The organism is Mycobacterium sp. GA-1285, assembly GCF_001499905.1.
Classification (GTDB): Bacteria; Actinomycetota; Actinomycetes; order Mycobacteriales; family Mycobacteriaceae; genus Mycobacterium.
Map to the genome: position 1 here is coordinate 170,326 of NZ_LQIS01000034.1, position 90,854 is coordinate 261,179.

The 90,854-nt window shown below is 67.0% G+C and carries 96 protein-coding genes and 1 pseudogene (1 of these 97 running past the window's edge); 41 read left to right on the top strand and 56 right to left on the bottom strand.

Features of this window, described 5'->3' with window-relative positions:
- Positions 1-912, top strand: the 3' portion of a protein-coding gene (locus AU193_RS16860) for a hypothetical protein (RefSeq protein WP_064423508.1). It extends 72 nt beyond the left edge of the window; 912 of the gene's 984 nt are visible here — the last part of the coding sequence; the start codon falls outside the window, past its left edge; its stop codon occupies positions 910-912.
- A gap of 90 nt (positions 913-1,002) precedes the next feature.
- Here the strand turns inward: AU193_RS16860 and AU193_RS22910 are convergent, their stop codons facing one another.
- The gene (locus AU193_RS22910) at positions 1,003-1,149 is read right to left on the bottom strand and encodes a DUF1059 domain-containing protein (RefSeq protein ID WP_068150949.1); all 147 of its coding nucleotides are present in this window, start codon (positions 1,147-1,149) and stop codon (positions 1,003-1,005) included.
- Positions 1,150-1,196: 47 nt separating this feature from the next.
- Between AU193_RS22910 and AU193_RS16865 the strand changes: the two genes are divergently transcribed.
- Together AU193_RS16865 and AU193_RS16870 are read left to right on the top strand one after the other, a co-directional pair.
- Positions 1,197-1,856: a nitroreductase family protein gene (locus tag AU193_RS16865; RefSeq protein WP_064423509.1), complete on the top strand. Its 660-nt coding sequence runs from the start codon at positions 1,197-1,199 to the stop codon at positions 1,854-1,856.
- A 102-nt stretch (positions 1,857-1,958) separates the two neighbouring features.
- Entirely contained in the window at positions 1,959-2,339 is a 381-nt protein-coding gene (locus AU193_RS16870) for a recombinase family protein (RefSeq protein WP_064423510.1), read from the top strand.
- A gap of 8 nt (positions 2,340-2,347) precedes the next feature.
- On the opposite strand, the gene AU193_RS16875 is transcribed toward AU193_RS16870, so the two are convergent.
- Positions 2,348-2,926, bottom strand: coding sequence for an HhH-GPD-type base excision DNA repair protein (locus AU193_RS16875; RefSeq protein ID WP_064423511.1), 579 nt, complete (start codon positions 2,924-2,926; stop codon positions 2,348-2,350).
- Positions 2,927-3,234: 308 nt separating this feature from the next.
- Here AU193_RS16875 and AU193_RS16880 point away from each other — a divergent pair, with 308 nt between their 5' ends.
- The 4 genes from AU193_RS16880 (at position 3,235) to AU193_RS16895 (ending at position 7,580) form a co-directional block, all read left to right on the top strand.
- Entirely contained in the window at positions 3,235-4,155 is a 921-nt protein-coding gene (locus AU193_RS16880) for an acyl-ACP desaturase (protein WP_064423512.1), read from the top strand.
- A 159-nt stretch (positions 4,156-4,314) separates the two neighbouring features.
- Positions 4,315-4,665, top strand: coding sequence for a DUF485 domain-containing protein (locus AU193_RS16885; protein WP_064423513.1), 351 nt, complete (start codon positions 4,315-4,317; stop codon positions 4,663-4,665).
- A complete protein-coding gene (locus AU193_RS16890) occupies positions 4,662-6,293 on the top strand; it encodes a cation acetate symporter (RefSeq protein ID WP_064423514.1) in 1,632 nt (543 codons plus the stop codon). The genes AU193_RS16885 and AU193_RS16890 overlap by 4 nt, the downstream gene beginning before the upstream one ends.
- Positions 6,294-6,350: 57 nt before the next feature.
- Positions 6,351-7,580, top strand: a complete 1,230-nt coding sequence (locus tag AU193_RS16895; RefSeq protein ID WP_082683018.1) for an MFS transporter — start codon at positions 6,351-6,353, stop codon at positions 7,578-7,580.
- Between the two features lie 58 nt (positions 7,581-7,638).
- On the opposite strand, the gene AU193_RS23225 is transcribed toward AU193_RS16895, so the two are convergent.
- Both AU193_RS23225 and AU193_RS16900 read right to left on the bottom strand, forming a co-directional pair.
- Positions 7,639-7,806 carry a DUF5302 domain-containing protein gene (locus tag AU193_RS23225; RefSeq protein WP_156425257.1) on the bottom strand — a complete coding sequence of 56 codons (168 nt, stop codon included), beginning with the start codon at positions 7,804-7,806 and terminating at the stop codon, positions 7,639-7,641.
- A 16-nt stretch (positions 7,807-7,822) separates the two neighbouring features.
- On the bottom strand, positions 7,823-8,266 hold the full coding sequence (locus tag AU193_RS16900; RefSeq protein WP_064423515.1) for a PPOX class F420-dependent oxidoreductase: 444 nt from the start codon (positions 8,264-8,266) through the stop codon (positions 7,823-7,825).
- 30 nt (positions 8,267-8,296) lie between these two features.
- Between AU193_RS16900 and AU193_RS16905 the strand changes: the two genes are divergently transcribed.
- Genes AU193_RS16905 through AU193_RS16915 form a run of 3 tightly spaced genes read left to right on the top strand, consistent with a single transcriptional unit; the run spans position 8,297 to position 10,519 of the window.
- Positions 8,297-9,133, top strand: a complete 837-nt coding sequence (locus AU193_RS16905) for a class I SAM-dependent methyltransferase (protein ID WP_064423516.1) — start codon at positions 8,297-8,299, stop codon at positions 9,131-9,133.
- Entirely contained in the window at positions 9,133-9,657 is a 525-nt protein-coding gene (locus AU193_RS16910; protein ID WP_064423517.1) for a DUF1697 domain-containing protein, read from the top strand. Before AU193_RS16905 ends, AU193_RS16910 begins: the two co-directional genes overlap by 1 nt.
- 55 nt (positions 9,658-9,712) lie before the next feature.
- The gene (locus AU193_RS16915) at positions 9,713-10,519 is read left to right on the top strand and encodes a class I SAM-dependent methyltransferase (RefSeq protein ID WP_064423606.1); all 807 of its coding nucleotides are present in this window, start codon (positions 9,713-9,715) and stop codon (positions 10,517-10,519) included.
- A gap of 18 nt (positions 10,520-10,537) precedes the next feature.
- On the opposite strand, the gene AU193_RS16920 is transcribed toward AU193_RS16915, so the two are convergent.
- Positions 10,538-10,951: a GntR family transcriptional regulator gene (locus tag AU193_RS16920; protein WP_064423607.1), complete on the bottom strand. Its 414-nt coding sequence runs from the start codon at positions 10,949-10,951 to the stop codon at positions 10,538-10,540.
- 36 nt (positions 10,952-10,987) lie between these two features.
- Here AU193_RS16920 and AU193_RS16925 point away from each other — a divergent pair, with 36 nt between their 5' ends.
- Positions 10,988-11,701 carry an NAD-dependent deacylase gene (locus AU193_RS16925; RefSeq protein ID WP_064423518.1) on the top strand — a complete coding sequence of 238 codons (714 nt, stop codon included), beginning with the start codon at positions 10,988-10,990 and terminating at the stop codon, positions 11,699-11,701.
- A gap of 37 nt (positions 11,702-11,738) precedes the next feature.
- On the opposite strand, the gene AU193_RS16930 is transcribed toward AU193_RS16925, so the two are convergent.
- The 3 genes from AU193_RS16930 to AU193_RS16940 are packed head-to-tail and all read right to left on the bottom strand — an operon-like array spanning position 11,739 to position 15,311.
- Positions 11,739-12,377, bottom strand: a complete 639-nt coding sequence (locus tag AU193_RS16930) for a class I SAM-dependent methyltransferase (protein WP_064423519.1) — start codon at positions 12,375-12,377, stop codon at positions 11,739-11,741.
- Entirely contained in the window at positions 12,358-13,038 is a 681-nt protein-coding gene (locus AU193_RS16935; protein ID WP_064423520.1) for a TetR/AcrR family transcriptional regulator, read from the bottom strand. Before AU193_RS16935 ends, AU193_RS16930 begins: the two co-directional genes overlap by 20 nt.
- Complete coding sequence (locus AU193_RS16940) at positions 13,035-15,311, bottom strand: MMPL family transporter (RefSeq protein ID WP_064423521.1); 2,277 nt, start codon at positions 15,309-15,311, stop codon at positions 13,035-13,037. The genes AU193_RS16935 and AU193_RS16940 overlap by 4 nt, the downstream gene beginning before the upstream one ends.
- Before the next feature lie 154 nt (positions 15,312-15,465).
- Here AU193_RS16940 and AU193_RS16945 point away from each other — a divergent pair, with 154 nt between their 5' ends.
- On the top strand, positions 15,466-16,005 hold the full coding sequence (locus AU193_RS16945; RefSeq protein WP_064423522.1) for a DoxX family protein: 540 nt from the start codon (positions 15,466-15,468) through the stop codon (positions 16,003-16,005).
- 118 nt (positions 16,006-16,123) lie between these two features.
- Positions 16,124-16,255 carry a hypothetical protein gene (locus tag AU193_RS23735; protein ID WP_156425258.1) on the top strand — a complete coding sequence of 44 codons (132 nt, stop codon included), beginning with the start codon at positions 16,124-16,126 and terminating at the stop codon, positions 16,253-16,255.
- Positions 16,256-16,367: 112 nt separating this feature from the next.
- Here the strand turns inward: AU193_RS23735 and AU193_RS16950 are convergent, their stop codons facing one another.
- The 3 genes from AU193_RS16950 to AU193_RS16960 form a co-directional block, all read right to left on the bottom strand.
- Positions 16,368-17,366, bottom strand: coding sequence for a nitronate monooxygenase family protein (locus tag AU193_RS16950; protein ID WP_064423608.1), 999 nt, complete (start codon positions 17,364-17,366; stop codon positions 16,368-16,370).
- Between the two features lie 70 nt (positions 17,367-17,436).
- Positions 17,437-18,189 (bottom strand): 3-hydroxyacyl-CoA dehydrogenase, encoded by a 753-nt coding sequence (locus AU193_RS16955; RefSeq protein WP_064423523.1) that lies wholly within the window; start codon positions 18,187-18,189, stop codon positions 17,437-17,439.
- A gap of 21 nt (positions 18,190-18,210) precedes the next feature.
- Complete coding sequence (locus AU193_RS16960; protein ID WP_064423524.1) at positions 18,211-19,302, bottom strand: CaiB/BaiF CoA-transferase family protein; 1,092 nt, start codon at positions 19,300-19,302, stop codon at positions 18,211-18,213.
- 87 nt (positions 19,303-19,389) lie between these two features.
- On the opposite strand from AU193_RS16960, the gene AU193_RS16965 reads away from it, so the two are divergent.
- The 3 genes from AU193_RS16965 (at position 19,390) to AU193_RS16975 (ending at position 22,345) form a co-directional block, all read left to right on the top strand.
- On the top strand, positions 19,390-20,208 hold the full coding sequence (locus tag AU193_RS16965) for an enoyl-CoA hydratase (RefSeq protein WP_064423525.1): 819 nt from the start codon (positions 19,390-19,392) through the stop codon (positions 20,206-20,208).
- Positions 20,209-20,350: 142 nt separating this feature from the next.
- Entirely contained in the window at positions 20,351-21,610 is a 1,260-nt protein-coding gene (gene tet(V), locus AU193_RS16970) for a tetracycline efflux MFS transporter Tet(V) (protein ID WP_172798343.1), read from the top strand.
- Positions 21,611-21,661: 51 nt separating this feature from the next.
- The gene (locus tag AU193_RS16975; protein WP_064423527.1) at positions 21,662-22,345 is read left to right on the top strand and encodes a DUF1028 domain-containing protein; all 684 of its coding nucleotides are present in this window, start codon (positions 21,662-21,664) and stop codon (positions 22,343-22,345) included.
- 5 nt (positions 22,346-22,350) lie between these two features.
- Here the strand turns inward: AU193_RS16975 and AU193_RS16980 are convergent, their stop codons facing one another.
- From AU193_RS16980 to AU193_RS16990, 3 genes are read right to left on the bottom strand one after another with little or no spacing between them, the layout of a single operon-like run.
- A complete protein-coding gene (locus AU193_RS16980; protein ID WP_156425268.1) occupies positions 22,351-23,043 on the bottom strand; it encodes a type II CAAX endopeptidase family protein in 693 nt (230 codons plus the stop codon).
- Between the two features lie 26 nt (positions 23,044-23,069).
- Positions 23,070-24,218, bottom strand: a complete 1,149-nt coding sequence (locus AU193_RS16985; protein ID WP_064423529.1) for an NAD(P)H-binding protein — start codon at positions 24,216-24,218, stop codon at positions 23,070-23,072.
- Positions 24,219-24,253: 35 nt separating this feature from the next.
- Positions 24,254-24,778, bottom strand: a complete 525-nt coding sequence (locus tag AU193_RS16990; RefSeq protein WP_064423530.1) for a gamma carbonic anhydrase family protein — start codon at positions 24,776-24,778, stop codon at positions 24,254-24,256.
- A 172-nt stretch (positions 24,779-24,950) separates the two neighbouring features.
- On the opposite strand from AU193_RS16990, the gene AU193_RS16995 reads away from it, so the two are divergent.
- A complete protein-coding gene (locus AU193_RS16995; protein ID WP_064423531.1) occupies positions 24,951-25,703 on the top strand; it encodes a fasciclin domain-containing protein in 753 nt (250 codons plus the stop codon).
- A gap of 99 nt (positions 25,704-25,802) precedes the next feature.
- Here the strand turns inward: AU193_RS16995 and AU193_RS17000 are convergent, their stop codons facing one another.
- From AU193_RS17000 to AU193_RS17010, 3 genes are read right to left on the bottom strand one after another with little or no spacing between them, the layout of a single operon-like run.
- Positions 25,803-26,945, bottom strand: coding sequence for an acyl-CoA dehydrogenase family protein (locus tag AU193_RS17000; RefSeq protein WP_064423532.1), 1,143 nt, complete (start codon positions 26,943-26,945; stop codon positions 25,803-25,805).
- A 51-nt stretch (positions 26,946-26,996) separates the two neighbouring features.
- The gene (locus AU193_RS17005) at positions 26,997-27,782 is read right to left on the bottom strand and encodes a crotonase/enoyl-CoA hydratase family protein (protein ID WP_156425259.1); all 786 of its coding nucleotides are present in this window, start codon (positions 27,780-27,782) and stop codon (positions 26,997-26,999) included.
- An 8-nt stretch (positions 27,783-27,790) separates the two neighbouring features.
- Positions 27,791-28,936 carry an acetyl-CoA C-acyltransferase gene (locus AU193_RS17010; protein WP_064423534.1) on the bottom strand — a complete coding sequence of 382 codons (1,146 nt, stop codon included), beginning with the start codon at positions 28,934-28,936 and terminating at the stop codon, positions 27,791-27,793.
- 210 nt (positions 28,937-29,146) lie between these two features.
- Here AU193_RS17010 and AU193_RS17015 point away from each other — a divergent pair, with 210 nt between their 5' ends.
- Entirely contained in the window at positions 29,147-29,938 is a 792-nt protein-coding gene (locus tag AU193_RS17015) for a FadR/GntR family transcriptional regulator (protein WP_064423535.1), read from the top strand.
- Here the strand turns inward: AU193_RS17015 and AU193_RS17020 are convergent.
- The 15 genes from AU193_RS17020 to AU193_RS17090 form a co-directional block, all read right to left on the bottom strand.
- On the bottom strand, positions 29,935-31,677 hold the full coding sequence (locus tag AU193_RS17020; RefSeq protein WP_064423536.1) for a DUF3556 domain-containing protein: 1,743 nt from the start codon (positions 31,675-31,677) through the stop codon (positions 29,935-29,937). The two genes, AU193_RS17015 and AU193_RS17020, sit on opposite strands and share 4 nt — an antisense overlap.
- A gap of 135 nt (positions 31,678-31,812) precedes the next feature.
- A complete protein-coding gene (locus AU193_RS17025) occupies positions 31,813-32,334 on the bottom strand; it encodes a DoxX family protein (protein WP_064406646.1) in 522 nt (173 codons plus the stop codon).
- Between the two features lie 109 nt (positions 32,335-32,443).
- Complete coding sequence (locus AU193_RS17030; protein WP_064423537.1) at positions 32,444-33,703, bottom strand: hypothetical protein; 1,260 nt, start codon at positions 33,701-33,703, stop codon at positions 32,444-32,446.
- A 9-nt stretch (positions 33,704-33,712) separates the two neighbouring features.
- Positions 33,713-34,621, bottom strand: a complete 909-nt coding sequence (locus tag AU193_RS17035) for an alpha/beta fold hydrolase (protein WP_064423538.1) — start codon at positions 34,619-34,621, stop codon at positions 33,713-33,715.
- An 8-nt stretch (positions 34,622-34,629) separates the two neighbouring features.
- On the bottom strand, positions 34,630-35,358 hold the full coding sequence (locus tag AU193_RS23650; RefSeq protein ID WP_371259233.1) for a hypothetical protein: 729 nt from the start codon (positions 35,356-35,358) through the stop codon (positions 34,630-34,632).
- 131 nt (positions 35,359-35,489) lie between these two features.
- On the bottom strand, positions 35,490-36,188 hold the full coding sequence (locus AU193_RS17045; protein WP_064423539.1) for a hypothetical protein: 699 nt from the start codon (positions 36,186-36,188) through the stop codon (positions 35,490-35,492).
- A 138-nt stretch (positions 36,189-36,326) separates the two neighbouring features.
- Positions 36,327-37,826 carry an MCE family protein gene (locus tag AU193_RS17050; RefSeq protein ID WP_064423540.1) on the bottom strand — a complete coding sequence of 500 codons (1,500 nt, stop codon included), beginning with the start codon at positions 37,824-37,826 and terminating at the stop codon, positions 36,327-36,329.
- A gap of 1 nt (position 37,827) precedes the next feature.
- The gene (locus AU193_RS17055; RefSeq protein ID WP_156425269.1) at positions 37,828-38,979 is read right to left on the bottom strand and encodes a virulence factor Mce family protein; all 1,152 of its coding nucleotides are present in this window, start codon (positions 38,977-38,979) and stop codon (positions 37,828-37,830) included.
- Positions 38,979-40,319 (bottom strand): virulence factor Mce family protein, encoded by a 1,341-nt coding sequence (locus AU193_RS17060; protein WP_064423542.1) that lies wholly within the window; start codon positions 40,317-40,319, stop codon positions 38,979-38,981. The genes AU193_RS17055 and AU193_RS17060 overlap by 1 nt, the downstream gene beginning before the upstream one ends.
- Entirely contained in the window at positions 40,316-41,668 is a 1,353-nt protein-coding gene (locus AU193_RS17065) for an MCE family protein (protein ID WP_064423610.1), read from the bottom strand. Before AU193_RS17065 ends, AU193_RS17060 begins: the two co-directional genes overlap by 4 nt.
- Complete coding sequence (locus AU193_RS17070; RefSeq protein WP_064423611.1) at positions 41,665-42,696, bottom strand: virulence factor Mce family protein; 1,032 nt, start codon at positions 42,694-42,696, stop codon at positions 41,665-41,667. The genes AU193_RS17065 and AU193_RS17070 overlap by 4 nt, the downstream gene beginning before the upstream one ends.
- A 37-nt stretch (positions 42,697-42,733) precedes the next feature.
- Positions 42,734-44,194 (bottom strand): MCE family protein, encoded by a 1,461-nt coding sequence (locus tag AU193_RS17075; protein WP_064423543.1) that lies wholly within the window; start codon positions 44,192-44,194, stop codon positions 42,734-42,736.
- 2 nt (positions 44,195-44,196) lie between these two features.
- The gene (locus tag AU193_RS17080) at positions 44,197-45,051 is read right to left on the bottom strand and encodes an ABC transporter permease (RefSeq protein ID WP_064423544.1); all 855 of its coding nucleotides are present in this window, start codon (positions 45,049-45,051) and stop codon (positions 44,197-44,199) included.
- On the bottom strand, positions 45,048-45,815 hold the full coding sequence (locus AU193_RS17085; protein WP_064423545.1) for an ABC transporter permease: 768 nt from the start codon (positions 45,813-45,815) through the stop codon (positions 45,048-45,050). The genes AU193_RS17080 and AU193_RS17085 overlap by 4 nt, the downstream gene beginning before the upstream one ends.
- A 222-nt stretch (positions 45,816-46,037) precedes the next feature.
- Entirely contained in the window at positions 46,038-46,652 is a 615-nt protein-coding gene (locus AU193_RS17090; RefSeq protein WP_253867891.1) for a TetR/AcrR family transcriptional regulator, read from the bottom strand.
- 99 nt (positions 46,653-46,751) lie between these two features.
- Here AU193_RS17090 and AU193_RS17095 point away from each other — a divergent pair, with 99 nt between their 5' ends.
- Positions 46,752-47,609 (top strand): alpha/beta fold hydrolase, encoded by an 858-nt coding sequence (locus tag AU193_RS17095; RefSeq protein WP_064423613.1) that lies wholly within the window; start codon positions 46,752-46,754, stop codon positions 47,607-47,609.
- Positions 47,610-47,716: 107 nt separating this feature from the next.
- Here AU193_RS17095 and AU193_RS17100 read toward each other — a convergent pair whose 3' ends face one another.
- A complete protein-coding gene (locus AU193_RS17100) occupies positions 47,717-48,673 on the bottom strand; it encodes a hypothetical protein (protein ID WP_064423546.1) in 957 nt (318 codons plus the stop codon).
- Positions 48,674-48,698: 25 nt separating this feature from the next.
- Here AU193_RS17100 and AU193_RS17105 point away from each other — a divergent pair, with 25 nt between their 5' ends.
- Complete coding sequence (locus AU193_RS17105; protein ID WP_064423547.1) at positions 48,699-49,484, top strand: adenylate/guanylate cyclase domain-containing protein; 786 nt, start codon at positions 48,699-48,701, stop codon at positions 49,482-49,484.
- Here AU193_RS17105 and AU193_RS23385 read toward each other — a convergent pair.
- Positions 49,466-49,639, bottom strand: coding sequence for a hypothetical protein (locus AU193_RS23385; RefSeq protein WP_172798338.1), 174 nt, complete (start codon positions 49,637-49,639; stop codon positions 49,466-49,468). The genes AU193_RS17105 and AU193_RS23385 overlap by 19 nt on opposite strands.
- A gap of 42 nt (positions 49,640-49,681) precedes the next feature.
- On the opposite strand from AU193_RS23385, the gene AU193_RS17110 reads away from it, so the two are divergent.
- Positions 49,682-50,359: a hypothetical protein gene (locus AU193_RS17110; protein WP_064423548.1), complete on the top strand. Its 678-nt coding sequence runs from the start codon at positions 49,682-49,684 to the stop codon at positions 50,357-50,359.
- A gap of 40 nt (positions 50,360-50,399) precedes the next feature.
- On the opposite strand, the gene AU193_RS17115 is transcribed toward AU193_RS17110, so the two are convergent.
- The 4 genes from AU193_RS17115 to AU193_RS17130 all read right to left on the bottom strand — a co-directional run bounded on the left by AU193_RS17115 (position 50,400) and on the right by AU193_RS17130 (position 53,003).
- A complete protein-coding gene (locus tag AU193_RS17115) occupies positions 50,400-51,104 on the bottom strand; it encodes a DUF2993 domain-containing protein (protein WP_156425260.1) in 705 nt (234 codons plus the stop codon).
- A gap of 411 nt (positions 51,105-51,515) precedes the next feature.
- Positions 51,516-51,791, bottom strand: coding sequence for a WGxxGxxG family protein (locus AU193_RS17120; RefSeq protein WP_064423549.1), 276 nt, complete (start codon positions 51,789-51,791; stop codon positions 51,516-51,518).
- Positions 51,792-51,951: 160 nt separating this feature from the next.
- The gene (locus AU193_RS17125) at positions 51,952-52,437 is read right to left on the bottom strand and encodes an SRPBCC family protein (RefSeq protein WP_064423550.1); all 486 of its coding nucleotides are present in this window, start codon (positions 52,435-52,437) and stop codon (positions 51,952-51,954) included.
- Positions 52,438-52,637: 200 nt separating this feature from the next.
- Positions 52,638-53,003, bottom strand: a complete 366-nt coding sequence (locus AU193_RS17130; protein ID WP_064423551.1) for a DUF1801 domain-containing protein — start codon at positions 53,001-53,003, stop codon at positions 52,638-52,640.
- 67 nt (positions 53,004-53,070) lie between these two features.
- On the opposite strand from AU193_RS17130, the gene AU193_RS23235 reads away from it, so the two are divergent.
- Positions 53,071-53,538 (top strand): hypothetical protein, encoded by a 468-nt coding sequence (locus AU193_RS23235; RefSeq protein ID WP_156425261.1) that lies wholly within the window; start codon positions 53,071-53,073, stop codon positions 53,536-53,538.
- Here AU193_RS23235 and ychF read toward each other — a convergent pair.
- Positions 53,490-54,563, bottom strand: a complete 1,074-nt coding sequence (gene ychF, locus AU193_RS17140) for a redox-regulated ATPase YchF (RefSeq protein WP_064423553.1) — start codon at positions 54,561-54,563, stop codon at positions 53,490-53,492. The two genes, AU193_RS23235 and ychF, sit on opposite strands and share 49 nt — an antisense overlap.
- An 84-nt stretch (positions 54,564-54,647) precedes the next feature.
- Between ychF and AU193_RS17145 the strand changes: the two genes are divergently transcribed.
- Positions 54,648-55,787: a DUF6542 domain-containing protein gene (locus AU193_RS17145; protein ID WP_064423554.1), complete on the top strand. Its 1,140-nt coding sequence runs from the start codon at positions 54,648-54,650 to the stop codon at positions 55,785-55,787.
- On the opposite strand, the gene AU193_RS17150 is transcribed toward AU193_RS17145, so the two are convergent.
- Positions 55,784-56,785 (bottom strand): 4-hydroxy-3-methylbut-2-enyl diphosphate reductase, encoded by a 1,002-nt coding sequence (locus tag AU193_RS17150; RefSeq protein WP_064423555.1) that lies wholly within the window; start codon positions 56,783-56,785, stop codon positions 55,784-55,786. The two genes, AU193_RS17145 and AU193_RS17150, sit on opposite strands and share 4 nt — an antisense overlap.
- Before the next feature lie 73 nt (positions 56,786-56,858).
- Between AU193_RS17150 and AU193_RS17155 the strand changes: the two genes are divergently transcribed.
- From AU193_RS17155 to AU193_RS17190, 8 genes are all read left to right on the top strand, one after another.
- Positions 56,859-57,428, top strand: a complete 570-nt coding sequence (locus AU193_RS17155; protein ID WP_064423556.1) for a lipid droplet-associated protein — start codon at positions 56,859-56,861, stop codon at positions 57,426-57,428.
- A gap of 22 nt (positions 57,429-57,450) precedes the next feature.
- Positions 57,451-58,689, top strand: a complete 1,239-nt coding sequence (gene xseA, locus AU193_RS17160) for an exodeoxyribonuclease VII large subunit (RefSeq protein WP_064423557.1) — start codon at positions 57,451-57,453, stop codon at positions 58,687-58,689.
- On the top strand, positions 58,686-58,898 hold the full coding sequence (locus AU193_RS17165; protein ID WP_064423558.1) for an exodeoxyribonuclease VII small subunit: 213 nt from the start codon (positions 58,686-58,688) through the stop codon (positions 58,896-58,898). The genes xseA and AU193_RS17165 overlap by 4 nt, the downstream gene beginning before the upstream one ends.
- Before the next feature lie 63 nt (positions 58,899-58,961).
- The gene (locus AU193_RS17170; RefSeq protein ID WP_064423559.1) at positions 58,962-60,074 is read left to right on the top strand and encodes an NAD-dependent epimerase/dehydratase family protein; all 1,113 of its coding nucleotides are present in this window, start codon (positions 58,962-58,964) and stop codon (positions 60,072-60,074) included.
- 58 nt (positions 60,075-60,132) lie between these two features.
- On the top strand, positions 60,133-60,858 hold the full coding sequence (locus tag AU193_RS17175) for an alpha/beta fold hydrolase (RefSeq protein ID WP_064423615.1): 726 nt from the start codon (positions 60,133-60,135) through the stop codon (positions 60,856-60,858).
- A 221-nt stretch (positions 60,859-61,079) separates the two neighbouring features.
- Positions 61,080-61,856 carry an SDR family NAD(P)-dependent oxidoreductase gene (locus AU193_RS17180; protein ID WP_064423560.1) on the top strand — a complete coding sequence of 259 codons (777 nt, stop codon included), beginning with the start codon at positions 61,080-61,082 and terminating at the stop codon, positions 61,854-61,856.
- Complete coding sequence (locus AU193_RS17185) at positions 61,853-62,677, top strand: SDR family oxidoreductase (protein ID WP_064423561.1); 825 nt, start codon at positions 61,853-61,855, stop codon at positions 62,675-62,677. The genes AU193_RS17180 and AU193_RS17185 overlap by 4 nt, the downstream gene beginning before the upstream one ends.
- Before the next feature lie 11 nt (positions 62,678-62,688).
- Positions 62,689-63,876 carry an AI-2E family transporter gene (locus AU193_RS17190; protein WP_064423562.1) on the top strand — a complete coding sequence of 396 codons (1,188 nt, stop codon included), beginning with the start codon at positions 62,689-62,691 and terminating at the stop codon, positions 63,874-63,876.
- On the opposite strand, the gene AU193_RS17195 is transcribed toward AU193_RS17190, so the two are convergent.
- Positions 63,857-64,684 carry a dienelactone hydrolase family protein gene (locus AU193_RS17195; RefSeq protein WP_064423563.1) on the bottom strand — a complete coding sequence of 276 codons (828 nt, stop codon included), beginning with the start codon at positions 64,682-64,684 and terminating at the stop codon, positions 63,857-63,859. The two genes, AU193_RS17190 and AU193_RS17195, sit on opposite strands and share 20 nt — an antisense overlap.
- Before the next feature lie 105 nt (positions 64,685-64,789).
- Complete coding sequence (locus AU193_RS17200) at positions 64,790-65,464, bottom strand: DUF4245 domain-containing protein (protein WP_371259230.1); 675 nt, start codon at positions 65,462-65,464, stop codon at positions 64,790-64,792.
- Positions 65,465-65,518: 54 nt separating this feature from the next.
- On the opposite strand from AU193_RS17200, the gene glpX reads away from it, so the two are divergent.
- The 4 genes from glpX to AU193_RS17220 all read left to right on the top strand — a co-directional run bounded on the left by glpX (position 65,519) and on the right by AU193_RS17220 (position 71,220).
- Positions 65,519-66,547 (top strand): class II fructose-bisphosphatase, encoded by a 1,029-nt coding sequence (glpX, locus tag AU193_RS17205; RefSeq protein ID WP_064423564.1) that lies wholly within the window; start codon positions 65,519-65,521, stop codon positions 66,545-66,547.
- Between the two features lie 23 nt (positions 66,548-66,570).
- Positions 66,571-67,995, top strand: a complete 1,425-nt coding sequence (locus AU193_RS17210) for a class II fumarate hydratase (protein ID WP_064423565.1) — start codon at positions 66,571-66,573, stop codon at positions 67,993-67,995.
- 122 nt (positions 67,996-68,117) lie between these two features.
- Positions 68,118-70,916 (top strand): LuxR family transcriptional regulator, encoded by a 2,799-nt coding sequence (locus AU193_RS17215; RefSeq protein WP_064423566.1) that lies wholly within the window; start codon positions 68,118-68,120, stop codon positions 70,914-70,916.
- A gap of 82 nt (positions 70,917-70,998) precedes the next feature.
- Positions 70,999-71,220, top strand: a complete 222-nt coding sequence (locus tag AU193_RS17220) for a hypothetical protein (protein WP_064423567.1) — start codon at positions 70,999-71,001, stop codon at positions 71,218-71,220.
- Between the two features lie 59 nt (positions 71,221-71,279).
- Here the strand turns inward: AU193_RS17220 and AU193_RS17225 are convergent, their stop codons facing one another.
- The 4 genes from AU193_RS17225 to AU193_RS17240 form a co-directional block, all read right to left on the bottom strand.
- Positions 71,280-72,617 (bottom strand): PhoH family protein, encoded by a 1,338-nt coding sequence (locus AU193_RS17225; RefSeq protein WP_172798344.1) that lies wholly within the window; start codon positions 72,615-72,617, stop codon positions 71,280-71,282.
- Between the two features lie 223 nt (positions 72,618-72,840).
- Complete coding sequence (locus tag AU193_RS17230; protein WP_064423568.1) at positions 72,841-73,668, bottom strand: acyl-ACP desaturase; 828 nt, start codon at positions 73,666-73,668, stop codon at positions 72,841-72,843.
- Between the two features lie 64 nt (positions 73,669-73,732).
- Positions 73,733-75,196 carry a glycine hydroxymethyltransferase gene (locus AU193_RS17235; RefSeq protein WP_064423569.1) on the bottom strand — a complete coding sequence of 488 codons (1,464 nt, stop codon included), beginning with the start codon at positions 75,194-75,196 and terminating at the stop codon, positions 73,733-73,735.
- Positions 75,197-75,426: 230 nt separating this feature from the next.
- Positions 75,427-76,638 carry a hypothetical protein gene (locus AU193_RS17240; protein ID WP_064423570.1) on the bottom strand — a complete coding sequence of 404 codons (1,212 nt, stop codon included), beginning with the start codon at positions 76,636-76,638 and terminating at the stop codon, positions 75,427-75,429.
- A 30-nt stretch (positions 76,639-76,668) separates the two neighbouring features.
- On the opposite strand from AU193_RS17240, the gene coaA reads away from it, so the two are divergent.
- Positions 76,669-77,616: a type I pantothenate kinase gene (gene coaA, locus AU193_RS17245; protein ID WP_064423571.1), complete on the top strand. Its 948-nt coding sequence runs from the start codon at positions 76,669-76,671 to the stop codon at positions 77,614-77,616.
- A gap of 3 nt (positions 77,617-77,619) precedes the next feature.
- On the opposite strand, the gene AU193_RS17250 is transcribed toward coaA, so the two are convergent.
- The 4 genes from AU193_RS17250 to AU193_RS17265 all read right to left on the bottom strand — a co-directional run bounded on the left by AU193_RS17250 (position 77,620) and on the right by AU193_RS17265 (position 81,022).
- Positions 77,620-78,027, bottom strand: a complete 408-nt coding sequence (locus AU193_RS17250; protein WP_064423572.1) for a hypothetical protein — start codon at positions 78,025-78,027, stop codon at positions 77,620-77,622.
- A gap of 80 nt (positions 78,028-78,107) precedes the next feature.
- Positions 78,108-78,536: a hypothetical protein gene (locus tag AU193_RS17255; protein WP_064423573.1), complete on the bottom strand. Its 429-nt coding sequence runs from the start codon at positions 78,534-78,536 to the stop codon at positions 78,108-78,110.
- Between the two features lie 259 nt (positions 78,537-78,795).
- Entirely contained in the window at positions 78,796-80,148 is a 1,353-nt protein-coding gene (locus tag AU193_RS17260) for a hypothetical protein (RefSeq protein ID WP_064423574.1), read from the bottom strand.
- 82 nt (positions 80,149-80,230) lie between these two features.
- Positions 80,231-81,022 (bottom strand): (2Z,6E)-farnesyl diphosphate synthase, encoded by a 792-nt coding sequence (locus AU193_RS17265; RefSeq protein WP_064423575.1) that lies wholly within the window; start codon positions 81,020-81,022, stop codon positions 80,231-80,233.
- A gap of 55 nt (positions 81,023-81,077) precedes the next feature.
- Between AU193_RS17265 and AU193_RS17270 the strand changes: the two genes are divergently transcribed.
- Positions 81,078-81,818, top strand: a complete 741-nt coding sequence (locus AU193_RS17270; RefSeq protein WP_064423576.1) for a hemolysin III family protein — start codon at positions 81,078-81,080, stop codon at positions 81,816-81,818.
- A 72-nt stretch (positions 81,819-81,890) separates the two neighbouring features.
- Here AU193_RS17270 and AU193_RS17275 read toward each other — a convergent pair whose 3' ends face one another.
- The 4 genes from AU193_RS17275 to mca are packed head-to-tail and all read right to left on the bottom strand — an operon-like array spanning position 81,891 to position 85,443.
- Positions 81,891-82,262, bottom strand: a complete 372-nt coding sequence (locus AU193_RS17275) for a nuclear transport factor 2 family protein (protein ID WP_064423577.1) — start codon at positions 82,260-82,262, stop codon at positions 81,891-81,893.
- 10 nt (positions 82,263-82,272) lie between these two features.
- Positions 82,273-84,309, bottom strand: coding sequence for a thioredoxin domain-containing protein (locus AU193_RS17280; protein WP_064423578.1), 2,037 nt, complete (start codon positions 84,307-84,309; stop codon positions 82,273-82,275).
- Positions 84,293-84,577 carry a hypothetical protein gene (locus AU193_RS17285; RefSeq protein WP_064423579.1) on the bottom strand — a complete coding sequence of 95 codons (285 nt, stop codon included), beginning with the start codon at positions 84,575-84,577 and terminating at the stop codon, positions 84,293-84,295. The genes AU193_RS17280 and AU193_RS17285 overlap by 17 nt, the downstream gene beginning before the upstream one ends.
- Positions 84,574-85,443 carry a mycothiol conjugate amidase Mca gene (gene mca / locus AU193_RS17290; protein ID WP_064423618.1) on the bottom strand — a complete coding sequence of 290 codons (870 nt, stop codon included), beginning with the start codon at positions 85,441-85,443 and terminating at the stop codon, positions 84,574-84,576. The genes AU193_RS17285 and mca overlap by 4 nt, the downstream gene beginning before the upstream one ends.
- A gap of 129 nt (positions 85,444-85,572) precedes the next feature.
- Here mca and AU193_RS17295 point away from each other — a divergent pair, with 129 nt between their 5' ends.
- The 3 genes and pseudogenes from AU193_RS17295 to AU193_RS17305 all read left to right on the top strand — a co-directional run bounded on the left by AU193_RS17295 (position 85,573) and on the right by AU193_RS17305 (position 87,453).
- Entirely contained in the window at positions 85,573-85,995 is a 423-nt protein-coding gene (locus tag AU193_RS17295) for a DUF4307 domain-containing protein (protein WP_064423580.1), read from the top strand.
- A gap of 245 nt (positions 85,996-86,240) precedes the next feature.
- Positions 86,241-86,735 carry a transcription elongation factor GreA gene (gene greA, locus AU193_RS17300; RefSeq protein ID WP_064423581.1) on the top strand — a complete coding sequence of 165 codons (495 nt, stop codon included), beginning with the start codon at positions 86,241-86,243 and terminating at the stop codon, positions 86,733-86,735.
- Between the two features lie 54 nt (positions 86,736-86,789).
- Positions 86,790-87,453 (top strand): annotated as a pseudogene (locus AU193_RS17305) (GPP34 family phosphoprotein).
- Positions 87,454-87,456: 3 nt separating this feature from the next.
- Here AU193_RS17305 and AU193_RS17310 read toward each other — a convergent pair.
- Positions 87,457-88,620 (bottom strand): cystathionine gamma-synthase, encoded by a 1,164-nt coding sequence (locus AU193_RS17310; protein ID WP_064423582.1) that lies wholly within the window; start codon positions 88,618-88,620, stop codon positions 87,457-87,459.
- Between the two features lie 54 nt (positions 88,621-88,674).
- On the opposite strand from AU193_RS17310, the gene AU193_RS17315 reads away from it, so the two are divergent.
- On the top strand, positions 88,675-89,847 hold the full coding sequence (locus AU193_RS17315; RefSeq protein ID WP_156425262.1) for an acyl-CoA dehydrogenase family protein: 1,173 nt from the start codon (positions 88,675-88,677) through the stop codon (positions 89,845-89,847).
- 4 nt (positions 89,848-89,851) lie between these two features.
- On the opposite strand, the gene AU193_RS23655 is transcribed toward AU193_RS17315, so the two are convergent.
- Positions 89,852-90,451 (bottom strand): hypothetical protein, encoded by a 600-nt coding sequence (locus tag AU193_RS23655; protein ID WP_156425263.1) that lies wholly within the window; start codon positions 90,449-90,451, stop codon positions 89,852-89,854.
- Between the last annotated feature and the right edge of the window lie 403 nt (positions 90,452-90,854).

The following is a 90,854-nucleotide window of genomic DNA, read 5'->3' on the forward strand; positions in this document are numbered from 1 at the left end:
GTGGCCGGTGTGGCCGGCGCCGAACCCGCACCCCCAGCGCCGATCGACGGGCTACAGGCGCCCGGCCTGACGGCGGTCCAGGGCATCAGCCCGGCGATCCAGCAGGCCGCCGCGGATCCGACGAATGCCGCGTCGACGCTGATGGCGGCGGCCGCGGTGTTCGCCGGTGACGCGGTCACCCCCGCCGAGTCGCGGAACGTCGCGTCGGCGGTCAACCAGTTCGTCGCGCACAACCCCGCGCCCGGTGCGTCGCCGGGCGAGCAGGCACACCTGCCGGCGGGGATCAATCCGGCTCATGCGGTCGGACCCGTTCCTGAAGCGGCGCCGGCTCCTGCTCCGGCACCCGAGCCCGCGGCGGCACCCGCGCCCGTCGCTGTCGCACCCGAGGCTGTGGCGCCCGCACCGGCTCCGGCTCCAGCACCGGAGGCACCCGCACCCGCTCCCGCACCCGCCGCGCCAGCGCCCGCTCCCGCCGCCGCCCCCGGCCCGGCGTTCGGCCCGGACGCCCCGCCCACGCAGGACTTCATGTACCCGTCGATCAGCAACGGCTGCCTCAGCGACGGCGGAAACGTACTCGCCACAGCGATCTCGGTGGCCGGGCCCGCGAAGATCCCCGCTCCGGGCCCCGGCCCCGGCCAGACCGCCTACGTGTTCACCGCGGTCGGAACGCCGGGTCCAGCGGCCGAGCAGAAGCTGCCGCTCAACGTCACCTGGGTGAACCTGACCACCGGTAAGTCGGGCAGCGCCACGCTCAAGCCGCGCCCGGATATCAACCCCGAGGGGCCGACCACTCTGACGGCGATCGCCGACACCGGCTCGGGCAGCATCCTCTCGACGATCTTCGGCCAGGTGACGACCACCGAACGGCAGTGTCAGTTCATGCCGACGATCGGCTCGACGGTCGTTCCGTAGCCTCGATTGACCGTCAGGCGGGTCGGTTGCCGCCAAACCGACGTTTTGGCTGGTTTCCCGGCCCGCGATCGACCATTGGGTCGGTTTCGATCAGTAGGCCATGAAGAGGATCGCGTCCCGGTCGTAATCGCGGCCGGGATGCGCCTCGGAGAGGTGCGCCTGGGCCTTCTCGACCAGGTCCTCCTCGTCCTTACCGACGATCGCTTCACCACACGGGCAGTTCAGGTGCGTCTTCATATCCCCACCTTCGCATAGGTCGCCACCGACAGGCTCAAGATATTGCCATGGATCTCTACGACGTCATGCGCACGACGGCCGCGGTGCGCGAGTACACCGGCGACCCGCTGCCCGACGAAGTGCTCGAGCGAATTCTCGACAACGCCCGATTCGCGCCGAGCGGTGGCAACCGTCAGGGCAACCGGGTCGTCGTGGTGCGCGATCCGGCGACGCGCGAGGCGCTCATCGAATGCGCGATACCCGGAACGAAGCGCTACATCGCGCAGCTGCGCAACGGCGAGAGCCCGTGGAATCCGTTGCGGCCGTCCGGAGTTGACGAGCAGACCATCGCGGCGGTGAAGGTGCCGAACCAGTCGCCGCTGCGCACCGCCGAAGTGGTGCTCGTGGTCTGCGTCGATCTGGGCGTGGTGGCCGCGTTCGATCAGCACCTCGACCGGGTGGGCCTGATCGCGGGGGCATCGGTATACCCGTTCGTCTGGAACATCCTGCTGGCCGCCCGCAACGAAGGGTACGGCGGCGTGCTCACCACGGCCGTCGTCGCCGAAGAGCCGCGAGTTCGACACCTGCTGGGCATCCCCGACAACTACGCGGTCGCCGCCCTCCTGCCGCTCGGCAAGCCGGTCCGACAACTGACGAAGCTGACCCGCAGGCCCGTCACCGAGATCGCCACCCGGGAGCGCTTCGACGGTGATCCGTTCGGCACCTGACGCTCCAACGCAGGTTGACGTCCGGTAACGGTTCGGTCGGCAACGAGACTCGATGTGGCGGAGCCGGTTACGCCAAGACACGCTCCGTGAGACCTTGGGAACGTGACCTGCACGCTGGGCTACGCCACAGCAAGCACCGCCGAGCAGGGCCTCGAGGGTCAGCTCGCGGCGCTCAACGCCGCGGGCGTCGACCCCCGGCGGGTGTTCACCGACCGGCTGTCGGACTCTGCCGACCGGATCGGTGCGGGACTACACGCCATGCTGAGCTACGCCCGCTCCGGCGACACCATCGTCGTCGTCGCGCTCGACCGGCTGGGCCGCACCGGCACCGAGGTCACCCGCACCGTCGCCGAACTCTGCGACCGAGGCCTTCGCCTGCGCACCCTCAAAGAGGGCATCGACACCGGAACCTCCACCGGCCGCGTCGTCGCCGGAGTCATCAAGACGTTGGCTCGCCTGGACTCCGAGGGCGCAGCGGTCTAACCCTCGGCTCAGGCCTTGGCGGCCTTCGCGGCCGCCTTCGCCTGCTTCTTGTACGAACGCACCTTTTCCAGCGAGCCGGCATCGACGACGTCGGCCACCGACAAGAACGAACCGGCCTTGCCGTAATCGCCGGCGGCCTTGCGCCAACCCTTCGGCGTCACGCCGTACTGCTTGCCCAGCAGCGCCAGGAAGATCTTCGCCTTCTGCTCGCCGAACCCGGGCAGGGATTTGAGCCGACGCAGCACCTCGGCTCCGTCCGGGTCGCCGGCGGTCCACAAGGCGGCCGCGTCACCGTCGTAACGGTCGACGATCAACTGCGCGAGCGCCTGGACGCGCTTGGCCATCGATCCCGGAAAGCGGTGGATCGCAGGCGTTTTCGAACAAAGAGCAGCGAACTCTTCCGGGTCGTAGTCGGCGATCTCGCGGACATCGAAACCGCCGAGACGGTCGGCGATCTTCTTCGGCCCGGCGAATGCCGCTTCCATCGGGTACTGCTGATCGAGCAGCATCCCGGTCAGCAGTGCGAACGGATTGGATTCCAGCAACTCGTCGGCCGCGGGATCTTGAACCAGCTGCAGTTTCGCCACCTCGCCAGTCTAAGGCTGCGCGCTGCCGATGCCAGCCTCCAGGATTGTCGACGGAGAGGCGGTCAACAGCGGGAAATCACCGACTGCGCGAAAAGTGCTGCAAGCCAGACGATTTCCAACCGTATCGCAATTCGGCCGGTTGGCGCCGGCTCGGGCCGCGAGGACACATCGCCGACACCTCGGGGCGACCGCACCCAAAGCAAAGCCCCGATTTCGCGTCGACCGTTATTCCCAGAATGAAATTGACTCCAGCAATCTGCGAAAACCGCACCTACGCTACCGTAGGCTACGCTAGCGTAGCTACGGTGATGGATCTGCAGTTCAGTGTGCTTTCCGAACTCGAGCCTGTCGTTGCGGACAACCTCGACCGCCACCTCAGCGCGGCGAAAGATTGGCAGCCGCACGACTACGTGCCCTGGTCTCGCGGGCGGGATTTCGCTTTCCTCGGCGGCACCGATTGGCAGCCCGAGGACTCCCCGCTCGACCCCGTCGCGCAGACGGCGATGATCGTCAACTTGCTCACCGAGGACAATCTGCCCTCGTATCACCGTGAGATCGCCACCCGATTCGGGCGCGACGGCGCGTGGGGTCAGTGGGTCGGTCGATGGACGGCCGAGGAGGGCCGGCACGCAATCGCCATTCGCGACTACCTCGTCGTCACGCGTGGCGTCGACCCCGTCCGGCTGGAGGCGCTGCGAATGGAGCACACTACGGCCGGTTACGACAGCGGCGACAAGACCGTGCTGCAAGCGCTGGCCTACGTCTCCTTCCAAGAACTGGCCACCCGGATCGCGCACCGTAACACCGGGCGCGCGACAGGCTGCCCCGTCGCCGAGCAGCTGCTCGCTCGCATCTCGACCGACGAGAACCTGCACATGATCTTCTACCGCAACCTGATGGCCGCCGCGCTCGACCTCGCGCCCGACGAGGCGATGCAGACGATCCGCGACGAGGTGGTGGGCTTCCAGATGCCCGGGCAGGGCATGACGGACTACGCCAAGAACGCCATCACGATCGCCAAGGCGGGCATCTACGATCTGCGCCTGCACCACGATGCGGTGATCCAGCCGGTGCTGCGGTTCTGGCGGATTTTCGAGCGCACCGACTTCGGATCCGCGGGTGAACAAGCCCGCGATGAGCTCTCGTTCTTCCTCGCAGCGCTCGACGCCAAGGCAAGGCACTACGAGGAGAAGCGCGCCGCTCGCGAAGCGGAACGCACTATGGCGTGACGCAACCGTCGGTTGCCGATCGATTGTTCGCCGCGGGGCTCACCCCCACAGTCCACTAGTGCCCCTTTTTGTCGGCGTGTCGGAGGTGCGCGCGACTGCTCGTGAACGAGAGTCTCGTACCAGCAACTGAGTGGTTCCACGTCGAGGTCTAGGAGTGCAATGCCCCAGGGAGACCTGTCGAATCGGGATATCCCCATCAGCGGCGCGGAATATCGAGCCGTGCAAGCCAGCCCGGAGTTCCAGGAACTACGGAGCCGGCTGCGTCGCTTCGTCTTCCCGATGAGCGCGTTGTTCCTCGTCTGGTACGCGGCCTACGTGATCCTGGGCGCGTTCGCCCACGACTTCATGGCGATCAAGGTGTGGGGCGACATCAATGTCGGCCTGTTGATCGGCCTGGGCCAGTTCGTCTCGACGTTCGTCATCACCGCGTTGTATGTGCACTTCGCCAACCGCGAGCTCGACCCGCGCGCCGAGGCGATCCGCACCGGGTTGGAAGGCCGCGCGGCGTGAGCACACTGTTGGCCGTCGACTCCGCCGTCGGCAACCCGCTCGCCAATATCGGCATCTTCGGGTTGTTCGTGGCGGTGACGCTCTACATCGTGATCCGCGCGAGCAAGAAGAACGCCACCGCCGCCGAGTTCTTCACGGCGGGCCGCTCGTTCAGCGGCCCGCAGAACGGCGTCGCGATCTCCGGCGACTACCTGTCGGCGGCGAGTTTCCTCGGCATCGCGGGCGCCATTGCGGTCTACGGTTACGACGGGTTCCTCTACTCCATCGGCTTCCTGGTCGCGTGGCTGGTCGCATTGTTGTTGGTTGCCGAATTGCTGCGCAACGCAGGCAAATTCACGATGGCCGACGTCCTGAGTTTCCGCCTCGAGCAACGTCCGGTGCGGTTGGCCGCGGCCACCACGACGCTGGTCGTCTGCCTGTTCTACCTGCTGGCGCAGATGGCCGGCGCGGGCGGCCTGGTCGCACTGTTGCTCAACGTCACCAGCGATCTCGGTCAGGCCGTCGTCATCGCCGTCGTCGGTGTACTGATGATCGTCTACGTGCTCATCGGCGGCATGAAGGGCACCACGTGGGTGCAGATCATCAAGGCCGTGCTGCTGATCGGCGGCGCGGGGCTGATGACGGTATGGGTGCTGACGAAGTTCGGCGCCAACATCTCCGAAATACTGGGCGCCGCACAGTCGGCGGTCTCGGGATCTGCCAACGAGGCCGTCGCCGGCCGCGATGTGCTGGCGCCCGGCGCGCAGTACGGGGCGTCGCTGACATCGCAGATCAACTTCATCTCGCTGGCCCTGGCGCTGGTGCTGGGCACGGCGGGGCTGCCACACGTGCTGATGCGCTTCTACACCGTGCCGACCGCCAAGGAGGCGCGTCGTTCGGTGGTCTGGGCCATCGCGCTGATCGGCGCGTTCTACCTGTTCACCCTGGCGCTCGGATACGGCGCCGCGGCGCTCGTCGGCCCCGACACCATCCTGGCCGCTCCCGGCGGGCAGAACTCGGCGGCGCCGCTGTTGGCGTTTGAACTGGGCGGGGTGATCCTGCTGGGCGTCATCTCGGCGGTCGCGTTCGCGACGATCCTCGCGGTGGTCGCCGGGCTGACCATCACGGCGGCGACGTCGTTCGCGCACGACATCTACGCCAGCGTGCTCAAGAGCGACCGGGTCTCGGAGGACGAACAGGTGCGGGTATCGCGCATCACGGTCGTGGTGCTGGGTATCTTCGCCATCGGCCTGGGGGTCCTGGCCGCCGAGCAGAACATCGCATTCCTGGTCGCGCTGGCCTTCGCGGTGGCCGCCGCGGCCAACCTGCCGACCATCCTGTACTCGCTGTACTGGCCGCGGTTCAACACCCGCGGCGCGTTGTGGAGCATGTACGGCGGCCTGATCTCGACCATCGTGTTGATCGTGTTCTCCCCCGCCGTATCGGGTTCGAAGACCGCAATGCTGCCCAGCGTCGACTTCGCTTGGTTCCCGCTGGCCAACCCCGGCATCGTGTCGATCCCGCTGGCCTTCGTACTCGGCGTCCTCGGCTCGCTGACCTCACCCGACCGGGGCGACCCGGACATCAACGCCGAGTTCGAGGTGCGCTCGCTGACCGGCGTCGGCGCCGAGAAGGCCGTCACACACTGACTTCAACCCCGCGAAATTGCATTCCAGCAGGCAAAGTCCGAGTGACCGCCTGCTGGAATGCAATTTCGGCGCAGAAAGTTGCACCGCGACGTGTCTGAGGCTCCGACCCGCGCGGGCACGCGCCTGGCTTTCCCGCTGCTGGCGTACGCGTTCGCCGCCATCATGCTCGGCACCACGATGCCGACGCCGATGTACGCGCTCTACGGCGAGCAGCTGCAGTTCTCGGTGGTGACCACCACCGTCGTCTATGCGGCGTACGCGGGCGGGGTGCTGTTCGCACTGCTGGCGTTCGGGCGGTGGTCCGATGCGATCGGCAGGCGCCCGGTGCTGTTGGGCGGTGTGGTCGCGGCGTTGATCAGTGCCGGAGTGTTCCTGGCGGCCGATTCGGTGCCGCTGCTGCTCGTCGGCCGCGTGTTCTCCGGACTGTCCGCGGGCGTCTTCACCGGGACGGCCACCGCCGCGGTCATCGAGGCCGCGCCACCTCACTGGCGTAGCCGGGCCGCCGCGGTCGCGACCGTCGCCAACATCGGCGGACTCGGGGCCGGTCCGATGGTGGCGGGTGTGCTCGTGCAGTACGCGCCGCACCCGCTGCACCTGAGCTTCATCGTGCACATCGTGCTGGCGGCACTGGCGGGCGTGGCGGTGCTGCTGGTGCCGGAGACCTCGCCGCGGTCCGGACGCATCGCGCTGCAGCGTCTCGCGGTACCGCCCGAGGTGCGTTCGGTGTTCACGCTCGCCGCGATCGCGGGATTCGCGGGATTCGCCGTCACGGGACTGTTCGCCGCCGTCGCACCGTCCTTCGTGACCGAAATCGTCGGCATCGACAACCAGGCCGTCGCCGGGCTCATCGCCGGTTCGATCTTCGCCGCCTCGGCGCTTTCGCAAATCGCCACCAACACGATGCAGCCCCAGCGGGCGCTCGCCGTCGGCTGCGCAATCCTGGTTGTCGGGATGGCTGTTCTCGCAGTCGCGCTTGCGATTTCGTCGCTGATCGGGCTCATCGCGGCCGCCGTGGTGTCAGGCGCAGGCCAGGGCATGAGCTTCAGCCGCGGCTTGGCCGCCATCTCCGAACGCAGCCCCGCCGACCGACGCGCCGAGGTCAACTCGACCTATTTCGTCATCGGCTACGTGGCCATCTCGCTGCCCGTCGTCGGCGAGGGCCTGGCGGCCCAGCAGTGGGGATTACGCACGGCCGGCGTGAGTTTCGCGGTGGCGGTGGCCGTGCTCTCGGGTCTGTGCCTGGCGGCGATCCTGGTGCGCGAAGCGCGGGCGTCCCGCGCCGGTTAGCTGGCCGAACTCCTCAACGCGGCTCGTACCTCGCCGCTTGATCGTCGTCCCGCCGGAGTTAGCCGCTCTTGCGGCGGAACTCCCGGCGATGCTCGACCGGGCCGTGTGCCCGCGGCTGCTTGGCTCCGCCATCCTTGTGATCGCCTCCGCCGGCCATCCTGGTCTTCTTGCGCTCCAGCGCCTCCCGGAACTTGCGTTTGGTGTCGTCTTCCGGTGTCTCAGCCATGCTCGGCAGCCTAGCCTCAACGCCTGCCCGGCGGCATCCCATATACGTGGCTGATCGGCAGCGTCATCACCACCCGGCGGTCCTCGACCATCGCGCGCCGGTAGTCGTCCCAGTCGGGATGTTCGCCGGTGATGTTGCGGTACAACGCGATCAAGGCCTCGACGGTGTCGTCGTCCGCAGAGGCGGCCGGAGGCGTGAGTATCGCGTCGCCCTCGGCGACCGCGTATGACCAGCCGTCGTCCGAGCTGACGTGAAGCGATGCGCGTGGGTCACGCCGCAGGTTGCGGGTCTTGGCCCGCGGCTCGGTGATCGACACCTCGATGGTCAACGCGCGCGAGTCGAAGTAGTAGGACACATTCGACAGTTGGGGGCGACCGTCGCGTTTGATGGTCGCCAGGACGCCCAGCGAGTTTCCGCCGATCAAGGCGAGCAGCTTGTCGTCGAACACGTGGCGTCCCATGCCAAGAGCCTACGTCTCTACCATCGAGATGTGACCGCTCCCGCACCCCGAATCGACGGCAACGTGCTCGAAGGCGTATCCGAGACCGCACTGTGGACGCTGTACTTCCGCGCCAGCGAGGCCAAGCGATCCGACGGCGTGCTCCGCGACCCGTGGGCAATCACGGTGTTCGACGCGATCGACTACGACTACCGCAAGTTCGGCAAACCCAACCAGTCGCACGCCATCCGCGCCGTCGCCTTCGACACCGCGACTCGCGACTATCTGACCACGCATCCGAAGGCATCGGTGGTCGCCCTCGCCGAAGGCCTGCAGACCAGTTTCTGGCGACTGCAGAGGCAGGGCGTCGTCGACGAATCGACCTGGTACTCAGTCGATCTCCCACCCGTCATGGCCCTACGGCAACAGCTGATGCCGGACGACGACCGCATCGTCGCGCTGGTGCAGTCGGCGCTGGACCGAAGCTGGATGGACCGCGTCGACACGTCGAACGGTGTCTTCATCACAGCCGAGGGCCTGCTGATGTATCTCGATCCCGACGACGCGCTGTGCCTGATCCGCGACTGCGCGGACCGCTTTCCCGGCGGCGCGATGATGTTCGACTCCGTGCCGCCGTGGTTCAGCCGGCGCACGATGCGCGGCAAACTGAAGCTCTCCGACCGCTACGCCACCCCACCGATGCCTTTCGCGCTGACCCCCGACGAGGCTGTCCAATTGGCCGGGCGCATCCCCGGTGTGCGCGCCGCACACGACCTCGCGATGCCACAGGGACGTGGGCTGTACAACGTGCTGGCCTCACCGATGTGGGACCGCGTCGGATTCCTGCGCAGGGGTCGGCCCAGCCATACCCTGCTGGAGTTCGGCTGATGACGCGCTATGCCGCCTTCCTGCGCGGGGTCAACGTCGGTGGCGTCAACCTCAAGATGGCCGACGTCGCGAAGGCCTTCGAGCAAGCCGGATTCCGTTCGGTGCGAACGATTCTCGCCAGCGGAAACATTCTGTTCGAAAGCGGGTCGGGAGTCGACGCGGTCCGGACGAAGGCCGAGAAAGCACTGCGGGACACCTTCGGATACGGCGCCTGGGTGTTGGCTTACCCGATCGACACCGTCGCGGCGATCTCGCGCGCCTACCCCTTCGAGCGGGAGGTACCTGGCCACCATTCGTATGTGACGTTCGTGACCGACGGACAGGTGCTCGACGAGCTCGCCGGCCTGGCCGAGCAGGCCGCCCCCGAGGAGAAGATCGAGCGTGGCGAGGGCGTCATCTACTGGCAGGTGCCCAAGGCCGCAACGCTGCAGAGCACCATCGGCAAGACCATGGGTAAGAAACGCTACAAGTCGTCGACCACCACCAGGAACCTGCGAACGCTGGACAAGGTCTGCGCTAGGTAGATTCGAGCGGGTGAGTTCCGAACCGAGCGCTTCGTCCGCCAAGGCCGACGCCACCATGCTGACCGGTGTCTCCGAGACCGCACTGATGACGCTGAACGTGCGGGCCACGGAGGCCCGTCGACCGGACGGACTGATCGACGACCCCATGGCGATACGGCTCGCCGACTCGATCGACTTCGACTTCTCCAAATTCGGCCTGTCGCGCCGCCAGGACATGGCGCTGCGGGCCCTGGCTTTCGACCGCGAGACGCGGCGCTACCTCGGCGATCATCCGCGCGCCACGGTCGTGGCCCTCGCCGAGGGACTCCAGACCAGCTTCTATCGCCTCGACGCCGCCGATGTAGGCCACGAATTCCAGTGGCTCACCGTCGATCTGCCGCCGGTCGTCGAGCTGCGCCGCCGTCTGCTGCCCGCATCGGACCGGGTGCACATGCTTGCCCAGTCGGCGCTGGACTACACCTGGATGGATCACGTCGACACCGAAAACGGCGTGTTTGTCACCGCCGAAGGTCTACTGATGTACCTGCAGCCCGAGGAGGCACTCGGCTTGATCGGCCAGTGCGCGGCTCGCTTCCCCGGCGGCCGGATGATGTTCGAGTTGCCGCCGGCCTGGTTCGCCCGGTTGATCAGCCGGGGCCTGTTGCGCCCCTCGTTGAGCTACCGCGTCCCGCCCATGCCGTTTTTCATGACGCCCTCGCAGGTCGCCAACCTCGTCAACGAGATCCCCGGAATACGCGCGGTCCACGACGTGGCGTTGCCGCCGGGGCGCGGCAAGGTGCTCAACGCGCTGCTGTGGGGGGCTCAGCGACTCCCGTGGCTCGACTCCGTGCGGCCGGTCTTCACCCTGCTCGAATTCGGCTGACCACAAAGGCCGAACTCCTCAACGCGGCTCGTTCCTCGCCGCTCGATCGTCGCTCGGCTGACCACAAAGGCCGAACGCCGCTTCCACATAGCGCAGCGCGTCGTCCATGCCGACACCGAGCGCCGTGGCCGCCGACACGAACGTGTTCGCCGCCGTGGCCATCGCAGCGTCCACGGGATCCGCATGAGCAACGAATGTGCCGAAACGGCCGCGGGTTTCGACGACTCCCGCCGACTCCAACTCGCGGTAAGCACGGGCCACGGTGTTCACGGCGAGGCCGAGCCGGCCCGCCAACTCGCGCACCGTCGGAAGCCGGGTTCCCGGCGGGAGTCTGCCGTCGCGCACACCGTCGATGACCTGCGTCCTGAGCTGGTCGAACAATGCCCCCGACGAGCGATGGTCGATGCGTACCCAATCCCCCAACTCGGCCACGTGCTCAGTATCGCCCACAACGGCTAGTTTGGTCATGTGCAGGTAACGGTCCTCAGCGGTGCTGGAATCTCGGCCGAGAGCGGGGTGCCGACGTTCCGCGATGCCGAAACCGGTCTGTGGGCGAAGGTCGACCCGTATGAGATCTCCAGCTCGGAAGGGTGGCGGGCGCACCCGGAGAAGGTGTGGGCGTGGTATCTGTGGCGCCACTACATGATGAGCGCGGTGCAGCCCAACGACGGCCACCGGGCGGTCGCCGCCTGGCAGGACTTCGCCGACGTGCATGTCGTCACGCAGAACGTCGACGACCTGCACGAGCGTGCGGGCAGCAAGAAGGTCTACCACGTCCATGGAAGCCTGTTCGAGTTCCGCTGCGACCGGTGCCAGGGTGTGTATTCCGGTGAGCTACCGGCCATGCCCGAACCGGTGGAGACGGTCGACCCGCCGCGGTGCGTGTGTGGTGGCCTCATCAGGCCCAACGTGGTCTGGTTCGGTGAGGCGCTGCCCGAGGACGCGTGGCAGCGGTCGGTCGAGGCGGTCAGCGGCGCCGATTTGGTGATCGTCGTCGGCACCTCGTCGATCGTCTATCCCGCGGCGGGCCTTCCCGAGATCGCACTGGCCAACGGCACCCCGGTCATCGAGGTCAACCCGGAACGCACACCGCTGTCCGATTCCGCGACCGCGTCGCTGCGCGAAACGGCGGCCAGCGCGCTGCCGAACCTGCTGCAGCGGCTCCCGGCCCTGCTCAATTAGCGATTTGTTGCGCTCACCGCTCCTGAACGCACACAAATCACGAAGGCTTGACCGCGCGGCCGATCGCGAACTCGGCGACGGGCAGCGGGACCCAGCGCGGCATCGTCCACTCGCGCCGTGAACCCGCGACCTCGAAACCCGCGCCCGCGATGCTGTGTTCGGTGTGGCGGTGGGTGTGACAGTTGCCGAGCAGACGTGGCCACACCGTCGCGTCGGCGATCCTCTGCAACCGCCCGCGTCCGCCGTCACTGGCGATGTGCTCGAGATAGCGTAGTTCACCGCCCGGCTGCATCAATGAAAGTAACTGCTGCAGAACGGTATCCGGATCGTCGATCGAGCACAGCACCAGCGAGCAGACGACGGCGTCGAACGGCTCGTCGCCCGCGGCCACGAACTGCTCCACCGTGTCGGTGCTGACCGTGACAGGTACTCGGGCGACGGCCGCGGCTCGCTGCGCCTGTTCGGCGAGACGGCGTTCGGGTTCGACGGCCACCACCTCGCTCACGGTGTCGGGATAGAACTCGAAGTTCGTCCCGGTTCCCGCACCGACCTCCAGAACCCGTCCCGACAACCCGGCGAGGTTCTCCCGGCGAAGTTTCCGGATGGCGTCGGTCTCGTTGGTGGACATCACCGTCCACAATCGGGCGAAGAACGGGTTATCGACCGTGTCGGGCATGGAGCATCCCCTTCAACTGGTTGACGGTTTCCGGTGGCGGCGCGTCGGGGTCCACCGCACCGCGGGTGATGTGGCCCAGACACACGGCCGTCAGGACGCGGTCGGCGAAGTCCTCGACGTCACCCCACGGAAGATACGGCTTGGAGATGAGCATCGCGGCGACGCCGTGCGCGACGGTCATCAACTCCAGCGCCGTCGCGGTCGAGTCACCCGGCGGATAGATCCCCTCCGCCATCAGTCCCTCGACCGCGGCCCGCAGATGCACGAATGCCGAGCTGTTCAACGCCACGTCCACATCGCTGCCCGGCCGGCTCTCGCCCATCGTCGCAATGCGGTACAGCTCAGGGGTTTTCATCGCGAACCGGACATACGCCAACCCCTGAGCACGCAGCACCTCGATGGTCGACGGCTGTCCGGACGCCACACTTTGCATCTCCTCGTCGAGTTTCTCGAAATAGCGCGCACACACCGCGTCGAGCAGCGCGTCCTTGTCGGCGAAATGCAGGTAGATCGACGGCGGGGTCACACCGACCCGCTGCGCCACCGAACGGATCGAGACCTCTTTGACGTTGCCCGCCTCGAGCAGCAAATCGGTGGTCGCGTCGAGGATCTCGTCGCGCAGCTGCTCGCCGGATCCCCGCGGCGCACGTCGCCGTTTCATCGCGTACCCGCCGGCTGGATCGAGGCCTCGGCGGGTGATGGTTCGGCGGACTCGCTGAATCCGATCCGTTCGTGCAGTCGCGCCAGCGGTTTGGGTGCCCACCAGTTCCACCGTGCGAGCAGATGCATGAACGCCGGCACCAACCCCATCCGCACCAGCGTCGCGTCGGCCAGCACCGCGAGCGTCAAGCCGACGCCGAACATCCGCATGAACGCGACCTGGGCGGCGATCAGCGCCGCGAACGAGATCGACATCAGCAGCGCCGCCGCCGTCACGACACGGCCGGTCTTCGCCAGGCCGAGCGCCACGCTCTCGTCGTTGCGGACGCGAGCCGACATCGTCCCGTCCTCGCCCAACTGCAGCCAGAACTCGCGGATCCGTGAGATCAGGAACACCTCGTAATCCATCGACAGCCCGAACGCGATGCAGAACAACAACACCGGCATGTTCGCCACCAGTGTCCCGGTCGGCGTGGTGCCCAGCGCGCCGAGATGTCCTTCCTGGAAGATCCACACCAGCGCACCGAACGCAGCCGTCAGTGATAAGACGTTGAGTACCAACGCCTTCAACGGCAGCACAACGCTCCCGGTGAGCAGGAAAAGCAGTACGAAGGTGATGGCCGCGATCACCCCGAGCACCAGCGGCAGGCGCGACGTGATCGCCGACGCACTGTCCCGGTTCACCTGTGCGGTGCCGGTCAGCAGAACCGGAACATCGGCGGGAGTGCTCACCGCCTCGAGCCGGTCGAGCTGCGCTTCGGAGGCGTCGCTGAACAACGGCGCGACGCTGGCCACCGTGAGGAACGCGCTGCCGTCCTTGACACCGGTTGCCGCCGACGGCGGACCCACAGGTCTGCCGTCGACGAACGTGCCCCCGGGAGCAGACACCGATGACACGTCAGGCACTCGCGAGAGATCGGCGGCGTAACGGTCCACCGTCGCGGGCGTGATGCCCTGGGTGTCCGGTATGACGACCGTGACGTTACGGGCGGAGTCGACGGCGAAGTCCGCGCGCAGCTCGTCGCCGACCTGCCTCGCCGACGCGGACTGGGGCAGCACCCGTTCGTCGGGAAAACCCCACCGCGCGTTGAGGAATGGCGCGCCGAGCACCAGCAGCAGCGTGACGAGCGCGAGCGCGATCGGAACCGACCGGCGCATCACGAATTTCGTGCAGCGGTACCAGAACGTCTGCTCCACGGATTTGCGAACCGGCTCCGGCCTGCCGAGGAGCCGGCGGCCGAACCGCCGCACATCCAACGCGTCCAAGCGGTCGCCGAGCAGCACGATCGCCGCGGGCGCGACCACCACCGCCGCGACGGCCGCAAACGTCACCACCGCGATTCCCGCGTACGCGAACGACTTCAGGAAGTACATCGGGAACAACACCATCGCGACCATGGACAGCGCGACGGTCATCGCCGAGAACAACACCGTTCGCCCGGCGGTCGCCATGGTGCGCACCAACGCCGCGTCGGGTTCCGTCCCGTCAGCGATCTCATCGCGGTAGCGGCTGATGATCAGCAGCGTGTAGTCGATGGCGAGCGCCAGACCCATCGCGACCGTCAGGTTCAGCGCGAAGATCGAGACATCGGTGACATAGGCGACCGCCCGCAGCACCGCCATCGAACCGAGGATCGCGAAACCGCCGATGGCCAGCGGCAGCGCGGCGGCGAACAGCCCGCCGAACACCCACACCAGGGCCACGAAGCACAGCGGAATCGCGATCGCCTCCATCTTCAGGAGGTCCTTCTCGCTCTGCCCGTTGATCTGGACGTAGATCATGGCCTCGCCGCCGGCGCGCACGGTGACGCCGTCGCGATCGTGCACGAGTCGCTCGGCGAGTTCCTTCGCGTGCTTCTGCGCGCCGCTCTCACCGCCGGTGATTCCGGCGACGATCAAGCCCGTCTTGCCGTCCTCGCTGACCAACGCGGGGGCTGCGGTCGGCGGTGCGCTCCACAGCGAGTTCACCCCGACGACGGACAGCGCGGCCCGCAGTTCGGCGGCGAGCTCCTCTCCGACGGCACGGGCCGTCGCGCTCTGCGCACCCTCGTCGGAGTGCACGCTGAGGATCAGCTCCATGTCGCCCTGGCCGAACTTGTCGACCAAGAGCTCGGTGGCCTTCGCCGACTCCGAGGTCGGATCCTGGAAGCCGCCGGCAGAGAGGTGTTTAGCGACCGGAATCCCGAATATCCCGCACGCAACCATCACGAGGACCGCTACCGCGATGATGCGCCGAGGCGCCGCTATGGCCAGGTGTGCGATTCGTTGCAGCACTCCGCGCGTCCTCTCAGCTCGAAACTAACGTCGGTAACTTAACAACGGTAAGTCAGCGACGTCAACGCTTCCCTCCCGACACGAATCGCGCACCTGCGGCGTTCACCGCGATTCGTCGCGATGAGTTCCGGCTTTCCTGGTAGTCGTATTCGGCATGACCACAATGGAAGCGGCGACCGCCGCCACCACACGCGACACCGTGACGGATATCGGCCTGCTCATTCTGAGGATCGGGATCGGTGCGGCGATCCTACAGGCGGGCCTCATCAAGGCTTTCGACTTCGGCACCACCGTCGGTTTCATGGAGTCCGCGGGATGGCGGCTGCCCGGGTTGGCGGCGTTCATGGTCACTGCGGCCGAGACGCTCGGCGGCGTGGGCCTGATTTTCGGTGCGCTGACGCCGCTGGCGGCGTGCGCGGTGGTCGCGTCGATGCTCGACGCGTGGGCCGTCAACGTGTCGCAGTCGGCTTTCTGGTCCGAACCGTTCAACGCGCCGTTCCTGATCGGCATCGGGGCCGCTGCGCTGTTGTTCGTCGGCGCGGGCGCCTACTCGGTCGACGCGAAGGTGTTCGGCCGCGTGTCATGGGGAAGGCGTGTCGCCGTCGGCCTGCTGGTCGTGGCTTTCGCCGCGGCGATCCTGACCTGGGTGGCGCTGCTCGGCACCAACCCCATCCATCTCACCGCCGGGGCGTGACACGCCAGCAAAGCGCTACCGACGAGTAGTCCCACAACCTACCCGGCGGTAAGAATTGCCAAGGTATTCCGAATCGTGACTCAAAGATTCCTTAGAGGTGACAGTTACCGTCGAGTACATGTGGATCGACGAAACCAGTGCCGATGTCATCAAGGTTGACTTCGAGGCGCTCTACCACGGCGATGTCCTGGTAGAAGGCGACACCTCAGAGCAGCTCGACGACGAGCACTCCCTGCGTACCGCCGTCTGACCGGACGCGCGCCGAGGGGTCGCGCCTTCGTTCCGACGGCTCGGCCGGAGGGCCCGAGCCGGTCTTGCTCATGCTTTGTCGATGAACCCGCCCGCAAAACCGGATCCCGTTTCTAAGCCACGTTCTCTTCTTCGTCGTCGGCGATCATGCCGCTGAGCCGGCCGCTGATGATCTCCTCGGCCTCGTCGACGATGCGCGCGACCAGATCCCCACACGTCGGGATGTCGTTGATCAGGCCCATCGCGGTGCCCACACTCCAAATGCCGGCGTCGAGGTCGCCGATCTCGTAGACCTTCACGCCGCGCGATCCGGCCACCAGGTCCTTGACGTCCTCGAACTGACCGCCGCGGTTGAGGATCTCGACCACCTCACGCGACACGGCGTTGCTGGCCACGCGGGCGGTGTTGCGCAGCGGCCGGAAGATCAGCTCGGTGTCGAGCTCGGTGCCCGCGACGATCGCTTCCTTGACGTTCTGGTGGATCGCCGATTCCACGGTGCACATGAACCGCGAACCCATGTTGATGCCGTCGGCGCCGAGCGCGAGCGCGGCCACCAGACCGCGCGCGTCGGCGAAGCCGCCCGAGGCGATCATCGGGATGTCGATCTTGGCCGACGCCGCCGGAATCAGCACCAGACCCGGGATGTCGTCCTCACCCGGGTGACCGGCGCACTCGAAGCCGTCGATGCTGATGCCGTCCACACCAAGGCTCTGCGCCTTGACCGCATGCCGCACCGAGGTGCACTTGTGCAGCACCTTGATGCCATTCTCGTGGAACATCGGCAGATGCGGCGCCGGGTTGGAGCCCGCGGTCTCGACAATCTTGATGCCGGAGTCGACGATCACCTGCCGGTACTCGTCATACGGGGGTGGGTTGATCGTCGGCAGAATGGTCAGGTTGACGCCAAACGGCTGGTCGGTCAGATCGCGGCACTTGGCGATCTCCTTGGCCAGATCGGCAGGTGTCGGCTGGGTCAGCGCGGTGATGAAGCCGAGCGCACCCGCATTCGCCACGGCCGCAACGAGTTCGGCGCGGCCGACCCACTGCATCCCACCCTGCACGATGGGATGCTCGATTCCGAACGTCTCGGTGAACTTCGTCCTGATACTCATCGCGTCTACCTCGTACCCCTTCTCTTCGCGCAAGCGCTCATCGGGGTTCTCTTTCTCTTCGCGCAAGCGCTCATCGGGGCGCCATCCGGATCGCGCCGTCCAACCGGATCACCTCGCCGTTGAGCATCGGGTTTTCGACGATGTGCACGGCCAGCGCGCCGTACTCGTCCGGGTCGCCCAGGCGGGCCGGATGCGGCACCTGCTTGCCCAGCGACTGCTGCGCCTCTTCGCGCAACGAACCCAGCAGCGGGGTCTTGAACAGACCCGGCGCAATGGTCACCACGCGGATGAACTCACGCGACAGGTCACGCGCGATCGGCAGCGTCATCCCGACCACCCCGCCCTTGGACGCCGAGTAGGCGGCCTGCCCGATCTGGCCCTCGAACGCCGCGACCGACGCGGTGTTGATAATGACGCCGCGCTCACCGTTGATGGGCTCTTGCTTGGCGATCCTTTCGGCGGCCAACCGCAGCACGTTGAACGTCCCGATCAGGTTTACCTCGACGACCTTCTTGAAGCCGTCGAGCGGAAACGGCCCGTCCTTGCTCAGCGTCTTGATCGCGTTGCCGATGCCCGCGCAGTTGACGTTGATGCGCAGCGGGCCCATCTTCTCGGCTGCGTCCAGTGCCGCGCTGACGGCGTCCGGATCGGTCACGTTGGTCTCGACGAACTGGGCGCGGTCCCCGAGTTCTTTGACCGCCTCTTCGCCCTTGAGGTCGATGACGACGACCGATGCGCCCCGGTCGAGCAGGCGCTTGGTGGTGGCCAGGCCGAGGCCCGATGCCCCACCGGTGACGACGGCTACGGCGTCCTTGATCTCCACTTTTGAGGGTGCTCCTTTCTGTCAGGCCCAGTCTCGTAAGACGGCTTCGGTGTCGGCTCCTGCTTGGCCGGGTGGTATCGGTGCCGGCGGCACGCTGCGGGAGAACCGCGGTGCGGGCATCGGCTGCAGATGCTCCCCGTCGCGATAGAAGGTGTTGCGCTCGGTGATGTGTGGCTCGGACTCCACCTCGCTGAACGACAGCACCGGCGTCACGCAGGCGTCACTGTCGGAGAACACCTTGGCCCAGTGGTCGCGGTCCTTGCCGGCGATGACCTCGCTGAACTTCGCGCGCAGCTCCGGCCAGCGGCTCGCGTCGTTCTGATCGGGCAGGTCGGCGTTCTCCAGGCCCAGACCCTTGAGGAACGCGGCGTAGAACTGCGGCTCGATGCACCCGACCGCGATGTAGCGGCCGTCGGCGCAGGTGTAGGTGTCGTAGTAGGGCGCGCCGCCGTCGAGGATGTTGACCCCACGCTGATCGGTCCAGAGGCCGTCCTGCAGAAAGCCCCAGATCATCTGCGCCAGCACGCTGGAACCGTCGATCATCGCGGCGTCGACCACCTGACCCTTGCCCGACGTCTGCCGTTCGAGGAGCGCCGACAGGATGCCGACAAGCAGGAACATCGAGCCGCCACCGAAGTCACCGGTCAGGTTCAGCGGGGGTACCGGCCGCTCGCCCGCCCGGCCGATCGAGTGCAGCACGCCGTTGAGCGAGATGTAGTTGATGTCGTGGCCGGCCTGCAGGCGGCGTGGTCCGGTCTGGCCCCACCCGGTCATGCGCCCGTAGATCAGCCGTTCGTTGACCTTCGCGCAGTCCTCCGGTCCCAGACCGAGGCGTTCGGTGACACCGGGGCGCAGCCCCTCGATCAGCACGTCGGCCTTGGCGACCAGCCGCAACACGAGTTCGCGGCCTTCGTCGCTCTTGAGGTCGGCGGCCACCGAGCGGCGGTTGCGCAGCGTGGCTTCGCGCTTGCTGGTGGGGACTCCCCCGAGCTTGCCCGGCCGTTCGATGCGGACGACGTCCGCGCCGAGATCCCCGAGGATCATCGCCGCGTGCGGGCCCGGTCCGATGCTCGCGAGTTCGAGCACCCGCAGTCCGTGCAGAGGTCCCGCCATGCTTACCGCCCTTCGTTGGACAATCGCTTCCGGATCGCCGACATAGCTTACTTGTATAACCAAGTGGTCCGGTTCTAGGGTGCAGCCATGACAACGCTGGATTCGGGCGCACCCACATATACCGGTATCGACGCTTTGACGGTCGAGCTCGCCGGCGGTGTGCTTTCGGTGACGCTGAATCGGCCCGACAGCCTCAACTCGCTGAACCGCGAGATGCTGGTCGGTATCGCCGACACTCTCAATACGGCGGCCACCGATCGGCGGGTCAAGGTCGTGCGACTCGGTGGCGCGGGCCGCGGCTTCTGCTCGGGCGCGGGCATCAGCGACGACGACCAGGCGCAGAAGAGTGTCGACGGCCCGGCCTCGGTGCTGGACGCCGCCAACGACGCGGTCCGCGCGATCGTCAACCTGCCGCAGCCCGTGGTCGCGGCGGTGCATGGGGCGGCGGCCGGCGTCGGCGTCTCTTTGGCACTGGCGGCGGATCTCGTTTTGGCTTCGGACGACGCGTATTTCATGTTGGCGTTCACCAAGATCGGGCTGATGCCCGACGGCGGCGCCTCGGCGCTGGTGGCAGCGGCGGTCGGGCGCAGCCGCGCGGCGCGGATGGCGCTGCTGGCCGAAAAGGTCTCCGCGCGTGAGGCTTACGAGTGGGGTCTGGCGACTGCGGTCTATCCGGCCGACGAGTTCGACGCCGAGGTCGACAAGGTGATCACCGCGCTGAAGTCCGGTCCGGCGGTGGCGCTGCGCAAGACCAAGCACGCCATCAACGCCGCCACGCTCACCGAGTTCGAACCCGCGTTGGGACGCGAACGGGAGGGCCAGCTGACATTGCTGACCTCGCGGGACTTCATCGAGGGCATCACCGCGTTCCAGCAGCGCCGCAAGGCGAACTTCTCCGACTTCTAGGGCAAGTCCTGCGCCGAGTGTGGGGTCGTCGCACACTCGGCGCGCAGAATGCGTGCGGGTAACCCACGTTCGGCGCAGCGAAAATCGGTGGACTCGATGGGCGCGCCTCCGCGACCATCGACGGGTGAGTACGCAATTCGACATTCAACAGCCGGTGCAGACCGCCGGTCGTTGGCGCGTGCTCGCACCATTCCACATCCGCGAGTACCGCCTGCTGATCGCGGCGGTGACGTTGTCGATCTTCGCCGACGGCATGTTCGCGGTGGTGCTGGCCGTGCAGGTCATCGAGCTGAACAACGATCCCGTGTCGCTGTCGATCGTGACGACTTGCTTCGGCGGTGCCCTGGTTGCGTTCGTGTTGGTCGGTGGGATCGCCGCCGACCGCTTCCCTCAGCGGTCGATCATCATTGCGGTCGAGACGGTCAACGTTCTCGCCTCATCGGCTATCGCGGCGCTGGGAGTGCTTGGCGCACTGCAGATTTGGCACCTGGCGGTCGGCGCAGCGGCCCTCGGTACGGCGGCGGCGTTCTTCTTCCCCGCCTACAGTGCGATCCTGCCGAGGATCCTGCCGCCCGAGCAGCTGCTGGCAGCCAACGGCGTCGAAGGCGTGGTGCGCCCGGTGTTTCAGCGCGCCATCGGTCCCGCCGTCGCCGGCGTGGTCGTCGGTGCGACGTTCCCGGCGCTGGGTACTGTGGCGGTAGCCGTGTTGTTCTGCGTCGGCCTGGCATTGCTCATCGCAACTCGGTCGTCGCTGAGACCTGCTGCACCACAGGAACACTCGCGCGTGCTGCGGGATCTTCGCGACGGCTTCGTGTTCGTGCTCGACACGCCGTGGCTGTTGTGGACGCTGCTGTTCGCGAGCATCTTCGTGCTGGTCGTCCTCGGACCGATCGAAGTGCTACTGCCGTTCATCGCCAAGGACCGCTTCGCCGACGGTGCGCGGATGTACGGTTTCATCCTCGCGTTCTTCGGGCTGGGCAGTGCGCTGGGGGCCCTGACGGTCTCGTCGGGCCGTATGCCGCGCCGGTATCTGTCGGTGATGCTGGGCATGTGGAGCCTGGGCGCCGTCCCGCTGATCGTGTTCGGTTTCACCACGTCGTTCGCGATGATGGCGGTCGCGACGTTCGTGGTCGGCTTCACCGACGGTGTCGGCATGGTCATCTGGGGCACGCTGCTGCAGCGACGCGTGCCGACGGCGATGCTGGGCCGGGTGTCGAGTCTGGACTTCTTCGTGTCGTTGGCGTTCCTGCCGGTGTCGTTCGCGATCGTGGGCCCGCTGTCGAAAGTCGTTTCGATGCAGATGATTTTCCTCATCGCGGGCACTGCTCCCGTGCTGGTTGCGGTGGTCGCGGTGTGGGCGGCCCGGATGCGCAGCGACGAGTTGGCACATCCGCTGGGGTGAGTCAGACGCCGAAAAACGGGTAAGAAGGAAGCCGACGACGAGAGGCGATCGGTGACGTTTTCCATCTGTGCCCGCGATCGGGCCACGGGGCAGTTAGGCGTGGGCGCCATCACGGCGATGTTGGGTGTCGGCAAGCTCGTCTCCCATGGTCGGGCGGGTGTTGGCGCCGCGGCTTCCCAGGCCATGATGAACCCGTACCTGGCCATAGACATTCTCGACTTGATGGCCGGGGGACTCAGCGCGCGAGAAGCGCTCGAGGAGGTGATAGGCCGAGACGACGGACGGGACTACCGTCAGCTCGGTGTGGTCGACGCGCATGGAAACACGGCCGCTTGGACTGGCGGCCGCACCGAAGGCTGGGCGGGTCATCTGCAGCGCGGAAGCGCTGTGGCACAAGGCAACCGACTGGTCGGAATCGAGACACTCGAGGCGACGCTGGACGCCTTCTACGACAACGAGAACCTCGACCTCGCGCACCGGCTCCTGTGCGCCCTCCAGGCCGGCGAGGCCACCGGCGCAGACAGGCAGGGCTCCCTGTCGGGCACGATCTACGTCGTGGGCACCGAGGAGTACCCGCTGTGGGACGTCCGTATCGACCACGCCCAAGATCCCGCTGCGGCGCTGGAGGCGCTTGTCGGGGAGTTCGAGGAAGGGCTTCTACCCCACATCGAGAAATTACCGACCCGGGCAGATTACGTGGGGCAGATGACGCGTGAGGCGATGGCCGAGGAGTGATCCCCTCACACGCCGAAGATCGGCGGCAGCGCGAGCACCATGACCAGACCCCAGAAGAAGTGGGTCAGCATCGGTGCGAGTATGCCGCCGGTCACCCGGCGCTCGAACGCGCAGATCGTGCCTAGGATGATCGCCGCGAAGCCGAGCATCGGGTTACCGGTGGTGGCCGCGGTCGCGATGACGTAGAAGATCGTCGAGATCAGTATCGGTTTCATCGCGCCCAAGGCCGTGTAGAGCGCACCGCGGAAGAACATCTCCTCGGCCAGGCCGTTGATCACGGTGATGAAAGCCACCAGCACCAAGGGTCCGTAGTCTGCGTATTCCAGTACGCGAGTGATGTATTCGCGCACACCAGGAATCTCGCGGGCGATCAGGCCGCCGACGACGAACACCGCGCCCAGCGCCAAACCCACTGCGGTGCCGGTGATCACGGGTCGTTGATTGCGGCCGCGGAAGCGGATGCATCCCATGTGCAGCGGGCCGGACAAGAGCGCGCCCAACGCCCACACCCCGGCCAAGGCCAACGTCAGCCAGTAGAACGACGAATCGCCCGGCGGCCGGGTGAGCGAATACCCGAGCAGCGCCGCGCCGATGACGAGCACGACCGCGACGACGATGCGCCTGCGCCGTACGACACTGGGCGGTTCGTGATGCGGGACGGGGCACGCGCTGACGATCTCGCGGATCTCCCGACGCAGCCCCGGGCGAGTCTGTGTCGACTCCGTCACGCCAGCCCCACTTTCGGCACGAGATGCAGCAGCGTGTCCACCCCGGTGCGCACCGCGCCGGCGACGGGTCCAGGCACGCCACCGATGAGCCCGAGCGCGGGCCGGACGATCGACGGTGTGACCGCACCGGCCACCTGCTGGAGACGCAACGTGTCCCCACCCGCCCAGTCGGGGTCGGTGTCGGCGAGGTGGTGCGGGTCGGTGAGCTCGTCGACGGGTCGACGCCGACGGCTCGCCAGCGCCCGCGTGATCCCCTCCTCGATGCCGACCAGCCCGGCGGGCGGGTCCGGCACGAACTCACGCAGCCGGGCGTCCGATGCGATCATCGGATGGTCCAGTGACTGCACCAGATCCGCCGCCAGACCGCCCGGCACCGGCAACACCGCTGCGGTCACCCACGAGACGAGGCCGGTGTCGATGCCGTTGACCGGGAGTTCGGCCCGCCACTTGCCGGCGATGCGGGCGTACGTCCGCAGCAGATCGGCGTACGACGTGGTCTCCGGGCCGGTGATGTCGTACGCCCCGGCGGGCACACGCTCGCTGTCCGCGGCGGCGACGAGGTAGTGCAGTACATCGCAGATCGAGATCGGATCGATCGGGTTGGCCGACCACGACGGCATCGGGATCACCAGAAACCGATCGCCCACATAGCGCAACATCTCGAACGACGTCGACCCCGCCCCGACGATGATGGCCGCACCGAGCCACACCACGTCGGCTCCGCCGTCGACATGCAGCGCCTCGGCGACCTCCGCGCGGCTTGTGAGGTGTTCGGAGAGGTCGTCACCGTCGGGCACGAACCCGCCGAGATACACGATGCGACGCACACCGGCGTCCTTGGCTGCCCTCGCCGCGTTGGCCGCCGCGCGGTTGTCCGCGTCGCGGAAATCGGGCTGTCCGATGCCGTGCACGAGGTAGTACACGACGTCGATGGGACCGGCGTCGGCGAACGCCGACCGCGCCGAATCTTCGTCGTGAGCGTCCAACGCGACGGCGGTGACGCGATCCTGCCACCCGAAATCGGCCAGTCTGTCCGGATTTCGGCTTGCGGCGACGACGTCGTGGCCCTCGGAGAGCAGCGCGGTGACCAGACGGGAGCCGACGTAACCGGTCGCGCCGGTCACCAGAGTGCGAACACGTTCCACGGTAGGGCCTGTACCCGGATCGGACCCGGGAGAATCTAGCCCGTCGCGTCCCGGTGCAGATCGATCAGGTGCTGGTACACCTGCGCGTTGTAACGGTTGTGGTTGACCTCTGCGTCACTGAGGTCGCGACGCACCTTGCCCGGCACCCCCGCGACCAGGGTCCGCGGCGGCACCACGAAGCCCTGCGGCACCACCGCGCCAGCCGCGATCAGCGCACCATGGCCCACGGTCGCGCCGTTGAGGATGACCGCCCCCATGCCGATCAGCGCCCCGTCCTCGATGACGCACCCGTGCAGTACGGCGTTGTGCCCCACGCTGACCTCTTCGCCGATGCAGACCGGAAACTCCGGGTCGACGTGCACGGTCACCCCGTCCTGGATGTTGGTGCCGAAGCCGATCTCGATGGGCTCGGCCTCGGCCCGCAGGGTGGCGCTGTACCAGACGCTGGCCCGTGCGGCGAGCGACACCTGGCCGATCAGGCTCGCGTTGGGTGCCGCCCAGGCCTCGGCGTGCAGCGACGGCGTGCGACCACGGATGGGAACGATCAGCGGCTCAGGCATGCGGCTCATCGTAGGCATCGGCCGTTCACCGCCGTTCGGGGCACCATGTGGGCAGACTGACAATGCGCAGGTCAGACGGCCCGTATTGCCCGTTCGGCGAGGTGACGACTTTGGCAGTCACGAAGAACTGCCTCTAACATGCGTTGCGACCTGTCTAGCTGAGGAGCCGTAAGTGAAGACTCGCACCAGCAAAACCCTTGGTGCCACTGCCGGGATCGCCGCGATCGCCTTTTCGGTGCCGCTGGCCGTGACCGCGTACGCCGATCCGCCCGCGCCCGAGCAGCCGGCCGAACCGACCACCACGGTAGAGGTCGAGATCCCCAATCCCGAGGGGAAGGGCTGTGACGCCTTCAAGGAGGCGGTGCCCAACTGGAAGTCGCTGAACAACCTTCCGGTGGGCCAGGCTTTGCAGGCCATCCCGGATGCCAGCACCTTCTACTCCGCGATCTCGGGCGGCTTCAATCCCGCCGTGAACGTGGTGCCTGTCTTGGAGAACGGCCCGTACGTGGTCTTCGCGCCGACGAACGAGGCGTTTGCCGCACTTACGCCCGCACAGCTCGACGCGCTGAAGGCCAACCCTGCCGCGCTGACGGACTTCGACTACTACCACGTGTTCCTCGGGTTGCTCGGACCCAAGGACGTCGGGGGTCAGCGGCCCACCCAGCAGGGTGCGGAGATCAAGGTGACCGGTGAGAACGCCGACGTCACTATCAACGACACCGCCAAGGTGGTCTGCGGTGGCATCCAGGCGGCGAACGCCCGGATCTACCTGATCGACGCGGTGCTCGATCCGGCCAACCCGCCGCAAGCCGTCACGCCGTCAGGGACCTCGACCAGCGAGACGACCACCACCACGACCACTGAGACCACCGAGCCGGCCGCCCCCGCCGAACCGACGCCGGCTGCCGAGGCTCCGATCGGCTGATCTCGGCCGCGAACGCGAAAAGCCCCCGAAACGCCGTTGTTTCGGGGGCTTTGGCGTTGGGGCGGTTAGACGGCGAGCCGGCCAGTCGCCTAAGTCGCGTTAAACACCCAAGTCGCGGCCGATGATTTCCTTCATGATCTCGGTGGTGCCACCGAAGATCGTCTGGATGCGCCCGTCGACGTAAGCGCGCGCCACGCGGTACTCCATCATGTAGCCGTATCCGCCGTGCAGCTGCACGCACTGGTCAACGACCTTCTTGGCGACCTCGGTCGCCCACCACTTGGCCTTGGCCGCCTCGACCGCGGTCAGCTCACCGTCGACCACTCCCTGCAGGCAGCGGTCGATGTAGTTCTCGGTGACGTCGAGCTCGGTCTCCATCTCCGCGAGCAGGAAGCGGTTGTGCTGGAAGCTGCCGATCGGCTGTCCGAAAGCCTTGCGGTCCTTGGCATATTGCAGCGTCTCGTCGAAGACCCCGCGGGCACCGGCGATGGCCGAGATGGCGATACCCAACCGCTCCGAGGGCAGGTTGGTCATCAGGTGGTAGAAGCCGCGTCCCTCCTTGCCCAGCAGGTTGGCGTTCGGCACGCGGACGTTCTCGAAGTGCAGCTCGGAGGTGTCCTGCGAGTGCAGGCCCATCTTGTCGAGCTTGCGGCCGCGGCTGAACCCCTCCATGTCGCGCTCCACCACGAACAACGAAAAGCCCTTGTGCCCGGCCTCGGGATCGGTGCGGGCCACGACGACAACCAGGTCGGAGTTGATGCCCGACGAGATGAAGGTCTTGGACCCGTTGATGATCCAGTCGTCACCGTCGCGCACCGCGGACGTGCGGATGCCGGCCAGATCGCTGCCGGCACCGGGCTCGGTCATCGCGATCGCGATGATCATCTCACCGCTCGCGATGCCCGGTAGCCAGCGCTTCTTCTGCTCGTCGTTGGCCAGCTCCTTGAAGTACGGCGCGACGACGTCGTTGTGCAGGCTCAGCGCGGGGCCATGCACACCGGAGCGGGCGGTCTCCTCGTCGATGATCGCGTTGAACCGGAAGTCATCGGAGCCACCGCCGCCGTACTCCTCGGGCATGTTGAACCCGATGAGACCGTACTTGCCTGCTGCGGTGTAGGCCGACCGGTCGACGATGCGCTCGGTCTCCCATTTCTCCTGGTTGGGTACGAGCTCGCGTTCGATGTACTCGCGGACGGTGTCCCGAAACGCCTCGTGTTCGGCGTCGTAGATGGTTCTTTTCATGAGTGTCTTCTCTTCCTCGCGTCTTCCTCGCGCAAGCGCTCGTCAGCGTGCTTACTTGGCCTTCCAAACAGGCTGGCGCTTCTCGGCGAATGCCAGCGGTCCTTCCTTGGCGTCCTCTGAGCGGATCACCGTCGAGATCTCGCGCATGGTCCTCGACCATCCGGCTTCGTCACCGGTGATGACGTCGTCGTCCACTCCCATCGCCACCCGCTTGCTCGCCCACACCGCAAGCGGGGCATTGCAGGTGACGCGTTCGGCGAGTTCGAGTGCGGCCTCGACCGCGGTGCCGTCGGGCACCACTCGGTTGATCAGGCCCCACTTCAGGGCATCGGCCGACGACATCGGCTCGCCGGTGAACAGCAACTCCATCGCGACCTTTCGCGGCAGGTGGTCGACGATGCGGAACACCCCACCCGCGGCGGCGATGAGGCCCCGTTTCACTTCGGGGAGACCGAATTTCGCGCGCTCCTCGGCGACCACCAGATCGCTGGCGAGCGCGATCTCGGTCCCTCCGCCCAGCGCTGTGCCGTTCACCGCGGCGATGGTCGGCTTGTCGATGTAATGCCGAACGTACCCGGCGAAGCCCCACTCGGGGTGTTGCGGGTGGTACAGGTTTTCCCGTCGCGCGATGGCCTTGAGATCGGCACCGGCACAGAACGATTCACCTGCACCGGTGATCACCACCACGCGCACCTCGGGGTCGTCCTGAGCCAGCTGCAACGCATCGCCGACAGCGGCGCTGACCGCACTGTTGACGGCGTTGCGCGCCTCCGGTCGGTTGATCGTGACGAGCATGACGTTCCCGCGGCGCTCGGTCAGCGCCGCGGGGGTCGTCATCGCTCCCGTCACAGCAGCTCGAGGATGGTGGCGTTGGCCTGGCCGCCGCCCTCACACATGGTCTGCAGACCGTACTGAATGCCGTTGTCGCGCATGTGGTACAGCAGCGTCGTCATGATCCGTGCACCCGAGCCGCCGAGCGGGTGGCCCAGCGCGATCGCACCGCCGTTCGGGTTCAGCTTCTTCTCGTCGGCGCCGATGTCCTTGAGCCACGCCATCGGAACCGGCGCGAACGCCTCGTTGACCTCGAAGGCCCCGATGTCGTCGACGGACAGGCCGGAACGCTTGAGCGCCTTCTGGGTTGCCGGGATCGGCGCGGTCAGCATGATCACCGGATCGGCGCCGGCCAGCACCGCGGTGTGCACGCGGGCCAGCGGCTTGAGGCCCAGTTCCTTGGCCTTCTCCGCCGACATGAACAGCAGCGCCGCCGAACCGTCGGAGATCTGCGACGAGTTGCCGGCGTGGATCACGCCGTCCTCGCGGAAGGCGGGCTTGAGTTGGCCCATCTTCTCCAGCGTGGTGCCGCGACGGATGCCCTCGTCCTTGAGAACGGTATTCCCCTCGTCGTCCTTGATGCCGACGATCTGATCGTCGAACGCACCGGCATCCTGTGCGGCGGCGGCCTTTTCGTGTGAATCGAGCGAGAACTGGTCGAGATCGGTGCGGCTGAAGCCCCACTGCTCGGCGATCATCTCGGCCCCGATGCCCTGGTTCGGAGTCTGCTTGTAGCGGTTCTTGAAGTTCGCCGAGTACGGGTTGCCGCCGTTGGCCAGCGAGGCGCCCATCGGGGTGCGCGACATCGACTCGACACCGCCGGCGACGACGACGTCGTAGTGGCCGGCCACCACGCCAGCGGCGGCGAAGTGCACCGACTGCTGGCTCGAACCGCACTGGCGGTCGACGGTGACGCCGGGGACGGTCTCCGGCCACCCGGCAGTCAGCAGGGCCGTGCGACCGATGTCGAGGGCCTGCTCACCGGCCTGCATGACGCAACCCCAGATGACGTCGTCGACGAGCGCGGGGTCGACGCCGGCGCGCTGCACCAAACCGTTGAGAACCTGCGCGGACAACTCAGCCGGATGCACACCGGAAAGCCCTCCGTTGCGCTTGCCGACGGGCGACCGTAGTGCCTCGACGATGACGGCTTCAGCCATGACACTTCTCCTTCGAAGTTCGATGATTCACCCACACGCGGGGGTCCACCCCCGAACGTAATTGAACAAGGTTTACTAGGTCAACCTACTAGTTGGTGGGCATGGTTGGTGGACCGGCGGCAATTTCCCTGGCTCGAAGTGGGCGACTCACATGGTTTACTGAGTTGCACAGCTGGCCGCCTGGTCAGCGGCAACGTCGTGGGAGTTGGAGTGGCTCGAAGTACACCGTTGGCGCCGATGATCGGCCCGGACGGCGTCGGCGCCGGAACGACGGTGCGGTCCCCGAAGACGGCCGAACTCGTCGCGGGCACGCTGCGCCGGATGGTGGTCGACGGCCAGCTCAAGGACGGCGACTTCCTGCCCAACGAAGCCGAGCTGATGGCGCATTTCGGGGTGAGCCGGCCGACGCTGCGGGAAGCGGTCAGGGTCCTGGAATCCGAACGCCTCGTCGAGGTGCGGCGCGGCTCGCGCACCGGCGCCCGCGTTCGCGTACCCGGCCCCGAGATCGTCGCTCGCCCCGCCGGCTTGCTGCTCGAGTTGTGCGGCGCGACGATCGCCGACCTGATGACGGCGCGCGCCGGGATCGAGCCGATGGCGGTTCGGCTGCTCGCTGAGTCCGGTTCGGCCGGGGCGTTCGACGAGCTCGACAGCCTGCTCGAAGAGCACGTGCCGTCGGGCTGGCAGAACGACACCCTGGCCGAGACGACGGGCGACTTCCACCGGCGCGTTGTCGAGTTGTCGGGCAACGCGACGCTGTCCATCATCGCCGGGATGCTGCATGAGATCACGGTGCGCCACAACGCATTTCTCTTCAAGGAACGTCGACCGGTCTCCCGAGCCGACTTCGACAAGTTGATGCGCTCGTACCGGAAGTTGATGCAGCTCCTGCGATCCGGCGACGGCGCGGCCGCCGAAGCGCATTGGCGCAAGCACCTCGACACCGCCCGGGAATTGCTCCTGCAGGGACTCGAGGACGTCAAGGTCCGCGACGTCATGGGTTAGGGAGCGTCGGCCCTGTCCTTCTGCCACGTCACGTGGACGGGCACGGTGTCGTCCCAGGGTTGCCGCGTCACCACATCGGCGACCTTGAAGTAACCGCGCTCGAACTCGCCGGTCGCCGCGTCGACCAACCGGTATTCCTGGCGCTGCTTGTGGATCGGTTGCCCGTCGATCAGCACCACTCGGACCTCGCCCGGTTCGAACTGGCAACGCTTCTGCAGGGCCTCGATGAGCTGTTCGTTGTGCATATGGCCGTCGCCGAAGTTCCACCCGATCGCGGTGCTGCAGATCCGCTCACCGTCGGTCAACACATAGTCGTCCTCGTTGTGCCCGGCCATCGCCCGATGAGCGAGGGTGAACATCGCGCGGCCGTGAGTGTTGAACGCGCGGAACGCGTATCCCATGTAGAGGTACATCTGCGCGGTTTCCGGGCTGCCGTAGTAGCGCTCCATCTGTGCCTGCGGCATGCTCGCGATCGAGACGACGTTTTCCTCGATCTTCGCCGAGGCCGACGGTTTCACACACCACAACCCGGTGTCCCAGTTGCCGGCGTAGTAACGCATGCCGGGCAGGAAGGACACCTTGCGCGGGAACAGGTTTCCCATCACGACGGTGCCTGCGACGACGGCGAACAACACGATCGGCCACGGGCTCTGCAGGTCGCCGAGGCCGATCCCAGCGTGTCCCACGAAAAGCGCGAGCACCGAGAACATCATGAAGACGTTCCACTCCAACGGCACACCCATCGGGATCGACGACAGGATGCCGAAGTGGAAGACCAGCATCACGAACGCGGCGATGTAGGTCGGCCAGCCGCCGTGGGAGAAGAACAGCACCAGCGGGACCAATCCCTCGATGGCCGTGCTGAAGTGCGCCAGCCACCGGGACGCCCGCCCGGGTCGCAGATCGTCCGGAAAGTGTTCGAAGAACCTGCGTTTGATCCACTTCGGCCGAAACACCGGGTTGTTGCTCATCATCGTGGAGATGACGAACGGGAAGTGCTTGTTGAGCTTCGACGTCGCCGCGCCGAGCCAGATCGTCAAGCACACCAGCTTGGCGGCGATGATGATGTCGGGCCCGGCGAACAGGAAGCAGACCGCCAGCGAGGCGTACACCTCGCCGCGCGCGGCCAGAAAGATCACCTTGTCGCGCAGGCCGAGCACGGCGAGGACGCCGAGGATCGCTGCGATCTGCCACACCGGCAGGACGCCTACCGTCGTCCCCAATTCGGGTATCGGTCCGGTGCCGTCGGAGAACAGCGCCACGACGAGCAAGACCAGGAGTGCGCCGTAGAGCAGGGCGTCGAACGGTGTGCGGGTGTCGCCTTTGGTCAGCGGGATGCGGGTCGGCCACGGAGGCAGCCGGATGGTGTTCGGCCGCAACCAGTACAGGATCGAACCCATCGGCGGGAAGAACCGGTTGTTCAGTGGTCCGAAGCCACAGCCGAGGCCGACGACCTCGAACAACATCGTGTACAGCACGACCTTTTCGAAGACGATCGGCTCGTTGTACCAGGAGGTGACGTTGGTGAACCCGTCGATTCCCGTGGTGGTGAGCACCACCAGCCAGGCACCGAGGATGTAGAGCAGAATCTTGACGACGTAGAACAGGTGCAGCACGACCGGCGTCCCGAACCCGACCTCGGCCCAGTGCCGGGCCATCGGCACGATCTTCTCGGCGCGACTGCCCTTACTCCACTCCTCGAAATCGACGACGGGCGCGTCCTGCTTCAAAAACCCCATGGCAACACAGACTAGAACGTGTTCTATCTATACGGCTCCAGATACTCACGTCCGCTTCGCGAAAACTACACCAGGGTCGCGATCGCCGAGGTTTCGCGACCCTGGTGTGCGGTTCGCGAACTGCGTGGGCTGTCGTTAGGCGTCGGTCTTGGCCGGCGGCCGGTAGAAGATCGCCAGCTGACCGATGCCGCCGAGCAGGCCCAGACCCAGCGAGATGACCAGACCCCACCAGCCGTGCAGCAGGTCGTAGAAGCTCGTCGAACTGAACAGCAGATGGTCGAGGCTGAGCTTGCCCGCGCCGATCGTGGCGATGCCGACGGCCGCGGCGGCGAGCACGAGGTTGTACTCCCAGCCCTCCTTGACGATGAAGAAGCCGTTCGGCCGGTGCACGGTCCAGGCCGCGACGAGCATGAGCGCCACGAAGCCCGCGGCCGGTATCGGGGTCAGCAGGCCGACCGCGAGACCGATGCCGGCCGCCATCTCCGTCGTCGCGGCGACTCGGGCATGGAACTTGCCGGGCTTCATACCCATGCTGTCGAACCACCCGGCAGTGCCGCTGAGGCCTCCGGGCCCGAAGAACTTGTTGTAGCCGTGGGCGGCCATGGTCAGACCCAGGACCACCCGCAGGATCAGCACTCCGACGTCGTACGCAGTCATGCAACAAAATCTAGGCCATCTGTTAAGCCGCTGCCCAGCCCCCTTCCGTAAGTGGCTGGCGTCGAATCTGAAGTTGTGATCGATATCGCGGCGGAACTCGAGCACAACCTCAGTTTGGGCGCCGAAGTTCGGTTTCCAACCTCTGGACATAGGAGTCGATGTCGCCGATCGCCGACTCGGCCGCATGCACGCTGACGGCAATGGTGTCTCCGATGCCGTGTACGCCGTGCGTCACGCCCATCATCGGAGAGAGCGCCGGGAATCCGGCGGTGAGCACCACGGGCGAGTCTCCGAAGCGCAGGTCGGCGGATGCGCGGTTCACACTCGAGACGACGGTGTTCCCTATGACCGTCGGGGAACGCAGTGTCGGGTCGAACTGCTCGACGCCCCAACGCAATAACGCAGCGGGTACCGAAGCCGACGCTCGGTTGGCCGCAACCATCGCGGGATGTGCCGCCCGACGACGCCGTTGTTCAAGGTCGTCGGCGATGCGCCCGGTACGCGCAGCGAACGGCAGATCCGGATAGAGGCCCACACCCACATTGCCGAAATGGTTGTGCGCGCGTCGCTCGCCCGTTTTCGCCATAGGCACTTCGGCACCCAGCAGCGACGCGTCGTCACCGAATTCCCGCAAGTGTCCGGCCAACGCCTCCGATATCGCGGCCAATACACCCACCGTCACCGTAGGCCCCCGAATCTCCGACCGCCGCATGACCACTATCCGAATGCTGCGCAACCCTTCCGGCCGAGCATTGCTCCGCAGCGCAGGACGCGATTGCGCCGGCGGCGGAACCGATCCGGTCGAGGTATCGCGCACGAGCCCGCGGTGAGCCCGGGCAGCCGCATAACCGCGCCATGGCAATTTCAGGCCCGGAAATGGTTCGGGCGCCGGGACACTCGGGACCGGCGCTGGCCGCCCGAACAACCACGCGGCCGACGCCGACGACCGCATACCGTCCCCGAGCGCGTGTGCCACCTGGACCACGGCAACGGTGCCGAGTGCCGCTCCGGGAAGGTTCTCCACACGCGGGAAGATGTGCATCCGCCACGCCATGACCCGCGGGTCGAGTTGGTCAGAGGCCAGTCCCGCCACCATCGCCAGGCATTCCGCCCGACTGCTACCCGCGGCGTGCATGACGAACTGGTTGGGCGAGACGTCCGCGGTGACCCACCGCGGATACGTCAGCGGATTGCCGTCACGCACCCGCAGGCGCAGCTCGCTGCATCCGCGCGCCCGGTCGCCGAGTTGCGCCACCGCCGCGCCGAGGTCAACGGCTCCCGCGAAACCGTAGAGCAGAAACTGATCGCTGGGGATTTTCGCCGACAGCCAATACGTCTGCGCGTCCGTCGCAGCCAGTCGCCGCCCCATGCCTCCAGGCTAAGCGCGCACCTCGCCGATGAAGTCGACGATGTGGCGGGCGACGGCCTCGGGCTGTTCCAGCTGCAGAAAGTGACCCGCCCGCTCGACGGTGGCGACCTCGCTACCCTCCGGCAGAACCCGCTCCACCCACCGCGCGTAATCGACTGAGGCACAACCATCGTCGGTGCCGTGCAAGTACAGCGTCGGCAGCTGCGGCGCCGACAGCCAATGCCGGTGCAGTTCGGCGTACTGCGCGGGTGGTCTGCTGTTGCGCACGGCGGCCCGGTAGTACCCGAGCGCGGCGCGCCAGTTCTCGGGCGCGCCGATCGCGTCGAGGACGTGAGCGACGTCCTCCGTGGCGTCGTAACCCGGCGACCACTGGCGCCACAGGCGGGGCACCACCCAGGACGCGGATCGCTCAGGCACTCCGGGTAATTGGAAGTACATGATGTACCAGCTGCGCAACAGCTGACGGGGCACTTGCGCGGCCAGCCGGGCAGCATCGGGCACCCGGCCCAGCGGCCGGAACGATGCCGGTGGTGGCACCGACATGATCACGGCCTTCGCGAAGGGGCTGTCGGGCATCGCGGCGAGCCCGGCACCGGCGATCGCTCCCCAGTCATGCCCGACGAACACGTCGCGCCCCGTCGGCCCGGCCGCGTCGAGCACCCGCAGCGCATCGTCCATCAGCGCCCCGACGTGGTAACTGCCGTCCGAGGCGGTCGACGACGGTGCATACCCCCGCATGAACGGCGCCACCACCCGCCATCCCGCATCGGCCAATCGCGGTGCAACCTTGCGCCATCCATGCGCAGTGTCAGGAAAACCGTGCAGACACAACGCAATCGGCGCGCCGACGGTGCCCCAACTGAAAGCGCGCAGCCGCGCACCCGGCGTCTCGACGTCGAAGAGTTCGGGTTCGGCCACTACGGCCCCTACACCGGGTCGAACTTCGAGATGAGCCAGCGGCCGTCGATCTTCTCCAACGTCACCCGCACACTCGACGCGGTATCCGTCGGAGCGTCCTGGCCCATGACCACGGTCTGGTTGACGAACACCAGCACCACCGCCTCGTCGGGATCGGCCGACACGGATGCGGCCGCCGGCACGGAGGCCACCGCGGAGATCTGCTTCTGCTTCGCGCCGGGAATCACCACGTCGTTGATCAGCCCGGTGTAGGACTCCTGGAACTCGCCGGTCAGCAGGTTGCGGGCATCGTTGAGTTGCTGTTCGACGGTGTCGGGCTTGTACGACAGCATCGCCACGGTGCTGTCCTTGGCGACCTGGACCGATTCGGACCGCACCGCATCCGCGTTGCGCACGGAGTTGTCGACCCACTTCAAATAACCCGCTCCGCCTGCCAGCAAGAGGACCAATGCGGGCAGCACGCCGAAGGCGAAGACGCGCGCCCAGTTGATGCCTCGCCCGCTGGCGGACTCGGTCGGCGCTGCCGGCTCGGACGTCGCCGATTCGGACGTCGCCGGCTCGGTCGGCGCTGCCGGCTCGGTCGGCGCTGCCGGCTCGGTCGTCGCCGCTTCAGTCGTCGCCGCATCAGTCGTTGCCGCCTCGGAGGTCGTCGCGGATGCAGAGGCCGCCGCGGGTGCGGTCGCCTCCGCGGCCGCCGAGGTGGATTCGGTCGTCTCCGTGGACTTGGTCGTCTCCACGGGGGCGGCCGTCGTCTCGGCCGTCGGTTCCGTCACCTCGACCGCCTCGGATGCCGACTCCGTGCCCTTCTCGGCGGACTTGTCGGGGGCGTTGTTGTCGCGCTTGCGCCTCGGAAGTCGATGTCTATTGCTCACGGTACGAACTCCACATTCGAGATCTTGGCCTCGTCGTCGCCGGTCTTCTGCACCGTGATCCTCATCCGCCAGGACCGCGGCTGCTGCTCGGGTGCGCCGGCATTGGTCGTGTTGACGGTCACCGCCACCAGCACCCTGGCCTCGTTGTCGGTGAACGACTCGATTCCCGCCTCCGAGATCCTGCCCTCCGACTTGGACTGCGCCTGCTTGACCACCTCGATGAACGGTTGCGCACGGGCCTGGAAGTCGTCGTAGAACGTTCCGGTCGACGATTCCAGCACACGCTGCACATCCTGCTCGGCGTGCTCGTGGCTGATCGTCGTCAGGTTCAGCGCGCCCTGCCGGCCGACCTGCAGGTACAGGTTGCGCAGATCCTCGGTTTGCCGCGACTCGTACGCCCGGTATCCGAGCCATCCGGTCAGCGCCGCGAGGGCCACCACGACCACCAGGCCGACGATCGTCGCCAGCCGCACGTGCGACATCGGCGGCTTGGGCGGGGTGGATTCCGCGTCACCGTCGGCGGTGTCGGCGGTCTTGGCGGTGTCGGCGGTCTTGGCGGTGTCGTACTCCTGGACGTCGCCGGCATCCTCTGTGGTCTCGGCAGCCGGTGTCGTCGACTCGGCACTCTCGGGATTGGCTTCTGCGTCGGGCGTCGACCCGCTCACGTCCTTGTCGGGAGTGGTCTCGTCTGCCATCTAGGTTCCTCTGCGGCCCGCGGGCCAAGTCGGGGTCGGTACAGGTCGGCTTCAACCTACGTGTCCGACACCATAGCGTCGGAGGCTGCCCACGAAACGGCACCGTCCGTTGTCGGTGTCAAGGCGCCAAGTTCAGCGTCAGCTCCCCGGCGGGACGAGCATCGACTGCCACGGGCGCTCCCCCGCCGCACCGTTGGCCAGGTTGGACTGGGTGTAGACCTTGCCGTCCGGTCCGACGTACTCACCGGACGCGGGGTCGTATTCGGCGGCCGCGACGGGCAACGGCGGCGTTCCCGGCGGAGGAAGCGTCACCGCGACAGGGATATCCGGCGGCACATGCGGGATGGGCTGCCCGGACAACGTCGCATTCGGATCGCCCTTCCAGTTGTAGCCGTCGTTGAGCGGCACGTACTGCTCGTCGCTTTCGCACATCTGCCACGTCGGTGCCCGCTTGCCCGGCACGGTGACACACGGCAGGTTGCGGGCGCCGCGGACGTTGAACGGCGCGTCCTGCGGTGTGCGGCAGTACAGGTCCCCGTTCGGCCGGTCGGGGTAGTCCTCGAAGACGGGCACGCGCTGCTGCTGAGCGGGCAGGAACCCGGTCGTGCACGGCGGCGGCAGGTTCTGCGGCGGCAGGGGAAGCGGCGCGGGAAACGCGGGCAGGATCGCATTGAGGTTGAAGATGAGCGAATCGCCCATGTAGTCCTGCTTGGTGTTGCGCTTGTGCACACCCACGGCCTGCGTGACGGCGGTGCCCTGCGGTAACAACACCAGCAGCTGCTCGAGGCTCGGCTGGTAGGCCAGCGCGACCTCCCCGATGCTGACCAGGTTGGCCAGCACGATCGGCAGGGTCGGCTGCAGCCGTTCGAACAGGGCGCGCACCTCGTCGGCGGCCCCCGGCCCCTTGGCCAGAATTCCCGACACCGCCGGATCCTGGCTCTGCAGTTGGCCGCTGATGCTCGCCAGGTTCGCCGCCCACGCCTGAATGGAGCCGGCAGTGTCGGTCTGGGTGTCGAGTATCGGCTTGGACTGGTCGATCAGCGTCAGCAACGGGTCGAGGTTCTTGCGGGCGTCGACGGCCAGCGTGGCGCTCCCGTTGACCAACCGGCGCAGCTCGGGTCCGAGTCCGCCCACCGCGGTGTAGGCCTCGTCGACGACGGTCCTCAAATTCTCCTGAGGAATCGCCTGAAGGCCGCTAGCCGTTTCGTTGAGGACCGTATTGATATCGGTCGGAACCCTTGTGCGACTCAACGGAATCACGTCGCCGTCCTCGAGCCGCGGGCCTTCGCCGCTGCGAGGGAGCAACTGGACGTACTGCTCACCGACGGCGGACACGCTGTGCACCTCGGCTTCGAGGTCGGCGGGGATCGGAATATCGGAGTCCAGCGACAGCACCGCTTCGACTCCCCTGTTCGTGAGGTCGACGCTTTTCACTTCGCCGACCTGCACGCCGCGGTAGGTGACGTTGCCCCGCGGATACAGTCCGCCCGTCTCCGGCAATTCGACCGTGACGCGGTACTGCCCGACACCGAGCAGGCTGGGCAGCCGCATGTATCCGAAGACCATGATGCCCAACGCGAGTGTCGCGATGACGGAGAAGATCGCCATCTGGATGAGAATCTGCCGGGTCATTCGCATGCTACGGCCCCTGATCCCAGCGATACGGAGCGACCAATGGGTTGCCGCCCGGTGGCGGCACGTGGTGGTTGCACGGGCTGGGGAACTGGCCGATGGTGCGTCCCCACTGCAGTTCCAACCAGGTCAGGTTGCATTCGAAACGCGTTCCGGTGAAGAAGCTCGAATCGATTCTGCTCAACGTCAAATCGACCACCAACGTCAGGTTCGCGTAGTCGCCGCGCATCCAATTGAGCAAGGTCTCCTTCGGGAACGGGAAGGTCGGCAGGAAGCTCAGCGCGCGGGTCAACGCGGGGCCCGCATCGGCCAGCTCCTCCAGCACCACGCCGAGGTCCCTGAGCTCTTGCACCAGAGCGTCTTTCGTCTGGTTGACCGAGTCGGCGGCCAGCGCGCTGAACCGACCCAGCTGGGTCAGCACCTCGGCCAGGTTCTGCCGCTGATCCCGCAGCACGGCCAGGGCGTCGGGAATGGTTCGTAATGCCCTGTCCAAGACCGGCTTCTGCTCGGCGATCTGCCCTATCAGATTGTTCAGACTCTCGGTGGCCTCGATGATGTCCTGCTTCTGGTCATCAAGGTGACCGATCGCGATGTCGAGCTGTTCGATGAGGCTGCGCAAGTCGTTCTCGCGGCCGGTGAACGCGACACTGAGCGCCTCGGTGATGTCGTGGATGTTGCCGATCCCGCCGCCGTTGAGCAGCAGCGCAACCGAGGCCAACGCCTGTTCGGTGCTCGGATAAGCGCTCGACGACTCCAGCGGAATCAGTGAGCCTTCTTTCAGCTTGCCCACCGGCGGCGCGTCGGTCGGCGGGGCCAACTCGATGTGCAAGGACCCCAGCAGGCTTGTCAGCCCGAGCTTGGCCGTCGCGTTCGCGGGCAGTTCGACGTCACCGTTGAGTTCCATCGTCACCAGCGCGTGCCAGTCTTGACGCTCGATTTTCCGCACGGTGCCGACGTTCACATCGGCAACCCGGACACGGGAATTCGGCTCGATGTTGTCCACGTCGGGCATCTGCGCCTGAATCGTGAACGCCCCCGGGCCGGTGCCCTGGACGCCCGGCAACGGCAGCGAGTTCAACCCCTGCCAGTCCGAACAGCCCGACAGCAGTGCCGCGGATACCGCCGCCACCGCCACTCTGCGAAACAGCCTGCGCCGCATCATGGCCCGACCCCCTGGGGCACCATCAGCCCGTGCAGGCCATCGACCGGATTCGTGGAGACCGGCGCCTCCGCCGCCAATGGCGGACCCGCGGGTGGCGGCGGTGCCGAAGCCGCCGGCGGCGGTGGACCGGCGGCCGACGACGGTGGCGCTGCCGGAACAGGTTGCGGCGGAATGTAATCCGGACGCAGCCAGTCCTCGCTGTAGGTCAGCTCGTTCGGACGCGTCGTGGCACCGACGAAGACGTTCTGCATGATGGGCAGGAAGTTGTACTGGCGGTTCTTCAGGATCGGCGCCAGGTACTGCACGCACAGCTTCGCCGACTGCTCGGCGTTCAGCCGGGACGCGGCCTGAATGCTGCCGCACAGGAACGAGATCGGATTGGCGAAGTTGTTGAGCATCGGCAAGCTGCTCACCGCGCCCTGAGCCGGCTGCCAGATGTTGACGTAGTTCTGCAGCGTGTTGGGCGCCACGTGCAGGAACTGCTTGACGTCGGCGAGGCTGTCGGTCAGCGCCTGGGTCACCCCGGCCAACTTGTCCGATGTGGTGCCCAGCGCTTCGCGGTTGTCGGCGACGAACGTCTGGACTTCCCCGACGACGTTGTTGAGGTCGCGCAGCGCGTCGGCGACCTCGTTGGGATCGTTGGCGAGCAGTCCGGTCACGGTCGCGAGGTTCTGGTTGAGCTGGCGCATCACGTCGGTGCTGTCCTGCAGCGCCGAGACCAGGATCGCCAGATTCTTGACCGTGGAGAAGATGTCGGTGCTGTGATCGCCCAGGGCTGTCACCGCCTGCGACAGCTTGATGACGGTGTCACGGATGTTGGCGCCTTCGCCACGCAGGTTGTCGGCAGTGGTGTTGATGACCGACCCCAACGGGCTCACGTCCCCCGGCTCGGTCGGCTGCAGCGTCTCGGTGAGCTTCTGCAACTGTTGCCGGACCTCGTCCCACTCCACCGGAACGGCGGTGCGCGACTGCGGGATCACCGTGTCGTCGCCCATCACCGGTCCGCCGGTGTAGGGCGGGACCAGTTGGATGCTGCGCGCGGTCACCAACGTCGGTGACAGAATCGCGGCCTTGGCGTCGGCCGGCACCTTGTACTTGCTGTCGTACCAGAACGAGATCTTGACCCGGTCGGGCTGCGGTTCGATGGACTCGATCTTGCCCACGGGAACGCCGACGATGTTGACGTCGTCACCGGGATAGATGCCGTTGGCGTTGTCGAAGTAGGCGACGACGTGTGTGCGGTTGATCGCTCCGGTGTTGCGCAGCAGCACAATTGCCCCGCCGGCGAGTATCACGATCAACGCAACGGCCAACATGTTGCGGGCGGCGCGCGTCATCGTCCGGCCTCCGCGGGTGAAAGGTGGGCCACCCCACCCGGAGCGGGCACCGCGACGGGAGACGGTGTCGGGTCCGGGGTCGACTGCAGACCCGGCGGGGCCTCCGCGGGCGGCCCGGGCGGCGGCCCGCCGGGTGGCGGGGCCGGGGGCGGCTCGCGGTACGGATAGCAACCGGGTCCCGGCAACGGCAGGCCGGGCAATCCGCACGCCCGGTCGCCGGGATTGCCGGTGATGGCGTCCGGGACCGTCAGCCGCGGCTCGCCGCCCTGACCCGTCCGCGGGAAGGGCACGGGCAGCGCCGGTGTCCCCGGCTGCCCGACCTGTGGGTCGCTGAGTTCTGACGGCAGCTTCACGTTGGGATCCAGGCCGAGGTCGGAGAACGCGGCATCGATGAAGGGCTGCAGGAACTGTCCCGGCAGCAGATTCGCGACGTAGTTCTTGAAGAACGGGCCGCCCGAAACCGATTCCCCCAGCGACATCACATAGTCGGTCAGCAACGAAAGCGACTTCTGCAGGCGTTCCTTGCGATTGTCGATGATCGTCAGCACGCCGTTCAGCTTGTCCAGGGCGGGTCGAAGGGTGTCGCGATTCTCGCCGATGAAACCCTGCAACTGTCCGCTGAGAGCCGAGATGTTGCCCGAGACCTCATCGAGTGCGGCGCTTTGGTTTTCGAGCTCGGCCAGCAGCGCGTTGGTATTGGCGACCAAACTCACGATCTGGTTGCTGCGTTCGGCCAGCACCGTGGTGGCCTTATCGGCGTTGGTGAGCAGACCCCGCAACTGCGCGTCGCGTTCATTCAGCGTGTCAGAGAACCGCGCAACGCCCTCGATCGCGACCCGCAGCTCAGGCGGGGTGTCTGAGAAAGTGTCCGCCAACACCCGAAGCGAATCGGACAACTGGTCGGTGTTCAAGCCACTGATCGTCGTGGCCAGCTCCCCCAGTGCATCCGGCAGCTCGTAGGGCGACGTCGTGCGATCCAGGGGGATGGTGCCCTCCTGCCGACCGTCACCGCGGGAGGTGACTTCGAGGATCTTCGTGCCCAGCAGCCCCTCGGTCTTGATCGCTGCCTCGGTGCGATCACCGAGCCGGATGTCGCTGTCGACGGTGAACGTCACCAGGGCGCGCGGTCCGTCCAGTTCGATGGACTTGACCTGTCCGACCTCGAATCCCGAAACCCGCACGGCCTTACCGGCTTGCAGCCCGCCCACCTCGGCGAAGTAGGCCGAGTACTCGCTGCCCTGCAGGAAGGGCAGCCGGTCGTAGTTCAGCGACCCCAGCACGATGCCGACTGTCAACGCCAGCCCTACGGCACCGATGACGGTCTGATTCCGTTCCGAGAAGGACCTCACCTCGGCGCACACCTCCCGGTGGACTGCCCGGCGACTTTCACGTACACCGGCTGGCCGCCCTTGCCGTTGAGTTTGAGCACGATGTCGCAGAGATAGAAGTTGAAGAAGTCGCCGTAAAGCCCCTGCCGTGCAAGCGCTTGATGGGCATCCGGCAGCGTGTTCAGCAGGTTGTCGAAGTACTCGTGGTCGGCCACCACGATTCCCGCGGCGCGGTCAGTTTCCCGGATGGCCTTGGTGAACGGAGGACGAGCCTGCGCCAAGAGGTCCGCGACGGTTCCGGCCGCTTCGTTGGTGTACGCCAGCCCGTTGCTGATGTCCTGTCTGCGCTCAGCCAGCGTGTCCACCAGTTCGGTGAGCGCGTCGACGGCCTTCGCGAACTGGTCGTTCTGGTCACCGAGGGACCCCAGCACCACGTTGAGGTTGACGATGACGTCCCCGATCAGCCGGTCGCGGTCCGCCAAAGTCGTTGTCAGCGCGGCGGTCTGGGACAGGAAAGAGTTGATGGTCGCGCCCTGGCCCTGCAGCGCCTGGATCAGCTGTCCCGACAGTGCGTTGACCTGGTCTGGATCCAGCGCACGGAACAGTGGCCGGAAGCCGCCGATCAGCGCGTCGAGGTCGAGCGCAGGAGACGTGCGGGCGAAGGGAATCGTGCCGCCCGGCTCGAGCTTCTTGACTCCGCCGACGCCCTCCTCGAGTGCGAGGTAACGACCGCCGATGAGGTCGTCGTATCGGATGACCGCCCTGCTGCCTTCGGTCAACACCACCGACTGGTCCGCGTTGAACTCGACCCGCGCGGTGGTATCGGGTTGAATGGCAACCTTTTCCACGCTGCCGACCTCGACGCCGGCGATGCGCACGAAGTCACCGTTCTCCAAACCGGTGACATTGGTGAATTCGGCGACATAACTGTTGGTGGCCTCCCCGAAACGCATCTCGCCGAAGACCGCGAACAGACCGAACACGCCGAGCAGGCACACAGCCAGGAAGACGGCGAGACGCACCGCGTCTCGTCGAACCCTGGCGTTCATGCTGGACATGGCGGGTCACCTCTCATGGCGTCGTGGTTCATCCGAACGGGGGGCCCGGCCGGGCCGGGGTCGGCAGCGGTGTCGGCCGCAGGGGCGTGGGCTGCATCTGGGCGGGCGAATGGACGATGAACGGCTCCGAACCCGGCGTGGGGCCGGGATCTCGCGGCGCCATCGGCGGCGGTGCGGCCGGAAGGCCCGGCCACAGCGGGGTGCCGTCGTCGGCGTACAGGTCGGCACCGTAAGCCGGGGCTCCCGGGTACGGGATCGGACCTATCGCGGGTCCGCCGAACAGGTTGCGCACGCTCGGCGGTTCGGGCACGGCGCGGGTCGTCGGCAGATAGTTGGCGTACCCGGGGAAGCCGATGCCGGGGTTGGGCCGCCAGTCCAGTCCGGTGCCGAACCCGGTGTTCGTGACGAGATTGCGCACCGGCCAGTTCTGCGCGACGTCGGGTAGCGAACCGCAACTGGGTTTGCCGCCCGGCCCTCCCTTGGCGCCGACGATCGGCAGGTGATTGGGGTACCGGTACGGGTCGTCGCCGACCCCCAGCGCCACGTCCAGCACCAGCGTCCGGCCGTTACCTCCCGGCCCGTCGTACCCGCCGGTGTCCAGCAGAGTCTTCGCGCCGGTCAGCAGGCAGGTGTACTCCGGGCTGTATTTGTGCAGCAGGTTCGTCGTCGGCTCGAGCACGTTGATGGCCTTGATCAGGTTCGCCTGGTTCGGCGCGAGCAGGTTGATCCCGCTGTTGGAAAGCCCGATGGTGGCCAACAGCAGCGCGTCCAATTGGCTGGCCTGGGCGGTGATCGTCGTGCTCGTGGTGCTGAGTGCATCGAGCGTGCTCAGGATGTCTTGCGCCGCGGCGCTGTACGTGTCGCTGAAATCCCTGACCGCGCGCAGGTCCTGGGTGATCGTCTCGTTGCGCGGATTGAGTTCCAGCAGAACCTGATTCGCGTCGGTGGTGGCCTGACCGATCAGCTCGCCCTGACCTCGGACACCCTCGGCCAGCGCGTACAAGGTGCTGTTGAGCTTGGCGGGATCGACTTGTTCGAGAACGTCGACGATGTTCTGGAACACCGTGTTGGCTTCGACGGTGACGTTGCGCGACTGGATCACCTGACCCGCGGCGAGTCGCTGGGAAGTGGGATCGTTCGGATAGATCAGATCGACGAACTTGGCGCCGAACACCGTCGTCGCCCGGATCTGCGCCTCGACGTTCGACGGGATGAACTCGATCTTGTCCTTGTCGATCTCGAGCTTCAACGCCACCGGCGTGCTGCCGCCCTGGATTGCGGAGACCCGCCCGACCTGCACGCCGCGCAACTTGACCTTGGCGTCGGTTTCCATCACCAGACCCGCGCGGTCAGACGTCAGGGTGACCGTCTCCGTCGACCTGAAGGCACCGACGAACAGGGCATACGTCAACCAGATGGCGGCGGCGACGACCACCACGAGAATCAGCGTCCACCACGCGGGGTGCAGGCCTTCGTCTTCAACGTCCATGGTCAGCCGGCCAGGTTGAAGTTGCCGGATTGACCGTAGACCGCGAGCGAGAGCATCACCAGCACGAAAGCCGAGACGATCAGCGAGGTGCGCACCGCCCGCCCGACGGCCTCACCGACGCCCGCGGGGCCCCCTCGCGCGGTGTAGCCGTAGTAGGTGTGCACGAGCATGATCATCACAGACAGCGCAATGGTTTGACCGAACGACCACATCAGGTCGGTGGGGTTGAGGAACGTCCTGAAGTAATGGTCGTACACACCCGTCGACTGACCGTAGAGCACGGTGGTGCCGAACCGTGCCGCCCAGAACGCGGCGATCACGCCGACGCAATACAGCGGGATCACCACAAGGAAACCGGCAACCACGCGTGTCGAGGCGAGATAGGCGACGCTTCGAATACCCATCACCTCGAGCGCATCGACCTCCTCATTGATCCGCATGGCCCCCAGCTGCGCGGTGGCGCCGGCGCCGATGGTGGCAGACAACGCCACCGCCGTAGTGGCCGGCGCGATCAGCCGAACATTGAAGAACGCCGACGCGAAACCGGTCAGCGCCTCGACACCGATCTCGGAGAAGTCGGTGTAACCCTGCACCGCCACCAGGGCGCCGGTCGTCACGGTGAGGAAGCCGACGATCGCCACCGTGCCGCCGATGATGATCAGCGCCCCAGCGCCTAGGCCCATTTGAGCGATGATCCGGATCAGCTCGACCTGATAATGAACGAGCGTGTAGCGGATCGAACTCAGGGTGCGGCCGAAGAACTTGGCTTGCATCCCGACGCGGTTCCAGGGGTCGGCTACGCTCTTGAACCGGGCTTTCAGCCAGGGGAACTGGGAATGTGGCCTCGATACAGTCACATCGTCACCTTCACCGCGACCGCGGTCGCGACGATGTTGATCGCGAACAGCGCCATGAACGTGAAGACCACGGTTTCGTTGACCGCGTTGCCGACACCCGCCGGCCCCCCGCCAACGGAAATGCCCTTGTAGCAAGCGATCAGGCCCGCGGACAAGCCGAACAGCGCGGCCTTGAGCAACGCGATGATGACATCGGTGGTTCCGATGAGCAGCGTGAGACCGGCGGCGAACGCTCCCGGTGAGACGTTCTGGATGTAGACCACGAAGAAATAGGCGCCGGCCAGTCCGACGAGGATCACGGTCGCGGACAACGCGAGCGACACCAAGGTGGCGGCCAACACGCGTGGAACAACCAACGCCTGAATGGGATTGACGCCCATCACCCGCAGCGCATCGAGCTCCTCACGGATGGTACGTGCGCCGAGGTCGGCACACATGGCGGTGGCGCCTGCGCCCGCCACCACCAGCACCGTCACGATCGGCCCGATCTGGCGCACGGTCCCGAGCGCCGCACCGGTGCCGGAGAAGTCGGCGGCCCCGAACTCCACCAACAGGATGTTGAACGTGAAGGTCAACAACACCGTATACGGGATGGTCAGCATCAGGGTCGGCAGTATCGACACCCGTGCGACGAACCACGCCTGAGAGATGAACTCGCGCCACGCGAAAGGAGGCCTGAACATCCACACGAAGGTGTCGAGCGCCATGGAGTAAAAGCCGCCGAAAGCGCGCACGGGCTTCGCAATTGCATTGACAGCGACCATCACTCGGCTCCCACACGCGCGCTTCGCACTGCTATTCGCACTGCCATAGCCCGCCGACCTTCCCTGACACCAACAACCCGCGCCCGTGATGGCTGTGGCGCACAGGTTACACACGGCCGGACGTCCGGGAACCGTATATCGGTATTTTGCGGTTCAGCAACCGCCCACGTCGCGCGGGTCCGTTTCCCCACTACAGACGCCACCGGCGTGGCTTGGGGGAGATCATCGCTCTTCGACGACGCACTGCTTAGCACCCAGGGCGCGTAGCGCGAAGTCGAGAATGCGGGCCTTGGCCAGCCGCAGACCGTCGTGGTCGTCGAAGGTCTGGCTGATCAAGACTCGACTGATGATCGCGTTGATGGCGACAGCGTCCTGCTCGGGGTTCGCCAGCGGGAATGAACCGTCGTCGCGGCCGCGACGCAGGATCTCGACCAGTGAGCGCTCGCGGTCGGCGTGGGCCTTCTCGCGCGTCTCGCGATAGCCTTTGGCGGCGCGGACCTCGTCGGAATCGATGACGGTGAAGTGCATCCGGGTCTCTTCGTCGTAAATCAGCCCGAACATGCCCTCGATCCAGGCTTCGAGTTGCTCGGCGGGCACACCCGACTTCTCCTCGACGACACGGTCGAGCCGCCGGGCCAGCGCGTCGGTCTCCTCGCGGAGCATGGCAAGGAACAGCTCGTCCTTCGTTTCGAAGTGACGGTAGAAGGCGCGCGTCGAGACTTCCGCGCGCTGCAGGATCGCGGCGACCGGAACGGGACCCGTGTGCGGTTGGGACAAACACGCGTAAGCAGCCTCGATGATGCGCTCACGGTCACGGGAGGCAAACTCGGGCGGCACGAGCGGAAAGTATATTGACGCTCTCATCAAGGACACCGGGATCGGCAAATTTTCCCGGTGGGTAACGTGAGCCACCGGGGCGAGCCGGAAAGGACGGCCGTGAGCGCGACTGACAGCGAACCGCAGACCGTTGAGTTCCGCGGCTCTGAGGACATCACCCTGGTGGCCGACGAGTGGAACCGTGGCGCGCAAACGGACCGGCCATCCGTTCTGCTCCTGCACGGGGGCGGGCAGAACCGCCATTCGTGGAAGCAGACCGGACACGTCCTGGCCGCTCTGGGGCTGCACGTCGTCGCGCTGGACAGCCGGGGCCACGGCGACAGTGACCGGGCGCCGAACGCCAACTACACCGTCGACGCGTTGAGCGCTGACACGCTTGCGGTCACAGAGCAGATCGGGCGTCCGGTGGCCTTGATCGGCGCGAGCATGGGCGGGATGACGGGCATGCTGGCCGCGGCCGCTGCCGGACCGGAGACGGTGACCAAGCTCGTGCTCGTCGACGTGGTGCCGCGGTACGAGAAGGACGGCAGCGCCCGCATCCGCGAGTTCATGGCCAGCGGCATAGACGGATTCGAGTCCCTCGACGAGGCGGCGGACGCGGTCGCCGCGTACCTGCCGCACCGGAGGCGGCCGCGCAACCCCGACGGTTTGAAGAAGAACCTGCGGCGGCGCGACGGGCGATGGTTCTGGCATTGGGATCCGGCGTTTCTCACCGCGCCGGTGGACGACCGGTTCGTCCGCGAGGAGAAGCTCGAGCAGGCAGTGATGAGCTTGACCATCCCGATCCTGTTGATCCGTGGGAAACTCTCCGACGTGGTCAGCACCGCAGGGGTGAAGGACTTCCTGGACAAGGTGCCCCGGGCGGAATTCGTCGAGCTCTCCGATGCCGGGCACACCGCCGCCGGTGACGACAACGACGCGTTCTCCGAAGCCGTGGTGCGATTCGTCAGCCGGTGATCGGCAGACCGCCGAAACTGAACTTTTGTGTCAAGGAATCGTGAAACTTCGTGCAAAAGCTCAGTTTCGACCACGCGCGTCACCGTTGTGGGGCTCGAGCGTTCGGGTCAGGCCAGCAGCGGCACCGCCTCGTGAGGGGTGTCGGTCAGTATCTCGAACATCGCACGGCGGGTCGCCCTGAGTTCGGCGCGTTCGAACAGCTTGCCGGCCACCTGGATTCGACAGTCGGCGATCGCGGAGTTGTAGCAGTACTTCGCCGCGCCGTCGGTATCGGTGTACGTCAGCCCGATCACGTCGGACGGTTCGGTCACGATCTCGCCCTCGATCATCTGGTCACCCACCCGCCCCCCGAACGTCCATGCGAACGGACGGTAGTGGCCGTGGGTCTGCAGGCTGCCGCGGATCGAGCGCACGGCGAACTCCTGACCGGCGTGCCGGAAAACGAACAACGTCACACCGGGCAACAGCACCGGCCCGAGTGCCGCTCGGGCAGTGACGATCTCGAGCGTCGTATCCGGTGCGTCGTCGAAGCCGCAGACTTGTCCGAACGCGTAGGACGGCGTGTGCCGAGTGCCCCAGTTGTGGTTGACGCTTCCCGTCCAGCCGTCGACAACGAGGCGGACCTCGTCGAGTTCGAGCAATCCGTCGAACCGCGCGAGGGGATGGCGCACCGTCGTCTTGGCGGTCGGAAACCGGGCCGCGTAGGCACGGTCGGTGAGCAACCTGACCGGGGCTTCGTCGCCCGGAGTGACGCGCAGGTCCCACCGCGCCGAGCGGTGCCCACCGGTGACCACACCCTCAGCTGACCGATCGTCGAGGAAGGTCGCCGCGATGCGCGCGGTCCACTCCTCGTAGCCGTAATCGGCCGACTCCATCGGATACGGCTCCTTCAACGCGAGGTTCCCTGCGCGGTCCGGGTCGAAGACCATCACCCACACCTCTGCGGCCGCCTCCCCCGCCGTGGGGAGCAGCAGCGTTTCCCGAAGCCACAGCGCCTGAGGCAAGTCGGGATGGTTGGCGCGGATATAGCGACTCTCGTAATACGGGGGCTCCGGAGATGTCACCGGTTCAGCATCCAATACTTGAGGGGTGACCGGTGCCCAGATCGCGGCCTACGTACTGGCCATTGTGGCGGCCGCCGAAGCCGTCGCGCTGGCCGTGCTGTGGATCCGCCACACCCGCCAGCGTGAGGAACTAGACGAGGCGCGCCGACGCCTCGACACCAAGAATATGCTGCTCAGCGGCGGCCGTGAAGCGGTGAAGCAGGTGTGGCAGACCGCGAATATCCTGCGCAAGGACGGCCTCGGCGCGGCGGTGCGATCCTCGATCGAAGACCTTGCCGACTGGGCGGAGGTGGAACGACCGGACCTGGCGCGGCTCTCGCCGAGCGGCAAGATGGTGATCCTGTTCTCCGACATCGAGGACTCGACCGCGCTCAACGAACGCATCGGTGACCGCGCGTTCGTTCGGTTGCTGGGTCGCCACGACAAGATGGTGCGCCGCCACGTGAAGAGTCATTCGGGCTACGTGGTGAAAAGCCAGGGCGACGGATTCATGGTCGCCTTCGCCCAACCGGAGGAGGCGGTGCGGTGCAGCATGGACGTGCAGCGCTCACTTCGTCGGCCGCCCAACGGTATTCGCGTTCGCATGGGGATCCACATGGGCAAGTCGGTGCGCCGCGGCGACGACCTGTTCGGGCGCAACGTCGCGATGGCCGCCCGGGTGGCGGGCGAAGCCAACGGCGGCGAGGTACTGGTGAGCGAGGTGGTGCGCGACGCGCTCGCCGATGTCGAGGACATCGCGTTCGACGGCGGCCGCGACGCCCAGCTCAAGGGGTTCAGCGGGTCACACCGGCTCTATGCCGTCGAATCCTGACTGGCGTTGGCCTCTCCGACCCGCTGGTGCAACCGGGCCCTGATGTCCTCGGGCGTGTAGGAATTGCGGCGGCGCTGATCGCGCGCGACCAGTACTCCGCCCGCCACGACACCCGCGATGCTCGCCAGCCCCACCCACTTCCACATACCGCGCATGGCGCTCAGTCTGCCTAAGCTGCGGATGTGAAACCAACCACTGTGTCGTTGGAGCAGGCGCTCGAGGCGACCCGCACCGGCGATCTGTGGTTGTTCCGAGGTCGCTCCGGGCCGGACAGGGCGATCCAGTCGCTGACCAACAGCCCGGTGAACCACGTCGGGATGACGATCGCGATCGAAGACCTTCCGCCGCTGATCTGGCACGCAGAACTCGGCGACAAGCTGACCGACATGTGGACCGGCCGCAACCAGCGGGGCGTACAGCTCAACGACGCCCGCCAGGTGGTGGAGCGGTGGATCACGAACTATCACCAGCGCTGCTGGTTGCGACAACTCACGCCGTATGCCAACCGCGAGCAGGAGGACCGCGCGTTGAAGGTCGTCGCCCGCATGGACGGCACACCGTTCCCGAGCACCGCGCGGCTGACCGGCCGGTGGTTCCGCGGGCGTCTCGCCGTCACCGACTTCACCCGCGGAATTCCGTTCGTGCACAGGCAGGTTCGCGACGCGGCGCTACGCAGAAAACAGGAGAGGCTCCAAGTGGGGCTGCAGACTGCGTACTGCGCGGAGACCGTCGCGATCACCTATGAGGAGATGGGCCTGCTGACCTCGGATAAGCACTACAACTGGTTCGACCCCGGCTCGTTCTGGAGCGGCGACAGCCTGCCGCTTGCTCCCGGCTATCAACTCAGCCCCGAGATCGCCGTCGACCTCGACTGACTGACCGGCGCGTCCATGCGCTCTATCTGCGTGACCGCAGTCAGAGGCGGGCGAAGCAGGGGTTGGCATCCTCCTTGGGGATGGCGGCATCGCGACTCGAGAATTCGCCGACGACGCCGGAGTCGGTGACCTCGACGCTGTCGGCGTGGATTCCGAGCGGGTAGTTGTCGTTGAGCTTCTTGGTCAGGTCGTTGAGCGCCGACTGCACGGCGTCCCTGGGCAGCGGACCGGTGACGTCGAGGACCTGCAGGTTGAGGTCGCCGTCGCTCACCACCGGCTTGGCGCTGACGCTGTTGTCGCCGGCCTCCAGGATCACCGTCCCCGCCGCGGGGTCGGTGCGCACACCCGTGACCAGATTGCCGACACCGGGCAGGTTAGCGGCAACGGTGTCCTTGATACCGGTGGATTTCCAGCTCAGAGTCGCGTCGAGGGACCCGATGGTGCCCTTGGAATCTCCCGTGTCCTGCAACCGCACATCGACGAGGGTGACTTTTGCCGTCATACCGTCGGCGCTCTGCACGCGGTTTCCGTCGGTGGTGACCGAGATGTTGGTGTAGTGCCCCGTGATGTGTTGCCAAAGGAACGGCGGGTTCACACCGAAGGAGATCTCGACGCCGTCCTCGGTCACGCACTCGGCGACCTCGGTCAGGATGCTGTCCGCGCGCTTGCGGGCGTAGAGCTCGCCGGCGGCCAGGCCACCGGCGAGCAGTGCGACGACGATGACGGCGATCAGCACGGCGGACATCTTGTTGAAGCCGTGCCGACGGCGTGGTTTCTCGCCTGCGGGCGGCGTCGGCCCGAACGACGGTGGCGGCGGGGGTGCCGGCCGCTCGATCTGCTGGGTTGGCCGTATGTCGGCGGGTGAGGGTGGCCGTGGAATGCGTTGTGTCGGACCGGCACTCGCAGGTCCCCTCGGTGTGCGGAGCTGCTCGGTCGGCCGCTCCTGTTGCGCCGGGGCCGGTTGCGTGGGTGGCTCTGGCGACCGGGGCGGCGGTCGTCGCTGCGCTGGATTCGGTTGGGCCGAGCCGCGGCCCCGCCAGTCAGGCGGACCCGGGCGGTGCGGCGGCTGCGTCACGTGCGCGATTCTGCCTTATCGACACTCGAGAAACCCCCGCCAGGCCGTGTGACCTGGCGGGGGCCGTGGATCGTTGATGCGCTACGCGCGCGGCGGCGGCGGATTCGTCGTGCCGGTGTTGCGAACGGCCGGGTAGTCCGCGTCCTTGCGCTTCTTCAGTCCGAGCAAGCCCAGCAGGCCGAGGAGCCCCGCGAGTCCCCACAGACCGGTGTTGTCGCTCTCCTGCTCGTGCTCGACTTCCTGAGCAACCGTCGTGGTGGTTGTTGCAGGCACGGTCAGATCGGTTGCGTTTGCCACGCCGGCGCCGCCGAACAGCAAACTGAGAGTCACTGCGCCAACTGCCACTGTCTTGTGCATTCTTAATGCTCCTTCGGTGTCTGGAGCTATTGGACTCCGTGGGCACCCTGCCCACCCCCTAGCTCACGGGCACAGGTTTACCCACACGAAACTGATTCAACCCTTCAAACTCGAGAGCCAGCGAATGCATCGAGATTGCATCGTTGGTTTCGGCGAATCGTTACTCCGGGCGGAACACGGTCTGCCGCTTGGCGAGATAAGCGGCGAGATTGTTCAGGGAGGAAGCCATCCCGTCCGCGTGGTCTGCTGCCGAGATTCCGACGGGAACGTCGTCCGCGTGCAACTCGACCCGCGTTCCGCCGTCGACTCTGGTCACTGTCCACGTCATGGTCATCGTTCCACTGAAAGACGGTTCTTCCGAAGCGAATTCGACAGCTTGGACGATGCGGTCATCGGTTTCGATCGCGACGAAGCGACCCTCGACGACATCGGAGTCGAGGTTCCTTTTACCGCCCCGCGCGGGCGGGTCGGTGTACGTCAGCACCATTCGGTAGGAACCGCCGGGACGGGCGTCGAAATGTTCGAACCGGCCGGTCATCCCGGTCGGAGGCAGCCATTCGACGAGCGCGTCGGGATCGACGAGCGCTTCGAAGACACGGGTCAGTGGTGCTTTGACCACCAGCGATGCGGTATCGGTGCGTGCCATTCCCAACATTCAACCCGACTCTGTAGGTGTCGATTCTTGGGATCGGTAGTGTGTCCGAAGGCTTGTAACTCATCGCATGGGCGACACGACACGGCGCGAGCCTTCCGGATCAGGTGTGCGACGGTTCGGTGCGGGTCGTCATCCCTGAGCTGATCTCCACGTGCGTGGCGGGGTCCGCCGTGCCTGCCACGCGACGCACCTCACTTACGGCGCTTGGCCGCCTTTTTGCTGCGGTTGACCTCGACCGCCGTGTTGATCAGGGCCTTGAACGCCTCCGGATCCAACTCGTCGTGTTCGCCTAGATCGATGGACCGTCCGACTGGTGCGTGCAGGCTCGCGTTGAACAGGTTGTTGGGGTCGGGGATGGACGAGCCTTTGGCGAAGTTCACCTTGACTTTGCCCTTGTACATCTCCAGCGTGCAGATGAGCCCGTCCAACGAGAATGCCGGCACGCCATCAGGATTGGACGGTTTACGCCACTTGATCTCCTCGACGACGTCGGGTTCGGCTTGTTTGATCAACGACCGGATCTCGTCAACCCGGTCTATGCGCCAGTCTTCAGCCATACCAACGAATCTAACGGCCCACCGGTCCAGCTCGATTCCAAGCGACGTGTACCGCTCTTCACCGCCCGTGAAAACCTTTGCCGCGTCGCGTCTCGGCCACCTCGCGCGCGATCTCGGCGGCCTCGCGCTCCACTTCGGCACTATCCCGCCTTTGTGCGGCTTGCTCGCGCACAACGCGTTCGTCCGCGCGCCTCACTCGCTCGCGTTCCCGCTGCGCAGTCGCGCCTTCACGTTCATCGGCGCGCCGCTCTCGATCGTCAGCGGCTTGCTCGCGTTCGTCGGCAATGTGTTCCCGTTCGTCGGCGATACGGTCTCGTTCGTCAGCCAGATGCTCGCGGCGGGCAAGTTCCTCCTCACGCGCCGCGAGGTCGACGTCGCGATCGTCCGCCGCGTCCGCGCCCAAGGCATCGGCCCCCTCGTCACCGATCATGGTCCGACGATATGCCGCGGGGCCAGCCGAAACCAGCGGGAAGCGGTCGCTGGGACCTACACGTTGAACCGGAACTCGACCACGTCGCCGTCGGCCATGATGTAGTCCTTGCCTTCGATCCGCACCTTGCCGGCGGCCTTAGCCGCGGCCATCGACCCGGCCTCGATCAGGTCGTCGTAGGAGACGATCTCGGCCTTGATGAAGCCCTTTTCGAAGTCGGTGTGAATCACGCCGGCCGCCTTCGGCGCGGTGTCGCCTTGGTGAATCGTCCACGCGCGGGCCTCTTTCGGTCCCGCGGTTAGAAACGTCTGCAGCTTCAGCGTGTGAAAACCGGCCCGCGCCAATGCATCCAGTCCTCGTTCGGTCTGGCCGATCGACTCGAGTAACTCGGCGGCGGACTCGTCGTCGAGCTCCTGCAGTTCGGCCTCGATCTTCGCGTCCAGGAAGACGGCGTCGGCGGGCGCGACCAGCTCACGCAGCTGCGCCTTACGAGCCTCGTCGGTCAGCACCGCCTCGTCGGCGTTGAACACATATAGGAACGGTTTCGTGGTCAGCAGGTTCAACTCGCGCAGCGGTGCGGCATCGACCCCGGCGGCGAACAAGGTGGTTCCCCCGTTCAGTACCTCCTGGGCAGCCACGGCGGCCTCGTACGCCAGCCGACGTTCCTTGTGGGTCCTGGCTTCCTTCTCCAGCCGCGGCAGCGCCTTCTCCAGCGTCTGCATGTCCGCGAGGATCAGCTCGGTCTCGATGACCTCGATGTCGGACTTCGGATCGATGCGGCCGTCGACGTGCGCCACGTCGTCGTCGCTGAACACCCGCACCACTTGGCAGATCGCGTCGCTCTCGCGGATATTGGCAAGGAATTTGTTGCCCAGCCCCGCGCCTTCGGACGCGCCCTTGACGATCCCGGCGATATCAACGAAGGTGACCGGCGCATGAACGATCTTCTCCGAGCCGAACATCTTGGCGAGCTCGGCCAGTCTCGGATCGGGCAGCGGGACGACACCTTCGTTGGGTTCGATCGTGGCGAACGGGTAGTTGGCCGCGAGGACGTCGTTTCGCGTCAACGCGTTGAACAGCGTCGATTTCCCGACGTTCGGCAGGCCGACGATTCCCAGGTTCAAGCTCACAGGGTCCAGAGTCTAGGAGAATGTGACGGGCACGCCAGAACCGCGCTGACAGCCACACGGAGGGAAAGCCGGTACGGTCTACCTGTGTCAGCACAGCGCGCACGGTCGGCCGTCGTCGTCGACCACCGCTCCGCGCATCCCAACTTCCCCGGTGTGCCCGGGTGGGGCGCCGTGCTGATCGCGGTCACCATGACGACGGTCGGGTTCGCGTTCGACGCTGGATCGGGCAGCAGGGAACTGAGCTCCGTGTTCGCCGCGTGCTACGTCCTCGGCTGTCTGGCGGTCGTACTGGCGGTCCGTCAGCAAGCGGTGTTCACCGCGGTCATCCAGCCGCCGCTGCTGTTGTTCGTCAGCGTGCCGGGCGCCTACTTTCTGTTCACGGGTGGCCGATTCACCGGGGTGAAGGACCTGGCGATCAATTGCGGCTATCCGTTGATCGAGCGCTTTCCCCTGATGTTCTTCACGTCGGCGGCCGTGCTGCTGATCGGCATGTGCCGCTGGTACGTCGGGATGTCGGCCCGCCGCGCGTCTCCACCCGTCGAGGACACCAACGCGCCGAAACCGGCGTTTGCCGCGACCGTGGCGACCGCGTTGACGGCGTCGGCGGCCAAGATCTCGTCGTTGTTCGCCCGCCAACCCCGCGACGAGGATGACGAGGTCGCCGCCCGGCCACGCCGCAAGCGTCCCGACACCGCGCGCCGGTCCGCCCGGGCCGCGCGTGCCGACAGAACGTCGTCACGAACCAGCAGGGCGGCAGCCAATCGCAACGGTCGGCCGGCCAGACGCAGCACCACGTCGCGGTCCCGTCATGTGCGGCCGCCCGCCACCGAGATCATCGAACCGGTCGTCGAGCGTCCGCGGCGCGCCCGCAACGGCAGGCACGCCGAGCCACCGCCCGGGCCCGAGCCTCGCCGCAGGCCGCGCACGTCGAACCCACGTCAACCGGGTCCTCCGCCGTCCGAACGCCGCGCCGGCTACGACCGTCGGGCTGTGGACCGGACCGCAGACCGACCCGAGCGTCGCCGTCGCTTCGACGACTACCAGCCTCGCGAGCCGCACGGCCGCAACGGCGTCAGCAACGGCAACGCGTCGGGCAACGGGACGCACCATCCGATCTCGCGGGTGCGCTACCGCGGCGAGGAAGCCGACGACCGCGCGGAGTACCGCACCCGCCGCCACGCTCCCCGCGGCTGGGAGGCCGACTCCTGGGAGTACGACATCTAGCTTCGGGCGGGACGGATCTCCCTGGGCAACGCGAACACGAGCGTCTCGTTGGCCGTCGTCACCGGCTGCACCACGTCGTAGCCGTACTCGGCCAGTCGCTCCAGCACGCCGCGCACAAGAATCTCCGGTACCGATGCGCCGGAGGTGACGCCGACCGTCGTCACGCCGTCGAGCCATGCGGGGTTGATGTCGTCGGCGTAGTCGACCAGGTGGGCCGCGTCCGATCCGGCGCCCAACGCGACCTCGACCAGGCGCACGGAGTTCGACGAGTTCCGCGAGCCGACGACGATCACCAGCTCGCACTCCGGGGCCATCGCCTTGACAGCGACCTGGCGGTTCTGCGTCGCGTAACAGATGTCGTCGCTGGGCGGGTCCTGCAGGGTCGGAAATCTCTCGCGCAGCCGGCGCACCGTCTCCATGGTCTCGTCGACGCTCAACGTGGTCTGCGACAGCCAAATGACCTTGCTCTCGTCGCGCACGGTGACGTTGTCGACGGAATCCGGCCCGTCGACGAGCTGGACGTGGTCGGGCGCCTCACCGGCGGTCCCGACGACCTCCTCATGGCCCTCGTGTCCTATCAGCAGGATGTCGTAGTCGTCCCTGGCGAACCGCTTGGCCTCGTTGTGCACCTTGGTGACCAGCGGACAGGTCGCGTCGATGACCTTGAGGTCGCGCTCCTTGGCGGTCTGGTGCACGGTGGGCGCCACGCCGTGAGCGGAGAACACCACGATCGCACCTTCGGGCACCTCGTCGGTCTCGTCGACGAAGACGGCTCCCGCCTTGGCCAGCGTTTCGACGACGTGCCGGTTGTGCACGATCTCATGGCGCACGTAGACCGGGGCGCCGTGTTTGTCCAGCGCACGCTCGACGGTTTCGACGGCGCGATCCACTCCCGCGCAGTACCCGCGCGGTTCGGCCAGCAGTACGCGTTTGCCGGTCACGCCACCGGCGACCGAGCTCGAGGCGCCCGGAATCCCCATGTTGATTGTCGGCGGCATGACTCCAAGGGTACGCACAGTGCCGTTCCAAGGCCGTTCGTCCCAGCCGAGACGTCGCCCGTAGGCTGTGCCCATGGCAACCGCACCGTATGGGGTCCGTCTGCTGGTCGGCGCGGCGGTAACCGCCATCGAGGAAACCCGCAAGCTGCCCCACACCATCCTGATGTACCCGATGACCGTCGTCAGTTCTCTCGCGCACCTGGTGATGAAGTTTCAGCAGGACGTCGCCGACCTGGTCAACAAGGGGGACGAGACCCTCGAGTCGATCTTCCCGCCCAAGGACGAGCAGCCCGAATGGGCCACCTTCGACGAGGACCTCGACGACTCCGACACAGAAGGCTCCGATACCCCCGGCGACGGCGAGCGGATGACCGAGGGCCGCTTCGCGCTGTTCAGCAACGCTGAGCCACAGCCTTCCACCGAGCAGAACGGCGAGGACGAAGGCCTGGCGATCGGTGAGGCCCCCGAGATCGTCAACGAACTCGACTACGAGTCGCTGACGCTGGCTCAGTTGCGGGCGCGGCTGAACACACTGCGCGTGGCCGACCTCGAGGCGCTGCTGGCCTACGAGGAGGCCACCAAGGGCCGCGCGCCGTTCCAGACGCTGCTCGCCAACAGGATCACCCGCGCGTCCGCCAGGTGAGGACCCCAGCGGGGCTGGGAATATGACGGACCTCGAGCAGGGCCAGTCGCCGGAGAACCCGTTTCCGGTCCGGTCGGTCTCGATGAAGATCAAGGACTGGATCGAACGACTGGGAACGGTCTGGGTCGAAGGGCAGGTCGCCCAGCTGTCGACGCGGCCGAACTCCAGCACCGCCTACATCACCCTGCGTGACCCGTCGGTCGACATGTCGTTGTCGATCACGTGCCCACGCGAGCTGGTGCTCAATGCGCCGGTGAAACTCACCGAGGGCACCCGGGTGGTCATGCTGGGACGGCCGAACTTCTTCGTCGGCCGGGGATCGTTCTCCTTGCGGGTCAACCAGATTCGCGCGGTGGGCGTCGGCGAGCTGTTGGCACGCATCGAACGCCTACGGCAACTGTTGCACGCCGAGGGACTCTTCGACCCGCGGCTCAAGCGGCCGATTCCGTTCCTGCCGAACACCGTCGGGCTCATCACCAGCCGGGGCAGCCACGCCGAACACGACGTAATATCGGTGGCCACCGGTCGCTGGCCCGCCGTGCGGTTCGCGGTTCGCAACACCGCGGTGCAGGGTCCGAACACGGTGCCGCAGGTGGTGGAGGCGCTGCGCGGACTCGACGACGATCCCGACGTCGACGTGATCGTCATCGCCCGCGGCGGCGGCAGCGTCGAGGACCTACTGCCCTTCTACGACGAGACGCTGTGCCGCGAGATCGCCAAATGCACCACTCCGGTGGTCAGTGCGATCGGACACGAACCCGACAACCCGCTGTGCGACCTGGTCGCCGACGTGCGCGCCGCGACGCCGACCGACGCCGCCAAGCGCATCGTTCCCGACGCCGCCGCCGAGCAGGCGTACATCACCGATCTGTGCCGTCGAGGTGGCCGCGCGTTACGCAACTGGGTGCACCGTGAGCAGCATGCCCTGGATCAGTTGCGCAGCAGGCCCGTCCTGGCGCAGCCACTGGCGGCGATCACCGCGCGCGCCGACGAGGTCGACCGCCTGCGTATCACCGCCCGCCGCGACGTCACCCGGCTGGTGGCCACCGAGACCGATCGCATCGGACATCTGTCGGCGCGGTTGAGCACACTGGGCCCGGCAGCGACCCTGGCGCGCGGCTACGCCGTCGTACAGACCATGCCGGGCGCCGAGGTACTGCGCACCACCGCGGACGCCGCCAAGGGTGTGCGACTGCGTGTGCGGGTGGCGGACGGAGCGATCACCGCGATCAGCGAGGGACGGGAAGGGGCGGAGAAATGAAGCCCATTAGTGAACTGGGATACGAGGAAGCGCGCGAAGAACTGGTCGCGGTCGTCCAGCAGCTCGAGCAGGGAGGTCTCGACCTGGATACGTCGCTGAAGCTGTGGGAGCAGGGCGAAGAGCTCGCTAAACGCTGTGAAGAGCACTTAGCTGGGGCCCGCAAGCGCATCGAGGACGCCCTGGCGGCAAAAGACACCGACGAAAGTTGACACGGCAACGATTCGCTTCTCAAGGGGTCGAAACTGTAACACGTTTCAGTTAGTCTGCTCGCTATGGGTGATTCAACGCTGACCACCGAACTGGGCCGGGTGCTCGTCACCGGCGGCTCAGGATTCGTCGGCGCCAACCTGGTGGCCGAACTGCTCAACCGTGGATACGAGGTCCGCTCCTTCGACCGGGCCCCGTCGCCGCTGCCGGCGCAGCCCCGGCTCGAGACCGTCGAAGGCGACATCTGCGACGCCGAGACCGTGGCAACGGCCGTCGCCGGCATCGACACCGTGTTCCACACCGCGGCGATCATCGATCTGATGGGCGGCGCGTCGGCCACCGAGGAGTACCGCAAGCGCAGCTTCGCGATCAATGTCACCGGCACCGAAAACCTCGTGCGGGCCGCCCGCGCGGCCGGTGTCAAGCGCTTCGTCTACACCGCATCGAACAGCGTCGTGATGGCGGGCAAGCCTATCTCCGGCGGTGACGAGACCTTGCCCTACACGAAGCGATTCAATGACCTGTACACCGAGACGAAGGTCGCCGCGGAGAAGTTCGTGCTGGCCGCCAACGGCGTCGACGGCCTGCTGACCTGCTCGATCCGCCCCAGCGGCATCTGGGGTCGCGGGGACCAGACGATGTTCCGCAAGGTCTTCGAGAGCGTGCTGGCCGGACATGTCAAGGTTCTCGTCGGCAGCAAGAACGCCAAGCTCGACAACTCCTACGTGCACAACCTGATTCACGGTTTCATCCTCGCCGCCCAGCATCTCGTCCCGGGTGGCACCGCTCCCGGACAGGCGTACTTCATCAACGACGGCGAACCGATCAACATGTTCGAGTTCTCGAGACCCGTCGTCGAGGCGTGCGGCCAGCGGTATCCGAAGATGCGCGTGCCCGGTCGCCTGGTGTGGTTCGCCATGACCGTCTGGCAGTGGCTGCACTTCCGGTTGGGGATACCCAAGCCGATGATCGAACCCACTGGAGTGGAACGGCTTTACCTCGACAACTACTTCTCGATCGCCAAGGCCGAACGCGACCTGGGATACCGGCCGTTGTTCACCACCGAAGAGGCGATGGCCGAGTGCCTGCCGTATTACGTCGACCTCTTCCATCAGATGAAGAACGCGTCGAAGGAACCGACGGTCAAGGTCGCCGCGAGCGCCCCACCCGAGGGCTGAGGCGCTCGCCGCGTACATAACTGAGCGCTGGGCGATGGCACCGGGCAAGGTGGTGGTGATGGTCGCATCACGGTTCACGGTCAACGCGGGTGCTCGTCTGCACTACCTCGACTCCGGCGGCCCCGACCGGGGAGCACCGATTGTCTTCGTACCCGGCTTCACCGACGTCGCCGACGACTACGTCGAGGTGCTCCCACTGTTGGGCCGACGAGCGGTGGTCGTCGACCTACGCGGGCACGGACGCAGCACTTCACCCGAAAGCGGTTACGACTCAGCGATTCTCGGAGGCGACGTCGGTGCGGTGGTCGACGCGGTCACCGACGGCCCTGTCCACCTGATGACGTTCTCCCGGGGCACCCCCTACGCGCTGACGTGGGCTCTTGCGAATCGCGAGAGGGTCCGTTCGATCTCGATCGGCGACTACGTGCCGGAGGAGATCACGCTTGCGGAGGAGGTCTCCACGTTCCTGCTGGACGGCCGATGGCGTGGCACCCCGGTGCACGAACGGGTGAACCGGGCGGCGGGAGAGGCGATCTTTCGCGCCGCGCGCGAGCAGTCCTTCTGGGAACCGCTCGCGCGGTGGCAACCGCCGCTGCTGGTGGTACGCAGCCCGAACAGCCCGTTGATCTCCGACGCCGCCTGGGACCGGTATCGGGAGTTGTTCCCCTCGGCGTCGCTGCATGTGTTCGCCGACTCGCCGCACGACATCTTCCGTCCCGACCGCGAGCGTTATCCAGCGCTGGTGCGCGCACACATCGACGCGGTCGACGCCGTCGAAGCCTGAGCCGCCCCACCGGCACGCGTCTAGTGTGCGCTGAGATCGCCGAAACCGTAGTACAGCCGCGATTTAGCGATCTGGTTGCACACTAGACGGGGGTCGGCGTCATCGCGCGACGCGGTCGAATTCCCCGAGGACTCGCTCATCTTCAGATCGCTCACCGGTCGGGCCGACGCTCGAAGCGCTAAGTTGAAACGCGTTCCACTCGCCGTCGAAAGGGCAACTGTATGAGCAACCGGCGGCCGGCCAGGGAGTCGGTGGTGATCGGTGCGGCGTCGGGTATCGGTTGGGCGACGGCCCGCGCGCTGGCCGCCGAAGGCGACCGTGTCACGCTCGCCGACCGCAACATCGACGGGGCCCGCGAGCGCGCCGCCGAACTCGGTGACCCTCACACCGCCGCCCGCGTCGAGGTCACCGACGAGGCGTCGGTGCAGGCCCTGTTCGACCAGACCGGGCCGCTCGACGTCGTCGTCAACTGCGCGGGGTTCAGCAACGTCGGGATGATCACCGAACTCGCTGTCGAGGACTTCCGCGCGGTCGTCGACGTCTGCCTCAACGGCGCGTTCATCGTCGCCAAGCACGCGGGCCGCACGCTGCGCGAGGGCGGCGCACTCGTGTCGATCAGCTCACTCAACGGGCGCCAACCCGCAGCCGGGATGAGCGCCTACTGCGCCGCCAAAGCGGGCCTGTCGATGCTCACCCAGGTTGCCGCGCTCGAGTGGGGACCGCGCGGCATCCGCGTCAACGCCGTGGCGCCCGGCTTCGTGCACACGCCGCTGACCGCCCCCGCCGCGGCGGTCCCCGGCGTCGTCGAGGAGTACGTCGAGAACACCGCGCTGGGCCGCGCGGGCACACCCGAGGACATCGCCGAAGCGGTGCTGTACCTGTGCTCGCCGAAAGCGTCCTGGCTGACCGGTGAGGTGCTCGACCTCAACGGCGGCGCCCACCTGAAGCGCTACCCCGATGTGATGGGCCACGTCATGAAACTGGCGGACTCCCAATGAGTTTCGATGGAAAGCAGGCCCTCGTCACCGGTGGCGGTTCGGGTATCGGCGCCGCTTTGTGCCGGGCGCTGGTCGCCGCGGGCGCCGAGGTGGTGTGCACCGACATCGACGCCGACGCGGCCGAGCGCACGGCGGCCGGCCTCGGCGAAAGGGCGCACGCTGCACGCCTGGACGTCACGGACGCGGAGGCGGTACAAGCCGCCGTCGACGCCGTGGTGGACCGGGCCGGACGCCTGGATTTGATGTTCAACAACGCCGGCATCGTCTGGGGCGGCGACACCGAACTGCTGACGCTGGAGCAGTGGAACGCGATCATCGACGTCAACATCCGCGGCGTGGTGCACGGGGTCGCGGCCGCCTATCCGTTGATGGTGCGTCAGGGGCACGGCCACATCGTCAACACCGCGTCGATGGCGGGCCTGACCGCGGCCGGGCAGGTGACCAGCTACGTGATGACCAAGCATGCGGTTGTCGGGCTCAGCCTGGCCCTGCGCTCGGAGGCCGCCGAGCGCGGCGTCGGGGTGCTAGCCGTGTGCCCCGCCGCGGTCGAGACCCCGATCCTCGACAAGGGTGCCGTCGGCGGCTTCGTCGGCCGCGACTACTTCCTGCAGGCTCAGGGCGGCAAGCCCTACGACGCGGACCGGCTGGCCCGCGACGTCCTGCGCGCGGTCGAGAAGAACAAGCCGATCCTGGTCAAACCTCGCATCGCGCATGCACAGTGGATGTTCGCGCGGCTCGCACCGGCCCTGATGAACCGGGTGTCGATGCGGTTCATCGCCGACCAGCGCGCCAAACAAGCGCAAGCCCGGCACACGCTGTAGACATAGCGGCAATGAGTACCGAGTTCTCGCTGCCTCAACGCCGGGCGTTGGCCGTCGCGACCGTCGTCGCGATCGGTTTCGGCGCGTACTTCCTGCGCGGGTTCTTCATTCTCATCGTGGTGGCCGCGGTGGCCGCCTACCTGTTCTCACCGCTGTACACGCGGCTCAACAGGCGGATGGGGCGCGGACTGTCGGTGACGCTGACCGTGCTCGCCGCGTTCGCTTCGGTGATCGTGCCGTTGAGCCTGTTCGTCACGCTCGCGGTCGTGCAGATCACGACCATGGTCGAGCGGGCGGCCGAGTGGGTCGGCCGCACCGACCTGTCCGCGCTCGGGGATCGGGCGCTGCAGTTCGTCAACGACCTGTTGCGCCGCGTGCCCTACATCGACACGACGGTCACCCCGGAATCGCTGCGGAGTTCGATGGCGCGGGTCGCCCAGGAGGCCGGCCAGTGGCTGCTCGGCCTGCTGCAGGGCGCGGCGGGCGGCCTGTTCGGCGGGATCACCGCCGCGATCCTGTTCGTCTACGTGTTCGTGTCGCTGCTGACGAACCGCGAACGCGTGGTGACGATGATCCGCCAACTCAACCCTCTCGGCGAAGGGATCACCGACGTCTACATGGCGAAGATGGGCGCGATGGTCAAGGGCACCGTGATGGGCCAGTTCGTCATCGCGGTCTGCCAGGGTGTCGCGGGCGCCGCGTCGATCTACCTGGCCGGCTTCCATCAGGGTTTCTTCCTGTTCGCCGTGCTGCTGTCGGCGTTGTCGGTCATCCCCTTGGGCAGCGGCATCGTCACGATCCCGTTCGGTGTCGGAATGATCCTGTTCGGCAACGTCTTCGGCGGCGTCTTCGTGATCCTGTTCCACCTGATCGTGGTGACCAACATCGACAACTTCCTGCGGCCCATCCTGGTGCCGCGCGAGGCCCGCCTCGACGCCGCGCTGATGCTGCTCGCCGTGTTCGCCGGAATCAGCATGTTCGGCGCGTGGGGCATCGTGATCGGGCCGGTGGTGATGATCGTCATCGTCACCACGATCAGCGTCTACCTCGAGGAGTACAAGGGCGTGCCGATGCGGCGGCCCGACTCCGCCGACGAAAAGCCCAAGCGCCGAAACCCGTTCTGGTGGTTGGGCCGTCGCATCAAGGAGGCGCGGGCCAGAAAGCAAGCCGAGGGCGAACCTAAACCAGCCGTTCCTTAAGGAACGCGACCACGCGCTTGAGTGCCGCGTCGGTCGGGTGACCCTCCTGGTGGCGCAGTTCCAGCGTTAGCACCGAGTGAGCCATCGCGCCGAATCCGTGTTCATTGCCCTTGCCCGAGTCGATCTCGATCACCTCGAACGCATCACCGAGCCGGTCCTTGAGCGTCTTGAAGCGTGCCGCGGGCACCAGCGGGTCCTTGCTGAAGCGCAATCCCAGCGCGCACAACCCTTCGTCGGCGGCGCGGCGTTCGACGACCTTCAGCTCGGCCTCCGACAGCCCCGGGTCGCGGCGCTGCTTGGCGGTCAGCGGCAACGGCAGCGACGGCTGGCTCAGCACCGGCGCGAGGACGCTGTCGTCGACCGCCGCGGCCAGGGCGAAGCCACCGGTGAAGCACTGGCCGATGACCCCGACGCCCTTGCCCGGGGTCTGCTCGTTGAGGTCGCGGGCCAGTGCGCGCAGGTAATGCGCGACGGGGCGGTCGGCGTTGGTGGCGAATGCGGCGAATTCCCTTGCCACACAACCGCGCAGCATGACCGGCACCATGCCCGGCCGCATCGGCGGTGCACCGGGCGTGCCGAACAACGACGGAATCGCGACGGTGAACCCCGCTTCGACGAGGTGGTTGCCGAGCGCGAGCACGCCGGGGTGCACGCCGGGCATCTCGGGGATGAGCACCACGCCCGGGCCCTCACCCTTGCGGTAGACGTCGTGGGTGTACCCGGCGGCGGTGAAGGGCGCGGCGGCCCATCCGGTGAGGTCGGCTTCCGGTGCCGCCCCGGCGGCGACATCAGGGTCCGGTGCGGTCATGGGCGCTTCTCCAGTTCGCTCGTTACGCGAGATTGAAACCATGCAGAGAAAGTGCGGGAAGCGGGCTGCGTGGGTGCAATCTCGCCGAACGAACCACGCCCACTCCTACGCGTAGGGCAGCGGCGCCGCGGTCTGCGTCGCCGCCGCCAGCGTACGGAATTCGCCCGCATCCGCGGCGCCGGTCAGCGCAATCTGCGCCGGTCCGCCCGGACCGGCCAGCCGGGTCGTCCACACCGGTTCGGCGGGTTTACCGTCGTCGTCGCCCTCGTAGACCACCCACTTCACGCCGTCGACGTCCTGCACCCCGGTGGGCACGACGTCGGAGTCGAGCGAGCCGACCAGCTTCTCCTCGTCGGCGTTGCTCTGGGTGAGGCTCACATACATTCCGCTCGGCGCGAGATAGCCGACGGTGGAGCTGACGGCCCGCAGCAATTGCCCCGTCGCGGGGTCGGTGCGACCGGCCTCGATGCCGTTGCGGCTACCTGAGTTCGACTGCCAGCCCTCGGGCAGGGGCGGGATCCGGATCGGGATCTTCAGCGCGTCGGCGTCGGCACGCAAGGCCGCGGGCGCGTCGAAGGATGGGACGGGGCCCGCACCGGGCCCCGAGCCCTGAAACGAGCACATCCCCAGCATCCCGGCCAACACGATGCAGGCCAGAACCAGCGGCGCCATCGACCAGAACATGTCCCGGCCGTCATGCAGCAGCCGTGACTTGGCGGCCGGAGCCGGTCGGCCGGGGACAGATGGCCGGCGCGGCTCGGGAGCCTGTTGCGTGGTCACTCAGCCAGTATCCCAGCTCCCGAACGTGGACCGGCTAATGGGACAATCTGGGCCATGAGTCCGACCCGTGGTGAAGCCCCAGATCGAAATCTCGCGCTCGAGCTCGTCCGAGTAACCGAGGCAGGCGCGATGGCCGCGGGCCGCTGGGTCGGCCGCGGTGACAAGGAGGGCGGCGACGGTGCGGCCGTCGACGCCATGCGCGAGCTGGTGAACTCGGTGACGATGCGCGGCGTGGTGGTGATCGGCGAGGGCGAGAAGGACAACGCGCCGATGCTCTACAACGGCGAAGAGGTCGGCAACGGCGACGGACCGGAGTGCGATTTCGCCGTGGACCCGATCGACGGCACCACGTTGATGAGCAAAGGCCTGTCCAACGCGATCTCTGTGCTCGCCGTCTCCGAACGCGACACTATGTTCGACCCCTCCGCGGTGTTCTACATGAGCAAGCTCGCGGTCGGGCCCGAGGCGGTCGACGCGATCGACATCACCGCCCCGATCGGGGAGAACATCCGCCGGGTGGCCAAGGCCAAGAACGTGTCGGTCTCCGACCTGACCGTGTGCATCCTGGACCGGCCGCGCCATCAGCAGCTGATCGCCGATGTCCGGGAGGCCGGCGCGCGGTGCCGGCTGATCACCGACGGCGACGTCGCGGGCGCCATTTCTGCGTGCCGCCCCAACACCAGCACCGACATGCTCGCCGGTATCGGCGGTACACCGGAGGGCATCATCGCCGCGGCCGCAATCCGCTGCATGGGCGGCGCCATCCAGGGCCAGTTGGCCCCCAAGGACGACGAGGAACGACAGAAGGCCATCGACCGCGGCCACGACCTGGACCGCGTGCTGACCACCGAGGACCTGGTCTCAGGCGACAACGTCTTCTTCTGCGCCACCGGCGTCACCGACGGCGACCTGCTCAAGGGCGTGCATTTCTACAGCGGCGGCTGCACCACGCAGTCGATCGTCATGCGCTCCAAGTCGGGCACCGTGCGGATGATCGAGGCCTACCACCGGCTGTCCAAACTCAGCGAATACTCCGCGATCGACTTCACCGGCGACAGCAACGCCGTCTACCCGCTGCCGTAACCACCAGACAAGTAAGGACATTCATGAGCGTCGACTCCGACAGCGCAGCCGAGACCGAGTACCGCATCGAGCACGACACCATGGGCGAGGTCCGGGTGCCGGCCAATGCGCTGTGGCGCGCGCAGACGCAGCGCGCGGTGGAGAACTTCCCGATCTCCGGGCGCGGCCTCGAGCGCACCCAGATCCGCGCCCTCGGCCTGTTGAAAGGTGCCTGCGCGCAGGTCAACAAGGACCTCGGCCTGCTCGCAGCCGACAAGGCCGACGCGATCATCGCCGCGGCCGGTGAGATCGCCGACGGTCAGCACGACGACCAGTTCCCCATCGACGTCTTCCAGACCGGTTCGGGCACCAGCTCCAACATGAACACCAACGAGGTGATCGCCGGCATCGCGGCGCGCAACGGCGTGACCGTGCACCCCAACGACGACGTCAACATGTCGCAGTCGTCGAACGACACCTTCCCGACGGCGACGCACATCGCCGCGACGGAAGCTGCTGTGCGCCATCTCATTCCCGCGCTCGAGGTGCTGCACGAGTCGCTGGCTGCCAAGGCTCGGCAGTGGCGTACCGTCGTCAAGTCCGGGCGCACCCACCTGATGGACGCCGTGCCGGTGACGCTCGGCCAGGAGTTCAGCGGTTACGCCCGTCAGGTCGAAGCCGGCATAGAAAGGGTGAAGGCGACCCTCCCCCGGCTCGGCGAACTTGCCATCGGCGGCACCGCGGTGGGCACCGGCCTCAATGCGCCCGACGACTTCGACGAGCGTGTCGTCGCCGTGCTGCGTGAGCAGACCGGCCTGGCGGAATTGCAGGTCGCCGCAAATCATTTCGAGGCTCAGGCGGCCCGCGACGGGCTGGTCGAGGCGTCGGGTGCGCTGCGCACCATCGCCGTGTCGCTGACCAAGATCGCCAACGACATCCGGTGGATGGGCTCGGGACCGCTGACCGGGCTCGGTGAGCTTCAGCTGCCGGATCTTCAGCCGGGTAGCTCGATCATGCCGGGCAAGGTGAACCCGGTCATTCCCGAGGCCGTCACTCAGGTGGCCGCGCAGGTGATCGGCAACGACGCTGCGATCGCGTGGGGCGGGGGCAACGGGGCGTTCGAGCTGAACGTGTACATCCCGATGATGGCCCGCAACATCCTCGAGTCGTTCAAGATCCTGACCAACTCGTCGAAGCTGTTCGCCGAGCGCTGCATCGACGGGTTGGTCGCCAACGAGGACCGGCTCCGTGAGCTGGCCGAGTCGTCCCCGTCGATCGTCACGCCGTTGAACTCGGCGATCGGCTACGAGGAGGCGGCCGCAGTCGCGAAGCAGGCGCTCAAGGAGAAGAAGACCATCCGTCAGACCGTCATCGATCGGGGCCTGATCGGCGACACGCTGTCCGAGGAGGAACTGGACCAGCGCCTCGATGTGTTGGCGATGGCCAAGGTGAGAGACGACGAGCGTTAAGCGCGTTCGCTCTCCGTCGTACCTGGCCGCCGCGGAACTGGCTCGCGTGATGGGTCAGCGCGGCCGGTAAGGGGTATACGGGTCTCGTCAGCTGTAGGGCTCAGCTCCGATTCTGAGGGGATATGCCGGGGGACGCGGGGGACGCGGGGGACGTTGTGATCGCCCAGTCGACGCACCGGCGCGCGGTCGTTGGCTTCCTGGACTCGGTCGCGCAGGGCCCGTCGGCGTTGCTGATCGAGGGCGAACCGGGGATCGGCAAGACGACGCTGTGGTCGGCCGCGGTCAAGCAGGCGCAACAGCGCGGATTCCACGTCCTGTCGACCCGCCCGGCGGCTGCGCAGTCGGTGCTCGCGTACACCGCACTGGCCGACATGCTCGAGGAGGCCGACACCCGCACGTGGGCCGACCTGCCGACACCGCAACTGCTCGCCGTCGACCAGGTGCTGCTGCGTGCGGACAACGGTGCGGTGACCGATCAGCGTGCGGTGGCCGCGGCGTTTCTCTCGGTGGTCGAACGACTCAGCGACGACCGTCCCGTCCTGTTGGCCATCGACGACCTGCAATGGCTCGACCCGTCGAGCCGGCACGTCATCTCCTTTGCGATACGGCGGCTCACTGGGCGCACCGGAGTACTGGCCAGCCTCCGTACCGAAGCAGGCGACGGTGGGGGCGACGACTGGCTGCAGTTGTCCCGGCCCGACGCCCTGAATCGAATCCGATTGCATCCGTTGAACATTCAGGATCTGCATCGGGCGGTCTCGGCACGGTTGCGACGGCCCTTCTCACGTCCCACCATCGACAGGATCCATCAGGTGTCGGGCGGGAACCCGTTTTACGCGATCGAATTGGCCCGTTCCCTCGACCACTCGACGAGTGTCGACTCGTCGCTGCCCGGCACCCTGGCCGACGTGGTGCGGACCAGGCTGGGCAGCCTCGAATCCGATGTCCACGACGCATTACTGGCCGCTTCGTGCCTTGCCGTGCCGACGGTGGAGGTGGTGTCGGATGCGACGACGGGCGACGCGGACCGGCTGGTCGGATTGCTGGAGGTCGCCGAGGCCAAGGGCATCGTCGTGATCGACGGCAACCGCATCCGGTTCACACATCCACTGCTGGCCAGCGGGGTCTACACCGAGGCGTCTCCCGGCCGCCGCCGGTCGATGCACCGCCGGCTCGCCGAGATCGTCGACGAACCCGAACTCCGTGCCCGACACCTCGCGCTGGCCGCCACCAAGGGCGACGACGTCACGCTGGAGGCGCTCGACATGGCGGCGGAATCGGCGCGGGTGCGCGGAGCACCCGCCGCGGCGGCCGAACTGGTGGATCTGGCCATCGGCCTCGGCGGTGACACCGCGGAGCGGATGCTGCGCTCGGCGCTGCACCATTTCGACGCCGGGGAGCAGGAGCGCGCGGCGGCGGTTCTCGCGGAGGCCGTCGAACGACTGCCCACGGGCGCACTGCGTGCGGAAGCGTTGAGCCGACTGGCGGTGGTGCGGCTGTACGGGGACGGCTTCATCGAGAGCGCTCGCCTGCTGCGCGAGGCGCTCGACGAGGTACACGACAACCACGCACTGCGCGTCCAGACCTTGATCACGTTGGCGTACACACTTTTCCACGCCAACCAGCTAGAGCAGAGCCTGGAAACCGCCGCCCTGGCGGTCGCCACCGCGGAGCACCTCGACCAGCCGCATCTGCTCAGCATGGCGCTCGGGATGCTGGTCATACTGCGGTTCGCCGCCGGCCACGGCTACGACGAAGAGACGTTGCAGCGAGCGCTTCGACTGGAGGACCCCGAGGCGTACGCACCATTGGTCTTTCGGCCCGTCATGCAGCACGCCCTGCTGCTGGAGTGGACCGGCCGGCTCGACGAAGCGCGCGGCGTCGTGGACCAGATTCGTGCGCGCTGCCTGGAGAAGGGCGAGGAGGGTGAGCACGTCTTCGTCTCGCAGCACGTCGTGACGAACGCGATCGCGCGCGGTGACTTCGTCATGGCCAACCTGGTCGCCGAGGATGCCGTGGAGAAGGCCCGGCAGCTGGGGGGCAACACCGCGCAGTTCCTGACCCGGAGCTTGCGGGCTCAGCTGGCCGCACTCGCCGGCCACGAGGAGTCCGCCCGCCGGGCAATCGATGATGCCCTCGAATGTGCCAGGCAGACCGGCACGTTGCGAATGGCGGACCGGGTGCGCACCACGCTCGGGTTCCTGGAGGTCTCGCTGGGCGACTACGAAGCCGCCGCGGCCGCTCTTCAACCGATGCTCTCGGAGTTCGACCCCGACACCACGCCGACCGAACTGCCGAATGCCGCCTACCTGCCGGACGCGATCGAGGCACTGGTACATCTCGACCGCCTCGTGGAGGCAGAACAGCTCACCGCCGCCCTGGAAAACAACGGCCGCAGATTGAATCGGGAGTGGATGCTCGCGATGGGTGCGCGATCACGTGCCATGCTGCTGGCCGCGCGCGGTGACCTGGGCGCCGCTCACAAGGCGGCGCAACGGGCGATGGCCGTACACGACCGGCTGCCGATGCCTTTCGAGCGCGCACGGACGCTGCTGACCCTAGGCCAGATCGAACGCAGGCAACGCAAGAAAGAATCGGCGTCGGCGCACCTTCGGGAGGCCTTCGAGGTATTCGAGCGTCTCAACATCCCCCTGTGGGCGGTCAAGGCGTCCGCGGAGTTCTCGCGTGCGAGCGCCGGGCCACAGCGCAGCGGCGAATTGACGCCGTCCGAGCAGCGGGTCGCAGAACTCGTCGCGACCGGAATGAAGAATCGAGACGTCGCGGCCGCGCTGTTCATCAGCCCCAAGACGGTCGAGGCCAACCTCGCGCGCATCTACCGCAAGCTGGGAATCAAGTCGCGAGCCGAACTGGGTCGACACGTCGGTCGCCCGAGCGGGGCCCAAACAGGTGACTACGCATAGGGAAACACCCGATTCCTCCCGCCGGGTCACGGGACTTACGGTCGTAACGCTGTCCCGCCACCCGCCATCGACTGGAGGACCGGTGCGTCTCGACGAAGCTCCCGCGGCCGCGCCCGTGACCGACCACGCCAACACCCTGGTCACGACGGCCACCAGCCAGCCGGCCCTGGGCACCGGATTTGCGGTGCTGGGCCTGGTTTCGCTACTCGACCTGCCGCGCGGCGGCCGCGCCGACCGGGTGGTGGCGCTCGGTGGCGCGGCGGCCGCCGGCTGGTACCTGGTCCGCCGCAACCGCCGCCGTTGACTGACTTCGGTGCACTATCGATCGCTTCAGCGACAGCGAGTGCACCCGAACCACCGTCGTCATGGCAGGGCGCCGGGGCTGATCTCCTCGAGCATCTCGGTCACCAGCGCGGCGATCGGCGAGCGCTCGCTGCGTAGCAGTGTGATGTGGGCGAACAGGGGGTGGCCCTTGAGTTTCTCGATCACCGCCGCGACGCCGTCATGCCTGCCGACACGAAGGTTGTCCCGCTGCGCGACGTCGTGGGTGAGCACCACGCGCGAACCGGCACCCAGACGCGACAGCACGGTCAGCAGCACGTTGCGCTCGAGCGACTGGGCCTCATCGACGATGACGAACGAGTCGTGCAGCGAGCGCCCGCGAATGTGAGTCAGCGGCAGCACCTCGAGCATGCCGCGCGAGAGCACCTCCTCGAGCACCGCCGGGCTGGCCAGTCCTTCCAGCGTGTCGAAAACCGCCTGCGCCCAGGGGCCCATCTTGTCGCTCTCGCTGCCGGGCAGGTAGCCGAGGTCCTGCCCGCCGACCGCATAGAGCGGACGGAACACCACGACCTTGCGTTGCGTGCGGCGTTCCAGCACGGCCTCCAGTCCGGCGCACAACGCCAGCGCCGACTTGCCCGTGCCCGCCTTCCCGCCGAGCGAGACGATGCCGACCGACTCGTCGAGCAACAGGTCCAACGCCACCCGCTGTTCGGCGGAGCGACCGCGCAGTCCGAACGCCTCCCGGTCGCCGCGCACCAACTGCACCCGCTTCTCCGGAGTCACCCGGCCCAGGGCGTGCGACGTACCGCCGAGCATTCGAATACCGGTGTGGCACGGCAGATTTCGGGCCGCCTCCGAGTCGATCTCGCCCTCGGCGAACAACGTGTCGATCTCGTCGGACATGACATCGATTTCGGCCATACCCGTCCACCCGGATGTGATGACGTCTTGCGCGTGATACTCGTCGGCCGACAACCCGACGGCACCCGCCTTCACGCGTAGCGGAATGTCCTTGCTGACCAGCGTGACGTGCTTGCCCTCGGCGGCGAGATTGGCCGCGACCGTGAGGATCCGCGCATCGTTGCTGTCGGTGCGGAAACCGGCGGGAAGCACCGAAGGATCGCTGTGGTTCAGCTCGACGTGTAACGACCCACCTTGTGCGCCAACGGGAATCGGCTGATCGAGCCGACCGTGTTCGAGCCGCAGATCGTCGAACAGCCGCAGGGCCTGACGCGCGAACCAGCCGAGCTCATGATGGTGCCGCTTGGCTTCGAGTTCGCTGATCACAACCAGCGGGACCACGACCTCGTGCTCGGCAAAGCGTGTGCAGGCCCAGGGATCTGACAACAGCACGGAGGTGTCGAGCACATAGGTCCGGCTCGGGCTGGATTGCCGGCTCCGCCGGCCCTGCGAATCGATCACGTAGCGCTCCTGGTATCCGCGGGTCCCCCGCGAACCGTCGGCGGACACTGCGGCACCAGGGCCGGGGCCGGCCCTCTCGTGATCGCAACGATCGGGTACCGCCCGGACAGCAAAGCACGTCGCTAGCCATCGAAAACGACGCTACTCCCGTTGCGGCACATGCGCCGTGCAGGCGCGCCGTAGTGTTCGCCGCTCCCCGTCCGCGCCGGCGACCGCCCGGTTAAGCGAGCGTGAACTCGCGCATCTTCGGTTCGTCGGCCAGCCCCCACGCGGCGATCCGGTCGACAATCACCTGACGCAACTGCTCTGGTCCGAAGATGCCGGCCTGCGCGACATTGCGTACCTTGTCGGCGTACGCGTCGATGTCGCCCCCGACGACGTCGAGTTCCGCCGCACGCCGCGCGATGGCGTCGACGGTTTCGTCCCGGCTCGTGGAGAGCAGGTGCGAAACCAGGTTGGCGAAGAACTCCTCGTGGCGCTCCTCGTCTTTGGCGATGCGGCCGATGAGACCCTTGAGCACCGGCTCGGTGATCTTCGCCTCGAGGTTGCGGCAGAAGAGGGCGTGAGCTCGCTCGAAGAAGGCCATGAACACCAGCCGCTCGATCTGGCTGTAGGTGTCGGCGCGGTAGCCCTTCATCACGTGTTCGACGCGGACATCCTCATTGGCGGCCGGGTCGATCTCCCGGGTGACGACGAGGTAGTTGCGCAGCGCGATGGCGTGCAGGTGCTCCTCGGCGGTCCACCGGCCGATCCAGCGGCCCCACTTCTCTTCGAGGATGAAACTGAAGACGAACTCGCGATGGAAACCGGCCAGATTGTCCTTGGTGACGAGCAGGATCTCGAGCGCGTCGGTGACGTCTTTGGGCAGAGTCACCTGCGACGGGTCCCAGTCCTTGCCGCCGAGGAAGGCGAAGTTCTCGCCCTGGTCGAACGGCACGTAGTCGTGCGCGTACCAGAGGTCCTCGCTGTCGATGTGACGACGCAGCTCCTGCTGCACGACCGGCTCGAGTTCGAGGATCAGCGCATTCGGTACAGGTTTCTGTGCCATGCAGTTACAGTAACCCAGTTCTGTGGGAATCGTAAAATTCCCTCGGCCGCGCGTGGCGCACCGGTCAGAGCGTCAGCCCCGGGTACAGCGGGTTGGCTTTCAGCAGTTCCGCCGAGGCGGCGTGCACGCGCTCGGCGGTGCCGTCGGCCAGGGTGTACTTGGCCTTCGAAGTGCCCTGCGGTTGAGTGTTGGACAGCACGTCCACGATCAGGTCGGCGACGCGGTCGAAGTCGTCGGCCCCGAATCCCCGGGTGGTCAGCGCGGGAGTGCCCAACCGGATACCGCTGGTGTACCAGGCGCCGTTGGGGTCGGCGGGCACGGAGTTCCGGTTGGTGACGACGCCCGCATCGAGCAGCGCCGACTCGGCCTGGCGGCCGGTCAGCCCGAACGAGGTGACGTCCAGCAGCACGATGTGGTTGTCGGTGCCGCCGGTGACGAGCGCGGCGTCTCGCTTGAGGAAACCGTCGGCCAGCGCCTGGGCGTTGTCGGCGACGCGCTGCGCGTACGTCTGGAACGCCGGCTGGCGGGCTTCAGCGAGCGCGACCGCTTTGGCGGCCATCACGTGTGACAGCGGACCACCGAGCACCATTGGGCAACCCTTGTCGACGGCGTCGGAGTACTCCGGCTGGGCGAGCACCATCCCGCCGCGCGGCCCGCGCAGTGACTTGTGGGTGGTCGTGGTGGTGACGTGGGCGTGCGGCACCGGATCCTCGTCACCGGTGAACACCTTGCCCGCGACCAGGCCGGCGAAGTGCGCCATGTCGACCATCAACGTGGCGCCGACCTCGTCGGCGATCTCGCGCATCTTGGCGAAGTCGACCCGCCGCGGATAGGCCGAGTAGCCGGCCACGATGATCAGCGGCTTGAACTCGCGGGCGGCGTCGGCCACCGCGCCGTAGTCGAGGAAACCGGTGTTCGGATCGGTGCCGTAGCTGCGCTGGTGGAACATCTTGCCGGAGATGTTGGGCCGGAAGCCGTGGGTCAGGTGGCCGCCCGCGTCCAGCGACATCCCCAGTAGCCGCTGGTTGCCGAGCTTGTTGCGCAGCTTCTCCCAGTCCGCCTCGGACAGGTCGTTGACGTGTTTGAGGCCGGCCTCGGCCAGTTCGGGTGCTTCGACCCGGGTGGCCAGGATCGCCCAGAAGGCAACGAGGTTGGCGTCGATGCCGGAGTGCGGCTGCACGTAGGCGTACGGCGCACCGAACAGTTCACGGGCGTGCTCGGCGGCGAGACTCTCGACGGTGTCGACGTTCTGGCAGCCCGCATAGAACCGGTGCCCGATCGTGCCTTCGGCGTACTTGTCGGAGAGCCAGGAACCCATCGTCAGCAGCACCGCAGGCGAGGCGTAATTCTCGCTGGCGATCAGCTTGAGCGAATCCCGTTGATCGGCAAGCTCTTTACGCGTCGCCGCCGCGATACGCGGCTCCACCGACTCGATCACCTGCAACGCGGCCCGGTAGGCGGCGCTCGCGGTCTCGGCGTACTCCGCGCCAGGAGCGGCAGCGTTGGAGGTCACGGGGTCTGCAGTCATGGGGTTCAGCCTACGACGCCGGGATCGCTCAGCGACCAGCCCATACGGGTCGGCCATACTCACAGCAGTCACATCGGGCCCGCAGATCACGGAGGCAACATCCGCATCCGGGCAGATAGATGTGCGCGATGCCCCACCTCTGAGCGAAAGATTCGCTGCCAGCGAATAATTCGCTGCGAGCTGGGCAACGACTCAGTGGTGCCCCCATGGGGCCGTGTTACGGCTGGGGCTCAGGCCGCTCGCAGCGCCGACGGGATCAACGGCTCGTCGAGCAGCGTGCCGAACCGCCGGGCCAGGCTGACGTCGTCGGGCCTGGCGTCCAGCCAGCCTCGCAGCAACCGGTAACCCTCGACGTAGGTGCTGGTGTAGGCGCGCCACAGCGGCGACGACAGGAACCGCAGCATCTGGCGGGCCCTCTGGTCGTTGACCAGCAGCCACCGCTTGAGGAAGGCGACGACGTCGTCGACGTCGCAGTGCTCGTCGTGCAGCATCAGCGCCGCGTCCTGGCGCACCTCGGCGAGCGCGGCGCTCGCCTCCGACACCGCCTGCGCGCGCTCGCCGTCGAACCTCAGCCCCAGATCGGCGTAGATCTCGGCTGCCCAAGCGCCCCAGTCTGGACCGATCGCCGCGTACAGCGCGAGATCGGCCAGGCCCTCGGCCATCAGGCACTGCGGGGTGTTGACCAGGAAGATGGTCTGCTCCGCCTGTCCCCTGCCCTCGACCAAACCGAATTCCTTGCGGCAGTGCTCGGTGTGGTGACCCGGATACGACTCGTGCGCGACCAGCCGTGGCAGGTTCGACATCTGCTGCTTGAGGTCGGCATTGACCGCCACCGTCGACTTGTAATCCCCGTGGTAGTAGTTGAAGCCCGACCACGGCTTGTCGGTGACGACCTCGTAGGTGATGGTCTCCGCGTCCGGCAGTGGATACTCGGCCCGCACCCGGTCGCGCAGCGCGCTGGAGAACGCGTGGATGCACTCTTCGAGGCGAGTGGGCGGGATCTCCTCGGCCGCGCGGTAGGCCTGCATCCGGTCGGCGAGCGGACCTGACCCGTCCAGCACCTCGTCGAACTGCCGATGGGCTTGTCGGTACCGCTCCGGGTCGCCCTTGCCGATGTGCACGTCGAAATAGGCCTCGACCTCTTCGACGAAGCCGACCTGCTCGCCGGCGAACTTGCGGCCCGCGCACGCCAGGGCCCGCAGGTGGGCCCCGATGAAGTCCTTACGCGCCCGCTCCAGCCCCTCGACCGAGGCCAATTCCCCCATCAGCCGCTCGGCCTGCCTGGCCAGGTCCGACGGATCGGGCTGCGGTTCGGCGGCGACCGCATGGCGCAGCGCGGGGTCGCCGGTGAACGCGTCGACGTAGCCTTCCTCCAATCGGTCGAAGCGCAGACCGAGCAGCAGATACTCGCGGACGATCGAAACCGAGGTGCTGGCGTCCATGATCTCAACCGTAAATGCAAGACTGGGCGCATGGCGCGGCTGAGCGAACCCAGCCCATATGTTGAGTTCGACCGGAGTCAATGGCGGAACCTGCGTATGTCGACGCCGCTGAAGCTCACCGAGGACGAGCTGAAGAGGCTGCGCGGTATCGGCGAGAAGATCGACCTGTTGGAAGTCGAAGAGGTCTATCTGCCGCTGGCCCGGCTGATCCACCTTCAGGTGGCCGCGCGCCAGCGGTTGTTCGCGACGACCGCGGAGTTCCTGGGCGGTGACTCAGACGGCGAGTCTCAGCCGAACCGCCCGGTGCCGTTCGTGATCGGCGTCGCGGGCAGTGTCGCGGTCGGCAAGTCGACGACGGCCCGTGTGCTGCAGGCACTTCTGGCACGCTGGGAGCACCACCCACGTGTCGACCTGGTGACCACCGACGGGTTCCTCTACCCCAATGCCGAATTGGTGCGTCGGAACTTGATGGGTCGCAAGGGTTTTCCTGAGAGCTACGACCGGCGTGCGCTGATGCGGTTCGTCACGACGGTCAAGTCCGGCGCGGAATACGCGTGCGCGCCGGTGTACTCGCATCTGATCTACGACATCGTGCCCGGAGAGAAGCAGATCGTCCGCCACCCGGACATCCTTATCCTCGAGGGCCTCAACGTGCTGCAGACCGGGCCGACGTTGATGGTGTCCGACCTGTTCGACTTCTCGGTCTACGTCGACGCCCGCATCGACGACATCGAACAGTGGTACATCGATCGGTTCCTCGGCTTGCGCACGACGGCGTTCGCCGACCCGGCCTCACACTTTCACCACTACGCCACGCTCACCGACGAGCAGGCCGTGTTCGCCGCCCGCGACATCTGGCACTCGATCAACCGGCCCAACCTGATCGAGAACATCCTGCCGACTCGGCCGCGGGCGACGTTGGTCTTGCGCAAGGACGCCGACCACTCGATCAATCGGCTGCGCCTGCGCAAGCTGTAGCGGCTACCGGTTGATCCGGCGCCAGCCCTGGTACTGCAGTTCGGCGAACGCCAGCGTGTACACCCCGGTGGCGAGCGTCAGCACCACGCCAATGGTGGTGAGCGGGAAGACATTCGAGATCACGAGCACTACCGCTGCTACGGCATAGAGGACGTTGGCGACGATCACCGCCATGCCCGCCGTCTTCAGCGACGGCAGCGCCGCCAGACCCAGGACCACCATCCCGTAGGCGATGAAGAACGCCGCCATTCCGTACTCGAAGCCGATCGTGGTGCCCGACGTGTCGGCCAGCCAGCCCGCGAGTGGAAGGGCAGCGACACCGGCCAGACCGGTGAGGATCGCGTCGGCGCGCATGGCGAAGCGCAGCAGAGCGTCCGTCGACTCGTTCAGCCGGACCGAGAGTGCGGTCATGAGGGGATTCCTTTCTTGTGGGGGTGGGAACCGTTCCGGAGCCGACGCCGCAACCTCTGACGACGGCGGCTCCGGACCGGTCATGAAGGGGCCGCGTCGAGGCGACGGACCCCGAGGTACTGGGCGTAGGCGAATGCGAGCGTCACGGCGGTGAACGCGATCGTGGCGGCGACGCCGGTTTCGGTCAGCGGCAGCACGCCGGTCACCAGCACCGCGGCCACGACAACCGCGAAGACGATGTTGCCGACCAGGACGCCGAGGCCGACCCGGCGGATATCGGGCGCCCCGGCCGCCAGAAACAACGCGGCGCCGTAGCCGACGAGCGCGGCGCCGCCGATCCACTCGCTGGTGGCGGACAGACCGCTGACTCGAGACAGCGGGTCGGCGGCCATTGCGATGACCAAGCCCAGACCCCCGCACAGCGTCGCGTCGGCGCGCAGCGCCACGCGTAGTAGCGAGTCGGTCGGGCCCGGGTCATCGAGGCCGGGGCGGGTGGTCGCGGTGGTCATGTCACCGACAGTGCTCAGATGCTGCTGCCAGATCGACGCAGAACGCTGCCAGCTCCTGCCAACCGCAGGTCACGACGATGCGGGCGAGGAACGAGCCCGTTGAGGAGTGACCTAAATCGAATTGGTCACGACGATGCGGGCGAGGAACGAGCCCGTTGAGGAGTGACCTAAATCGAATTGGTCACGACGATGCTTAAGCGGTTGTTTCCACGCAGCTGCTGCGTGTGATCAACCGCTTAGCGCCCCACGAAACTCCGCGTCAGTCTTTAGCGGCCACGAGGTTGCCGCGTAGATCTGCGGCGATCAGCCGCGCGGCGGCGTTCTGCCAGTTGTGCAGCGACCGCTGCGGCACCTCGGTGACGAACCACTGCCAGGCCTGGCGGGCCACGGGATCCAGTCCGGCCGCGGTCGCGTTCTGCGCGTAGGCACGCACCCCGACGACATACGGGAAGTACAGCGAGTTGTAGTGCCGCCACTCCTCGGTGGTACCGAACTCGCCGCCGTCGCGCGGTTTGAGCCGGGCGATGCGCTCGGCCAGCAGCGCCTTGAGCTCGGTCGCCCGCTCCAGTGGCTGGTCGGGGGCACCGCGGGAGGCCAACCGTTCGTCGATGATCGGCAACCGGGTCAGCGGGCTGGCGATCAGCTTGGACAGATCGCCGTAGTGTCCGAGCGCGCGGCGGGTCAAGCGGGCGAACGTCTGCTCGTCGACGCCGTCGAGCGGGTTGTCCTTGCGCAGCGGCAGCGCCGCCTCGGTACTGCGCAGTGCCGCGCGGTCGGCACGCAGCGCGGGCGAGCGGGAGAACGCCAACCGGTCGAGGGCGCCGGCCAACGGGTCGGCGAGCACATTGATCGCGATCGCGATCGCCAGGCTGGTGAACAGCAGCACGGTCAGCGCGGTGTCATGGCCGGTGACCGCCAGACCGATCAACGCCTGGCCACCGAACAGCACCGCCACCACCGTCGTCGCCGCGAAGGAGCGCAGCATGTCGGCGCGCAACGCCTGCCCCTCGTCGAACGCGTCGCCGATCGCGACCGCGACACCGAGCAGCGCGACGTCGAACCCCGTCGATGCGAGTGCCAGCCAGCTCGGAACCAGCCCCAGCGGGATGATCAGGATCGCGTTGCCCAGCGCGAAGAACAACGTCGCGACCACCACGAAGCCGACGACCGGGCCCGGTTGCGAACGGCGCAGCACCGCGTACACCATGGCGCCCAGCGACGACAGCGAGACCGCGGCGAACATCACCCAATGACCCAGGCGCAGCGGACCGTCGACGTTGCCGGCCATCGCGGCGCCGACGAATGCGGTCGCGGCCACCGCGGCGACCAGCCCGAGCTCGCCCGCACGGCTGCGCCAGGTGTCACGCGGCCGGGAGAGCTCGAGCAGCACGGCGAACCACGCGATGCCCGGCACGGCGACGAGGTAGACCTCGATGCGACTGAGCACGTCGGCGCCGCTGATGATCCGCACGGCGTCCAGCGCGACCACCGCCGCGAAGCTCGTCAATCCGATCGCGGCCAGCACCAGCACAGGCTTACGCGGATCGCGGGCCAGCAGGTACAGCCCCAGCCACCAGCTGAGCGCGAAGACCGTCGCCGACAGCGCAGCCATCACTTCAGTGTCCCATCACATGCGGCGTCCCATCACATGCGGCGTCCCATCACATACGGCGTCCATCACATACGGCGTCCCATCACATTCCGTACCGGCGATGGCGCACGGTGTAGTCGCGCAGCGCGCGCAGGAAGTCGACCCGCCGGAACGCGGGCCAGTAGGCGTCGGTGAACCACATCTCCGAATACGCGCTCTGCCACAGCAGGAAGCCCGACAGCCGCTGCTCCCCTGAGGTGCGGATGACCAGATCGGGGTCCGGTTGCCCGGAGGTGTAGAGATTCTCCGAGATCGCGTCGATGGTGACGGCCTCGATCAGCTGTTCCCCCGTGTTGCCGTTGGCCAGCTCCTTGCTCAGCAGTTGACGGACCGCGTCGACGATTTCCTGACGGCCGCCGTAGCCCACCGCGAGATTGACGTGAAACGAGCCCGGGTCCGCGTCGGTCGACCCGACGGCGTCACGCAGCCGGCGCGCGGGTTCTTCGCCGATCAGCTCAAGGTCGCCGACCGTTCGCACACTCCAGCGATTCACGGGAGCGCAGATCTCCTCGACGACGTCGGTGATGATCTCGATCAACGGGGACAGCTCGTCGGGGGCACGCTGCAGGTTCTCGGTGGACAACAGGTACACCGTGGCCATCTCGATGCCGGTTTCCTGACACCAGCGCAGCATGTCGGCGATCTTCCTCGCGCCCATCCGGTAGCCGACGCTGACGTCGTCGTGGCCAAGGTCACGCGCCCACCGACGGTTACCGTCGCACAAAACGGCAATATGGCGCGGCAGTTGGGATTTGGACCTTGCCAGCTCCTGGCGCAGCCGCATCTCGTACAGCCGATAGGCCGGCTCTTTGAGGCGCGGGGGAATGAGCTCCACGAAGATCCAGACTACTGTGAGGTTCGAAAACCCCCATGGCATTAGTGGAGGTGACATGACCCGATCCATCGACAGCACCGATTCTGAGAAGTCCCGCGATCCCCAGACCACCGCGGAGGACTTCCCGGAAGCCGTTGTCGACGGTGTCGCCAATTTCATCGGCAAGCCACGCGCGCGGGGGTGGATTCACGTCTACGCGGCGGGGATCGCCGCCATCTGCGGCGCGGCGCTGGTGTCGGTGTCGTGGTCGGTGCAGTCCACGCGCGCGGGCGTCGCGACACTGATCTACACGTTCACCATCGTGGCGATGTTCGCCGTCAGCGGCGCGTACCACCGGGTCAACTGGAAGTCCGCCACCGCACGCAAGTGGATGAAGCGCCTCGACCACTCGATGATCTTCGTGTTCATCGCCGGCAGCTATACGCCGTTCGCCCTGCTCGCGTTGCCGCAGACCGACGGCATGGTGTTGTTCTGGATCGTATGGGGCGGTGCGATCGCCGGCGTGCTGCTCAAGTGCTTCTGGCCGTCGGCGCCGCGGTGGGTGGGCGTGCCGCTCTACATTCTGCTCGGCTGGGTTGCGGCGTGGTTCGTCGGGCCGATCACGCACGGCGCGGGTGTGGCCGCGCTGGTGCTGCTAATCGTCGGCGGCGCGCTCTACAGCATCGGCGGCGTGCTCTATGCGCTCAAGTGGCCCAATCCGTGGCCGACGGTCTTCGGCCACCACGAGTTCTTCCACGCATGCACCGCGGTGGCGGCGATCTGCCACTACATCGCGATGTGGTTCGCCGTCTTCTAGTCCCCCATGCCGCGAGCGACCGTGTTTGTGCGCGACACGCCGCCGAATAGCGACATTCTGCGGTCGCTCACGCTAGAGAGACGTGACGTTCTCGGGCGTCCAGTAGGCCTTCATGGACGCGATCTTGCCCTCCTCGTTGAACGTCATCACGCTGATGATCTCGATGCGCATCTTGTTGTCGCCGAGGTCGATCGTCAGCGCCCAGAAGAACGCCACCTCGTTGCCCAGTGCCCGCAGCGTGACGACGTCGGCCTGGGCGCCGGTCGTGGGCAGCGCGTCGTAGAACCCGCGGATCGCCTTGCGGCCGATGTGCACCTCGCCGCCGACCGGATCCTCGACGGTGGCGTCGTCGGCGTAGAGCTCAACGACGTCGTCGGCCTTACCCCGGGAGGCGAGTTCGAGGTAGCGGGCGACAGTCTTGGCGTTGTCTTCGGGGGTCGGCATGCGCCGAACGCTACACGGACGTTCCTAGGGCAGCAGCGAGTTCCGGCGCCGTGGTGACCGGCAGGTCGCACGTCCTGCCGCGGCACACGTAGGCGGCGTCGTCACCGCCTACCCGGTCGCGACCGACCAGCAGCTCCGACGAGTTCACCGCGCCGCCCACGACGATCGCTCCGCCCGGCGCGAGCCGCCGCGCGGCCGACAGCAATTCCGAACGGGCGGGGTCGCACGCCACCGCGATCTGGATCGGTCCGCGCACGGCCGCCTCCGCCACGGCGAGCCAGTGCCCGCCCGAGCGGGGCAGCCGGGTCAGGATCGGCGTGGCCGCCGCCAGCGTGGCGTCGGCCGCCGCGGCATAGCGTTCGGCTCGTTCGGCCGGGGCGAGATGCGCGGCGGTGAGCAGCGCCTCGGCGATCAGCGACGCTCCCGAGGGCGTCGCCCCGTCGAGTGGATCGGCCGGCCGCACCATCAACGTCTCGGCGTCGTCGGCGGTGTCGAACCACCGGCCGGGCCGGTCCGGGTCGGCGAAGTGGTCGAGCGCGACGTCGAGCAGCGTCATCGCGGCCTCCAGCCAGTGCGGCTCACCGGTCATCTGGTGGACGGTCAGCAGGCCGGTGGCCAGCGCGCCGTGGTCTTCGAGGATTCCGGCGCTCTCGCCCACCGCACCGCCGAGGCTCGCCCGCCGCAGCCTGCCGGAGTGGGGGTACCTCCCGCTGCCGTCGATCATGTGCAGCTCCCACACGGCGCGCGCGCATCGCGTTGCGGCGTCGAGGAATTCAGGCCGGTCGAGCGCGACGGCGGCTTCGGCGAGCGCGGTGATCGCCAGCCCGTTCCATGCGGTGACGACCTTGTCGTCGCGAGCGGGTTGCGGCCGGGTGAGCCGGGCCGCCAGCAGCGCTGCCCGCACCCTGGCGAACCGTTCCCGGTCGTCGGGGTCGCGCGGCAACTGCAGCACTGACGCACCCCGCTCGAAGGTGCCGGCCTCGGTCACAGTGAAAAGCTCTGCGGCCCAACGACCGTCGTCGTCACCGAGGAACTCGCGCAGCTGCGCATGGGTGAAGACGTACGTCATGCCTTCCACCCCGTCCGCGTCGGCGTCCAGCGACGAGGTGAACATGCCGTCGGCGCCGAGTTCGTCGATGATGAATCGTGCTGTTTCGGCTGTGACCTTGTGCGCCAAAGGGTTTGCGGTACGCCGCGCCCAGTGGGCATACGCCCGCAACAGCAGCGCGTTGTCGTACAACATCTTCTCGAAGTGCGGAACCACCCACGCCGCGTCGACGCTGTAACGGGCGAAGCCCCCCGCCAACTGGTCGTAGATACCGCCGCGGGCCATCGCCGTGCAGGTCCGCTCGACGGTCTCCAGCGGCATGACCTCGCCGGTGCGCTCGTGGTTGCGCAGCAGCGCTTCGAGCAATGCCGACGGCGGAAACTTGGGCGCGCCAGCAGGATTGGCGGCGAATCCACCGCGGGCGACGTCCTCGTCCTGGAGCACCGCGGCAACAGCGTGGTCGCACAGCGCCGGTTGTAACGGCGGTCCCCCACCTGGCAGACCGGAAGCCATCGACCGCAGTTCCGCTGTGATCTTCTCGGACGCCTCCTCGACCTCGCCGCGGCGGTTTCGCCAGGTGTCGGTGATCGCGGCCAGCAGCTGCAGGAAGGTGGGTTTCGGGTAGTACGTGCCGCAGAAGAACGGCCTGCCGTCCGGGGTGAGGAAGCAGGTCATCGGCCAGCCGCCTTGACCCGTCAGCGCGACCGTCGCGTTCATGTACACCGCATCGAGGTCGGGCCGCTCCTCGCGGTCGACCTTGATGCAGACGAACCCGTCGTTCATCACGGCGGCGACCTCGTCGTCGTCGAACGACTCATGGGCCATGACATGGCACCAGTGGCAGGCCGCGTAGCCGATCGACAGCAGGATCGGTACGTCACGGTCGGCCGCCTCGGCCAGCGCCTCCGGCGTCCATTCGCGCCAGTGCACCGGGTTGCCGGCGTGCTGCCGCAGATACGGGCTGGTGGCCCGCGAGAGCGTGTTAGCCCCCGGGCTCACGATTCGTCCCGTCGGGCGGCGCGTCGGACTCGATCGGCGCCTGGGATGGGCCTGGCGGCGCGTCGGTCTGCTCCGGTTCCGAATCCTGCGGGTCGAATGACTTGGGCACCTTCCGCAGCTGCCGGTTCATCGACCGGACCAGCAGAAACGTGCCGATCAGGAGCAGCACGACGACCAGCAGGCCGAGCGGGCTGGCCTTGCCGAAGTTCGGGCCGGTGTCCCTCGGCGGGTCCTGGGCCAGAAGGTCGAGGGCGAGCAGAAGGTTCATCGGCCCTCGATCCCCGCGAAGAGGTCGTCCTCCGGAAGCGTCACCGGCACACGCGATCGGGCCAACTCGAACTCCTCGGTGGGCCACAGCCGTTGCTGCCACTCGATCGGCGCACGGAAGAAGTCTCCGTTGGGATCGATCTGGGTGGCGTGCGCACGCAGCGCGTCGTCGCGCAGGGCGAAGTACTTCGCGCACTCGACGCGGGTGGTCACCCGCTTGGCGAAGACGTCGTGGTCGGGATCCCAGTGCTTGAGCCACTTCTCGAACGGGCCGACCTCGCCGTGCTTGGCGAACTCGTCCTGCAGCAGCTGCATTCGTTGCCGCAGGAAGCCGTGCGTGTAGTACAGCTTCTGGACATCCCACGGCTCGCCGGCGTCGGGAAACAGGCGGTAGTCACCGGCTGCCTCGTAGGCAGCCGTCGACACCTGGTGGCACCTGATGTGGTCCGGATGCGGATAGCCACCGTTCTCGTCGTAGGTGGTCATCACGTGGGGCCGGAACTCGCGCACGACGCGCACCAGGGCCTCGACCGGTTGCTCGAGTGGCACCACGCCGAGGCAACCCTCGGGCAGCGGCGGAGGCGGGTCACCCTCGGGCAGGCCGGAATCGACGAAGCCGAGCCAGTGGTGCTCGACGCCGAGGATCTCGGCGGCCTTGGCCATCTCGTCACGGCGGATCTCGGCCATCCGGCCGTGCACCTCGGGCAGGTCCATGGCCGGGTTGAGGATGTCGCCGCGCTCGCCACCGGTGATGGTCACGACGAGCACGCGGACACCCTCGTCCACGTATCGAGCCATCGTGGCGGCACCCTTGCTGGACTCGTCGTCCGGGTGGGCGTGCACCGCCATCAACCGCAGTTCGCTCAACCTGCTCTGCCTCACTCTCGCGACCATCGCGATTCGTCGTCTCCGGCGATATCAACCCACGGAGTCGTCTTGGTAGTCCCTATAGTTCCAGTTCTGTAGATCCATCCGACGGAGAGCCTAGAAAACCAGATGATCGACCGCCCCGCCGCACGCTATGGCCGCCGGCGGCTCTCCGGTGGCCGCCGCCGTTGGCTCGCCGTCGCGTTCACCCTGCTTGCGCTGGCGGTGGGGGTGACGGTCGCCGTGGTGGCGTTCGGGCGCTTCGAGAGCGAGCCGGTGACGGGCGAACTGGGCGCCTACGAACTGGTCGACGACGAAACGGTGTCGGTGACGATCAGCGTCACCCGCCGAGACCCGTCCCAACCGGCCGTCTGCATCGTGCGGGCACGCTCCGTCGGCGGCGCCGAGACGGGCCGCCGTGAGGTGCTGGTCCCCCCGTCGACGCAACAAACGGTGCAAGTGACCGCAGTCGTCAAAGCGACCCGCCCGCCGGTGAGCGGAGATATCTACGGATGTGGAATCGACGTGCCGTCGTATCTGGTGACTCCTTGAATCACACTGATTCGTCGGTCGGGCAAACGCCGAACTGCGAATTCGTGAAAATCGGTTGCCCCTTCGGTGCTACCATGGTCCGGTACACGGTTCCTGATGGAGCCGTGTATTGCTGCATTTGGTGCTGTGATCGAGCACGCTGACCGCGGCAATACACGTCAAGCCCCGGCGCCGTACCACGAAACGTCTTACGCGAGAAGAGCGCGAGAACACCGCGAGACCCAGATAGACAGGAGCGCGACGACATGACCGATACGCAGGTCACCTGGCTCACCCAGGAGGCATTCGACCGGTTGAAGGCGGAGCTCGACCAGCTGATCGCCAACCGGCCCGTCATCGCCGCCGAGATCAACGACCGCCGCGAAGAGGGCGACCTGCGCGAGAACGGCGGATACCACGCCGCTCGCGAGGAGCAGGGTCAGCAGGAGGCCCGGATCCGTCAGCTGCAGGAGCTGCTCAACACCGCCAAGGTCGGCGAGGCGCCCAAGCAGTCCGGCGTCGCGCTCCCCGGTTCGGTGGTCAAGGTGCAGTACGGCGACGACGAGAGCGACACCGAGACGTTCCTGATCGCGACCCGACAGGAAGGCATCAGCGACGGCAAGCTCGAGGTGTACTCGCCGCAGTCGCCGCTGGGCGAGGCGCTCATCGACGCGAAGGTCGGCGAGGTGCGCACTTACACGGTGCCCAGCGGCAGCACGGTCAAGGTGAAGCTGCTCGAGGCCGAGCCGTACCACGCCTGACGGCAACGCCTGCCGGAATTCGAGTCGCGTCGGGGTGCGGTTTAGCATCCGCTCATGGCGCAGATCGCCGAGGACCTGTTCCTGCTGCTGCTCGACAACGCGTCGGCGCAACCGGTCCTTGACCGTGTACGGCGGGAGCGGGTGCTGGCCGCCGCAGTTCTGCTCGATCTGGCCCTGGCCTGCCGGATCCGGCCCTCGGTCGATGGTGAGTCCGTCGAACCGGGCCGCCTGATCGCATTATCGGTAGCCGGCCCGACGGACCCGGTCGCGGAGCCCGGCGTTCCGGCTGTTGCAGCGCCGTCCGTTGCGGCCCAGGACAGCGGTCAAGCGGCTGGCCAAGCGCACCGAGGAGAACCTCGTCGGCCATCTGGAGCAAACGGGTCAGATCCGACGCCTTCCCTTGCCGGACAAGCGCTTCGGACACGAATTCGCCTGGCCGCTGCTCAACCGTAACCGGGTCGACCAGGCACGTTCTGCCATGTTGTCGGCGCTGTTCGACCGCAGACCGCCGGGCCCGACCACGGCGGCGATCATCTCGCTGCTGCACGCGGTCGACGGTCTGGGCGCACTGCTCAGCCTCAACGACAGGGGTTGGCGATGGGTGCACGCACGCGCCGGCGAGATCGCGCTGGGCAGCTGGGTCGACGAGTCACCGACCGCGCTACCCGAGATGAACCTGGCGGTCACCGCTTCGGCGCTGCGTCCGGCGCTGTGCTGACCGCTAGCTCAACGCCTGCTCGAGGTCGGCCAGCAGATCGGCGACGTCTTCGATACCGACGGACAGCCGCACCAGGTCGCCGGGGACCTCCAATTGGGAACCGGCGGTCGACGCGTGTGTCATCGCTCCGGGGTGCTCGATCAGCGACTCGACGCCACCCAACGACTCGGCGAGGATGAAAACCTCTGTGCGGGAACAGAACTTGCGCGCCGCGTCCGGTCCGCCGCGCAGTCGCACCGAGACCATGCCACCGAAGCCCGTCATCTGCCTGGCCGCGACCTCGTGGCACGGGTGTCCGGGCAGCCCCGGGTACAGCACGGTTTCGATCGCGGGATGTCCATCGAGGAACTCGGCGATGACGGCCGCGTTGTCGCTGTGCCGCTGCATGCGGATCACCAGGGTCTTCAGACCGCGCAGCGTCAGGTAGGCGTCGAACGGGCCGGGCACCGCGCCGGCGCCGTTCTGCAGGAATGCGAAAGCGGCGTCGAGTTCTTCGTCGTTGGTCAGCAGCGCGCCGCCCACCACATCGGAATGCCCGCCGATGTACTTGGTGGTGGAATGCAGAACGATGTCGGCACCAAGCAGCAGCGGTTGCTGCAGTGCGGGGGAGGCGAACGTGTTGTCCACCAACACTTTTACATTCGACGTCGCCGAGATCTGGGCGATAGCGGCGATGTCGGCGATCGACAGCAGGGGGTTGGTGGGAGTCTCCACCAGGATCATCCGGGTGTTCGGGGTGATCGCTGCGCGCACCGCGTCGAGGTCGGCGAGCGCGACGGCGGTGTAGTCGATGCCCCAGTTGGTGAACACCTTGTCGATCAGCCGGAACGTCCCGCCGTATGCGTCGTCGGGCATCACCACGTGATCGCCGGGCCGCAGAACCGCCCGCAACGCGCAGTCCGTGGCCGCCATGCCGGAAGAGAAGGCCCGGCCGTAAGCGGCCGCCTCCACCGCGGCGAGAGAAACCTCCAGCGCCCCGCGGGTGGGGTTGCCGGTTCTGGCGTATTCGTATCCCCCGCGAAGCCCGCCCACGCCGTCCTGCGCGAACGTCGAACTTGCGTAGATCGGCGCGTTGACGGCCCCGGTGGCCGGGTCGGGTCGGACGGCGTGGATGGCCTTCGTTGAAAGGCCGCGAGTGGAAAGGCCGTGGGTTTCGTTCTTCGACATCACCGCCCAGCCTAGCCACGACTGTGGTCGGCGCCGACCGGGTAGACATGTCCCATGACTTCTACGTCCCGCCTCGATGACATGCTCGAGTTGGATTCCCTGCTGTCACCCGAGGACATCGAGCTGCGCCAGACCGTGCGTCGGTTCGGCGAACAGCGGCTGCGACCGTTCATCGCCGACTGGTTCGAGACCGGCCAGGTACCGGTCCGCGAACTGGCTTCGGACTTCGGCAAGCTCGGGCTTCTGGGCATGCACCTGAAGGGTTACGGCTGCGGCGGCTCGTCAGCGACGGCCTACGGTCTGGTGTGCCAGGAACTGGAGGCCGTGGACAGCGGCCTGCGCAGCCTGGTCTCGGTGCAGGGCTCGTTGGCGATGTTCGCCATCCATCGCTGGGGCAGCGAGGAGCAGCGCGAACGTTGGCTGCCCGCGATGGCGGCCGGTGAGGCCATCGGGTGCTTCGGGCTGACCGAACCCGACTTCGGGTCCAATCCGGGCGGGATGCGCACGACCGCGAAACGGGACGGATCGGACTGGATCCTGCGCGGGTCGAAGATGTGGATCACCAACGGGTCGGTCGCCGATGTTGCGGTCGTGTGGGCCCAAACCGACGACGGTGTGGCGGGTTTCCTGGTGCCCGCGGGCACGGCGGGATTCTCGGCGACCGACATGACGCACAAGTTGTCGCTGCGGGCCTCGGTGACTTCGGAGTTGCACCTCGATGATGTCCGGTTACCCGCCGACGCGAAGCTGCCCGAGGCGCGCGGGTTGTCCGGGCCGCTCAGCTGTCTGTCGGAGGCGCGGTTCGGCATCGTGTTCGGCAGCGTGGGCGCCGCCAGGGACTGCCTGCAGGCCGCGCTGGACTACGTCGGCACGCGGGAGGTGTTCGACAAACCGCTGGCGGCCTACCAGCTGACTCAGGCCAAGATCGCCGACATGGCAGTCGAACTGGGCAAGGCTCAACTTCTCGCCCTTCACCTCGGCAAGCTCAAGGACGAGGGCAGAATCAAGCCCGAGCAGGTCAGTCTCGGGAAGCTGAACAATGTCCGGGAGGCCATCCAGATCGCCCGTCAGTGTCGAACCCTGTTGGGCGCCAACGGGATCACCCTGGAGTACCCGGTCATCCGCCACGCCAACAACCTTGAGTCGGTGCTGACGTACGAGGGCACCTCGGAGGTGCATCAATTGGTCATCGGAGAGGCGCTGACCGGTGTCAGCGCCTTCCGATGATCCGTTACTGCTGCGGAGTGCCCTGAGGTGGCGGACCGGGCGGCAAGGGTTGCGGGTTGAGCTCGGCGACCTGACCACCGCTGAGCTTGCGGTAGGCATACACCTCGATCAGCGCGACCAGCGGAAGTGCGACGAGCAGACCCACGCCGCAGAGCAGCGCCCCGACGAGCGTGACGGCGAAGACCGCCAGCAACGTCAGCAGCACCTGTCCGAAGTTGTTCTTCGCGATGTCGAAGCTGGTCTTGATCGCGTCGATCGGTGACAGGTTGCGGTCCAGCAGGGCGATGACAGTGAACATCGTGAAGATCATCACGATGAAACCGGGAATGACGCACAGCGCAAAGCCGATCGAGGTCAGGAGTCCGACGATCACGCCCGCGATGATGACTCCGCCGACGTTGCGCGGTTTGAAGAACGACCCGATGGTCACCGGTTGACCGTTGGCGACGTCCAACATGCCGTTGTAATAAGCGGATTGGATGATCGCGCCGACCACCAGCGAAACTATCGACCCGAGGATGGCGATCGCGAGACTGGCGGGATCGGAGACGTCGTACGAGAACAAGAATCCGTCGCTGTCGGACGTCGACTCCGAACTCGCCACAGCCGATAGCGTGGTGAATAGGACTTGTATCGCGGAGACGATGATCCCGTAGACCAGAGTCGGAACAATCAGTGCGGCCGCGTTGCCGGTGAACTTCCCCCACGCCCATGAGAACGCCTCACCGACGCTATACCTCTGAGGGCCAGGGTATCCCGGCCCGCCCTGCGGCGGATAGCCACCCGCGGGCGGTGGGTAACCGCCCGGCGCCGATGGCGGATAGCCGGCCCCTGGCGGCGGCGGTGGATACCCGCCCGGCGACGGAGGTGGCGGGTAACCCCCGGGCGGGGTGGGGCGGGGGGGGGGGGGGGGCGGGCCCGCGGCCGGGGGGGGGGCCCCGCCCCCCGGCCCCCGGGGGGTACCCCGCGCAGGGGCCGCCGCCCCGGGGGTAGGGTCCCGGCGGATA

What these genes read in the sequence shown, in the direction of transcription:
- AU193_RS22910 (WP_068150949.1), bottom strand. Translation starts at nt 1,149, where the DNA reads ATGAAGACGCACCTGAACTGCCCGTGTGGTGAAGCGATCGTCGGTAAG.
- AU193_RS16865 (WP_064423509.1), top strand. Translation starts at nt 1,197, where the DNA reads ATGGATCTCTACGACGTCATGCGCACGACGGCCGCGGTGCGCGAGTAC.
- AU193_RS16880 (WP_064423512.1), top strand. Translation starts at nt 3,235, where the DNA reads ATGGATCTGCAGTTCAGTGTGCTTTCCGAACTCGAGCCTGTCGTTGCG.
- AU193_RS16885 (WP_064423513.1), top strand. Translation starts at nt 4,315, where the DNA reads ATGCCCCAGGGAGACCTGTCGAATCGGGATATCCCCATCAGCGGCGCG.
- AU193_RS16895 (WP_082683018.1), top strand. Translation starts at nt 6,351, where the DNA reads ATGCAATTTCGGCGCAGAAAGTTGCACCGCGACGTGTCTGAGGCTCCG.
- AU193_RS23225 (WP_156425257.1), bottom strand. Translation starts at nt 7,806, where the DNA reads ATGGCTGAGACACCGGAAGACGACACCAAACGCAAGTTCCGGGAGGCG.
- AU193_RS16900 (WP_064423515.1), bottom strand. Translation starts at nt 8,266, where the DNA reads ATGGGACGCCACGTGTTCGACGACAAGCTGCTCGCCTTGATCGGCGGA.
- AU193_RS16910 (WP_064423517.1), top strand. Translation starts at nt 9,133, where the DNA reads ATGACGCGCTATGCCGCCTTCCTGCGCGGGGTCAACGTCGGTGGCGTC.
- AU193_RS16915 (WP_064423606.1), top strand. Translation starts at nt 9,713, where the DNA reads ATGCTGACCGGTGTCTCCGAGACCGCACTGATGACGCTGAACGTGCGG.
- AU193_RS16930 (WP_064423519.1), bottom strand. Translation starts at nt 12,377, where the DNA reads ATGCCCGACACGGTCGATAACCCGTTCTTCGCCCGATTGTGGACGGTG.
- AU193_RS16935 (WP_064423520.1), bottom strand. Translation starts at nt 13,038, where the DNA reads ATGAAACGGCGACGTGCGCCGCGGGGATCCGGCGAGCAGCTGCGCGAC.
- AU193_RS16945 (WP_064423522.1), top strand. Translation starts at nt 15,466, where the DNA reads ATGACCACAATGGAAGCGGCGACCGCCGCCACCACACGCGACACCGTG.
- AU193_RS23735 (WP_156425258.1), top strand. Translation starts at nt 16,124, where the DNA reads ATGTGGATCGACGAAACCAGTGCCGATGTCATCAAGGTTGACTTCGAG.
- AU193_RS16950 (WP_064423608.1), bottom strand. Translation starts at nt 17,366, where the DNA reads ATGAGTATCAGGACGAAGTTCACCGAGACGTTCGGAATCGAGCATCCC.
- AU193_RS16960 (WP_064423524.1), bottom strand. Translation starts at nt 19,302, where the DNA reads ATGGCGGGACCTCTGCACGGACTGCGGGTGCTCGAACTCGCGAGCATC.
- AU193_RS16965 (WP_064423525.1), top strand. Translation starts at nt 19,390, where the DNA reads ATGACAACGCTGGATTCGGGCGCACCCACATATACCGGTATCGACGCT.
- AU193_RS16990 (WP_064423530.1), bottom strand. Translation starts at nt 24,778, where the DNA reads ATGCCTGAGCCGCTGATCGTTCCCATCCGTGGTCGCACGCCGTCGCTG.
- AU193_RS17000 (WP_064423532.1), bottom strand. Translation starts at nt 26,945, where the DNA reads ATGAAAAGAACCATCTACGACGCCGAACACGAGGCGTTTCGGGACACC.
- AU193_RS17005 (WP_156425259.1), bottom strand. Translation starts at nt 27,782, where the DNA reads ATGACGACCCCCGCGGCGCTGACCGAGCGCCGCGGGAACGTCATGCTC.
- AU193_RS17010 (WP_064423534.1), bottom strand. Translation starts at nt 28,936, where the DNA reads ATGGCTGAAGCCGTCATCGTCGAGGCACTACGGTCGCCCGTCGGCAAG.
- AU193_RS17020 (WP_064423536.1), bottom strand. Translation starts at nt 31,677, where the DNA reads ATGGGGTTTTTGAAGCAGGACGCGCCCGTCGTCGATTTCGAGGAGTGG.
- AU193_RS17025 (WP_064406646.1), bottom strand. Translation starts at nt 32,334, where the DNA reads ATGACTGCGTACGACGTCGGAGTGCTGATCCTGCGGGTGGTCCTGGGT.
- AU193_RS17030 (WP_064423537.1), bottom strand. Translation starts at nt 33,703, where the DNA reads ATGGGGCGGCGACTGGCTGCGACGGACGCGCAGACGTATTGGCTGTCG.
- AU193_RS17045 (WP_064423539.1), bottom strand. Translation starts at nt 36,188, where the DNA reads ATGGCAGACGAGACCACTCCCGACAAGGACGTGAGCGGGTCGACGCCC.
- AU193_RS17050 (WP_064423540.1), bottom strand. Translation starts at nt 37,826, where the DNA reads ATGCGAATGACCCGGCAGATTCTCATCCAGATGGCGATCTTCTCCGTC.
- AU193_RS17055 (WP_156425269.1), bottom strand. Translation starts at nt 38,979, where the DNA reads ATGCGGCGCAGGCTGTTTCGCAGAGTGGCGGTGGCGGCGGTATCCGCG.
- AU193_RS17060 (WP_064423542.1), bottom strand. Translation starts at nt 40,319, where the DNA reads ATGACGCGCGCCGCCCGCAACATGTTGGCCGTTGCGTTGATCGTGATA.
- AU193_RS17070 (WP_064423611.1), bottom strand. Translation starts at nt 42,696, where the DNA reads ATGAACGCCAGGGTTCGACGAGACGCGGTGCGTCTCGCCGTCTTCCTG.
- AU193_RS17075 (WP_064423543.1), bottom strand. Translation starts at nt 44,194, where the DNA reads ATGGACGTTGAAGACGAAGGCCTGCACCCCGCGTGGTGGACGCTGATT.
- AU193_RS17085 (WP_064423545.1), bottom strand. Translation starts at nt 45,815, where the DNA reads ATGGTCGCTGTCAATGCAATTGCGAAGCCCGTGCGCGCTTTCGGCGGC.
- AU193_RS23385 (WP_172798338.1), bottom strand. Translation starts at nt 49,639, where the DNA reads ATGCGCGGTATGTGGAAGTGGGTGGGGCTGGCGAGCATCGCGGGTGTC.
- AU193_RS17115 (WP_156425260.1), bottom strand. Translation starts at nt 51,104, where the DNA reads ATGTCCGCCGTGCTGATCGCCGTCATCGTCGTCGCACTGCTCGCCGGT.
- AU193_RS17120 (WP_064423549.1), bottom strand. Translation starts at nt 51,791, where the DNA reads ATGCACAAGACAGTGGCAGTTGGCGCAGTGACTCTCAGTTTGCTGTTC.
- AU193_RS17125 (WP_064423550.1), bottom strand. Translation starts at nt 52,437, where the DNA reads ATGGCACGCACCGATACCGCATCGCTGGTGGTCAAAGCACCACTGACC.
- AU193_RS17130 (WP_064423551.1), bottom strand. Translation starts at nt 53,003, where the DNA reads ATGGCTGAAGACTGGCGCATAGACCGGGTTGACGAGATCCGGTCGTTG.
- AU193_RS17150 (WP_064423555.1), bottom strand. Translation starts at nt 56,785, where the DNA reads ATGCCGCCGACAATCAACATGGGGATTCCGGGCGCCTCGAGCTCGGTC.
- AU193_RS17155 (WP_064423556.1), top strand. Translation starts at nt 56,859, where the DNA reads ATGGCAACCGCACCGTATGGGGTCCGTCTGCTGGTCGGCGCGGCGGTA.
- xseA (WP_064423557.1), top strand. Translation starts at nt 57,451, where the DNA reads ATGACGGACCTCGAGCAGGGCCAGTCGCCGGAGAACCCGTTTCCGGTC.
- AU193_RS17165 (WP_064423558.1), top strand. Translation starts at nt 58,686, where the DNA reads ATGAAGCCCATTAGTGAACTGGGATACGAGGAAGCGCGCGAAGAACTG.
- AU193_RS17170 (WP_064423559.1), top strand. Translation starts at nt 58,962, where the DNA reads ATGGGTGATTCAACGCTGACCACCGAACTGGGCCGGGTGCTCGTCACC.
- AU193_RS17175 (WP_064423615.1), top strand. Translation starts at nt 60,133, where the DNA reads ATGGTCGCATCACGGTTCACGGTCAACGCGGGTGCTCGTCTGCACTAC.
- AU193_RS17180 (WP_064423560.1), top strand. Translation starts at nt 61,080, where the DNA reads ATGAGCAACCGGCGGCCGGCCAGGGAGTCGGTGGTGATCGGTGCGGCG.
- AU193_RS17185 (WP_064423561.1), top strand. Translation starts at nt 61,853, where the DNA reads ATGAGTTTCGATGGAAAGCAGGCCCTCGTCACCGGTGGCGGTTCGGGT.
- AU193_RS17190 (WP_064423562.1), top strand. Translation starts at nt 62,689, where the DNA reads ATGAGTACCGAGTTCTCGCTGCCTCAACGCCGGGCGTTGGCCGTCGCG.
- AU193_RS17195 (WP_064423563.1), bottom strand. Translation starts at nt 64,684, where the DNA reads ATGACCGCACCGGACCCTGATGTCGCCGCCGGGGCGGCACCGGAAGCC.
- glpX (WP_064423564.1), top strand. Translation starts at nt 65,519, where the DNA reads ATGAGTCCGACCCGTGGTGAAGCCCCAGATCGAAATCTCGCGCTCGAG.
- AU193_RS17210 (WP_064423565.1), top strand. Translation starts at nt 66,571, where the DNA reads ATGAGCGTCGACTCCGACAGCGCAGCCGAGACCGAGTACCGCATCGAG.
- AU193_RS17215 (WP_064423566.1), top strand. Translation starts at nt 68,118, where the DNA reads ATGCCGGGGGACGCGGGGGACGCGGGGGACGTTGTGATCGCCCAGTCG.
- AU193_RS17230 (WP_064423568.1), bottom strand. Translation starts at nt 73,668, where the DNA reads ATGGCACAGAAACCTGTACCGAATGCGCTGATCCTCGAACTCGAGCCG.
- AU193_RS17235 (WP_064423569.1), bottom strand. Translation starts at nt 75,196, where the DNA reads ATGACTGCAGACCCCGTGACCTCCAACGCTGCCGCTCCTGGCGCGGAG.
- AU193_RS17240 (WP_064423570.1), bottom strand. Translation starts at nt 76,638, where the DNA reads ATGGACGCCAGCACCTCGGTTTCGATCGTCCGCGAGTATCTGCTGCTC.
- coaA (WP_064423571.1), top strand. Translation starts at nt 76,669, where the DNA reads ATGGCGCGGCTGAGCGAACCCAGCCCATATGTTGAGTTCGACCGGAGT.
- AU193_RS17250 (WP_064423572.1), bottom strand. Translation starts at nt 78,027, where the DNA reads ATGACCGCACTCTCGGTCCGGCTGAACGAGTCGACGGACGCTCTGCTG.
- AU193_RS17255 (WP_064423573.1), bottom strand. Translation starts at nt 78,536, where the DNA reads ATGACCACCGCGACCACCCGCCCCGGCCTCGATGACCCGGGCCCGACC.
- AU193_RS17260 (WP_064423574.1), bottom strand. Translation starts at nt 80,148, where the DNA reads ATGGCTGCGCTGTCGGCGACGGTCTTCGCGCTCAGCTGGTGGCTGGGG.
- AU193_RS17270 (WP_064423576.1), top strand. Translation starts at nt 81,078, where the DNA reads ATGACCCGATCCATCGACAGCACCGATTCTGAGAAGTCCCGCGATCCC.
- AU193_RS17275 (WP_064423577.1), bottom strand. Translation starts at nt 82,262, where the DNA reads ATGCCGACCCCCGAAGACAACGCCAAGACTGTCGCCCGCTACCTCGAA.
- AU193_RS17285 (WP_064423579.1), bottom strand. Translation starts at nt 84,577, where the DNA reads ATGAACCTTCTGCTCGCCCTCGACCTTCTGGCCCAGGACCCGCCGAGG.
- AU193_RS17295 (WP_064423580.1), top strand. Translation starts at nt 85,573, where the DNA reads ATGATCGACCGCCCCGCCGCACGCTATGGCCGCCGGCGGCTCTCCGGT.
- greA (WP_064423581.1), top strand. Translation starts at nt 86,241, where the DNA reads ATGACCGATACGCAGGTCACCTGGCTCACCCAGGAGGCATTCGACCGG.
- AU193_RS17310 (WP_064423582.1), bottom strand. Translation starts at nt 88,620, where the DNA reads ATGTCGAAGAACGAAACCCACGGCCTTTCCACTCGCGGCCTTTCAACG.
- AU193_RS17315 (WP_156425262.1), top strand. Translation starts at nt 88,675, where the DNA reads ATGACTTCTACGTCCCGCCTCGATGACATGCTCGAGTTGGATTCCCTG.